Origin of the sequence: Burkholderia metallica (assembly GCF_902832845.1) — a bacterium.
GTDB classification, from domain to species: domain Bacteria; phylum Pseudomonadota; class Gammaproteobacteria; order Burkholderiales; family Burkholderiaceae; genus Burkholderia; species Burkholderia metallica.
On the sequence record NZ_CADFDB010000013.1, the window covers coordinates 57,672 to 171,315 of the forward strand.

Here is a 113,644-nt window from a genome sequence, read left to right on the forward strand (position 1 = left end):
AACATGTGGTGCAAGGTCCCCTCGTGCCAGCGCCAGCGCTGCCCCTTGACCTTGAAGATGTCGTCGAACGGCTTGACCCCGAGCATGTGCGTATAAAGGCTGCGCGAGTGCGTCTTGAAGCGGCACGGCTCTTCGCGGAGATTGAATTTGGTTGCGAGCGGCGCGCGGGGCCCGCCGCAGTCGATCATGTACCGGCCGGTGAATCGTTCGCCCTGGGCGGTGGCCACCGCAACGCCGTCCTTGTCGGCGTGGTATTCGGTCACGCTCGTCTTCTGGCGGACCGTGCAGCCGTATTTGATGGCGGCCTGCAACAGGTAGGCGTCGACGTCCTGCCGGTAATAATGGCTCTCCGGCCCCCACGGCAGCTCGGGAATCACGCACTGCGTGAACTCCTTCGGGTCGTGCTCCTGGCCGGGCTTGTGGAACACGAAGCCGAAGTTGCGCTTGATGCCCGTGCTCGACGCGACGTAACGCTGCGTCGCATAGAACGACGTGATGTGGTCGAGCTCCGGAATGCCGTAGCGATCGGCGATGATGCGGTTCATCAGCGACGTCTCGGGGATCGACGATTCGCCGATCGTGAACCGCGGGTGCGACGACTCCTCGACGATCAGGACACGAAACTTCTGCTTGGCCAGGATCGCCCCCATCTGGGTGCCGGACATGCCCGAGCCGAGAATGATCACGTCGAAGTGGTTGCTGTCACGCCCGTTCGCGGGGCTCTGCTGAGTCATGGGGGCCACTCTCCTGGTGAGATGAAACACACGGGACTGCGGGTGAGGTGTCAGCACGCGTCGAGCGCGGCGCGCACGCGGGACCGCGCGTCACGCGTGAGCGTGAGCAGATCGCCGAGCATGCTGGGCGCGTACCCCCCGCTGCCGATCGACGGGCCGCTTTGCCCGGCCTCGTACGTCCGCTCGGCCAATTTGAGGTGCGGCGCGCGGAAGTGCAGCAGGATTTCGAAGACCCGCTCGAGGGCCGCGAGCCCTGCCCCGACGGGCTCGCCCCGCACGCGGGCCGCCTGCGCGTCGCCGAGCACGCGGTCGACGAGCGCCGGCTTCCCGTCGAACCGGGCGTAGATCGCCCTGAACGCGGGAAGCACATAGGGCAGGTACGTCTCCTTGAATTCCCGATAAGCCGCGTGGTCCGATTGCGAGCCCCACAGCACGTGCTCCAGCACGAAGAGGGGCATTTCCACCGCACCGGGGCCGAGGTAGCTGCGACCCCCCACTTGAATCGGTTCGTAGAAAGGGCGCAGCTCGTCGTAGAAGACTTGCGGCGAGATGAAGCGGTAAGCGTAGACGATCGACTCGACCATTTTCTGAAGATAGGCCGCCAGCTCGACGCACCCTGGCTCGAACGCGGACGAGCGTAGCGGCACGTCGTAAAGCTCGACGGTCAACGCGATGGCCGCCTCGAGGGCCGCCATCGAGATGCGCACGCTCTCGAGCAGGTGCGCTTCGTCGTCGAGCCCGGTGTAGCTGCGCTGCGCGTCGGGCGCCGCGGGGTTCCAGACCGTCACGTGCAGAAGCGTCTCGCGCGGCGGCAGGTCGGTCGCGCGTGCCAGTTCGAGCAGCACCGGCTCGAGCCCGGGCACCACGTCCACGGGCTCGTGTCCGTGCCGCTTGAGCGACCCCAGGAAGAATCCGATGTCCCGCATCGCGGCGGCCGCTTCGACGAAGCCCCAGCCGGCGGGCACGCCGCGCACCGGGAGGAACTCGCGCAACAGCCCGACGATGCCGGGCACATCCTTTTGACGGTTCAGGCCCGGCAGTCGCAGCACGAGCGCGCGCGCCCGCAGCGGATCGCAGGCCGCGACGGCGGCGTGCATGGCCGCCGGTGCGCTTACCCGGTCCAGGGTGCGCTCCACTACCGGATCTCCCGCGGCGCGAGTGCCGGCCGGGGCCGGGGAATCGCCGCTGACTCGACGCGCGTGAGGTTCGCCGGCTGCCGGCATGGCGTGACGAGATACGAAGCGGCCATCCAGCCCGCCGCGCCGCCACCGACGACGGCAGCATTCCTGATCGGATTGCTCATGACACTTCCCATAGGATTTAAACCCGAATGGACTTCTGCGATGGCGGCCAATTGATCGGAACCCAGAATAGACCGACGACCATTTAAAACAAGCTGATACGTTTGACAGGTTTTTATTATTTATTGATCACCGGATTCAATTATTCAAAAACAGATACGCAATTTACCTTGTAATAAATTTTCGGTTCAATTCCATTGATTATTTCAAGATCGCCAAACGGCACCAATTTCCCGCCGCCGCCCGAATTTCATTTAACACTGTCACACTCATGAACGCAGATTCCGATACATCAAATAAATAAACAACCGTTTCAGATTCAAAAACAATCATCCTCTGGATTTTTCCTGTCAAACCTGTCAGTAACCGTAAATAGTGGCGTTAGCATAGACTGCGCAAATGCCAATAAAAACGACAATGACTAATCGGATTGCGCCGCCAAGCTAAACAGCCTGACTCCAGTCAAACGAGAGGACTTATGCGGAATTTGATGAAAAGCATCCTGATTGTGGGCGGAGGGAGCGCGGGATGGATGACTGCCGCCTATCTTTCCAAAGCGTATGGCCACGAGGTCAAAATCTCGCTGATCGAGTCACCCACCATTCCAAAAATCGGCGTAGGCGAAGCAACCATTCCAAATCTGCAAAAAGTATTCTTCGATTTTCTGGGGCTGAAAGAACGGGACTGGATGCCGCACTGCAATGCATCGTTCAAGTCGGCGATCAAATTCATCGGCTGGAACACCAAAAGCGACCCGGCCGATTACTTCTATCACATGTTCGGGCAATTGAAAGAGGTCAACGGCATTCCTCTTTCCCACTATTGGGCGCACCTGAAAAATACGGGACAGACGTCGGAACCGTTCGCGTACGCCTGTTACAACAAGTCGACACTGCTGGACGCCAAGCTTTCACCGAAGGATCGCGACGGCAACTCGCGCATGAGCCATGCATGGCATTTCGATGCGCATCTCGTCGCCAATTACCTCAGAGACCTGTCGGTAAACTGGGGGGTCGAACATATCCAGGGCGAAGTCGTCGAGACGCGGCTGAATGAAGATGGCGGCATCCGGTCGGTGCGACTCCAGTCGGGTGCCGAAATCACCGCGGATTTTTTTGTCGACTGCTCGGGGTTCAAGGGACTTCTGATCAACCGCGCGTTGAAGGAGCCGTTCATCGACATGTCGCGATACCTGCTGTGCGATTCGGCGGTTGCGGCGTCGATCGTCCACGACGACGAAGCCAACGGTGTCGAGCCGTATACGTCGGCGATTGCGATGAGCAACGGCTGGACCTGGAAGATTCCGCTGCTCGGCCGGTTTGGATCGGGCTACGTCTACTCGAGCAGCTTCAGTTCGAAGGACACCGCGACCGAGGATTTCCTGAAGCTCTGGGGTGTCAGGGAAGATCAGGTCAAGCTGAACCACATCAAATTCCGCACCGGACGCAACCGCAGAGCCTGGGTCAAGAACTGCGTGTCGATCGGGCTCGCGTCATGCTTTCTCGAGCCGCTGGAGTCGACCGGGCTCTACTTCATTTATGCGGCGATCTATCAGTTCGCAGCGCATTTCCCGGACGCCACCCTGGACCCCCGCCTCGCGGACGCATTCAACAAGAAGATCGAAGTGATGTTCGACGACTGCCGGGATTTCATCCAGACCCACTACTTCACGACGCAGCGCAACGACTCCGATTTCTGGCGGGCCAACAAGCACGACCTCACGATTTCGGATTCGCTGCGCGAAAAACTCGACGCGTACCACGCGGGGCTCGTCGTCTGCCCGCCGGTGACGGTCGACGAGCGCAACTATTACGGCAACTTCGATCTGGAGTTTGCGAATTTCTGGACCAACAGCAACTACTATTGCATGTTCACCGGCCTGAACTGGATGCCGCAGAAATCCCATCCGAAGCTCGTGTACCACGATGCGTGGATGAAGCAGGCGCTCGCCGAATTCCAGAATCTCAAGCGCGAGGAAGCAGCGCTGTCGGCGACGCTGCCCACCAATTACGACTATCTGCGCAATATCAGAGGCACCCGATCGAGCTGACGGTTACCGGGGGCCGACATCTTCGCGTTGTCTGCCATCTTCTGCTTTGCCGGCGCGATCCTGCCGGGACCGATTTCGACGTCGATCTGGTCCGGCGGGATCGCGAAAACAAGGTTTCTTTTGTACAGCCGGCGCCGCGATATCAGGCAGGGTGATCGTCGGCCCAGCGTGGCATTCAAGCCGGACTCTAAGGGTTTCCAGGCAATACGCTGTCGTTGGAAAAACGAGGCTAGTCCATGTTGACATCGAGTCCTATGCTGCAAATGTCGTTCTACGCCGCCATCGTGCTGCTGGTGCCCGGGCCGACGAACACGCTGCTGCTTTCCGCCGGGCTCAAGCTGAATCTGCGCGGGGCGTGCAGACTGGTCGCGGCGGAGGCGGCAGGTTATGTGACGGCAATCACCGTATGGGGATTTTTTCTCTGGTCGCTGGCGGCGCGATATCCGTGGATCGTCAGTTGCGTCAAGTTGATCAGCGCCCTGTTCATCTTCTACCTCGCGGTGAAGATGTGGTTCAAAGGTGCCGACTTCGACACGACCGACTCGGCGCCGTTGGGCTTCCGGGGGCTTTTCGTGGCGACCTTGATGAATCCCAAGGCCCTGTTGTTTTCAAGCGCGATTTTCCCGGAGTCGGCATTCAGATCGCTCGATGTCTTCCTGTTGTCGACCGGCGTATTCCTGATCACCCTGATTCCGATCGGACTGCTATGGTCGCGGTCGGGGCGGCTTCTGCTCATGAACCGGACGGAGGGTCGACTGGCTTCGATCGTGTTGCGATGCTCGTCGCTCGTGTTGCTGATGTTCGCAGCCACGCTGGCCGGTTCCGTGCTCGATCGATGAGGCAGTCATCGCGCGTGCCTGCCGTCGCTGCCCGCTGCCGGCCGGTCGTGCGACGCGGCGCAGCTCGATGAAGCACGCGCCGAACGCACGGTTCGCACACCGTCAAGCGTCGCGGCTATGGCGCTTGCGCGTGCTTTCCGTTGCGGCTCTGGATTCGTTCAGCAGCATCTCCGCCGCCTGCCACGCACGCGCGGCAGCACGCGCATCCCCGATCGCACGCGCATCCGCGGTCGCCCCGCTCAGCAACATCACGTACACGCCTGCAAGCTGACGTGCGCGGCGACGCGGAATGAGCTCCGACAGCAATTGCTCCATGAGGGCCAGCAGGTCATCGCGATAGCGCACCGCCACGTCGGTCACCTTCGGGCAGGTCGCGCCGAATTCGGCCAGCGCACGCTCGAACAGACAGCCCGCGAACTCCGGGCTGCCGAACCACGTGCCGTACCAGTCGAAAATTCCCTTCAGGCGCGCAGCGGCATGCGGCATGCGGTCAAGCTTGGCGGCGATGCTCTCCATGATGAACGTGTAGCGCTGCTCCAGCACCGCCTTGATCAGATCGTCCTTGCTCGCGAAGTGATGGTAGAGCGTCATGCGGGCAACGTCCGCCTCGGCGATGATCCAGTCGATACCGACCGGATGAAAGCCGTGGCGGGAAAACAGCTCACCTGCCTTGTCGACCACCTGCTGGCGTTTGCTCGCGCGCATTCATGCATCTCCTGACGACTGGGCCGCATCTTAGCATCGCCGCCCGCACTGCTCGTTACCGTCGCGCACGATGTATGGAAGGTCCGAGGACATGCGCACTGCGACGCGACGCGCTGGGCGAACCGGCAAAACATCGTCAGCTGCCACGAAGCCAGACGAATCCGCAGCCTTTCGGATGCGGGCTTCGGCAATACGGGATAACTTCGCCGCTACGACCTCGGCTGATTGCGATACGCAACCCGTGCGGCGTCAGCAAACGCCCTCCCCGAGCCGATACGCGCATCGCGTCCCACGTGCGTAGCGCGTGCGCGCCCGGCCGGCATCCACTCCGGCCGCCCATGCCGCTGCTCGCAGCGGTTTCAGCAAGGCACCCGGCCGCCGTTCATCATGCACCAGCGCTGCGTGTCCTGTTGCGGGGGCGCATACGGCAGTCCGGTCCTCGGATCGATGTGATCGTACTGGCCCATCGGGTGTTGCGCCCTCCACGCGGCCTGGTCGGCATACTGTTTCGCGATCGCGGCTTGCTCTCGTGCGAGGTCTGCCTTCTGCGCGTCGTCCATTTTCTTCGTCATGGTCACGAGCCGTGCGAATTTCGGATCGCGCACATCCTGCAGGGGCGGAAACGGGGGCGCAGGCGGCATGATGAGCACAGGGCCGGTGTATTTCGGAATCGGCAACCTGGATGGCCGGCCAAAGTTCGCCGCCCTATCCATCTCCCACAGCGCAGCGTCCATTCCGAGCACATGTTCGTAGTCGCGATTGACGACTGCCAGCGTGACCGGCCCCGACGGCGCCGGCAACGGCTGCAGGGAAGGCGGCAGCGTCTGTCGGGCGTCGGGATAGATGGTGCGGGCATACGCGATTGCAGCGACGGAGTATTGCTGGAGGACCGCCTCGTACGCGTCCAGTATCTGCGCGCGGCCATAGCCGCCGGGATTCTCGAACATCGGCTTGTAGGCCAACATCTTCCGGCTGTACAACGCATTCGCATTGCGCTGCTCTGCGACAAACTGCTGTTGCGGATCGGCCGGCGCAGACGCCGACAGCGGCGCGCACCCCGATAGCACGCCGGCGACAAGCAGCAGCCCGGCTGTCGCGCGAACAGCCGACGGGCATAGACGCGACATATCGGCGATCGCCCGGTTGAGCGAGGCAAACAGAACAGAGGTTTTCTTGATCGCGCTGGTCGGCATCGAACGGTGTCTCGAAGGCTGGGTCATTTTTGGGAGGTCCTGATCGCGACCGTGAATGCGATGCGTCGCAGTAGAAAAGGAAATCGGCACTCGGCCGTCTTTGGGGCCAACCGTTAATCCAGCGCACATCGCACAGGCTGCCGAGATCGACGAACGATGTCAGCAATCCCGTGCAAGTCGGACATGCCGCGAGCGCATTGCGGGCAAGTCCCTCATCGATGTCGGTCCGGTCGTTGTGCACGCACTCGTACCGCCCCGAACACGCGGCCCCGGCACCCGACGGGTATCGGGTGCGCTTCTTCATCAATCGAGAGGCGCGACATGATGAATGTATACTAGTCGATCTACTTTGACTAGAATCGCGATCAGCGTAACTGACGCAATCGGCGCGGGCATAACGGCCGCCGTGTTTTTACTTCTCGATATATTTTCCGATCCTGATATCTGGGAAATGAACACGTTTCAAAAATGTGCGGCTCGGCAATTGATACCCGCCCGTAATGCGCGCGACAGGCAAACCCATGTGCGCCATGTCTTGAACACCGCCCTCTGCGGATCGCCCGCCGCGCCGTGCGCGAGTGCTGCCGTTCACGCATCATCGGCTGCCTCGCGCTGACCGCCGCGCAAACCCGGAGCGCCTGATGCAACGCCTGCCCATGCGACCCCCGTCCCTCATCCTGCGTGCGCTATGCGCCGGCGTCCTGTTGATCGACCTGAACGCGTGCCAGCGCGCCGCGCCGTCCGCCAGCCCGGCGGCGGCACCCGCGTCCGTGGCGTCCTTGGCCGCCCATGCGCCGGAAACGGCCGCGGTATTGCCGCTGCAAGCGCTGTTGAGCGTATTCGGCGGTGCCAAGCCGGCAACCTGGACGGCGTTCGACGACGTGCCCGGTGTGCACTGGAGCGACGCGAAGCCGCTCGGCAATCCGGACAGCCACTCCCCCGACACCACGCACTACCGTGGCGGCAGCCTGCTGCTCGCCGGCTTCGGCGACGTGGATGTCCCGGACGGCAAGGCCGGTGACGAAGCCGGCGTCAAAAAGGACAACGAAGGCCACGTCGGCGTCGTACTCAACGGCAACGCGGCCGCCGTCCTGTCGATCGCATTGCGCAAGTTCTACCCGAGCGACGACACGCAGGACATTCTGCTGCGTCAGTTCGGCGGCGATGCCAAGGTCAAGCGCATCGCCGGCCGATGTGCGTTCGACTACGGCACCACGGCGCCGAACGTGCAAGATAACGTGTTCTACCGGGTCAGCATCGGCAGCGCTGCCGTGCCGGTGTTTGCGGAAACCTACGTCGAAGAGGAAGGCGGCAGTCAGGGGCCGGGAGCGACGAATTTCGTGTTCTACCGCACCCGGCCGGACCAACGTATCGCGAAGATGCAGTGCAAGGGCGCCGACGCCTGAGCAGGAACGCTTCGGCATCGCGATCGTGGCCGAATCGACACATTGACCTGACCCTCAAAACCATCCGGACTACTTATCGGATGGATGACGTCGGTTCGACGCGATGGCGACACGGGGAATCAGTCTCATGAGTTTCGGATACCTGATCATGGAAACCGCAGACAGGATGCCCTCGCGCATCTAACGTCGCTCCAGGCAGCCGCCGCGCGGGTCGTTGCACAGACCGGCCTTATCCATAGCGATCAGGCAAATGGCGAGCCCGAGCGCCGGATGCGACGCGCGTGTCAGGGTCGCGCGCGAGGCCCTGCGCGAACACCTTCAGACCTTCGAGCAACGGGGTCATCGCATCCCACAGCGCTTCGTCGTGCAGCAGCCGGTACACGCCGCGCACACCGGGCGCGACGTGTTCGTGCTGCGACGGCTGCCACGCGCCGACGTGATGCAGCGCGTCGGCGGCCGCGAACGCGGCCTTGCCGAACTGCTCGGGTGGAATGCGCGACAGCGCCGTCACCAGCACCGCCAGATTCTGCACGCCGCTCTGCATGCCCGGCTTGTCGAGCGCGTCGACGAACGTGCCGGCCAGCTGCGCGTTCGCGCTGACGATTTCGTTGGCGACATGCAGGAAGCCGTGCCGGTGCAGGCTGCCGAGCAGATGTTCGAGCGCGTCGTGCGCGCCGGGCTCCGCGTGCGGAGGTGTGTCGTCGGGGGACAGGCGTTCGGTCATCGGCCGTGCTCCGGATGAGGCGTCGCAGCCGCGCCGCAGGCAACGGCGATCGCAAGATTCAACAACGGGTTCGAAGATGTTCCGGTATTCATGTTGGCACCGTAGGGCAGCCCCCGAACGACCGGGTATCGTCGCAACGTCAAGCATGTGCCGTTCCCCGGGCGTTTGCGTCGGCGGCGGCCGGTGCATCGCGGGCGCCGCGGGTTCACACCGCGACGCCGGACAGAAATGACAAGCGCTTGAAAAAGCGTCCGCGAATCCCGCGCCAGCCGCTGCGCCGTCGCGTAGCCGCGCGTCAGGATTCAGGCGAGCGGTCGGCCGGCTCCCCATCGCGTCCGGGCTCATTGTCGTCACCCCGTTCGGCGACCCGCTTCGCCAGGTTGAGGTAGGTCTGGGCCATCGCGCGCAGTTCTTCTTCCGACGCGTCCTCGATCCCGATCAGCCGGTCGCTTGCCGCATGCGTGACGGCGACGAGTTCGTCGAGCTTCAGATGCATCGCGACGCTGTCGCGATTCTGGTTGCGCTGCAGCAGGAACACCATCAGGAACGTAATGATCGTCGTCCCGGTATTGATGACGAGCTGCCACGCGTCCGAATAGTGGAACAGCGGCCCGGTGACGAGCCACAGCACCGTAATGGCGACCGCGCTGCCGAATGCGACCGGCGAACCGGCCCAGACGGTCACGCGCGACGCAAACCGTTCGAACGCGCGCGTGACGGGATGCTCGACCGTGACCGCTCGCGGGTCGGACACGGTCCGGTCGGGTGCGCCCGACCGGGCGCGGGGTGAATCGTCTGCTGCTTGCATGGCGTCTCCCGGATACGAGTCTCGATCTCGGCGCACGCGCGAGCCCGCCGCGCGCGATGGCACGGGGTTCGGTCCCGTATGCCGGCGCCACCGACGAAGGAGCAGCTTGCGTGCCCGGCTGCGTGGCCTGCGCCGAAAGCGCCCCGGCTCATCGCCACCGCGCTCGCACACGCGCTTCGCCGAGCGCGGCGAGCGCGCGCATACGGTCGGCGGTGCGGCACACATCCGATCACCACCCGCTGGTCGCGCGGATGCGCGCGCCGGCCACGGTGAACGCAATCGATGCCACGAGCCTGCGCGGTCCGCCATGAGCGGGGTCAGGCGTTGCAATGCGCGTGCGTGCAAGCCAGCGGCGTTGCCGGAACGAATCCCGGCTCATGACGTGCAACTCTCCCGCCCGACAATGAACCCACGGCGCGCTTCACTGCCGTCGCGTTCGTCCGATCACATCGAGCGACCGACCCGCTTTCCCCCTTTCACGACCACTCTTCCGGCGGCAACGGCCCGCCGTCGTCCTCCCACAACGGCTGAGCCGTCTCGTCGCCTTTACCCGCGGTGCCGGCCGTCACCGGCCCGCTCTTCGTTGCCGGCTTCCGCGCCGGCCGCGTGCCGCGCGACGCCGCTCCTGCGTTGCGCTCGCGCGTGGGCGCCACGGTGCGCTTCGCGCCCGCGCGCCCCTCGTCGATCGATTCGGCCTGCTTCGGCGGCCGTGCCTGCGAAGTCGCGTTCGTGCTCCTCTCCCGTCTCAACGATCAAGCAGCCGACCCGCAAGACCGATGCCCGCGCCGGGCAGGCGGATTGCTCCATCCGTCGGGTCCAGCTCATCGCCCGGAGACGACCATGCCGACCGACCGCCCCACGCCGCCTGCCACGCGCCACCGCCTCGGCGAATGGATGGCCCGCGAAGAAGCACACATGGCCGCCTTCCGCGACAAGGTCGCAGCCGATGCGCGCGCGCATGCGGGCGACCGGCTGCGTACGCCGGCCGTGCAGGAATTCGCACGGCTGTTCGACGACGACGCATTGCTGCGCATGAGCGTCGTGCGCGCGATCGACGAAGCGGCGGAGGCGGGCCATCGGCTCGGCTATGCATCCGTCGGCGAGCTGATGACCGTGCTGGATTTCCTGATGACCTACACGCCGCCGTTCAGCGAAGCGAGCCTGATCGTGTGCCCGATCAACGCGTTTCTCGACTGGCCGATGTGCATGCCGTCGGGCCATGCGCTGTTTCGCGACGCCACCGTCAACGCGCATCTGCAACGCATGCTGAACGTATGGTGCGACTTCCTCGGCGGCCCGCACTCGCGCGCGCATCTCGACACGTCGGCACCCGACGGCTGGTTCTGCGACGCCGCGCGCGAGCGCGTCGGGCTGTCGCAGTTCCAGTATCGCGACGACCTGCCGTACTGGGGCTTCACGTCGTGGAACGACTTCTTCACGCGGCGCTTTCGCGACGGCGCGCGCCCCGTCGCGGCTCCCGACGATCCGCACGTGATCGTCAGCCCGTGCGAGGCGGCCCCGTATCACACCGAATCGAACGTGAAGCTGCGCGACCGGTTCTGGTTCAAGGAGCAGCCGTATTCGCTGCGCGACATCTTCACGCCCGCATGGCTGTCGCTCGCCGAGCGCTTCGTCGGCGGCGACCTGTATCAGGCGTACCTGAGCGCATACAACTACCATCGCTGGCATGCACCGGTGCGCGGCGTCGTCACGCATGCGTACCGGGTCCACGGCACCTACTACTCCGTCGCGGACGCGGAAGGCCCCGACCCGGCCGGGCTGAACGACTCGCAGGGCTACATGACGGCCGTCGCGACGCGCGCGGTGGTCGCGATCGCGTGCGACGATCCGGGCATCGGCACCGTGGCGGCCGTGTTCGTCGGCATGGGCGACGTATCGTCCTGCGTGATCGACGTCGTGCCCGGCCAGCGGGTCGACAAGGGCGACGAGATCGGCTATTTCCAGTTCGGCGGCTCGACCTGTTGCCTGCTGTTCGAAGCCGGCGTGATCGACCGGTTCCTGCATGCGCCGCCGCTCGCCGGCGACGCGCCCGTCGTGCCGGTCAATTCAGCGGTCGCGGTCGCCCGCTGAGTCGCGCGCCGCCCGTCAGGCCCGCACATCTCGCGCGGGCAGCGGTGCAATGTTTTCAACGATTTGTAATGCCGCCGCGCGAACGCCGCGCCGTCGACCGCCGGCCGATCGCTGGCCGACGCGGGTTCACGCCGCCTGCGGCGCCAGCGAATCGATCAGCGCGCCGTTGAACGCGGGCAGGTCGTCGGGCTTGCGGCTGGTGATGAAAGGGCCGTCGCGTACGACTTCCTGATCGACCCACTTGCCGCCCGCATGACGGATGTCGTCCTGCAGGCTCGGCCAGCTCGTCATCGTGCGGCCTTCCACGAGGCCGCAGGACACGAGCAGCCAGCCGCCGTGGCAGATCGCCGCGACCGGCTTGCCGGCGCCGACGGCCGCCGTCACGAACTCACGCGCGGCCGTCACCATCCGGATCGCGTCGCCGTTCACGACCCCGCCGGGCAGCACGACCGCGTCGTAATCGCCCTCGCGCACCTCGTCGAACGTATGATCGACCTTCACGCGCTTGCCCTTCTCGACGTGCCTGAAGCCCTGGATCTCGCCCGCTTCCTCCGAAATCACGTCGACCTGCGCGCCTTCGGCCGCCAGTGCGCGCTGCGGTTCGACGAGTTCGGCTTCCTCGAAACCATCGACCGCGAGGATCGCCACCTTGCAATGTTCCAGCCTTCCGCTCATGAAATCCTCCGTCAGTGATGCGGCACGCGTCGTGCCGAGCCGGTCTTGCAGCAAGCGGCGTGCCGATCGTGCCGACGGGATGCGCGCGGCAGACCCGGCGAATGCTTGCGCGCCCCGACGCGCGCGGGTGTCGCGCTTCCAGAGTCCGCCGGACGTCGGCGGTCGGCGGCAGTCGGCGGCGACACTGCGCTACTGCAGGCGACTTGCGGCGTCCGGCATCGCGTCGGTCACTTCGATCACGAGGCGGACATTCCTGCCCCATCGACTCGGCAACGCGCATGCCGTCGTCGGCAAGCTGGCGCGGCACGCGGCTTGCGTCGCTGTACCGCGTACGGACCCCTGTGTCCGCCACCGTCTGTCACTTTTACGGAGTCCTCGTTATGCCTTCCGCTTCCGCTGCGCACGGCAAGCGCCGCACGCGACGCCCGGGCCGCGCCCGCAGCACCGCCCCGACCCACCGCAAGCGCTGGTCCGGCGAAGTCACGCAAACAAGCGACGCGCTCGACATCGAGCCCGACATCTTCAAATCCGACGATCCGGCCGCCATCGCCGCGTCGCTGAAGCATTCGGCCGAACACAGCCGCCGCCGCAAGGCGTCGCCGTTCCAGTCGGCGATGTCGATGTTGAATTTCTACGTGAACCGGGCGGGCCGCAATTTGCCGAAGACGCGCCGCGCGACCCTCGAACGCGCGAAGCGGAAACTGCGCGAGGCGTTCGGCCGCAAGCCCTGAGCGGCTTGCGCGCCCGTCCTGCCAACCATCGATAGCCGTACACATGCACGAAACGCTCTGGTACCTGATCGTCGGCGCCGTGCTGATGGGCATGGGCCTCGCGGCGTCCGCGCTGCGCCACCTGCCGTGCAGCACCGCGATGATCTATCTCGCGCTCGGCGTCGCGCTCGGCCCCGCCGGCGCCGGTCTGCTGCATCTCGATCTCGAACGCGACGCGCGGCTGCTGCGCGAAATCGTCGAAGTCGCGCTGCTCGTGTCGCTGTTCGCGATCGGGCTGCGGCTGCGCGTGCCGCTCACCGACCGGCTATGGCTCGTGCCGTGCCGCCTCGGGCTGCTCGCGATGATCGTCACGGTGCCGCTGCTCGCCGCATGCGCGGTGCTCGCGCTCGGGCTCGACTGGGGCCCCGCGCTGCTGCTTGCCGCGATCCTCGCGCCGACCGACCCCGTGCTCGCGCACGACGTGCAGGTGCACGACCCGGGCGATCGCGACCTGGTGCGCTTCGCGCTGTCAGGCGAAGGCGGCCTGAACGACGGCGTCGCGCTTCCGTTCGCGCTGGCGGGGCTCGCGCTGTGCGGTACACGCGACGCGACGGAGGGACTGCCGCCGCTGTCCGGCGCGTTCGCGCTCGTCACGCTGTGGGGTATCGCGGGCGCGGCCGCGATCGGCGGCGGCCTCGGTTGGGCGGCCACCAAGACGATCGGCTGGCTGCGCACGCGTCATGCACAGGCGCTCGGCCTCGAGGGCTTCTTCGCGCTCGCGCTGATCGTGCTGTCGTTCGGCGCCGCGCAGCTCGCGCACACGTTCGGCTTCATCGCGGCATTCGCGGCGGGCGTCGCGATGCGCCGCGTCGAGCATCGTGCGAGCGGCGACCGCATGCCGCGCGAAGTGATCGGCCGGATCGATTCGGCAGACGTCGTCGCCACCGAGCAGCATCCGGACAAAGCGCATGCGTTCATGACCGAATCCGTACTCGGGTTCACGATCGAACTCGAACGGATCGCGGAAGCCGTCGTGATGACGATGATCGGCAGCGTGCTCGCGACGCTGCCCGGCCCGCTGATCACCGTGGGCGCCGCGATGCTGGCCGCCATGCTGTTCGTCGTCGTGCGCCCGCTGGCCGTGCTCGCCACGCTCACCGGCTCGCCCGCGACGCATGCGCAGCGGCGGCTGATGGCATGGTTCGGCATCCGCGGGATCGGTTCGTTCTACTACCTGCTGTATGCGCTGGAACACGGGCCGTCGAATGTGGTGCGCCCGCTCGCGGCGCCGGTGCTGGCCGTGGTGTCGGCATCGGTGATCGCGCACGGCATCTCGGCGACGCCGCTGATGAACTGGTACCACCGGCTGCAGCAGCGGCGCTGATGCACCCGCGCTCAGGCTCACGCATCGGCGCCCAGCTTGGCGCGCATCGCCGCGGTGATGCGCTGACGCGCGTTCGCATAACCTTCCCACGGGTCGCGCGTCAATGCGTCGAGGCGTTCGTGCAGCGTGTCGATCGTCCACTGCGCGCCACCGGTCGTCGCAGGCACCTCGTCCCAGTCGAGCGGCACCGACACGCCCAACCCGGGCCGCGCGCGCACCGAGTACGCGGCGATCGTGCTCGCGCCGCGCCCGTTGCGCAGGTAGTCGACGAAGATCTTGCCGCGCCGGTGACGCGGCCCCATCGTCGCGGTGAAGCGCTCGGGCAGCGTGCCGGCGACGTGCTGCGCCACCGCGCGCGAAAATGCCTTCACGTCGTCCCAGCCCGCGTGGCGCGTGAGCGGCACGACGACGTGCAGCCCCTTGCCGCCGCTCGTCTTGCAGAACGACACGAGCCCGAGCGCGTTGAGCAGCCCGCGCACGAGCTGCGCGGCGTCGATCATCGCACGCCACGGCAGCGCCGGATCGGGATCGAGGTCGAACACCATGCGGTCCGGCCGCTCGATGTTCGACGCATGCGCGTTCCATGTGTGCAGCTCGATCGTGCCCATCTGCGCGGCGCCGAGCAGCGCGTCGACGCTGTCGATCGACAGCAGCGGCCCGTGGCCCGGGTCGAGCCCGTCGTGCTGCGTGACGAACGGAATCTCGCGGCGCTCCGCATGCTTCTGGAAGAACAGCTCGCCGCCGATGTCGCCCGGGGCGCGCACGAGCGACACGGGCCGGCCTTTCAGATCCGGCAGCAGCCACGGCGCGACCCATTGCCAGTAATGCGCGAGATCGATCTTGCGCGTGCCGCTTTGCGGGTCGAGCACGCGGTCGGGGTGCGTGATGCGCACGCGGCCGACGTGGTCGGCGGCCTCGTCGTGCGACTTTCCTGAAGACGCGGACGAGCGCGCGCTTCTGCGCCCCGTGTCCGTCTTTCTTGCCGGCGGGGAAGATTCGTGCGCTGCGCGCGGTTCGTTCATGGTCGTCTCCGTTCCGGTTGGCTTTGGCACTTCGCGGACGATCTGCCGCGCCGGCTTGTCTTCGCGCAGCGCGATGAACGCAGCCTGCCGCACGATGCCGTCGCCCGTCCATTCCGCGAATTCGCATTCGGCGACGAGCGTCGGCTCGACCCAGTGGACACGCGTGCGAGAACGTTCGCGCGGCGGCGGATCGAACGGCGGCGTCGCGCGCTCGTGCCGGCGCAGCAGCGCGGCGAGCCGGTCGAGCATGCGCGTATCGAAGCCGGTGCCGACGCGGCCGACATAGCGCAACGGCGGCGCGCCGCGCTGCCGCTTGCCGCCCGCGGGCGGCTCGTGGACGCCGAGCAGCAGCGCGCCGAAGCCGTGCCGGCTGCCCGACGGCTCGGTGTAGCCGCCGATCACGAACTCCTGCCGGCGCCGGCATTTCAGCTTGATCCACGTGGACGAGCGGCCGCCGCGATAGCGGGAATCCGCGCGCTTGCCGATCAGCCCTTCGAGCCCCGTGTCGCACGCGTTCGCGAACAGCGCGGCGACGTCGTCGCCGAGGTCGGGCGAATCGCGCAGCCGCGCGGGATCGCTGCCGGCGAGCAAGGGCCCGAGCAGCGCGCGACGCGCGGTGAGCGGCGCATCGCGCAGGTCGTAGCCGTCGAGATACGGCAGGTCGAACACGAACAGCGTCACCGCCTCCGAGCGGCCCGCGCCGAGCGCGTTCTGCAGTGCCTGGAAATTGGGCAGGCCATTCTCGCCGAGCACGACCGCCTCGCCGTCGAGCCACGCGTTGTCGACGTCGAGCGCGGCGAGCGCGTCGCGCTGCACGCGCAATTTCGCGGTCCAGTCGCGACCTTCGCGCGTCATCAGCGTGACGTGCCGCCGCGTGCCGCGGCCCGCGATCCGCGCCAGGATCCGGTAACCGTCGAATTTCACTTCGTAGCGCCAGTCGTCCTGAGCGGGCGGTGTATCGACCAGTGTCGCGAGTTGCGGCGCGATCCGGTCGGGCAACGCGGCGCGCACTGCGCCTTCCACGCGCGACGGATCGACCGCGGTCGTGCTCGCCCCGCCGTCATGCGGCGCCGCAGCCGACGCCGGGGGCGAGCCGTGCACGCTGCCCGGCCGCTGCGCGACCACGTCGAATGCTTGCGCATCGCGTGCGTCGTCGTCACGCTCCTTGATCAGCAGCCATTGCTCCTGGCGCCCCTGCTGCCGCCCGCTGCGCACCAGCGCCCAGCCCCCGTGCAGCTTCGTGCCGTCGAGCCGGAACGTCAGCTTGCCGGCACGATAGCCGGCGCGTGCCTGTGCGATGCCGCCATCGGGCGTCCACGTGCCTTCGTCCCATACGGTGACCGAGCCGGCGCCGTAGTGCCCGGCCGGGATCTCGCCTTCGAACGACGCGTATTCGAGCGGATGATCCTCGACGTGCACGGCCAGCCGCTTCACCGACGGGTCGACGCTCGGCCCCTTCGGTATGGCCCATGACTTCAGCGTGCCGTCGAGTTCGAGCCGGAAGTCGTAGTGCAGCCGCCGCGCATGGTGCTCCTGGATCACGAAGCGCAGCGGCCGGGCCGTGCGCGCGGCCGCGCCCGACTTCCGCGCAGGCCGGGCCTTCGGGGTATCGCGGGCCGTCCGCGCATTCGCGTCGGCATGCGCGCGCCGCCGCCCGTGCGCGCCCTGCGGCTCCGGCGTCGCATCGAAGCGGCGCTTGCGGCGATAGGGGTCGAGCTTGCCGGCCATCACGTCACCCTCCGTGCGGCGCCGTCACGCGGCGTGCTTGCGGCGCACGGCGGTCTTCTTCGCCGCGTGCGTGGCGCTCGCGCCGTGCTTCGCGGCCGCGCGTTTAGATGCCGTCTTCGTCGCGCCTTTCGCGGTACTTTTCGCGGCCGCTTTCGCCGCCCCTTTCGCGGCCCCTTTCGCCGCCGGCTTGCGCCGCGCGCCGGCCGCACGCGCAGGCGGCCGCGCGTCCTCGCCGTCGTCCTCGTCGTCGCCCGTGCGCGATCCACGCGCACCGCCGCCCTTCAGGCTGCGCTTCAGAAGCTCGGTGAGGTCGAGCACGTTGGTCGCCGTGCGCGCCGTCTGCGCGGGGCGGTCCTCGATTTCCTCGATGCGGCCCGCGTGCACCTTGCGCTCGACCAGCTCGAGGATGTCGTCGCGGAACGTGTCGTGATACTCGTCCGGCGTCCACGAGCCGGCCATGTCGTCGATCAGCTTCTTCGCCATCGCGAGTTCGCGCGCACTGACGCCCGCGCGCTTCGCGTCCTCGACCGGCGTCGACAACTCGTCGAGCGGGCGCAGTTCCTCCTGCCAGCGCAGCGTATCGAGCGCGAGCAGCGGGCCCACCGGAATCAGCGCGCCGAGATGCTGGCGGTCGCGTATCACGAGGTGCGCGATACCGATCTTGCCGCTGTCCTTCAGCGCGTCGCGCAGCAGCGCGTAGACCTTCTCGCCCTTGCGGTCCGGCACGAGGTAGTACGGCGTGTCGAGATACAGGAACGACACGGCATCCGCGTCGACGAACGTGACGATGTCGACGGTCTGCGTCGATTCGGGGTTCGCCGCGCGGATCTCGTCGTCGGTCAGCACGACGTAGCGCTCCTTCTCGTACTCGTAGCCGCGCACGATGTCCTCGCGCGTGACTTCCTTGCCGGTGCGCTTGTTGATCTGCCGGTAGCCGACCGGGTCCATCGAGCGCTTGTCGAGCAGCCGGAACGACGGCTTCACGGTGCGCGTGGCCGGGAACAGCTGCACGGGCACGTGAACGAGCCCGAAGCTGATCGCGCCTTTCCAGATCATGCGTGCCATCGATGTCCTCCTCGCGGCGTCCGTCGCCGCCTGCAACCGTCAGGGCCGACGGCCGCTGCGCACGATGCCGGCGCGCGCGCAGCGCACCGGCATCGCCGCGGCGCTACGCCGGCAACTCGGCCGCCTGCTGCTCGCGTGCCCATACGCGATGCTGGCCGATGTGGTCGGACAGCGCGTTCAGCACCGCGTCGAGATCGGCGCTCTGCCCGACGCACACGCCTTCGGCCGGGTCCGGCAGGTGCGCGGCGCCCAGCAATTGCCGCCCCGACCCGACGGCCGCGATCGGCTTCAGGTGCTTGAACGCTTCGCGCACGAAATGCCGCGCGTCGGCACTGTGCGCGAGGTCGCCGCCATCGTCGTCGCCGCCGCACACGAATACCGCGTCGAACATCACCGACGGCATGCCGACGAGCGTCGCCTGCGGCACGAGGCCGCCGACCGGCGCCAGCGTTGGCGCAACGATCGTCGGTACCGCGTGCTCGGCCAGTAGCGCATCGCGCACCTGCTCGACGAGCGCCTGGCTCGCGCCGGCGGTCGCGATCAGCGCGATCTTGCGCGACCGGATGCCCGGTTTCGAGCGGCCGATCAGGCTCAGCGCGGGCGAACGCTGCGCGACGGCCGGCGCCACGGCCGCGGGCGGCGCGGGCAGCCCGAGCCGTTCGGCCACCTGCGCGGCCAGCCCCGCGTCGAAGCGCGCGATCGTCTCGTTCACCACGCGTTCGCGAATCTGCGGCTGCGTGACCTTGCCGAGTTCGAAGCAGTACGCGTCGCGGATATGCCGCTGCTCGATCTCCGTCATGCTCTGGTAGAACAGCGCGGGCTGCGAGAAATGATCGGCGAACGATTCGCTGCGCACGCGCACCTTGTCGCCTTCGAGCGGCTCGTGCACGGTTTCGAAGCCGCCGCCGGCCGGCGCGGGCGGCGTCTCGCGCGGCCAGCCGCCGCTCGTCGAATTCGGCTCGTACGACGCCTGGCCGACGTTGATCGTCTGCCGGTGCATCGCGTCGCGCTGGTTGTTTGCGAACGGACACACCGGCCGGTTGATCGGAATCTCGTGGAAATTCGGGCCGCCGAGCCGGCTCAGTTGCGTATCCGTGTACGAGAACAGGCGCCCCTGCAGCAGCGGATCGTTCGTGAAGTCGATGCCCGGCACCACGTGGCCCGGGTGAAACGCGACCTGCTCGGTTTCCGCGAAGAAGTTGTCGGGATTGCGGTTCAGCGTCATCCGGCCGATCGGCCGCACCGGCACCAGCTCTTCCGGCACCAGCTTGGTCGGGTCGAGCAGGTCGAAGTCGAAGGTATCCGCATCGGCCGGATCGATCATCTGCACGCCGAGTTCGAACTCCGGATAGTCGCCGCGCTCGATCGCCATCCACAGGTCGCGCCGGTTGAAATCCGGGTCGTGGCCGGCGATCCGCTGCGCTTCGTCCCACAGCAGCGAATAGGCGCCGCTCACGGGCCGCCAGTGGAATTTCACGAACCGCACGTCGCCGGCCGCGTTCACGAAGCGGAACGTGTGCACGCCGAAGCCGTCCATCGCGCGGTAGCTCGCGGGCAGCGCGCGGTCGGACATCAGCCACAGCACCGTGTGCGTGGTTTCCGGCACGAGCGACACGAAATCCCAGAACGTATCGTGCGCGGACGCGCCGGTCGGCATTTCGTTCGGCGCCTCCGGCTTCACCGCGTGGACGAAATCGGGGAACTTGATCGCATCCTGGATGAAGAACACCGGCATGTTGTTGCCGACGAGGTCGTAGTTGCCCTCTTCCGTATAGAACTTCACCGCGAAGCCGCGCACGTCGCGCACGGTGTCGGACGAACCGCGCGGCCCCTGCACCGTCGAGAAACGCACGTACACCGGCGTTTCGGCGGCCGGGTCCTGCAGGAACGCGGCCTTCGTGTAGTCGGCCATCGGCTCGTACACGCGGAACACGCCGTGCGCGGCCGAGCCTCGCGCGTGCACCACCCGCTCCGGAATGCGCTCGTGATCGAAGTGCGTGATCTTCTCGCGCATGATGAAGTCTTCGAGCAGCGACGGGCCGCGCGGGCCGCCGCGCAACGTGTTCTGGTTGTCGGCGATGCGCACGCCCTGGTTGGTGCGCAGCGCCTCTTGGTCGGGCCGCGCGCGGTGCTCGTCGAGCTGGCGCGATTTCGCGCTGTCGGACGGCTGCGTGGGCTTGGCGGCCGGTTTCTTGCCGGATGGGGAACGGGTCATCGATCGGTCCTCGTAGTATTCGGGTGGACAGCCGCCACACACGCGGGGTCGCTGCGGCGCGCGCATGCGGACAGCAGGAAAAGGCCGGCGCGGCCGGGCGCGTCAGCACCCGCTGGCCGGCCGTGGCATCAGGGCGCGCGCAGCGCAGCGTCGAATTCGGCGCGCGTCACGTCGAGCGCCACGTCGCATTCGATCGCCGCATCGTCGACGCGCGGCTTGCGCTCGTCCACCGCGCGCCGCGCGCTGTCGCACAGCTGCGTGCGCACGCGCAGGCGGTCGGCTTCGCCGAGCGACGCGTAGCGCGTGATCACGTCCGGATCGAGCCGCAGATCGACCGTGCAACGCCATTCGCGCGCGCTCGGGTCCGCCGGCTCGCGCACCCACGACACCTGGATCGTCAGCCGCCCGGATGCATCGTCCGCATGCACGACGACGGTCGACTCCGACGGGAAGCTGTTCGCGAGCGCATGCTCGAGTTCCTCGATGCGCTGCGAGCGGTCGGGCGCGTGGCTCATCGTCGGACGACGCCCAGCAGCAGCGTGACCAGGAAGATCACGACGAAGATGTAGAACAGGATCTTCGCGATCTCCGCCGCGCCGGCGGCAATGCCGCCGAAGCCGAACACGGCCGCGACGATCGCGATGATGAAGAAGATGATGGCGTATCGAAGCATGGAACCCTCCTGGATGACAGCGCTCGCCGACGCACGTCGGCATCGGTCACGTCATGCGTCGTGCTTGTGTTTCGGCTTGCCGTGGACCGGCGTGGAGGCCATTTTCTCGAGCTCCTTCTCGCTCATCGATTTGGCCATCGACTTCGACGGTCCCTTGAGGTCCTTCATTTTCGTGTCGCCGCGCTTGGCCGACAGGGCGGCCCCCGCCGCGCGCTGCTGGGCCTGGGATTTGGCTGGCATGGTCGTGCTCCTCTCGTGGGCGCGCGCATCGCCGTCAAGCGACGGCACGCGCGCGGTTGGTTGAAACACCCGGCCTTCGACGTCACCACACCGCAGCGGCGCGGGACGGGCGGCGCAATGTCCTGCGCGTGGCGACACCGGGGCCGCGTGCGATGCGCAAGAAGAATGCCTCGACCCGCTGCGCGCACGGCGAGCAAGCGCGGCTTCGAAAGCCGGTTGAGCGGCCGGTACAACAGCAGGTCGTCTGCGGAAGTCATGCAGCTATCGTGCCAACCCGGCGAAGCGCGGCAGGCGCGGCTGTCGCGGGATCGCACCGCGTGGCGCGGCCGGCCGGGGGCGCTTATTTACAAGCCGGCGGCAAGTTTGGGGGCACGCCTTGCGCGCGCCGGATAACACGCCCGGCGCTCGACTGTCGACCGTCATCGCGTCGCATCGATGCGGTCTACGGACGAACGGCCGGGAAAGGCCGCCGTCAGCGCCGGCAGGTGGCGCAGCCGCCACGCGGCCATGTCGCGCGCCTGTTGCGGAATCCGTTCGCGGCACGCGCGGATTTCCGTTTCGCCCGCCGCCTGCGCGACCGCGGCGAGCGCCGTATAGGTGTCGATCCTTACCTGCGCGAACGCATGACCGGCCAGTGCCCCTTCACCCCTTCGACGGCGGCCAGCATGCCGCCTGCGACCGGCCGCACGCGGCGATCCGCACAGCGCACGCGATACCGCGCGCACCGTGGGGTGACGGGCCGGCGCCCGGTCAATACTGCATCGGCGGCGGCGTGCCCGGCAGCGGCTGGTCGCCCTGCGCGCCGCTGCGGCCCGACGACGGTCCGTCGGCCGGCTCACCGCCGGCCCTGCCCTGCGGCATCGTGTTGCCCGGCGACGGACGCTTGTCGTAGCGCGTATTCGCGTCGGGCATCGTCGTGGTCGTCTGGGCCCCGCGACCGTCCGGTGGCGCGGGTGGTGCGCCGTGCGTGCCGTAGGGGCCGTTCATCGACTGCGTACATGCCGCGAGCGTGCACGCCGCGGCAAATGCATAGAGGCCCGCGCGAATCGCGCGCCTCGTCTGGATCGTGTTCATCGAATTCCTCCTCGGATCGACGGCTCATAGCCGATTGAAACTGGAAGTCGCCCGCGCAGGCGGCCGGTGAGCGGCGTGCCGTCATCTCGTCGAATTCCGCCGCGCTGCGCGCGAGCGTGCGGCGCCGCACGACGTACGGTGGCGTGACGTGACCTGCATGCCGTGGCGTGCATTCGCTACACCGTCCGCTGCAAAACTTGCAAGCAGGCCGTTACGCGTCGTACGCGGCCATCACGAGCCACAGCTCGCGGCCGTCGTCGCGCACGCGCGCCGCGAGCGCGTACGGGTCGGCCGGTTCGCACGCACACTGCAGCGCGAAACGCGCGGGCTCGGTCGAGCCGAACGTCTCGTCGCCGAGCGGCCGCACGTCGGCCTTGCCCTCGAACATCCGGCGCTCGGGCCGGTAGATCAGCGGTTCATGCTTCCATCCGTTGAAGTGGCTCTTCACCGAATCGAATCCGCCGCCGCATACGTTGATCTCGTAACGCACGCGTGGTCGTCGTTTCGGAATCATCTTCGTGCCTCCCGCTCGATAGGCGCGGCCAACCTCTGCGGGGCCGCGCGTCATCGTCGCGATCGACGTGGCAATTCGCGTGCCGCGTCGCACGCGCGGGCACGGCCGTTGCGGATAGAACACGTCACCGCATCGACATGGAGGCTCGCGATGAAGGATTCGACCCGTTCCGGCCGCGACGCGCCGGCGCACGAGCAGCACCGCGATCCGTCGCCGCCGCTCAAGGACCACGACCACACACGTACGCGCCATTCGGAACGTCATATCGACAAGCAGCTCGAAGACACGTTTCCGGCGAGCGACCCGCCCGCGACCGGCGGCGTCACGCGCATCGATCCGGACACGGCGCCCGGCAAGCACGACGAAGGATCACGGCAGGACAAGCGCAAACGCGACGACGCGTGAGCGTGCACGGCACGCGGCTTGCTGAATCCGTTGCCGGAGCCGGATTCGCCACGCGCGCGCCGACCCGGCCGCCCCATCCACCCCTTCAACCCGCAGGAGAATTGCATGCATCGCGTCAACGAAATCATGTCGCAGGACGTCGTGCGCATCGCGCCGACCGATTCGATCCGTCATGCCGCGCAACTGATGGAGCGCTACGACATCGGCGCGCTGCCCGTATGCGACAACAACCGGCTGGTGGGGATGGTGACGGACCGCGATCTCGCGGTGCGCGCGATCTCGGCCGGCAAGCCGCCGCAGACGCGGGTGCACGAAATCGCGTCGGGGCCGATCGAATGGTGCTTCGACGACGATTCGCTGGACGAGGTCCAGCACTACATGGCCGATGCGCAACTGCGCCGTCTACCCGTCGTCGATCACGACAAGCGGCTGGTCGGCATGCTGTCGCTCGCGGACATCGCGACGCGCACGGCCGGCCCCGAACGCAACGACGTCGCGAACACGCTCGAAGGCGTGTCGCAACCGAAGCAGACGTGACGGCGTGCAGCGCGTCTTCATACCGTCCCGACCACCCGCGCGGCCCGCGTCACTGACGAGCCCGGTCGCGCCCCATGCAGCCTGGAGGAAACCATGCACACTCCCGATCAAGGTCAGACCCGCATCATCGGCAAGGGCGCCGCAACGGCGGCCGGCCCCGGCCCGGACGTAATGGCGGCCGATACGCTCGAAGGCAACAAGGTCTATACGACCGACGGCGACGACGTCGGCAAGATCAAGGACATCATGCTCGACGTGCGCTCCGGCCGCGTCGCGTACGCGGTGCTGTCGAGCGGCGGCATCCTCGGCATCGGCGACAAGCTGCACGCGATTCCGTGGAGCGCGCTGACGCTCGACACCGAACGCAAGTGCTTCCTGTTGTCGGTGTCGTCCGAACGCATCCGCAATGCGCCGGGGTTCGACAAAGACCACTGGCCGGCGATGGCCGACCCGCAATGGGCCGCGCCGCTGCACGAGTTCTACGGCAGCACGCCGTACTGGAGCGCCGGCGACGAACTCGGGTTGACCGACCCGACCGAAGATCTGAACGATCCGCGGGCGCGCGACCGTCACTGACCGCGCCATGATGCGGCGCCGGTTCGCCGGCGCATCCGTTTCGAACGCCCTGCCTACGCGGGGCGTCTTTTTTTGCCGGAAGGGGCCGCGAACACGCCGGAGGCGGCGCGCTACGCGCGATGCCGCAACGCGTCGATCACGAGGGTGAACGCACGCGACGCCGGGCGGCGGCTCGGGTAGTACGCGTGATAGCCGGGAAACACCGGACACCAGTCCGGCATCACGATCCGCAGGTCGCCGTTGCGCACGTGCGCGAGCACGACGTCCTCGGTGACGAACGCGATGCCGAAGCCGTCGAGCGCCGCCTGCACCATGTGCGGCTGCGTGTTGCAGGTGATCCGGCCGTTCACGCGGGCCAGCACGTCGTTCCTGCCCTTCTTCAGCTCCCACGCATAGAGGCCCTTCGCGGTGGCGAGCCGCAGCGTGATGCAGTCGTGATCGAGCAGGTCCTGCGGCTTCTTCGGCGGCTTGCGCCCGTCGAGATACGACGGCGCCGCGACCATCGCCATCCGGACGTCCGGGCCGATGCGCACCGCGATCATGTCCTTCGCCACCTGGTCGCCGTACCGCACGCCGATGTCGTAGCGCTCCTCGACGATGTTCGACAGCCCGTAGTCGACCGACAGCTCGACGCGGATGTCCGGGTATTCGGGCAATACCGTCCTGAGCTTCGGCCAGATGATCGTGTCGATCGGATGCTCGGTGGCCGTGATGCGCACCACGCCGGCCGGCTTGTCCCTGAAATCGGACAGCGCGGCCAGTTGCGCCGAGATCTCGTCGATACGCGGCGACGCCGTCCGGAACAGCGCTTCGCCCGCCTCGGTCATCGACACGCTGCGCGTCGTGCGCGTGAGCAGCCGCACGCCCAGCCGCGCTTCGAGATCGCGCACGGTCTGGCTCAGCGCCGACTGCGACACGCCGAGCCGCGTGGCCGCGCGCGTGAAGCTGCGCTCGCGGGCCACCGCGAGAAAAACGAGCACGTCGTTCAGATTGTCGCGCGCCATGTCGAAAGGCTACTGTCGGGACGGACGCCCATCGTAGCACCGCCGCGCGCGATTCATCTGGCTGGCTAATAAGTCCAAGCGTGCCGCGCTACTTAATCGATCCGGCATCGGTCGCTAGACTGCGAAGCCATCGACCGAACGCGCCGTGGCCGAGCCACGACGCACCGACCACCCGCTTTCCGGAGCCGCCCGTCATGCCTACCCGTTTTCCCGCTGCCTCCGCCGCCGTCGCCGCGCTCGTTTCGCTTGTTTCTCTCTTCGCATCCGGCCCGCTGTTCGCGCAATCCGCGCCGGGCCTCACGCGCGAGCAGGTCCGCGAGGACATGCAGCGCTACGCGGCCGCGGGCTTCAATCCCGCGCACATGAACCCGCGCACCTGGGTCGACGACGCGCAGGCCGCCGCGGCCACGGTGCACGCGGCGCGCAACGACGATGCGCGCACGCAGCTGGCCGTGCACGGCACGACGACGCGCTGCGATTGAGCGCGCCCCCCTTTCGATCCGATCCGGTTCCGTCATGCAATCCGTTTCCACACCCGATCGCGGCACGGCACCTGACGGCGCGGCCGCATGGGGCGCCGTCCTCGCGATGTCGGTCGGCGCATTCGCGCTCGTCGCGTCCGAATTCATGCCGGTCAGCCTGCTCACGCCGATCGCGGGCGACCTGCACGTCACCGAAGGCCAGGCCGGCCAGGCCATCTCCGTCTCGGGCGCGTTCGCGCTGGTGACGAGCCTGTTCATCGCGTCGCTCGCCGGCCGGCGCGATCGCAAGCCGTTGCTGCTGGTGCTGACGCTGCTGACGATCGTGTCCGGCACGGTCGTCGCCTTCGCGCCGGACTACGCCGCATTCATCGCCGGCCGCGCGCTGATCGGCGTGGCGATCGGCGGCTTCTGGTCGATGTCGGCCGCCACCGCGATGCGCCTCGTGCCGGCGCGGCAGGTGCCGCGTGCGTTGGCGATCGTCAACGGCGGCAACGCGCTCGCGACGGTCGTCGCGGCGCCGCTCGGCAGCTTTCTCGGCGGAATCGTCGGGTGGCGCTGGGCATTCTTCAGCGTCGTGCCGGTCGCCGCGATCGCGTTCGGCTGGAAGCTCGTCAGCCTGCCGTCGATGCAGTCCGCACCGCGCGGCAGGTCCGCCCATGCGCTCAGGCTGCTGGCCCGCCGGCCGGTCGCGCTCGGCATGGCGGCGGTCAGCCTGTTTTTCATGGGGCAGTTCGCGCTGTTCACCTATCTGCGTCCGTTCCTCGAAACCGTTACGCACGCGGGCACCGTCACGCTGTCGCTGCTGCTGCTCGTCGTCGGCGTGGCGGGCGTCGCGGGGACGGTCCTGATCGGCAGGTTCCTGGAGAACGGGCTCTACCGGACCCTCGCGGCCACGCCCGTATTGATGGCCGCGATTGCGGTCGCGCTGACGGTGTTCGGCGGCTCGACGGCGGCGACCGCCTGCCTGCTCGGCGTCTGGGGCCTGCTCGGCACGGCGGCGCCGGTCGGCTGGTGGACGTGGCTCGCGCGCACACTGCCGCACGATGCCGAAGCCGGCGGCGGCCTGATGGTGGCCGTCGTGCAGCTCGCGATCGGGCTCGGCGCGACGGCCGGCGGGATGCTGTTCGACCTGCACGGCTACCGCGCGACCTTTGCGCTGAGCGCGGTGCTGCTCGCGCTCGCCGGCGCGCTGGCCGTGGTCGCGGGCCGCTCGGCCGCGCGCGCCGCCCGCGCCGCCCGCCGCGACGCACATTGACGGCCGCGCCGGCCCGGCGGCTTTTTTACAAGCGCCGTGTAACCGCCCCGTCCGGTTTCGCGCGGCCGCTCGCCGCTTCCAGATAGGCCAGCAGCCGGTGCGGCGTCAGCGGCTTTGCGCAGTGCGCGTCGAACCCGGCTTCCTTCGCCTCCTCGCGATCGCGTCGCGACGCCAACCCGCTGCACGCGATCAGCAACATGTCCGCGGTACGCGGATCGCCGCGCAGACGCGCCGCAAGTTGCAGCCCGTCGAGACCCGGCATCGCGATATCGAGCACGACGGCGAACGGCTGCCAGTCGCGCGCGATGCCGCAGACCGCGAACGGGTCGTCCGCAATCCGGCATTCGAAGCCGCACGCCTCGAGCACCAGGCGCAGCGCATCGGCCGCGTCGCGATAGTCGTCGACCACCAGCACGCGGTGCGCACGCGTCGGCACGCTGTCGGGCGCGCGCCACAGCAGTACGTCGTCCGCGGCCGGATCGTCGCCGAACTCGGGTTGCATCGCGTTTCTCCTGTCTTCGACACGCCCGCTCCGCAAGCCGTGCGCACAGCTCGCCCGACGCGGTACGCCGGTTGCTGCACCTGTCGCATTCGCCGTACCGGAGCCCTTCATGCGTGTGACGCTGCGTGTTCGTATCGGTTTCATCCCGTGTGCGCGGGCGGCATGCCGCGCGCCGGCCCACCCGGGCGCCGCGACATGACGCGAACGCCGCCCTCCGCTGACGACGCCGCGCCGGCCACGCTCGACGCGTGCCGCCGCTGCACGTTGTGGGAACACGCGACGCAGCCCGTGCCGGGCGCCGGGCCCGTCGATGCGACGATCATGCTGGTCGGCGAGCAGCCGGGCGACCAGGAGGACCGTACGGGCCTGCCGTTCGTCGGCGCGGCCGGCCGCATGCTCGACCGCGCGCTCGACGAAGCCGGACTCGACCGCGCGCGCTGCTACCTGACGAACGCGGTCAAGCACTTCAAATGGGAGCCGCGCGGCAAGCGGCGGCTGCACAAGACGCCTGCGCAACGCGAAGTGGCCGCGTGCCGCTACTGGCTCGAGCGCGAACTCGACGCGGTACGGCCGCGCGTGATCGTCGCACTCGGCGCCACCGCGTTGCGCGCGGTGCTGCAGGACAACGACGCGACGCTCGAGCGCGCGCGTGCGCCGATTCGCACCGCGCAGGGCCGGCTCGTCGTCGCCACGTATCACCCGTCGTACGTGCTGCGCACGCGCGGCGCCGATTCGCGCGAGCACGCATATCGCACCCTCGTCGACGCGCTGCGCACCGCGTCGCGGCTGGCCGGCGAACCCGACCATGACCACGACGCCAACCACCGCGACCGGCGCGGCGCGCCCGCAGAGCCGCGATGAGCGCGCCGGAGCGACGACGCGCGGCCGCGGCCGAACGCGGGCGCCGCAGCGCCCGGCCCGCCGCGCTTACATCATCTTGCCGCGCGACCGTTCGGCGCGCGCCGCCTCGGCGGCCGACTCGACCTTCTTCACTTCTTCCGGCGGCGGCAGCACGGCCTTGAAGCCCATCGATGCGATCCACATCTCGCGCGCCCAGCCGCGGGTGTGATACAGGTGATGATCCTCGTCGGCCTCGACCTCGTCGTGCGCGGCCTTCAGCGTCTTCGCGGCGTCGCCCGACAACTGGTCGGCCGCATAGCCGATCAGCTCCCAGTTCAGGTGATCCTTCGTCTCGGCGAGCACCACGCACTCGGCCGCGACGACCTGCGCAACGCCCGGATCGGCCTTCTTCTGCGCCTGCTCGATCGTATGCACGAGCGCCTTGCCGATGGCCGACACAGCGCTGCGCCCCGGCGTCTGCGCGTCGGGGTCCAGGCCCAACGTCTCGAACACCTCACGCAGCACCTCCTGGTGGTGCAGCGTCTCGCGATGATATTTCTCCCATTCCTTGTGCAGATCCTCGTCGGTCGCGCATTGCAGCGCGGCCTCGTAGATCTTCGCGCCGCCAAGCTCGGTCTCGTATGCCTGGCACAGCAATTCGTGGATGCCTTCATGCTTCGGTTGCCGATGGGCCATGACTCACTCTCCAAAAAGACGGGCCGCATGCGCAGCCCGGGGTTGAACGGGCACGCGTTATTGCGCGCCCACCTTGCGTTCGAGCGCCTGCGCCATGCTCAGGTGATGCCGCAGCGTCGGCAGCGTCGTGTTCGCAAACGCGCGCAACTGCGGGTCCCGGCCGTCGCGCGCCTCGCCCTCGAACAGCGCGACGGCCTTGCGGTGCGCAGCCGGGCCGACCGCCGCGACGTACGCGACGTCGAAATCGTGACCGCTCTTGCCGCGCAGCGCCTCGACGTCGGGGTCCTGGATCTGTTCGACCTGCGGCTTCATGCCCTTGCGCGCGGCGATCTCGTTCAAGCGCGCGTTCGCCTTGCCGTGGTCGGTCACCATCCGCTGCGCGAACGCGCGCACGGCCGGCGACTGCGCCTGCTTCAGCGCGAGCTGGCTGGCCTGCATCTCGGCCTTGCCGGCCATCGCGGCCTTGTCGACGAATTCCGCATCGCCGCCTTGCGGCGCCTTCGCGATCCGCGCGTCGCCCGAGCCCGCGCTTGCGCCCGGCGACGGATTGATCACGCCGCCCGGCACGTGGCCGTTCGATGCAGGCGGCTCGCTCGGCATCTGCGCGCGGGCGAGCCCGGCGGTGGCGAGCACGCCCGCGGCGAGCGCCGCGATCGTCCAGTGGGGTCGTTTCATCGATGTTCTCCTTGCACGTGGCGTGAGGCGGCCGTCAGCCGCCGACGATCGAGCCGCCGTTCGGGTGCAGCGTCTGCCCCGTCATGTAGCTCGCGCCGTCCGACGCGAGCAGCACGTAGCAGCCGATCAGTTCGTCCGGCTGGCCCGGCCGCTTGAGCGGCACGTTCGAACCGAACTTCGCGACCTGCTCGGCCGTAAACGTCGACGGAATCAGCGGCGTCCAGATCGGCCCGGGCGCGACCGCGTTGACACGGATGTCGCGTTCGGCCAGTTCCGCCGACAGCGAGCGCGTAAACGCGACGATCGCGCCCTTGGTCGCCGAGTAGTCGGGCAGCGTCGGATTGCCGTGATAGGCGGTCACCGACGCGGTATTGACGATGCGTGCGCCGGGCTTCATGTGCGGCAGCGCCGCCTGCGTGCAGAAGAACGTCCCGTACACGTTCGTGCGGAACGTGCGTTCGAGCTGTTCCTCGGTCACCGCCTCGATGCCCGGCTGCGGATGCTGTTCGCCCGCGTTGTTCACGAGCACGTCGAGCCGCCCGAGCCGCTCGACCGTGCGCGCCACCGCGTCGTACGCCTGACGCCGATCGCCGACGTCGCACACGATCGCCTCGCAGCGCCGGCCGGCCTGCTCGATCAACTGCTTCGTATGCGCGGCATCGTCCGACTCCTTCAGGTAGACGATCGCGACGTCGGCGCCTTCCTTCGCGAAACCGATCGCGACCGCGCGCCCGATTCCGCTGTCGCCGCCCGTCACGAGCGCGACCTTCCCGGCGAGCTTGCCGCTGCCGACGTAGTCCGCCGCGTCGTCGCGCGGCCGCGGATGCATGTCGCGCTCGGTGCCCGGCTGGTGATCCTGGTGCTGCGGCGGCGGGGTCTGTGCGGTAGTCATGGATGCGTTCCTCCCTGAACGGTGTCGTCGAGACGTCGCAAGCGGCGTGCCGCGCGCGGCACGCATGCGACGCTGCATACGGGTGCAAGCATCAGCGCGTCTCGCCCCCCGATGCGGGTTCGCCCGGCCGGCGCACCGGATCGAAGTCGCGCCACTCGCCGTCCTGCCAGTCGCCGTCGACACGCTCGACCGACTTCGCACCGGACGCGCGCAGCACGTCTTCCGCGGTGGTCGCGGTATCGGGCGCCACGCGCACCGCGAGGATCACGCCGGTTTCGCTGTGCGCGAGCGTGCCCTTGCCTTCGGCCTGCTCGCCGCGCATGCGGCCGAGCGCGCCGCCGAATGCGCCGAGATATGCGCCGGCCAGCGCGCCGACGGCCGGCACGAACCAGTAGCGCACGCCGATCGCATAGACGACGAGCCCCACGACGGCACCGATCAGCAACCCGCGGATCGCGCCGATCATCGCGCCGCGCCCGCCCGGTTTCGCCGCCGAATCGGCGTACACGTCGCCGCCGATCGGAAAGCGCGCGTGCTGGCCACCCGGATTCAGGAAGAAAATCGATACGTCATCCGAACCGAATGCGCGCTCGTACAGGTGGCGCGCTCCACCTTCCGCTTCGTTGAACGTCGTGAAGCGGCCTGCGACGATCATCGTCATGGTCGTCCTCCTCGTGACGGTAGTTAGGCCGCACGCGACCGGCCGTGGCGCGGTGCGGCCGTTCTCACATCAGCCGGCCGGGTTCCTTCGACGCCAAGGCCGGCGTGCCGTACTCGCGAGCGGGAATGCGGCGGAGCATGTCGAGCCCGTCCAGGGCCGCGCGCGGGCATTCCGCGCACCCGTCGACCGCTGCCTTGCCGGCCCGATAGCCCATTGCCCGTCAGCGCCTTCCGCACGCCGATCGGGCTGGGCCCATTGCCATGCCCGCCCTGATGGCCGCCGTTGTCGTGGTCCTGGCGGATGCGCTCGCCTTCGTACACGCACGAGCAGCTGTATTCGTGGCCCGTATGCTGTCGGGATGTCATGGCAATCCTTCGGAAAAGCATCGGCATCACGACGACGCACGGCGCGACCGCGTCAGCGCGGCGACCACGAGCGCGGCCGCGCCGAGTGCGACCGCACCGGCCACCTTCGGCCGCTGGACCACCGTGTTGTACGCGCAGCCGCGCAACACGGGCCCGTCCATGCCTTCGCGCTCGTGCAGCGCATGGCGCGGCGCGTACAGCGCGTTGTCGTCGCGCGGGCGGGCCGGGCGGTCCGTGCGCTGGCTGCGCCAGAAGAGCCGGGACGCGATGCGATCGAACAGGCGCGGCGCGTGGTACGCACTCGCCGACGTGAACTTGGCCGCGCCGCCCACGAACAGCGCGCGGCGCGGATGCGCGGCCGCGAACAGGATCGCGTCGGCCACGAGTTCCGGGTCGTAGATCGGCCCCGGCAGCTTCGCTTCGACGTTCATGTAGTTTTTCGCGTGCATCACGAACATCGTGTCGATCGCGGCCGGCTTGATCAGCGTGACGGACACGGGCAGATGGTCGCCCTCCATCTCGAGCCGCAGCGAATCGGTGAAGCCCTTCACCGCATGCTTGGACGCCGCATACGCGCTCTGCAACGGCACCGGTGCGTCCGACGCCTCGCTGCCGATGTTGATGATCGCGCCGCCGTGAAAGTCGCTCTTGCGCCGGAAGTGGTCAGCCGCGACGAGCGAGCCGTGCACGACACCCCAGTAGTTGGTGTCGAACAGCCTGCGCTGGTCGTCGAGCGGCACCGCGGACGCCGGCCCGAAGATCGACACGCCGGCGTTGTTGATCCACGTATCGAAGCCGCCGTAGGTCTCGACCGCCTTCGCAGCCGCGCGCTGCACGTCTTCGAGATTGCCCACGTCGCCCGCGACCGCCACCGCCAGGTCGCCATGCTGGCGAAGCTCGTCGCACAACGTGTTGAGCGCCTCCTCGTTGCGCGCGAACAGCACCAGCTTCGCGCCGCGGCGCGCCGCCTTGCGCGCGGTGACGAGGCCGATGCCGCTCGTCGCGCCGGTGATCACGATCGTCTGTTCGCCGACCGGTTTGAGCATGCAGTTCATGGTGGACTCCTTGTGCGGCGCGGCCGCGGTCATTGGGCGCGGATCGTCAGCTGGTTGCGCACGTCCCGCACGCCGTCCACCTGCTTCACGACGCTGCCGGCCTGCGTGCGCTGCTGCTCGTCGGGCACGCTGCCGGTGAGCGTCACGATGCCGTGCCGCGTCTTCACGTGGATGTCGCCGGACGACAGGCCGTTCGCGCCCACCAGTTCGGCCTTCGCCTTGGTCGTGATCGTCGCGTCGTGGATCTTCATGCCGGTCGTCGAATGCGACGTGGACGTCGATGCGGCGCTGTCGTCGCCGGCGGCGAACACGTTCGGCGCGATGACCGCGCATGCCGTCGTGGCGGCGATCGCGAGCGCCATGCCGGTACGCGTCGCGATGCGACCACGGAAACGCAACGCGCGGGCTTGCAGCGGGAATACCTTCATCGTGACCTCCTTTCGTCTGGCCGGGCGTGCCGGCGGGTCGACGGGAGAGCGCAAGTCGCGTGCCGCTGCATGGGCGCCGCACGCGCGCGCGCCGTCGCGATCGGCCGCCCTTTCATCCAATCCGTTGTAATTTTTTCGGCGCATCGGAGGGCGGGTTCTCGGCCGACGTCGCGGGTATGGCGCTTGCCGGGGGGAGGACAACGGCAGCCCATTCGCGCGGCCCCAATACCGGGCGCAACGCCATGCAAGGAATCGCGTTGATCAGTGAGCGTGCGTCGCTGTGCGCCAACGCTGTTCATGGACTCGCTGGAAATGAACGATTACCGCCGGTACGGCGTCGACGTGCGGATCGCGCAGATCTTCAACGCGTACGGCCCGCACATGTATCCGGCGGGCGGCAGCGTCGTGTCGAACGTCATTACGCAGGCGCTCGCCGACGCGCCGCTCACCGTGTACGGTGACGGCAGGCAGTGATGACGGTAGGGTGTCGGTGAGCGTGTCGGCGACGGCGGCGTGCGTGCCGCGTCAACCGTCGCGCTGCGTCACGCGCATGATCTTGTGCGCCAGTTCGCGCACGTCGACCGGCTTGCACAGGTAGCCGTCGAAACCGGCCTCGAGTGCGCGGCGCTCGTCCGCTTGGCCCGCGTGCGCGGTGACGGCGAGCACGCACATGTTCCGCGTGTCCGCATGACCGTTTCCGGCCCCGTTGCGAAGCGCATCGAGCAGCCAGAAGCCGTCGCCGTCGGGCATCGCGAGATCGGACAGCACGACGGTGGGCTGCAGGTCGGCGGCCATCGCCAGCGCTTCGCGGCCCGACGAAGCAACCGTGACGGCCGCGCCGAACGTGGTCAGCGCGGCGGTGAGGCTCGCGCGCGTGGTCGCATCGTCGTCGACGATCAGGATCCGCTGCGCGGCGAGCCGCAGCGTTTCGTGCCGCACGCCCGGCTGCGGGTGGCCCCACGCCATCGCACCGGTCGGTTTCCAGCCGGTCGGCAGGGTCACCGTGAACGTCGTGCCGAGATTGCGCCCTGCGCTTTCGACCGCCACGCTGCCGCCGTGCAGTTGCGCGATATGCCGCACGATCGACAGCCCCAGCCCGAGCCCGCGCCGCGACGACGCGGGCGAATCGTCCGCGCGGCGGAACATGTCGAATACGTACGGCACGAACTCCGGTACGACCCCCTGCCCCGAATCGGTCACCTTCAACACCGCGTGCGCACCGTCGTGCACCAGCTCGACCCGCACGCTGCCGCCGCCCGGCGTGAACTTCAGCGCGTTCGACACGAGGTTCGACAGCATCTGCCGCAACCGCTCGGCGTCGCCAGGCACGATGAACGTGCCGGTATCGCAATCGAATTCGAGCGCGACGCCGGCCGACGACGCGGCCGTCTGGAACGCGCCGACGGCATCGGCGAACAGCCGTGCGATGTCGACCGGCGCCGCATCGAGCCGCAGTTTGCCGGTCGCGAGCGACGACGCGTCGAGGATGTCGCCGACCATCCGCGTGAGCGAGCGCGCGCTGCGGTCGATCGCGTCGATTGCCTGAAGCTGCAACGCGTGGTCGGCCGAATTGCGCAGCACCTCGACCCAGCCGTAGATCACGTTCAGCGGCGTGCGCAGTTCGTGCGACACCGTGGCCAGCAATTCGTCCTTCAGCCGGTTCGACGTATCGGCCTGGTCGCGTGCATCGCGCGCGCCCTGCAGCGAGCGCTGCGCGCGCAAGTCGTGCCGGCGCTGCGCACCGGTCTCGCGCAGCGTCAGCGACAGTGCGACGCGCGCGCGCGCTTCGCCATCCACCGGGCACGCGGAGACGGTCGCGCGAAACCGCCGTCCATCGCGGCGCACGCACAGCAGATCGACCGGCCCGCCTCCCGCGCGCATGTCGTCGAACGATTCGGCGAACCGGCTGCGCCGCAGCCAGCGCATCGCGATCAGCGTCTCGAGGGGCCGGCCGCAGGCATCGCCTGCGTCATAGCCGAAGATCCGCTGCGCGGCCGGATTCCAGCTGACGATGCGACCCTCGCCGTCGACGCCGACGATCGCGTCGGGCGACGCGTCGACGACCGCGTGCTGAAGCCACGATGCATCGGCCCGCGCGCGGTCCGCGCCGGCGTCGCGCAGCAGCATCACCGCGCCGTCGATGTTGCCGTGCGTATCGCCGAGCGGCGACGCCACTTCGACGACTGGAACCGGCAGGCCGCCGCCGGCAGCCTGCAGCCAGTGCCGGTCGGACGTCGCATGGGCACCGCCGAGCGCGCGATCGAGCGGGGTCGTCTGTACGCGGCGGCCCTCGTGATCGACGATCCGCAGCACGTCGCGCGCGGGCCGCCCCGTCGCATCTTCAGGCCGGCAGCCGACGAGCTCGGCCGCCGCCGCGTTGACGTAGGTGAGCCGCCCTTTCGCGTCGACCGCGACCACCCCGTGCGGCAATGCCTGCAGCACGGCTTCGAGCCGCTGCCGCGCGGCCGCCTCGCGCCGGCGCGCGCGATCGTTCGTGAACCGCGTATTGCGCAGCATCGCCGCGAGCGCACACACCAGCAGCCCGACCACCATGAACGTGCCGAGCTGCACGAGCCGGTTGGACAACGGCGCCGTATAGGCGGACGAATCCGACAGGAACAGCGTCCACACGAGTATTCCGCTGACGACGGTCGACACGACGCCGAACAGGAACGACGTCGCCCACGCGGCCCCGGCGAGCAGCGGGTAATACAGCACGAACGGCAGATTCATGCCGCCGAAACGGATCGCGAGCGCCTGCAGTACGGTCGCGATCGCGACGAGCATCGCGGCCATCGCGTAATTGCCGGCTTGCGGTCGGGCCATTTCGATCATCGGACACGCTCCTGCCGGATCGCGACGGTTCGGGCGCCTTCGGGAGACGGTGGGCCGGCACGGTGCATGCTTGCCCGCTGCAGCCGCCCGAGCGGCCGTCCACCCACGGAGATCCTCTCGTCATCGTCATGAATGCGCCGACAGGCAGGCGCGTTCTGTCGCCCCACCTCGCCGTCGCCGCCTTCAGTCACGCTCGCCTGCTCGCGGCCGCGCCCGGGTCGGTCGTCGTCACCGGCTTGGCCGGGATTGCACCGCGCAATACACGCGCGCCGCCGTCGGTTCGCCGCGCGGGCTCGCGCAACGCCGACGAGGCCGTGCATGTGCGCCACGACGAACACCGTCACGCGCTCACACGGCCCGGCGCCCCGGGCGGCCGCCGCGCAGATGGCGCCGCCGCGAAAGCTCCCGCCGTCGCCACACATGCGAGCCTGGTTGCGTTGTTCGATCCTCATATGCGCGCCAATCTCCATGGACCCCAAACGTGCTGGCGGCTCGAACGCGACGTTACGTTCGCGTCACGCCCGCGCGCGACGGCTTGCCGCCGCCGGAACCGCGCATGACCGCCGTCGTGCCGACCTTCCGGCACACGACCGAACTCGCGCGCACGCCGGCGCACCGCTCGCCGCTGCCCGACCGGCCCGCGATCGTCGTCGTCGACAATGCATCGGTCGCCTGCACCGCCGCCTTGATCCGCAGCCGCTTTCCCCGCGTCGTACTCGTGCATGCGCCGGCTAGTGCCAATCCCGGCGTGGCCGCCGCGCGCACGCGCCACGTCGCGTTTTGCGACGACGACACAGAGTGAGCGCCCGGCTGGCCCTAGCAAGCCGCGAACCTGCTCGATACCTGTCCGCACGTCGCGGTCATCACCGTGCGCTTGCTCGTCGGCCCCGACACGCGCGAAGACCCGACCTGCCAGTTGATGGCCGAACGCCCGCTCGATGCCCGCGTCGGGCTGCCCACCGACGCGACGGCCTTCCGGCGCGATGCGTTCGTGAACGCGGGCGACGTTCTCGGCGGCGAGGACGCACTGTTCGCGCTCGACCTTTACCGCGCCGGAGGATGACTCGCGTATGCCCCGCGCCTGACGGTCCATCCTCACCCGTCGTCGCCGCGCGACGTGCACACCCGCACACGCATGGCCGCCCGCAACGACGTGCGGACCGCGTGGCTCGGATGACCGGCGCGGGCCGCGCTGCGGCAAACCGTGCGGCGCTTGCTCCGCCTGCGACGCGAACGCACGATCGCGCACACGTTCGCCGGCCTGACGCGAAACCTGCCGACGCGCCGTGCGATCCCGCCGCACGTCGAGCGCAGGCGTCGCCAACTCGAACGCGATGCGCGTCCTGATGAGCGAAATGGAGCATGAGCGCGATCGCGGCGGCATCAGGAATCCGGCTTGTCCGCTTCGCCTTCGAGCTGCGCGAGCCGGTTGTAGATCGTCTTCAGGCTGACGTCGAGCACCTCGGCCGCCTGCGCCTTCACGCCGCCGCATTGCTCGATCGTGCCGAGAATCAGCTTGCGGTCGACTTCCTCGAGCGACGTGCCGAACGGCACCGTCACGCGATCTTCATGCGAATCGACCATGTTCGACAGTTCGTCCATGATCGGCGGCGGCAGGCTGTCGATCACGTCCGCGTCGCTGAAGATGGCCGCGCGCTGCACGAAGTTGCGCAGCTCACGCACGTTGCCGGGCCACGCGTAGCACTTCAGCGCTTCGCGCGCGGCCGGCGAAAAACGCAAAGTGCGACCGGTTTCCTCGTTGTAGCGCTGCAGAAATGCGTCGGCGAGCATCGGGATGTCGTCGCCGCGCTCGCGCAGCGACGGCAGCGGAATCGGAAACACGTTGATCCGGTGAAACAGGTCGGGCCGCAGCTTGCCGTCCGCCATCGCGGCTTCCGGGTCGCGGTTGGTCGCCGCGACGATCCGCACGTCGACGTCGATCTCGCGCGTCGAACCGAGCCGCGTCAGGCGCCCCGTCTCCAGCACGCGCAGCAGCTTGACCTGCGATTCGAGCGGCATCTCGGTGATTTCGTCGAGGAACAGCGTGCCGCCATCCGCGCGTTCGAAGAAGCCCTTGTGCTGACGCTCCGCGCCGGTGAAGCTGCCGCGGTCGTGGCCGAACATCTCGCTCTCGACGAGGTTCGCGGCGATCGCCCCGCAGTTCACCGCGAGGAACGGGCCGCGCCGGCGCAGGCTCAGGTCGTGCACCGTCTGCGCGGCCAGCTCCTTGCCGGTGCCCGATTCGCCGGTCAGCAGCACCGACGCCTCGGTGCGCGCGACGCGGCCGATCGCGTCGTACACCGCCTGCATCGCGGGCGAGCTGCCGAGCATGCGGCCGAAGCGGCCGAGGCGCTGCAGCTCCGAGCGCAGCTCGGCGATTTCCTCATGCAGTGCGGTGGTGCGCGGCACGCGCGCGAAGATGCTGTTCAGCCGCTGCATGTTCAGCGGCTTCACCAGGTAGTCGGTCGCGCCGCGCCGCAACGCGTCGATCGCGGTTTCGAGGCTTGCATGGCCGGTAGTCAGAACCATTTCGCAATGGGAACGCTTCGGCAATGCATCGAACAGATCCATCCCGTTGCCGTCCGGCAGCACGAGATCGCACAGCACGAGATCGGGGGTATGCGTCGACACGAGCGTGCGCGCTTCTTCGAGTGTCGCGGCCGTATCGCAGGCAAGCTGCTGCGTGCGCGCGAGCGCCGCAAGCATCGCCCGCGTATCGGCATCGTCTTCGACGATCAGCACGTAGGGCATCGTGGCTCCTCGTGTGGCGGCCCGACACACGCATCGGCCGGCACACCGCGACGGGCGCGCAGCGCAATGCAGGCCGCCTCGCTCACGCGGCCTGCGCTGCGCTGCACATGAACGACCGGGCAAGCACTCCTGCCCGGTAGCGAGTGCTTAGCAGTATAGAAGAACCGTGTTGCGCATTCGTCGTCGATCGAATAAATCTATCCGGCGGCGCGAGCCGCATTGCCAGATTCAATGTCACACCGTCGCTATAAAATGTATTCTCGATACCGGAAAGCGTGACGTGTGCCACGTCATTTCTTCACCTGGTCTCGACGCATTCGGTCAAATCTTCCGCTCGATAGCACACCATGGCGAAATCCGTCGATGACGGCGCGCGGCTCGTCGGCCGCTCGCGTACGATCCAGACCCTGTTGCTGAACATCTCGCGCGTGGCCGCGACGCGCGTCGGCGTGCTGATCGTCGGCGAAAGCGGCGCGGGCAAGGACATCGTCGCGCGGCTCCTGCACGATATGAGCCCGCGCCGCCGCGGCCCGTTCGTTCCCGTCAATTGCGGCGCGATTCCTCACGACATTGCGGAGTCGCAACTGTTCGGTCACGAGAAAGGCAGCTTCACCGGCGCGGTTGCCCAGCATGTGGGCATGTTCGAAGCCGCGCGCGGCGGCACGCTGTTTCTCGACGAAATCGCCGAAATGCCGGCCGAGCTGCAGGTCAAGCTGTTGCGCACGCTCGAGTCGAACACGATCGTGCGTGTCGGCGGTCATGAATCGATTCCGCTCGACGTGCGGATCATCGCCGCCACCCATCACGATCCCGTCGAGGCGGTACGCAGCGGCCGGCTGCGCGAAGATCTGTTCTACCGGATCGCGACGGTTGCGCTGCACGTGCCCGCACTGCGGCAGCGCGAGGACGACGTCGACGACATCGCGCTGCAGATCGTCGATCGGCTGAACGCGCGGCACCGCACCCGAAAGCGGCTGTCCATGCAGGCGATGAAGGCGTTGCGAACCTATACGTGGCCGGGCAACGTGCGTGAGCTGCGCAATACGCTCGAGCGCGCGTTCATCCTCGCGGACGAACAGATCGAACTGCAGTTGCCGCGCCGCGCGCCGCCGCGCGAGGAATTGCGCCAGAACGCGATCACGCTGCATATCGGCACGACGCTCGCGCACACGCAGCAGCGCTTCATCGTCGCGTCGCTGCGGCATTTCAACGGCGACAAACCGCGCACGGCCAAGGCGCTAGGCATCAGCCTGAAGACGCTGTACAACCGGCTCGCGCTGCTGCCCGAACACGAACGGAACGCGGTGCGTGCAGCGGGTACGTCGAGCACATCGAGCACATCGAACGTGTAGTACGTATAGAACGCGTCGAATCGCCGAACCCGCGCCGCATGCGCGCGGCTCACATCGCGACGTCACACAGCGCGGCGTCCCAGTCGCGCACGAACCGCTCGATGCCGAAGCGTTCGCACGCATCGCGTCGCGCGACGGCCCCCCACTCGCGCGCGAGCTCGGCATCGCGAATCAGCATGCGCATCGCATCGATCAGCACGGCCGGCCGCGTATCGGCCATCCCGTTGTGGCCGCTCCTGACGAGCTGCGCCATCTCGGTCGTCGCGAGCGCGACGATCGGCATCCCGATCATCATCGCCTCGATCACGGCGAGCCCGAGGCTCGTATAGCGGACCGGATTGAAGAAGAACCGGTAGTGCGACAGGAAGTGCGGCAGCGCCGGGTTCGGCACCTCGCCGATCCCCCCGAGTTCCTTCGAGCCCGTCCCGACGAGATCGAGCGGCACACTGTGGCGCACGACCTCGAACAGGTCGGCACCGACACGGCGGCCGCGGCGCGCCAGGTCGTTCGCGACCGTCACGCCTTTCGGCAACGTGCCGCGATACTCGACGTTCTCGGGCATCAGCACGCCGTGTTCGATCACGCGTGTCGGCGTCACGCCGTTGTCCCACATCAGCGCGTTGAACGGCGTCACATGCACGAGCAGGACGTCCGGGTCCTGCACCGGGTGCAGCATATCGGTCGGATGCTCGCGCGGCGGATCGTGCTCGACGAACAACGTCGGCAGCGCACGTTGCGCCTCGCTCAGCAGCCGCATCCGGTCGTGCTGGTAATGGCGCAGATGCTGGTACAGCACGCAGTCGAACGTCGTGTCGCGCACGCACTCCGCCGGCACCTCGTGCACGTTGTCGCCCCACGGCAGGCGCCCGACGCGGCCCGCGTAGCCGGGCGGATTGTGCGGCTTCGTCACGATGAAGAAATCGTGCGGCGCCTGCGACAGGTAATACAGGTAATTGCCATGCACGTGCCAGGTCAGCACGCGCAACCGCCTACGTGACATGACGCGCCTCCTGCGCGAGCAGTTCACCCGCCCGCTCGATCACGTCGCCGACGCCGATCGCCGTCGCGCACTCATGCCCGTGCGGGCACGTGTCGAACATGCAGGGCCGGCACGCCGGATAGTTCGCGAGTACGCGATGCCGCTCGCCGTCGGGCGGCGCCCAGCGGGTCGTGTCGCTGCCGCACGCGACGACCACGCTCGGCGTGCCGAGCGCCGCGGCGACGCGCGCTACGCCCGTGTCGTTGCACAGCAGCAGCCGTGCGCGGCCGATCAGTGCCGCGAGCGCGCCGAGCGGCGTCCGGCCGCAGAGGTTCACGCACGGCCGCGCGAGGTGCTCGGCGAACGCGCCGGCCAGCGCCATTTCCGCGCGCGTGCCGGTCAGCACGATCTGCCAGTCCTCGTCGGCGAGCTGCCGCGCGGCGAGCGCGAAGCGTTCGACCGGCCAGCGCCGCGACGCCATCCGCGCACCGGGATGGACGATCACGTAGCGCCCCGGTTCGAGCGCATGCTCGTCGCACAGCACCTGCCATAAAGCATCGTCCAGGCCGCCGAGCGGGAATTCGAGGAAGTCCCCCCGCTCCGCATAGCCGAGCTTGCGCATCAGCGTCAGGTAGCGCGCGACCTCCGGCTCGCAGTCGCGCCACACGAGCGTGCAGTCGAGCGGCGTCGCGCCGCCGTCGGCCGGCATGAAGCCGGCCGTGCGCGTCGCGCCGAGCGACGCGACGATCGCATTGGTGTGCGTGCCGCTGCCGTGCAGCTGGATCGCCAGGTCGAAGTCCCGCGCGCGGCATTCCGCGACGAACGCTTCACGCGCGGCCGCGTCGGGCACCGGTTGTTCGTCGAGCCCCGGCGCACCGGGAAACGCGATGAAACCGTCGATGTAGTCGGAAAAGCGCGACGCAAACTCGCGCGCCCACGGCAGCCCGATCAGCGTGATCCGGGCATCGGGTTCGCCGTGCCGCAGCGCACGCAGCGCCGGCACCGCGCACAGCATGTCGCCGAGCTGCAGCGCGCGGAATACCGCGATCCGCCGCGGGCCGCACACGAGATCGAAATCGGCAGGATTGGACGTCATACGAATGGAACCCGGAAATGAAGCGCGCCGCGCAGGCGCCGGTACGGCGACACCGGGGGCATCGCGATGGACGTCGCGATCCGCTCCGCGACGTGCGGCGGCGCGCGCCGCGTGCCGCGCCGCCGCACGGCCTCGCGCATGACGATGTCCGCCTTGAGTTCGTCGCGTTCTCCCCCATGCTGCGCCGTGCGCACGGCGTCGATGCGCGATTCGGTCTCGCGACCGCAGTCGACGAGGATCGTGCCGTACCGCGCGGCGCGGCCGGCCTCGACGTCGTCCGGGATGTTGCCGATCAACCGGCTCCATTCGGGGACGCCGCCCAGGGTGGCGAGCGCGCGACGCAACCTGCGCGGGCGCGGCTTGCGGCACACGCGGTCGATCGGACAGGCCGGCACGCTGCCCCGCGGGTGATGCGGGCAGCAAAAAAAATCCGCCAGCGCCGCGCCGTTTGCTTCGAACAGTTCGGCGAAACGCTGGCGGACCGCGCCAAGCTTGTTTTCGATACAGCGGCCGGGCGCGACGCCCGGCTGATTCGACACGACCACGCGCGGCAGGCCGGTCGCACCGGGCGTGCGCCCTGCGCGCGCCGCGCCCGGCGCGCGTGCGGTGCGGCCGGCGAGCGATGCTCGCGCCGGATCGTGCATGACGTCGTTCACCTGCCTCTCCTTTGGGACATCCGGGCGCATCCGAACCAGAACCGACCGAGACAAACCGTGACGCTTGCCGCGACAGGCGTCGATGCAGGAGACCCAGCGAAAACCATGCCGGCTTGCGTGCGCCCGCGCCGCCATGCAGGCCGGTGCGCGGTCGCCGGATTTTTTTATAACCGGCTGTAAAAAGCGGCGCCGGCGACCGCACTCAGATCGCCAGCGCGTCCGGCGTCGCCTGCGCGCGGCGCTTCGCGAGCGCGCGCAGGCAGTGCGCGATACAGCCCGCGAACGCCTCGTCGAACCAGGGCTGCGCGCCCGCCACGCCGACCACGATCCCGGCGAGCGCGACGCTGCCCCACAGGTTCGTGTCGCCCGCGCGCAGCCGGTACGGCTCCAGCGCCTGCACGACGTGGCCGTCGCGGCCCGTTTCCCACGACAGCCGCGCCTTCGCGCGCGCGTACGCGCGATAGTCGGCGTCCCAGTCCTTCGGGTCGGGAAGCGAGAACTCGTACAGGATGGCATCGTCGAACGCCGCATCGCCCGGCCCGAGCGCCGGGTCCATGACCACGATGTGCAGGCAGCCGCTGTCGCCGACGAAATCGCTCTGCAGCGCGGCCGACAGGCTCGGAAGGAGCAGTTCGACGGCGGCGACCGCGACCGCGCGGTCCACGAACGCGCTACCGGCGCGGCGCCCGGTCAGCGTGCCGGATATCGGGTTCGGCATGGGTTTCTCCAGAGGAAAACGCGAGTGCGCGCAACGCCGCGATCAGGTCGGCCGTCGCCGCGGGCTTGGGTCACGTACGCTTGGAAACCGGCCCGGCTCGCGGCCGAAGTCGACATGCTCGAACGCGATCGCACCGCCGCGCGCCTCGAGCGCTTGCGCACCGGGCGGGCGAGTCATCGTTCTCGCCAGGCTTACGGTGCGCAGCGAACCGCCCGAACCGCCGCCCGATGTCCGGCATCGCGTCGTTCGCCTCGCGGAACACGAAGCCGCGCGCGTTCCAAGGCGGGCCGCTCAGTGAGGCGGATTGCGTTCGCGGTCGCGACCGACGGTGCCCGGCTCGGGATCGAGCACGGCAGGCTGCGTCGGCGTAATGGTCCGCTGTTCGGGATGCAGCACCATGCCCGTATCGTGCTCGCCGTCGCGGCGCACGCGCACGCGATTCTCGACGTCGCGCACGCCCATGCAGCCGTCGGCCAGATCCTCGATCCCGTGCTTCATCCACCGCGCCGGCACCGTGCCGTCCAGTTCGACGCGGCCCTCGTTGACCTGCACGGTGACGTCGCTCACGTCGATGTCGAGCGCATGGGCGAGCCGCTCGCACACGTCCTCGCGGATCCGCTCGTCCGTGCGCGTATAGCCCTTCGGCCCGCGGCGCCGGCGCAGCGCATCGCGTTCGGCTTCGCTGCCGAAACGCGACGGGTCGGAGCCGCCGTAGCGCGGATCGCCATACGTCCGGTCGCCGGCGTACCCGCCCGTGCGGTGCCGACCGCGAAATTCCGGGGCGTCGCCGCGGTCCCGGCCTTCCCGCCATTCGCGATCCTGCGCGCGATGCTCGCGTGAGCCGTATTCCGGTTCATGCGGCTCACGCGGCAACCCGCGCTGCCAGGCGTCGGCCCTGCCGCGCCGCTGGCCGACCGGCCGCGCGTCGCGCTCGCTCCATTCGCTGCCCCAGTCTTCCGGCCCGACGTCCTCGCTCGCGAAGCGGCGATACGCCGCTTCGTCGTCTTCCGGCCACCGCGCCGGGTCGTCCCGCATCCCGCGCTCGCCGGCGCCGCGGTACGCGCGTTCGTCGCGCGCCTGCCAGTCGGACGGGTCACCGCGCTCGCCGTGCCGTCCCGGATATCGTCGTTGCATCGTGTCCCTCCTTGATCGCATGTGCGCCGCGCGCGGCCCATGCCGCGTCGCGACGCGCGTCGGTCCGGTCGAACGCAAGACGCGTGCCGATACCGTCGCCGATGCGGGACTCACGCGCCTCGCGACGTCGACGCGCGGCCGCACGCGCCAAACTGCAATGCGATTGCAGTTTTTGCGTGCCGGATGTCACGGCGTGCCGTCGTCGCCCTGCTCGCCCCGGTCGTCCGGATCGTCAGTACGACCGAGCTCGCTCAACCGCTCGGTGCGGTCCGGCCGGATGTCCGCGTCTTCGTCGAGCGTCGAATCGCCGTCGGCCGACGCGCGCTCGCCGGTGCCCGCGCGGTCCGTATCGCTGTCGAGCGAGGCATCGCCGCGCTCCAGCGCGTGATCGTCGAGCGGCGAATCAATGTCGAACGGATGACGCCGTGCGCCGGCCGTGTCGCTGCCGCTGTCGGACGAGTCGCCCGGGCCCAGCGCGCGGCCGTCGCGGCCGCGGCCGGCGTTGCCGTCGTCGGGGCCGGCCGGTTCGTTGTCGGGGTTCAGCGTACTGTTCATCGCGTTCTCCTTTCCAGGCGCGTGGCCGCGGGCGGCCGGGCGTCCGCGCAACGGCACGCGGACTGGCAGGCCGTGCAATCGCCATGCCCCGTCGCGCGCCTCACCGCCCGGCCCCTGGTCGCCGGCCGCCGGCTCGGCCGACCGCACAACCGATGCGCACCCATTGATCAGCCGAAGCGAGTTCCCTTATGCTTCCGGGGTGCCAATCCGATTCGTATTGCCGCCGCCGGCGCCCCGACGGCGGCCGGTTGGCGTTTACCCGCTCTCCTTCGACCAGCCGCTCCGATGAAGCAAGACGACGCCGATCCCCATTCGCCCCTGCCGCCGCACGGGCAATCCGACGCGCGCGACCTGCAGCACCGTTTCGCCGAGTTCCGGTTCCAGACGGTGGTCGAGTCGATCACCGACTACGCGGTATTCATGCTCGATCCGCACGGCAACGTCGCGACGTGGAACGCGGGCGCCCAGCGCATCAAGGGCTATCGCGCGGCGGAGATCGTCGGCCACCACTTCTCGCGGTTCTATCCGCCCGACGCGGTCGCGGCCGGCCGGCCGTCGTACGGACTCAACGAAGCGGCCACGAACGGCCACTTCGAAGACGAAGGCTGGCGCGTGCGCAAGGACGGCTCGCAGTTCTGGGCGAGCGTGACGATCACCCCCGTGCACGACCACACGAAGCAGCTGTGCGGCTTCATCAAGATCACCCGCGACATGACCGAACGCAAGCGGCTCGAGGAACTCGAGGCGTCGACGCAGCGGCTCAGCGTGTTCATCGCGATGCTCGCGCACGAGCTGCGCAACCATCTCGCGCCGCTGCGCCATTCGGTCGGCGTGCTGCAGAGCCTCGCCGATCCGGCGCCCGCGCTCGCCCAGTGCGGCGACGCCGTGAATCGTCAGGTCACGCAACTGACACGGCTCGTCGACGACCTGCTCGACGTCGGGCGCATCACGGCCGGCAAGGTCGAACTCGACGACCGGCCCACGACCGTGCGCGACATCGTGTGCCGCGGCGTGGAAAGCATCCAGCCGAAGCTGGCCGCGCGCGGCCAGCACATCCGCGTCGACCTGCCGCCCGATGCCGTACCGCTTCACGGCGACGATGCGCGGCTCGTTCAGGTGCTGCACAACCTGCTCGACAACGCGTCGAAGTTCTCGCCGCACGGCGGGCGCATCGAAGTCGGCGCACGCGTCGAAGGGCCGGTCGTCGCGATCCGCGTGGCCGACCACGGCGTCGGCATCGCGCGCGACGCGCTCGAAACCATCTTCGACCTGTTCGAACAGGAAAGCGGGTCGAGCCGGCAACCGGCCGAAGGCTTCGGGCTCGGGCTCGCGATCTGCCGGACCTTCGTCGAACTGCATGGCGGGCGAATCTCGGCCGAAAGCGGCGGGCTCGGTCAAGGTGCGACGTTTACGGTGCGGCTGCCGATCGACCGGATGACCCGCGCGGCGCCCGTCGACGTGCCCGCGCCGGTCAAGCAGCCGGGCACCCGCCCGCTGCGCATCGTCATCGTCGACGACAATCGCGATTCGGCCGACACGCTCGCCGTGCTGCTGCAGGTCAAAGAGCACGCGCCGCGCGTCGCCTACAACGCGAACGACGCGCTGGCGCTCGCCCGCGACTACGCACCGCAGCTGATGATCCTCGACCTGACGATGCCCGACATTGACGGCTTCACGCTGCTGCACGAACTGCGCAAGCTCGACGCGCTGCGCGACGCGACCTGTGTCGCGCTGTCCGGTCATGCCAGCGCGGCCGACCGCGCACGCACCGAACACGCCGGCTTCGACGAGCACCTCGTGAAGCCCGTCGAGATGGCCGTGCTCGACGGGCTGCTGCAGCGCGTTGCGCGTAAGGTCGGCGACGACGCACCGTAACGTCGGCGCTCCGGGCGGCGAATCGCGCGGCACGTCGCTGCGCGTGATTCGTACGCGAGTGCGCGAGTGCGCAGCGGCGGCAACGATCGTGCGCTTGCCGCGGGCATTCGGTCGCGCACAGGTCAGGTCGCACGCGTGCGCGCACAGCGCGAAAGTGCGCGGCGCGAGCAGGCCGCGTCGACGTGTCGCCGGCTTATTCCAGCCGCCCAGAGCAGCGGGCGCGCTTTGTTCAAGACGAAGTCTGCCGATACCGAGCGGCTATCACTTCCGGATTCCTATATAAATCGCTCTGCGCCGTCGAGCATCGCGGCCGCATTCTGCCGCGCGATGACTCTCCTCCCCGCGATCTTCCAACACTGTTTTTTGCATTCGTCGCGCTGCCTTGACGAGCGGTTATTGCATCACGGGCAGATGCTTCCAAAGCAAACACGACAGCCACCGCTCACTCGACAAGGCCGCAAAAACCATAAGCGCCGCCTGATCAGGCTGGCTTCGCCTGCGAGCATCCTTCCCCGGCCGAAACGCGCGCATCCATCGGACGTTTGCCGCCCGTTTCGCACCTCGCATCACGGTTCACGGTGTGACCACAATTCGTTCGTTCGCGTCGCAGCGGTCTCTCGTCTTTCATCGGCTACTCCGTTCGGAAAGCGAACGGGTTCGGAGGATCGCTCGAGGCGCCGCAAGGTCTCGTAATAAGGGATCAGTACACGGATCGTCGGGCTACGCATCGTCGGCCCGGCGCAGCGGAGGGGCTGCGACTTGCGCGCAGTGTCGCGGCCGATGGCCACCGGAACATGCACGCACGTACAGTGTGTCGCTCGCGCGGTTCTCCTCCGATGAAAGAGGCGCGGCATCAGGACAAGGAGAAAATTGCGACGATCGACAATGCGCGCGCTGTGATAGATACCGACGCGAGCAAGAGAGCGCGACATAGCGCGAAGCGCTAGCATCTCGGGCTCGCATACGCGGTCAACCGACACGCGCGAGCGGCCTGAACACCGATCGCACACGACATGCGCATCAGGTCGCCGTCAGGCAATGACGTCAAATCACCACAACAAGCTCGCCGCCTTACACCTTCCCCGCCAGATGAAACCGCGACGCCGGATGCCACAGCTGCACCGACGTCGCCACCTGCCCGCCCACCCACGTGCGCCGCCGCAGCAGCAGACACGGTTCGCCGATTTCCATCACGAGGTGCCGGCGCACCTGCGCATCGGGCTTCTGCGCGTAGATGCGGAACTCCGCGCGCTGGATCGGCGCGAGCCGCACCATGTAGTGGTTCGGCGTCTCGACCGTGAAATCCTGCTCGAGATAGGCGGGAAACAGCGCCGGATTGACGTAGCGATCCTCGAACTGGATCGGCTCGCCTTCCTCGCAATGCACGATGCGCGAATGAAACACCGGCCCCGTACGAAGCCCGAGCGCTTCGATCGCCTCGGGGTCGTCGCTGCGCTCGATCGTCAGCACGCGCGCCGTGTGCCGATGGCCGCGCTCGGCGATCTCGTCCGCGATATTGCGGATCTCGAGCACCGTCGATTCGTAATGACGGCGCTCGACGAAGGTACCCGCCCCCTGGATGCGGGTCAGCACGCGTTCGCTGGTCAGCTCGCGCAGCGCACGCGACACCGTCATCCGCGCCACGCCGAACTCCTTGACCAGCTCGGCTTCGGTCGGAATCGCGCTGCCGGGCTTCCAGTCGCCGTTCGCGATCCGGTCGACCACGTAGCGCTTGATCTGCTGGTACGCAGGCAGCGCACGCGCCGGCACGTCGTCGCCCGGTTCGCTGCCCGGCCGGGCAGCCGTGTATCGTCCCGCTTCGTTCATGCGCCCTCGATCGAATGAAGGTTGAATGCAGATTGAATGACCTGCCGGCCGTCGCGTCGCCGATGCGTCACGCCAGCGACGGCGGTACACCCGCGACGATCGCGGCCGCGGTCGCGAAATCGTCCGCGAGCGGCCGGTCGTCGTGATACACCGGCACGCGTTCGCGCACGTAGCGCCACAGCGCATCGGTCGGCGCCGCCCGCGCCGCGCCGTTCTCCTGCAAATCGTACGCCTGCGCGGCGGCCAGCAACTCGATCGCGAGCACGCGCGTGGTGTTCTCGATGATGTCGAGCGTCTTCAGCGCGGCCGGCGTCGCATGGCACAGATGATCTTCCTGCAAGCCCGACGTGATGCCGCCGTCGAGGCTCGCGGGCGCGGCAAGCCGCTGGTTCTGCGCGACCAGCGCGACCGCGGTGTACTGCGCGATCATGAACCCCGAACACGTGCCGCCCGGCGCCGCAAGAAACGCCGGCAGCCCGCTCACGAGCGGATTGACGAGCCGGTCGAGCCGCCGCTCGGCAATCGCCGCGACCTGTGCCATCGCGGCCGCGAGGCTGTCCATCGCGAGCGCGATGCCCGCGCCGACCGCATGCGCCTGCGAATGGACGGCCGGCGCATCGGGCGTGCCCGCGACGATCGGATTGTCGGTAACGGACGCAAGCTCGCGGTCGACGACGTCCGCCGTGACCGCCAGCACGTCGCGCGCCGCGCCGTGCACGTGCGGAATCGTGCGCAGGCTGAGCGGGTCCTGCGTATGCCGCCCGGTCGCCGCGGCGAGCATCGCGCTGTCGGCAAGCATCGCGCGCAGGCGCGCGCCGACATGCCCGATGCCAGGCGAAATGCGCAGCGCCAGCGACGCCGGATCGAACGCGGCGAGCTGGCCGCCGAGATTCTCGAAGCTCGTCGCCGCGACCCAGTCGGCCCAGTCGAGCAAGCGCTCCGCACGCGCGAGCGCGAGCGCGGCGAGCCCCGTCACGCACGGCGTGCCGTTGACCAGGCTCAACCCTTCCTTCGCGCCGAGGACCAGCGGCTCGCGGCCGATGCGGCGCAAGGCTTCGTCGCCGCGCACGCGTTCGCCGCGATGACGCGCGTGGCCGTGCCCGATGCAGACGAGCGCGACGTGCGCCATGTGCGTCAGGTAGCCGACCGAACCGTGCGCCGGCACTTCCGGCAGGCAATCGTGCTCGAGCAGCGCGACCAGCTGGTCGACGATGTCGGCGCGCACGCCCGAATGGCCGTGCGCATAGTTGTTGATCGCCGCCGCGATGATCGCGCGCGTCTCCGCCGCACCGAGCGGCGCGCCGACGCCGACCGCGTGGCTCATCAGGATGTTGCGCGACAGCGCGCCCTGCTGCGCCGGCGACACGATCACGTCGCACAACGCGCCGACGCCCGTGTTCACGCCGTACGCGCGGATGCCTTGCGCGACGATCGCGTCGACGAGTTCGCGCGCCGCGACGACACGGCCGCGCGCGTCGTCGGTCAGCGCGAGCGGCGCGCCGGCCGCGACCGCTGCGATCTGCCGCCAGTCGAGCGGCCGTGCCGAACGGAAGACGGTCATGGCGGCCTCAGTTCGCGGCGCGGTCATGATGGCTCGACACAAACTGGCGGAAGCGCTCGGAACACTGGCCGCCGAACAGCTCGCCCGGTGTGCCGTCCGCATCGACCTCGCCTTGATGCAGGAACATCACGCGGTTCGACACGTGCCGCGCGAAGCCCATTTCGTGCGTGACGACCAGCATCGTGCGCCCTTCCTCCGCGAGCGAGCGCATCACGCGCAGCACCTCGCCGACCAGCTCCGGATCGAGCGCCGACGTCGGTTCGTCGAACAGCATCACCTTCGGATGCATCGCGAGCGCCCGCGCGATTGCGACGCGCTGCTGCTGGCCGCCGGACAGGTGGGCCGGGTAGTAGCCCCGCTTGTCCGCGAGGCCGACGCGCGCGAGCAGCGCCTCGGCCTCCTCGACCGCTTCCGCGCGACTGCGCTTCTGCACGCGCAGCGGGCCTTCGACGAGATTGTCGAGCACGGTCATGTGCGACCACAGGTTGAAGTTCTGGAACACCATCCTGAGCTGCGAGCGGATGCGGTCGACCTGGCGCCGGTCGCCCGGATGCAGCTTGCCGTCGCGCGCGCGCTTCATCTTCAGTTCCTCGCCGGCGAGCGCGACGGTACCGTCGTCCGGTGTTTCGAGCAGGTTCAGGCAGCGCAGGAAGGTACTCTTGCCCGATCCGCTCGCACCGAGGATCGAGATGACGTCGCCCTCGTGCGCGTCGAGCGAAATGCCCTTCAGCACGTGGTGATCGCCGAACGACTTGTGGATGTTCCTGACCGACAGGGCGACGGGAGCAGCGGTGTTCATCGGATTCTCCTGGAAGGAAGGATGCGGTCAGGATGCGACGCGCCGGGCGGCGCTGGCATCGGCGGCGGGCGCGCCGGACGGCTTCGGCCCGCGCAGGTGGCCCGACAGCCGCCATTCGAGCGCACCGAGCACGCGTACGACGATGAAGTTCAGGCCGAGGTAGATGAGGGCCGCGCACACGAACACTTCGGTCGTCCGGTAGGTTTGCTGAATGATCTGCTGCGCGACACCCGTCACCTCCCACACCGTCACGAGGCTCGCGAGCGCGGTCGACTTGACCAGCAATACGGCTTCGGTCGAATACGCGGGCAGGCACTGGCGCAGCGCGATCGGGCCGATCACGCGGCGCAGCAGCGCGAAGCCCGACAGGCCGATCGAATAGCCTGCCTCGATCTGCCCGACCGGCACGGCCATCAGCCCGCCGCGCAGGATCTCGGCCGTATAGCCGGCCGTACACAGCGCGAGCGAGAGCACCGCGCACACGTACGGCTCGCGCAGCAGCGGCCACATGAAGCTTTCGCGGATCACGCCGAACTGGCCGAGCCCGTAGTACACGAGAAACATCTGGATCAGCAGCGGCGAGCCGCGAAACACGAGGATGTACGCACGCGCGAAGCGGTTCGGCAGCCAGCGCGGCGACACGCGCATCGTGACGATCACGAGCGACAGCAGGCCGCCGAGCACGAGCGATGCGAAGAACAGGCCGAGCGTGGTCGGCACCGCCGCGAGCAACTGGCGCAGCGTGTCGAACAGGAAATCGAAATCGAGTGACATGTGCGCTCCGTCAGTTGCGTGCGAAGTTGCGGCGGAACGACCGGCCGACGATCGCTTCAGCCCGGTTGAACACGCGATTCGACAGCCCCGTCATGACCAGGTAGAGCGCGCCGCCCGCGACGAAGAACACGAAATACTGATGGGTCGAGTTCGCCGCGATCTGGCTCGTGCGCAACAGCTCGGCGAGCCCGGTGACCGAGATCAGCGCCGAATCCTTCAGGCTCAACTGCCACACGTTGCCGATGCCGGGCAACGCGAAGCGCAGCACCTGCGGAATCAGGATGCGGCGCAGGACCATGCCGCGCGGCATGCCGATCGAGCGCGCCGCTTCGAGCTCGCCCTTCGACACCGCGAGCACGGCCGCCCGATACACCTCGGCCTGGTACGCGCCGGAAATCATCCCCACCGCGAGCGCGCCGATCACGAACGGCGGCACACCGATGAAGCCTTCCGCGCCGAACCACTGGCCGACGGCCGTGACGAGCGTCGAGCCGCCGAAATAGAACAGGTAGATGACGAGCAGTTCGGGCACGCCGCGAAACACCGTCGTGTACAGGTCGCCGAGCAGGCGGGCGCTGCGGTAGCGCGACAGTTTCGCGGCCGCGATCGCCGCGCCGATCACGGCGCCGACCGCCAGCGCGGCAAGCGTCAGCGCGACCGTCATCAGCGCGGCGAGCAGCAGCACGCCGCCCCAGCCTTCGGTTCCGAAGCCCAGCATTTCAAGGATCGCCATGCGTGCCTCCCGGCAAGCGTTGATTGGATCGGCAGGATGTGCGCCGCCGCGCGTCGCTCATGCCGCGTGCGCGTCGGCGGCCGGACGCGCGCTTACGGCGTGACGTCGGTCTTGAACCACTTGTCGGCGAGCTTCTTCACGGTGCCGTCCGCGAGAGCGGCGCCGATCGCCGAATCGAACTTCGTCTTCAGGTCGGCATCCTGCTTGCGGAACGCGAGGCCTTCACCGGGCCCCCAGATCGGGCCGCCGAGCTTCGGGCCGGCGAGCACGATCGACGCGTTGTCCTTCTTCGCGTTGTTCGCCGCGTAGTACGTGACGTCGTCGAACGATGCGTCGATGCGGCCGGCGACGAGGTCGAGGTCGCGCTCGGGCGACGTCTTGTACACGCGGATCGACGCGATGTCCTTGAAGCTGTCGTTGATGAACTTCGTGTAGACGGTGCCCGACTGGATGCCGATCGTCTTGCCCTTCAGCTGCTTGCGCAGCGCATCGACGGTGGGCTTGTCGGCATTCGCGTCGCCCGACAGCTTGACGATCGGCGCGCCCGGCGCCGCCTTCGGCAGAATCTTCGTGTCGGTGACCGCGAACGTCGCGGGCGTGGCCGCATACGGACGCGAGAACAGCAGGATCTTCTCGCGCTCCGGCGTGATCGAGATCGCATCCATCAGGACATCGAACTTGCCGGCCTGCAGCCCCGGGATCATCCCGTCCCAGTCCTGCGCGACCATGTTGCACTGCACCTTGATGCGCTCGCACACGTTGGCGAGCAGTTCGGGCTCGAAGCCGCCGAGCTTGCCGCCCGGCAGCGTGAGGTTCCACGGCGCGTAGCCGCCTTCGAGCGCCACCGTCACGGTCTTCCACTCCTTCGCTTGCACCGGCGCCGAAAGCGTGGCCGCTGCCGCCGCGATGATGCCGATCGTCCTGACTGCCCACTTGATGTGCTTGCCGTTCACGAGAGTTCTCCTTGCGTTGAAGATCGTCATCCCCTCGGACATGCAAGCCGCCTCAGGAATTTGTCTATACAAGCATGCAAGAAGAAAAACGCAGCGACAAGCGTTGATCAAAAAAAACCGGGAAAACGCGGGAAATCCCCTAATTACGCGGCTCCGGCGTGCCTCTCTGCGGTGATTCGCAGCACGAATATGGTGCATTCCGTACGATCTTTCGATCAGAATGACTAGACAAATTTCCGATTCGACCGCTTCGCTAAACACACCGTCATCGGCCACGCTTTCCGAGCGCCCCGCGACCGCCCCTCCCGCCTGCTCACGCGATCACCACGCGGCAAACACGTCCTGCGCGATCCCGAAGCCCGTGCTCATGCCGGCGCCGCTCGTCACGACGACGACGCGCGTGGCGTCGTCCGGCGCGTCGATCACGCAATCGGCATCGGCTGCCGACGGATAGCTGCCGGTCCAGCGTTCGATCACGTCCAGTTCCGGCACGTCGAGCGTCTCGTGCAGCAGGCGCAGGATCTGCGCATCGATTGCCTGCGCCGCGAACGGCAGCGGTGCGGCGCCGTATTCGTGCGAATCGCCGACCACGAGACTGCCGTCCGCGCTCTGCACCGCGATCAGATGAATGCCGTGACCGACGCACACGGGCTCCTCCGCATTCAGGCGCGCGCGCAACGCGCCGGCGTCGGGCAACGCCGCGAAGCCCGAATAACGCAGCAGGCTCAGGTCGCTCATCACCGCGGCGCGCAGCGCCAGCGGGCGACGCGGCCGCACGCGCAGCATCTGCAACTGGCAGAGCCGTACTGCATGCCGCGCGAACCAGTCGCCGTACAGGTGGCGGCTGTCCGCATTGCCGCAGACGATCACGCGCTCCGCATGCAGCACGCCGCGCGACGTCCGCACGGACGGCGTGCGGACTTCATGCACCATCTCGCCGTAGCGAAACCGCACCCCGAAACGTTCCGCGAGCCACGACGCCAGCAACGCGATCGCGGTGCGCGGCTCGATGCGCAGCTCATGCGGGCTGTGCAGGACGCCGTGCGCACCGTCCAGCTGCAGTTCCGGCGCGACGGCTGCCGCGTCGCCGGACGTCATGACCCGGCAGCCGTCGGCCATGCCGGTTTGCATGAACGCGTCGAGCACGCTCATCGCCTCGGGGCGACGCGCGATCAGATGCAGGCCCCGGTGAAGCACGTCGATTCCGGCTTGCGGCGCGATGTCAGCCCAGACTTCGCGGCTCCCGCGCGCCCGGCGCCAGCTGTGTTCGGCGCGCTGCCCGGTGACGGTGACGAAGCCGAAATTGCGGATCGACGCGCCCGTGCATGCGGCATCGCGCTCGATCACGCAGACGCGCAGCCCCTTGAGCGCCGCCGTATAGGCATGAGCGAGGCCGACGATGCCGGCGCCGACGACGATCACGTCATGAGAATCTGCCGCTGCGATGGCGTTCACGATTGGATGTTCCTTCTGTGCGGATGACACGCGCCCCGCCGCCGGGAGCGAACGCTTCGGTTGCCGCTCGCCGTCTCCGATGGACGGCTCCCCGGGAGTGGGGCGAACGGGCCGGCTTGCGCCGGTCGATGCCGGGACCGGTGCCCGTTCCGCACTATCGCTACGCGAAATGACATCCGGATGAAAAGCCACAAAACAGCATGAATTGGCATATTTTGCCATTACATCGGAGAGCATCGGATCGCGCGGAAAATCCGCGTCGCCCTGCCCGTGCCGCGCATTCGCATACGCGGCCTCTCCGGATCGGTCGTTCCGTGCGCATCGATGCAGTACACGTCACGCGCAAGATTGTGCGGATGTGCGGCGGCCGCCGCGGGACGCGGCACCGGCGCCAAACCGACGTCGACGCCCTCGTGTTCTGCGGCGGCACTCGCGTTCGCGTGCGCGCAGACCCTGCCATGGATGCCCGTCGGCCACACCGCACTGCACGTCGTGCTCCATCGGGACAAGAACTGCACCCGGCGGCAAAACGTCACCTGAAACAGATCGGTAAAGTGGCGAGCGGCTATTTGTAATGCTTCACGGCCGCCCCTAAAAAAACCGATTCAGGAGACATGAATGCAACGCTTCACGAGATCCGCCATTCGCCGATCGGCTCTGACCGCGTCGGGCGCCGCAGTCACCGTCGGGCTGTTTGCCTGTGGCGGCGTCGACTCGACTTCCACGCCCGTGACGCAACAGGACTTCGGCTACACGACGTTGAACGTACTCACCCGCGACGGCCTGAAGTTCAAGGACATGGACAAGAACGGCCAGCTCGAACCGTACGAAGACTGGCGGCTGAGTGCCGAAGTGCGTGCACGGGACCTGGTCGGCCGCCTCACGCTGGCCGAGAAGGCCGGCCTGATGATGCACGGCACCGCACCGGTGCTGAACGATACGACCGGTTCGGGCACCGGCTCCGCGTACGATCTGGCGGCGCTCAAGTCGCTGATCGATCAGCGGGGCATCAACACCTACATCACGCGCATGAGTGCCGATGCGCAGACGATGGCCGACCAGTACAACCAGATTCAGACGCTGGCGGAGCAATCGCGGCTCGGCATCCCGGTGTCGATCAGTTCGGACCCGCGCAACCATTTCCAGTACACGCTCGGCGCCAGCGCCGGAGGCAGCGGTTTCTCGCAGTGGCCGGAAACGCTCGGCTTCGCCGCGATCGGCGACGCGGCGCTCACGCGGAAATTCGGCGATATCGCGCGCCAGGAGTACCGCGCGGTCGGCATCACCGAAGCACTGTCGCCGCAGGCAGACCTGGCGACCGAGCCGCGCTGGTCGCGCATCAACGGCACGTTCGGCGAAGACGCCGATCTCGCGCGCGCGCAGGTGCAGGCGTATATCGAAGGGTTTCAGGGCGGCGGCAGCGGCGTTCAGGCCAATAGCGTGATCGCGGTCGTCAAGCACTGGGCCGGCTATGGCGCGCAGAAACTCGGGTTCGACAGTCACAACTACTACGGCCGCTATGCGACCTATCCGGGCAACAATTTTGCGTATCACCTGAAACCGTTCGAAGGCGCGTTTGCCGCCAACGTCGGCTCGGTTATGCCAACCTATTCCGAACCGGACACGACGGTGACGGTCGACGGCATCACGCTGGAGCCCGTCGGAGGCGCGTACGACAAGGCGTTGCTGACCGACCTGCTGCGCGGGAAATACGGCTTCAAGGGCGTGATCCTGTCGGACTGGCTGATCGCCGACGACTGCGACGCGAACTGCATCAACGGCGTGTCGTCGGGGGCGCCGTCGTTTACCGGGCTCGGCATGCCGTGGGGAATGGAAGGCGCCACCCGCGTGCAGCGTTTCGTGCGGGCGGTCAATGCCGGTATCGACCAGTTCGGCGGCGACGACGATCCGTCCGACCTGATCGATGCCGTCAACCGCGGACAGTTGTCGGAAGATCGCCTGTCGGAGTCGGCCTATCGCGTGCTGCTGCAGAAGTTCCAGCAAGGCCTGTTCGACCATCCGTACGTCGACGCGGCCGCGGCCGGCAAGATCGTCGGCAACGCCGAGTTCCAGGCCCAGGCGCTCGACGCCCAGCGCCGCTCGATGGTGCTGCTGCAAAACAACGGCAAGCTGCTGCCGATGACGGCATCGGGCAAGAAAGTCTGGCTGTACGGCATCGACCCCGCGATCGCACGACAGTATGGGTATCAGGTCGTCGATACGCCGCAGGCCGCGGACGTCGCGATTCTCCGCGTGAGCACGCCATACGAAAGGCTGCACCCGAACTACATGTTCGGTTCGATGCAGCACGAGGGCAGTCTCGCGTTCGTCGACGGCAATGCGGACTACGAGGCAATCAAGCAGGCCGCGCTTGCGCCGCAATCGATCGTGTCGGTCTACATGGATCGTCCCGCGATCCTGACCAACGTGCAGGACAAGGCCACCGCGATTCTCGCCAATTTCGGCGTGACGGACGCCGCCCTGTTCGACGTGCTGACCGGGAAAGGTCAGCCGCAAGGGAAGCTGCCGTTCGAGTTGCCGTCGTCGATGGCTGAAGTCGTCGCCCAGCGGGAAGACGTGCCGCACGATACTGCGCATCCGTTGTATCCGTTCGGATACGGTCTGACGTATTGACGCAGTGTCGATGCCGGCTCGCGGATCGCGGCCGGCATCGCGCATCAAACGGCGATCGAACCGGCATCGCCCGCCGCCCGCCGCGCGGCAGTCGCGGCGGAATCGGGCAAAATGCTCCGCATCTGACATGCGGAGATGTACCCGTGGCAATCAATTTCGATTTAACCGACCTGCAGGCATTCCGCGCGGTCGTGGAAACGGGCAGTTTCCGCAAGGCCGCGGAGACGGTCAGCCTCTCGCAGCCCGCGTTGAGCCGCCGGATCGACAAGCTCGAGGAAGCGCTCGGCGTGCGGCTCATCGAGCGCACCACGCGCAGCGTTTCGCTCACCACCGTCGGCCGCGTGTTCGCCCAGAGTGCCGAACAACTGCTCGACGATCTCGACGCGGCCCTGCTCGGCATTCGCGACGTGTCGTCGAGCCGGCTGGGCCATGTGACCATCGCATGCGTACCGTCAGTGGCCTACTACTTTCTGCCCGGCATCATCGCGCGCTATCATCGCCGCTTTCCGCGCATCCGCGTCAAGCTGCTGGACGCGAGCGCGAACGACGTACTGGGCGCCGTCATCAGCGGCGAGGCCGATTTCGGCGTGAGCTTCATGGGCAGCCAGGAGGCCGACATCGAGTTCAAGGTGCTGCTCCAGGAGCGCTTCGTCGCGGCCTGCCGCCGCGACCATCCGCTCGCGCTCAGGAAGCGCGTGACGTGGAACGAACTCTACGAGCACGATTACGTGTCGGTCGACAAAACGTCCGGCAACCGCCTGTTGCTCGACCAGGCGCTTGCCGCCGTGGCGCCGCGCGGGCCGAGCGTGTGCGAAGCGCGCCACGTGACGACCCTGCTCGGCCTGATCGAAGCGGGGCTCGGCGTCGCCGCGGTGCCGTCGATGGCGATGCCCGGGCACGACCATCCCGTGCTCACGAGCGTGCCGCTCGTCGAGCCGGTCGTCAAACGACGCGTGGGCATCGTGAAACGACGCGGGCGCCCGCTCACACCGGCCGCCGAAGCGTTTCATCGGATGATCATCGAGACGAAACGTGCGGGTGCCGCAGATGGCGGCGCATCCGTATGACAACGACAGAAGCAACACGAAGGAAGACCGTACCGTGAGGTTGGCCAGGCTGCTCGGATCGCTTTATGTGCAGGTCCTGCTCGCGATGATGCTCGGCGTGAGCGTCGGGCACGTCTGGCCGGAAGCCGGCGCGATGCTCAAGCCCCTCAGCGACGCCTTCGTCGGCCTCGTCCGGATGACCATCGCACCGATCGTCTTCTGCACGATCGTCTCGGGCATCACGTCGCTGGCGAACGGAAAGGCAATCGGCCGCACGATCGTCCGGGCGCTGGCGCTCTTCTATCTGCTGACCGCCGCCGCGCTCGCGATCGGCCTCGTCACCGCGTTCGTATTGCGACCGGGCGCCGGCATGCACATCGACGTCCACCACCTCGATTCGAGCATCCTCGCGCCGTACGTAAGGGAAGCGCAACCACGCGGGCTCGTGGCGTTCGCGCTGAGCGTGATCCCCGATACGATGCTCGGCGCGTTCGGGAACGGAGACGTGTTGCCGGTGCTGCTGCTGTCGCTGCTGTTCGGCTTCTCGCTGAACGCCCATCCGCGGGCCGGCCGGCCCGTTCTTGCACTGATCGACGGGGTCGCCCAGATCCTCTTTCGCGTGCTCGCGATGATCATGCGGCTCGCGCCGCTCGGCGCATTCGGCGCGATGGCCTTCACGGTGGGCCGCTTCGGGATCGGCTCGGTCGGCTCGCTGGCGAAGCTGATGCTGTCGTTCTACGTGGCCTGCGCGTTGTTCGTCGCGCTGGTGCTCGCCCCGCTCGCGCGGCTGCACGGCTTCGCGCTGTGGCGACTGCTGCGCTACCTGCGAGAAGAGTTGCTCATCGTCCTCGCGACGTCCTCTTCGGAACCCGTTCTACCTCGCCTGATCGTCAAGCTGGAGTCGCTCGGGTGCGACAAGGGCGTCGTGGGGCTCGTGCTGCCGGCAGGCTATTCCTTCAACCTCGACGGCACCGCGATTTATCTGACGCTCGCAGCCCTGTTCATCGCGCAAGCGTGCGACGTGCCGCTGTCGGCGTCGCAGATCGCGATGCTGCTCGCCGTCATGCTGCTGACGTCCAAGGGCGCGGCCGGCGTGTCCGGCAGCGGGCTGGTGGCGCTGGTCGCCACGCTCGCCGTCATGCCCGACCTGCCGGTTGCCGGGGTGGCCCTGCTGATCGGCATCGATCGCTTCATGTCGGAGGCGCGCGCGCTGACGAGCGTAATCAGCAATGCGTGCGCGGTCATCTTCGTTTCGACGTGGGAACGCGCGTGCGATCGCGAGCGTCTTGCACGGGTGCTCACCGCGGCCGGGTCCGCCTCGCGTGACGGAGCCGCTGAAGACCCCGCGGCGGTGGCGGCAGAGGCCGACGGTAACGGGAAGGCGTGCTGACGCGAACCTTCCCGTCGTTCGGATTCAGTGAGCGGCAGCGGAAACGGAATCGAGTCCGGTCGACTGCACGTCCACCTGCACATCGGGCGACGCGAGATAGTCGAGCAACGCCTTCGCTTCGGCCGGATGCTGCGCGCCAACGGGGATGCCCGCGGCGAAGCGCGTGACGGACTGCAGCGACTCGGGAATCTTGCCCACGAAGGTTGCGCCCTTGACCGGCAACAGCTCGCTCACCTGCTGGAAGCCGATTTCGTAGTCGCCGTTCGCCACGACCGACGCCACCGGAATCCGCGGAACCATCTTCGCCTTCGACTTCACCTGATCCTCGATTCCGAGCTTCCTGAACAGCTCCCGTTCGATATACACGCCGCTCGCGCTGTCCGAATAGGCGATCGACGTCGCATGCAGCAGCACCTGCCTGAGTTTGTCGGCCGAGCTGATGTCGGGCTTCGCCGCGCCTTCGCGCACGACCATGCCGATGCGCGAATCGGCCAGCTCGACCCGCGAGCCGGGCACGACCTTGCCCTGCTTGATCAATTCGTCGAGGGCGTAGCCGACCATGATCACGGCGTCGGCGGGCTCGCCGCGCGCGAGCCGGTTCGGAATCGCTTCGGGCGACTTGCCCATCGACGGGCCGAGCGCGGTATCGAGCGTATTGCCCGTCGCGGACGCGAACCGCGGGCCGAGCAGTTTGTACGCGGCGGTGAAGCCGCCCGAGCTCATCACGTGCAGTTCGGCGGCCTGCGCGTTGGCCGCCACCGCGGCGGCAAGGACGAGCGCGGTCGTGCAAAATTTCCGGAGCAGATTTTTCATGATCGTGGTGTGGGTCGTGCGGATTCGTATGTACGGGTGAACCGTCCGGATGAACCGGGCATCAATGCGCGGGCGTCAGCGTCGCTGCGTGGCGACGATAGAGCGCGAACGTCGCGAGCAGCGCGCACACCGCGGCGAAGCTCATCCAGTAGCCCGGGGCCGCCTTGTCGCCCGTCATGTGAATGAGCGCGGTCGAGATGGCGGGCGTGAAGCCGCCGAACACGGCCGTCGCGAGGCTGTATGCGAGCGAGAAGCCCGCGACCCGCACCTGCACCGGCATCACTTCCGTGAGCGCGACGACCATCGCGCCGTTGTAGATCCCGTACATGAACGAGAGCCACAGGAGGACGAGCAGCATGTTGACGAACGACGGCGCGTGAGCGAGCAACGACAGCGCCGGGTAGGCGGTCACGATGGCGAGCATCGTCATGGCGACCAGTAGCGGCCGGCGGCCGATCCTGTCGGACAGCGCCCCGCCGATCGGCAGCCACACGAAGTTCGACACGCCGACGCAGAGCGTCACGAGCAGGCTGTCGGCGGTGCTCAGATGCAGCACCGTCTTGCCGAAGGTCGGCGCATAGACCGTGATCAGATAAAAGCTCGTGGTGGTCATCGCGACCAGCATCATGCCGGCCACCACGACGCCCCAGTTCTGCACCAGCGTACCGAACACTTCCTTCATGCCCGGGCGATGCGTGCGTGCGTTGAATTCCCGGGTTTCCTCCAGGTTCCGGCGCAGCATGAAGATGAACGGCACGATCATGCAGCCGACGAAGAACGGCACGCGCCACCCCCATGCGGCGATCGCCGACGCGCTGAGCCAATGGTTGAGCGCAAAGCCGAGTCCCGCCGCGACGACGATCGCGACCTGCTGGCTGGCGGACTGCCAGCTCGTGTAGAACCCCTTGCGGCCGGGCGTGGCCAGTTCGGCGAGATAGACCGATACGCCCCCCAGTTCGGCGCCGGCGGAAAAGCCCTGCAGCAAGCGCCCGAGCAGCACGAGCGCCGGCGCCAGCAGGCCGATCGTCGCGTAGCCCGGCACGAACGCAATCAGCACGGTGCCGCTCGCCATGATCGCCAGCGTGACGATCAGGCCCTTGCGGCGGCCGACTTCGTCGATGTACGCGCCCAGCACGACGGCGCCCAGCGGCCGCATCAGGAAACCGGCGCCGAACACCGCGAACGTCATCATCAACGATGCGAACTCGCTTTGTGCGGGAAAGAAGACGTTGGCGATCTGCGTGGCATAGAAGCCGAACAGGAAAAAGTCGAACTGCTCGAGAAAATTCCCGGCCGTGACGCGGAAGACCGCGGCGGCCTTCGAACGTTCGGCCGGAAGGCTGGACGAGGGGTGCATCGGGGTGTCTCCTGAAGATTCGGAAGAATGCGGAAGAGGCGGATCGATTGTCGTTTTCCGGCATGTTCGCTCGGCGCCGGCCAAACGATAAGTGCAATTTTTGGAAGAATTGATGTTGATTGGTTATCAATCGGCGCGGCGGCGCGCCCGGCCGCATACGTTTGCGCGCCCGTGCGCGATCGCCCGCGTCGACCCTGGCGCGATGCGCGGCCTCGATTTTCGGTTAACCGTGCCGTTAACCCGGATTTGACCCGCGCCGGATCACGTGCAGCCGGCCTCCCCTACGAGCGCGTAGCATGCCCGCATTCACTTCGATCGAGAACATTGCCGACTGGGCCGGACGCAACCATCTGGTCGTCGGCGCATTGGGCACGCTGATGTCGCTTGCGGCGCTCGCGATCAGCGCGGCGACCCTGTGGGCCGGACGCAGCGAAGTGGTCGAACACGCACACGAGACGTCGCGCAACGTCGCCGCGGTGCTGGCGAGCCAGATCGCGCGCACCGTCGAAACGTCGAACAACGCGCTGGTCGCGCTGGCGTCCGATCTCGGCAAGCCCGCGGTGCGGCGGATGGATGCCCGGCTGCGGCACGACCTGCTGTTCGAGCGCACGGCAGCCCAGTACGTGACCGGCATGGGCGTGACCGACGCGCGCGGCCGGTTGATCGACGGATGCTGCGGCACGACCCACCATTGGAATTTCAGCGATCGCGACTATTTCACCGTGCATCGCGATTCGGACGCCGTCGGCCTCTACGTGTCCGAGGCCTATCGCGCGCGCTCGCGCGGCGGCAAGGAGTCCATCGCGCTGTCGCGGCGCATCGACCGGCCGGATCGCGCGTTCAACGGGATCGCGGTGGTCGCCATCGACCTCGCGTACTTCGAGCAGCTGCTGTCCCGTCTCGATGTCGGGCCGCACGGGGTCAGCGCCATTCTGCGCGCGGACGGCACGATCCTCGCGAGAAATCCGCCGTTGAGCGACGGGCAGATGAATCACCTGCGCCGCTCGAAGACCTTCGTGCGGATGGTGAACAGCGAATCGGGCTTCTATCCCGCGCGTTCGAGCATCGACGGCATCACGCGGCTGTATACGTACCAGCGGGTGCCGGGCACGCCGCTGATCGCCGTCGTCGCGCCGGCCGAGCACGACGTGCTGGCGGGCATGACGCGCCTGTCGTGGACGGTCGGCGTATCCGCCACCCTGATCAGCGCACTGTTCTGCGCGGTCGTATGGCTGCTTGCGTTCGCGCTGCGGGACAACCTGCGCAAGCAGACGCAGCTCACGGACCTCACGCGGACCGATCCGCTGACGGGCCTGTGCAACCGCCGCGCGCTCGACATCGCGCTGGCCGACGAATGGAGCCGGCTGCAGCGCAGCAGCAGCGGCAGCCTGTCGATCCTGTTCATCGATGCCGATCACTTCAAGCAGTACAACGACCGGCACGGGCATGCGCAAGGCGACACCGCGCTACGTTTTCTCGCCGAATGCATCCGCGCGCATACGCGGCGGCGCGGTGATCTTGCCGCGCGCTACGGCGGCGAGGAGTTCGTCGCGGTGTTGCCGGATACCGACGAGAACGGCGCCGCGCAGGTCGCGGAAGCCATTCGGCGCGACGTCGAACGCAACCGGCTCGACGGATTTGCGGAAGCCGTTCCGGCCTTCACCGTCAGCATCGGCAGCGCGACGGGCCATCGCGCGCGGCCCGCGTCCGTGCATGCGCTGTCGCATCAGGCCGACATGGCGCTCTATCGTGCGAAGCGCGAAGGCAGGAACCGCGTGTGCTGCGCGGAAACGGAGCCGTTCGCGCGCTCGGCATGACCGGTCGCGGGCCGCGTCTGCGCGGTGCGTCGGCCGGTGACGGACGACCGATTGCGCATCGAATCCGGCGCCCGACATGTTCAGCACCGGAAATTAACCAGATAGTGGGAATTTTCGCGCATCGAGCACGTCGCGAAACAAATCCTTAACCGTCGCGTAACGATCCATCACCACAATTCGCCATCTTCGACCATCAGGATGGAGTCTTGCATGTTTGCGTCACGAAGCCGTTTCCCGCTGCACGTCGCAGCATTGTCGACTGCGATCGTACTGGCTGCCTGCGGCGGCGGCGACGATGTGGCGTCGACCGGCACGATAGCGGCAGCCGTTCCGGCGCCGCCGGCCGACCCCGGTTTCGTCGACAGTGCGCCGGTGCCGAGCGTACCCGCGTTCGTCGACAACATCGCGACCAACCAGCGCGGCGATGCGCGCTATGCGACGCTGTCGACCAACGCCGCGGTGCGCGTGGTGAGCCGCTTCCTCGATCTCTGGCAGCCGTCGACGATGCTGGTCGACGCGGGCGTGAGCGCGCCGGCGGTCGGCGCGTTTCCGGCCATCTCGCCGTCCGCATGCTCCGGCCTGCCCGGCAGCGGCACACCGTGCGGCACGATCGTGAACGACGCGGTGCTGTCGGCCAACGTGCAGTACGTGGTCAACGCGACGACCGCGCGCACGCCGCAGCAGGCCGACGCCGCGTACTACGACGACCGGCGCGGCAAGGGCTTCAGCGTGACCGACGGCATGGGTCCGCTCACCGCCGCGTGGCGCACCGCGGCCCAGCAGACGACCAGCATCACCAGCATTCCGTCGGACGCGACGTCGGTGCTGTACAACGACTCGGGCAACAACGTCGGCGTCGGCAGCAGCACGAACGCGAGCTTCGGGAAAGTCGTCGACCTGCTGAACGAAATGGGCAACAACGCGTCGACCGAACCCGCCAAGCGCTTCTTCAAATACGCACGGCCGTACCGCTGGAGTTCGAGCGTCGTGGTCGCGCCGACGCTCGTACCGGCGGAAAGCACGACGCCCGCGACCGACGGCGGTTTCATCAGCGGCCACTCGGCCGAAGCGATGCGCGATGCGACGACGATGGCGTGGCTCGTACCGGAGCGCTTCCAGGAAATGGTCAGCCGCGGCCTCGAGCTCGGCGAGAACCGCATCATCGCCGGCATGCACTCGCCGCTCGACGTGATCGGCGGGCGCATGCTCGCGCTGGCCGTCAGCGCGGCGAACCTGACCGCGTATGCGGGCGACGCGCAGGCGGCGACCGCGCAAGCCCATCAGGCGCTGCAGCAACTGACGGGCACGACCGCCGCGACGTTCCCCGCGTTCGCGCACGCCGCGACGACGGCAACCGACCGGTTCGCCGACTATGCGACGAACAAGGCCGCGTTCCTGCGCCGGATGACGTTCGGCTTCGCCGCGATCGAATCGACGGACGCGCCGCCGGTCGTGCCGAAGGGCGCGGAAGTCCTGCTGCAGACGCGCTTTCCGTACCTGAGCGCCGACCAGCGGCGCGTCGTGCTGAAAACCACCGAACTGCCGTCCGGCTATCCGGTGATGGACGATGCGGAAGGCTGGGGCCGCCTGAACCTGTTCGCGGCGGCCGACGGCTACGGCGCGTTCTACGGCAACGTGATCGTGTCGATGGATGCGTCGCAGGGCGGGTTCAATGCCGCCGATCTGTGGCGTAACGACGTCGTAGGCGCCGGCAAGCTGACGCTGCAAGGCACCGGCACGCTGACGCTCGCGGGCAACAACAGCTATACGGGCGGCACGCAGGTGAGCGGCGGCACGCTGGCGGCCGCGTCGACGACCGCGTTCGGCAAGGGCGACGTGTACGTCGGCCCGGGCGGCAGCGTGAAGATCGCCGCCGGCGCGCCGGTGACGATCGCGGCCCGCTATACGCAGCTCGACGGCACGACGCTCGAACTCGACGTCGACGGCAACGGTGGCGGCCGCCTGCGCGTGGGCGGCCCGCTCACCGTCGCGGGCGGCACGCTGCACGTGAAGTTCGTGAACGGCTACACGCCGAAGGCCGGCGACACCATCGCGCTGATCGACGGCGCAGCGACAGCCGCGAAGTTCTCGACGGTGACGGTCGACGGGTTCAAGGCCACGCCGGTTTATACGGCGGCGGGCGTGTCGGTCAGGTTGTCGGCGTCGTAGCCGGCAGCGGGCGCGCACGGACCGCGCCCCGCGTCGCGCGTGGCGCGTCAGCGCGCGATGACGGGCGCGGGCGCGTTCGCGGCGTTGCCGCATCGCTCCGCCCGCTCGACGACACGCGCCAGCCGGATGATGTCGGACAGTGCGAAGTCGCTCGCGTCGGGCCTCGGCCGATCGCGCTCGTCGGCCATCCGCATCGCGAACGCAAGCGCTTCGGCGCGCTCGCGCAGCAGCGCGCGCAGCGCATCCGCGACGATGCGCCGGTCGCGCGGATCGCCCAGGCCGAGTACCGGCTCACGGGCGGGTTCGATCTCCGGCTGCGCGAGCGGCGTGGCCGCCTGCGCAGAACTGCCGGACATGCAAAAGGGGTTGCGTTTCATGTCGTCCTCTCGTTGACCGATGGCCGCGCGCGCCGTCACCGCCGGTTCGACCGCGACACCACGTCGATCCACACGGCCAGCACCAGCACCGCACCCTTGACGATCATCTGCCAGTACGCGTCGACGTCGAGCATCGACATGCCGTTGTCGAGGCTCGCCATCACGAGCGCGCCGATCAGCGCGCCATAGACGGTGCCCGACCCGCCGCGCATCGACGTGCCGCCGATGAAGCACGCGGCGATCGCATCGAGTTCGCCCATCGTGCCGGCGGACGGCGACCCCGCCGCCAGCCGCGCCGTGTTGACGAGGCCGGCGAACGCGCACATCAGGCCCATCAGCCCGAAGATCGCGAGCTTCACGCGATCGGTATCGACACCCGACAGCCGCGTTGCCTCCAGGTTCGACCCCACTGCATAGATGCGCCGGCCGAACACCGTCTGCGTCGCGATCCACGAGAACACGCCGAGCAGCGCGAGCAGCAGCAGCACCGGCACCGGGATGCCGCCGTAACGGTCGAGCATCGACACGAACGCAAGCAGCACCGCACCGGCGCCGACGATCTTCAGGACGTCCTGCCACAGCGGCGCAACCGCAAGCCGGTAGCGCCGCCGCGTCCCGCGCTGGCGCACCACCAGCAGCAACACGAGCGCGAACAGCAGGATCGCGAGGCCATCCCCCGCCAGGCGCGGCAGATAGCCCTGCCCGATGAACACGAAGCCGTCCGAGACCGGTGCGATCGTCGAGCCGCCCGTCACGCCGAGCAGCACCCCGCGAAACGCGAGCATCCCGCCGAGCCCGACGATGAACGACGGGATGCGCCGATAGGTCGACCACCAGCCGTTGAAGAGCCCGATCAGCACGCCGAGCGCGAGCACGGCCGGGACCGTCGCCGCCACCGGCCAGTGGCGGTTGACGTCGAGGATCGCGGCGACACCGCCGAGCAGCCCGAGCAGCGAGCCGACCGACAGGTCGATCTCGCCCGCGATGATGACGAACACCATCCCGCATGCGAGCATGCCGGTGATCGACATCTGCCGCAGCAGGTTCGATACGTTGCGCGGCGTGACGAACGCGCCGTCCGTCAGCACCGAGAAAAACGCCCAGATCGCGGCGACCGCCAGCAGCAGCGCGAGCAGCTTGTAGCGCGCAAAGAGCTGACGCAGCGGCAGCCCCGCCGTGCGGCCTGCTGAACCACGGGCCGGGGCATCCGGCGTCGCCGGGGTCGAGGAAGAAAGTTCGGAATTCATGTCGCACTCGCTGCGGTAGGTTCGGTGGGGCGCCGCGCGGGTGTCAGCGCGGCGCCGAGAATCTGTTCCTGCGTGAGATCCCGATTGACGAAATCGCCGCGCAGCTCGCCTTCGCCGATCACCAGCACGCGATCGGCCAGGCCGAGCACCTCGGGCAGCTCCGACGACACGACGATCAGCGCGACGCCGCGCTTCGCGAGCGCGAAGATAAGCCGGTAGATCTCCACCTTCGCGCCCACGTCCACGCCTCGCGTCGGTTCGTCGAGGATCAGCACCTGCGGCTCGGCCAGCAGCATCCTGGCCAGCACCGCCTTCTGCTGGTTGCCGCCGGACAGGCTCGCGATCGGCAGGAACGGATGCGCGGCGCGCACCGACAGCCGCTGCATCTCGGTGCGGATCGCATCGAGTTCCGCCGCCGCGTCGATCCGCCCGCGCGCCGCGAAGCGCCGCAGCACCGCCAGCGTGATGTTGTGACCCACGCCGAGCTGCGGCACGATGCCGTGGCGCTTGCGGTCCTCGGGCACCATCGCGATGCCCGCGCGGATCGCATCGGCCGGCGAGCGGATCGACAGCGGCCGGTCGTTCACCAGCACGGTCGCCGTGCACGCGCCCGGATAGGCGCCGAAGATCGCCTGCATCAGCTCGGTGCGCCCCGCGCCGACGAGCCCGGCGACGCCGAGAATCTCGCCGCGCCGCACGCTGAACGACACGTCGTCGACGCGCTTGCGGCGCGGGTTCGTCACGTCGCGGCACGTCACGTTGCGTGCTTCCAGCACGACGTCGCCGATCGCATGCACCTCGCGCGGATACAGGTCGCGGATCTCGCGGCCGACCATCATCGCGATGATGCGGTCCGTCGTCAGCGCGCGCATCGGCTCGGTCGCGACATGGCGGCCGTCGCGGATCACGGCGACGGTGTCGCACACGGCCGCCACCTCGTCGAGCTTGTGCGAGATGTACACGCACGCGACGCCGCGCCGCTTCAGGTCGCGCACGATGTCGAGCAGGATCCGCGTTTCCGTGGCGCTCAGCGACGACGACGGCTCGTCGAGGATCAGCAGCTTCGCGTGCTTGTTCAGCGCCTTCGCGATCTCGATCAGCTGCTGATGGCCGCCGCCGTAGTTCATCACCGGCTGCGCGACGTTGATCGAATCGATCCGCAACTCGCGCAACAGCGCCTCCGCGCGCTGGATCATCGCCGCGTAGTGCATGCGCCCGCCGGGCAGCACGATCTCGTTGCCGAGGAAGATGTTCTCCGCGACCGACAGCTCGGGCACGAGCATCAGCTCCTGGTGGATGATCGCGATGCCCGCACGCTCGGTGTCGCGCACGCCGGAGGCTGCGAGCGGCGCGCCTTCCCAGCGAATTTCACCGTCCCAGGTGCCGTGCGGATACACGCCCGACAGCACCTTCATCAGCGTCGATTTGCCCGCGCCGTTCTCGCCGCACAGCCCGACGCATTCGCCGGGCCGCACGGTGAGGTCGATGCCGTCGAGCGCCTTGACGCCGTCGAATTCCTTGACGATGCCGCGCATCGTCAGCAAGGGTTCCGTCATTCGTTCATGCCTCGCAGGATGCGCGCGGGCGCGCCGGGGCCGCCCGCGCGTCGCGCCGTTACTGGCTCGCCAGCTGCGCCTGGGTATAGAAGCCGTCCTTCACGACGACGTCGACGTTGCGCTTGGTCAGCAGCGTCGGCTGCAGCAGCACCGTGTCGACCTTCTTCTTGCCGTTGTCGTACTGCGCATTGAACGCGGGTTTGGTGCCCTTCGCGAGATCCACCGCCAGCTTCGCCGCCTCGCTCGCGATCAACTTGAGCGGCTTGTAGACGGTCATCGTCTGCGTGCCGGCGATCACGCGCTTGACCGCCGCGAGATCCGCGTCCTGCCCGGACACCGGCACCTTGCCGGCCAGATGCTGCGCGGCGAGCGCCTGGATCGCGCCGCCGGCCGTGCCGTCGTTCGACGCGACGATCGCGTCGATCTTGTTGTTGTTCGCGGTCAGCGCATCCTCGACGATCCGCAGCGCGGTCGACGCACTCCATTCGGGCACCCACTGCTGGCCGACGACCTTGATGTCGCCGCGGTCGATCGCGGGCTTCAGCACCTTCAACTGGCCTTCGCGCAGCATCTTCGCGTTGTTGTCGGTCGGCGCGCCGCCGAGCAGGAAGTAGTTGCCCTTCGGCTTCGCATCGAACACGCCCTGCGCCTGCAGCTCGCCGACCTTCTCGTTGTCGAACGAGATGTACGCGTCGACGTCCGCGTCGAGAATCAACCGGTCGTACGACACGACCTTGATCCCGGCCTTCTTTGCTTCGGCGACGACGTTGCCGAGCGTCTTCGAATTGAACGGCACGATCGCGATCACGTCGACACCGCGCGAGATCAGGTTCTCGATCTGGGAAATCTGCCGCTCCTCGCTTGCATCGGCCGACTGCACCGACACCTTCGCGCCGAGCTTCGTCGCGGCCGCGACGAAATAGTCGCGATCGCGCGACCAGCGCTCGACGCGCAGGTCGTCGATGCAGAAACCGATTTCGGGCTTGTCCTTGCTCGCATGCGCGAGCGGCATGCCCAACGTGAAGAGCGCCAGCGCGGCGGCGCCGGCAAGCGAATTCAATACGGTACGACGCGTCACGGATCTCATGTCTCCACTCCTCTTTATTGGACTGCTCTACGAATGCCGGGCAACCGGCCTGTCACGCACCGGCCGCGAACACCGGCTGGAGCGCGCGGTAAAGCGCGCGAAACGTCGGCCGCCGCGCGTCGCGATACCACGCGTGGCGTTCCCTGTCCGGCTCGCGCACGGCGACGACCGGCGGCTGCGGGCATACGTCGCCCAGCGGCGCGTCCGGTTCGAGCGCGAGCCGCGCGAGGCGCGCGGCGCCGAGCGCCGGCCCCACTTCGCCGCCCGCACGCAGCGTCAGCGCGCGGCCGCTCAGGTCGGCGAGCATCTGCGTCCAGTACGCGCTGCGCGAGCCGCCCCCGATCACCGTGATGCCGTCGGGCGCGAGCCCGGCCGCATGCAGCGCGTCGATGCCGTCGAGCAGCGCGAAGCCGACGCCTTCGAGCGTCGCGTTCGCGAGATCCGCGCGCCGCGTATCCGGGGTGAGCCCATGGAACACCCCCTTCGCATTCACGTCGTTGTGCGGGGTACGCTCGCCGCTCAGGTACGGCAGAAACCACGGGCGGCTCGCGCGGGCGTTCGCCTCGGCATCGTCGAGCAGCGCCGCCACGCCGTCGTAGCCGGCCAGTTGCGCGGTGAAGTCGACGCAGCCGGCCGCGTTCAGCATCACGGACATCAGGTGCCAGGTGTCGGGCAGCGCATGACAGAAGCTGTGCACGGCCGATTCGGGATTCGCGCGAAACCCGTCCGACACCGCGAAATACACGCCCGACGTACCGAGCGACAGCAGCGCATCGCCGGGCCGCACGATGCCGACGCCCACCGCGCCGGCCGCGTTGTCGCCACCGCCGGCCACCACCGGAATCTCGCGCAGCCCGAGCGCGCGTGCGACGGCCGGCAGCAGCGTGCCGGTGATGCGATTGCCTTCGAACACGGCCGGCATCTGCGCGCGCGACAGCCCGCATGCCGCAAGCAACGCGTCGTCGTAGTCGCGCTTCGCGACGTCGAGCCACAGCGTGCCGGCCGCATCCGACGGATCGGTCGCGAACGCGCCGGTCAGCCGGTAGCGCAGATAGTCCTTCGGGAGCAGCACATGGGCGATGCGCGCGAACACGTCAGGTTCGTGGCGACGTACCCACAGCAGTTTCGGCGCGGTAAAGCCCGGCATCGCGATGTTGCCGGCCACCGCGCGCAACGCAGGCGCGAGCCGTTCGAGTTCCGCGCACTCGGCGTCCGCGCGGCCGTCGTTCCACAGGATCGCGGGGCGCAGCACGGCGCCCTGCGCATCGAGCAGCGTCGCGCCGTGCATCTGGCCGGTCAGCCCCAGCGCGGCGATATCGCGCGCATCGATGCCCGCGGCGCCCGCCTCCGCGACGAGCGAGGCGAGCACGCCGCAGGCGGCATCCCACCAGTCGAGCGGCGCCTGTTCCGACCAGCGCGGCCGCGGCCGGCTCACCGCGAGCGGGCGGCTCGCGCTCGCGCGCACCGCGCCGTCGCGATCGAGCAGCACCGCCTTCACGCCCGACGTGCCGAGATCGAGTCCGATGTACATGGCGTCAGCGCAGCCCGTAGATCGCCTGGTTCACGATGTTCTCGAGCCGCTCCTGCGCGCCGCTCGCATGCTGCGGCGCCACGCCGCGCGCGAGCGCATCGGCCGCGAGCGATTCGAGCGTATAGCCGCCGGACAGGATCTTGCGGCCGAACGCGTCGTCCCACTGCGCGTAGCGCTGCCGGCGCAATGCGTCGAGCCGGTCGTTCTCGACCAGCACGGCCGCGCGTTCGAGCGCGAGCGCGAGCACGTCGATCGCGCCGACGTGGCCGTAGAACAGGTCTTCCGGATCGACGCTCTGGCGGCGCACCTTCGCGTCGAAGTTCATTCCGCCGGTCGTGAAGCCGCCGTGGCGCAGGATTTCATAGAACGCGAGCGTCAGCTCCTCGACGCTGTTCGGGAACTGGTCGGTGTCCCAGCCGTTCTGCGGATCGCCGCGGTTCGCGTCGACGCTGCCGAATACACCGAGCGCGAACGCATTCGCGATCTCGTGATGAAACGAGTGCCCGGCGAGCGTAGCGTGGTTCGCTTCGATGTTCACGCGGATCTCGTTCTGCAATCCGTACTGAACGAGGAAGCCGTGCACCGTCGCGACGTCGTAGTCGTACTGGTGCTTGGTCGGCTCCTGCGGCTTCGGCTCGATCAGCAGCGCGCCCTTGAAGCCGATCCGGTGCTTGTGCTCGACGACCATCGACAGGAAACGGGCAAACTGCTCGCGTTCGCGCTTCAGGTCGGTGTTGAGCAAGGTCTCGTACCCTTCCCGCCCGCCCCACAGCACGTAGTTTTCGCCGCCGAGCCGGTGGGTCGCGTCGAGCGCATGGCATACCTGGGTCGCGGCCCATGCGAACACGTCGGGGTTCGGGTTCGTCGCGGCGCCGGCCGCGAAGCGCGGGTGCGAGAACAGGTTCGCGGTGCCCCACAGCAGCCGCACGCCGCTCGCCTGCTGACGCTCGCCGAGATAGTCGACCATGCGCGCGAAATTGGCCGCGTATTCCCGCAGGCTGTCGCCTTCCGGCGCGACGTCGGTGTCGTGGAACGTATAAAACGGCGTGCCGAGCTTCGTGAAGAATTCGAACGCCGCATCCGCCTTCTGCCGCGCCCGCTCGAGCGCATCGCCCGGCTGCTGCCACGGCCGCCGGAACGCGCCCTGCCCGAAGATATCGTGCCCCGGCCAGACGAACGTGTGCCAGTAGCACACCGCGATCCGCAGATGCTCGGCGAGCGTCTTGCCCAGCACGCGCTTCGCGGGGTCGTAATGGTGATAGGCCAGCGGATTGTCCGACTGCGGGCCTTCGTAGCGAATCGCGGGAATGTGTTCGAAATACGACATGGCGTCTCCGTGCAGGGTCTTGTTGCAGCGCAACGCGCGTCGCGGCGACGCACGCGGCCGAATTCGGTTGGCTGGATCGTGCCCGCGCACCTGCCGGCCGGCAATTGCGAAATTGCGCAGCACCGTTGATGTTTCTTGCCAGCCGCAAGCGTGCGGCGCGCGTTCCGTCCTACAATCGCCGAACATCACGCGCGCCGCCGCCTTCGGCGCGCCCCGGAGACAACGGCACGGCGCCCCCGCGGCACGTGCCCCGAGATCGAGATGACACGCGCCCCTTCCGCCCAGACACCGCATCGCATCGCGCTGCTGTTCAACGCGAACAAGGTCTACGACCGCGAAATCATCAGCGGCATCGGCCAGTACCTGCACACGACGCGCGTCGTGTGGGACCTGTTCCTCGAAGACGACTTTCGCTGCCGGCTCACCGGCATCGAACGCTTCGACGGCGACGGCATCATCGCGGACTTCGACGATCCCGCCGTCGCCGACGCGCTCGCCGGCTCGCCGCTGCCGGTCGTCGCGGTCGGCTCGTCGTACGAGGATCCGGCGCTGTATCCGAGCGACGTCCCCTATATCGCGACGGACAACCCGAAGCTCGTGTCGCTCGCATACACGCACCTGATCGGCGCGGGGCTCGCGCATTTCGCGATGTACAGCCTGCCGGTCGCGCAGGAGAATCGCTGGGCCCAGCAGCGCGAGCTCGCATTCGACCGGCTCGCGCGCGCCGACGGGCTCGATGCATCGATCTACCGCGGGCTGTCGACGAGCGCGTCGGGCTGGAATCACGCGATCGAGCAACTGATCGGCTGGCTGCATGCGCTGCCGAAGCCCGTCGGCGTGATCGCAGTCACCGATGCGCGTGCGCGGCATTTGCTGCAGGCATGCCTGATCGCGGGCATCGCGGTGCCGGAACAGGTCGCGATCATCGGCATCGACAACGATCCGCTCACCCGCACGCTGACGCGCATTCCGTTGTCGTCGGTGATCCAGGGCACCGAGGAAATGGGCCGTACCGCCGCGCACCTGCTGCACCGGATGCTGCGCGGCGCGCGCTTTCCCGGCCAGCGCATTCTCGTGCCGCCGGTCGGCATCAACGTGCTCGCGTCGACGCGCCACCAGCCGCTGGCGAGCCCGCACGTGATGCGCGCGCGGCATTTCATTCGCCAGTACGCGTGCCAGGGGATCAAGACCGAACAGGTCGCCGACTACGTCGGCGTCTCGCGCTCGCTGCTCGAAGAGCATTTCCGGCGCGAACTGCAGCGCACCGTGCACCAGGAAATCCTGCGCCACAAACTCGAGGCCGCGCAGGCGCTGCTCGCCGGCAGGCAGGCGTCGAGCGCCGAAGTCGCGATCCGGTGCGGGTTCACGTCGCTTCAGTACATGTACGCAGTATTCAGGCGCGAGCTGGGCTGCACCCCGCGCGAATACCAGGAACGTGCGGCCGCCCCGCATTGACGCCCGCCGCCCATCCGACATTCCCATGCATATCGATATCGACTCCTCACACCTGACGCCGGGCGCTGCCCGCGTGCATTCCGAGCCGTGGGGCGCGTTGCCCGACGGCGAACCCGTGCGGCGCTACACGCTGCGCAACGCGCACGGGATGCGTGTGTGCGTCAGCGATCTCGGCGCGACCGTCGTGTCGTGGCTCGCCCCCGACCGCACGGGGCGCGTTGCCGATATCGTGCTCGCGCACGATACGCCGGCCGAGTATCTCGCATCCGGTGTCTACCTCGGCGCGACCATCGGGCGCTGGGCGAACCGGATCGCCGGCGCGCGCTTCGCGCTCGACGGCGTCGACTACCCGCTCGACCGCAACGAGAACGGCAATCTGCTGCACGGCGGTGCGAACGGCTTTCATCGCGCACGCTGGGACGTGACCGACGACAGCGGCGGGCTCACGTTGCGGCTCGATTCGCCGGAAGGCGACGCCGGATTCCCCGGCAACGTGCGCGTGCAGGTGCGCTACACGCTCGACGACGACGGCACGCTGACGATCGACTATGCGGGCTGGACCGACGCCCCGACGCCGCTGAACCTGACGAACCACAGCTACTTCAACCTGAACGGGCGCCCGGGCAGCGACGTGCGCGGCCATCTGCTGCACATCGACGCCGATGCGTTCCTCGAAGTCGACGATGCGCTGATCCCCACCGGCACGGCCGACGTGACGGGCACCGCGTTCGATTTCCGGCAGAGCGCACCGATCGGCGCGCGCCTCGACTGGCCGAATGCGCAACTGGCCCGTGCGCGCGGGTTCGACCACTGCTTCGTCGTCGGCGACGGTGCGCGCGAGGTCCGTCCGGTCGCACGCGTCTACGATCCGGAAAGCGGACGCGAATTGACCGTGTCGACCGATCAGCGGGGGCTGCAGCTCTATACGGGAAACTATCTCGACGGCGTGCGCGTGAGCAGCGGCACGCAGTGCGCGCGACACGCGGCGCTGTGCCTGGAAGCGGGCGGCTTTCCGGATCAGGTCAACATGGCCGCGCTGCGCGACGACGCGATCCTCCACCCGGGCGCCGTCTATCGACAGACCACCCGGTATCGGGTCGCTGTTCGCGCATGAGACGTCACCTTGCCCCCGGGATCGGCGAAGTCGTCATGAAGGTGGAATCCCGGCGCGCCAGGCGCGCCGCCGGGATACGACTCCATCGACGACTGTGAATCAAGCGAGCGGCATCGCTGCCGTCACTCGATAGCCTCGTACGGCAAACCCACGTAGTTTTCGGCGATCGTCTTGAGTCCCGCTCCGGAAGTCGTGTAGTAGTCGTAGTCCGTCCGCTGCATGCGCTTGTCAAAGGCGTCGCGCTCCGGAAATTCGTGCAGGAGGTTCGTCATGAACCACGAGAAACGCTCCGCCTTCCACACTCGGCGCAGCGCGATCCGGGAATATTTTTCCAGCAGATCCGTTCTGCCGTCGCGATAAACGCGATTCATGATCCGATACAGCGTGTTCACGTCGCTCGCAGCCAGATTCAGGCCTTTCGCGCCGGTCGGCGGCACGATGTGCGCGGCGTCGCCGAGCAAGAACAACCTGCCGTACTGCATCGGCTCGACCACATAGCTGCGCAGCGGCGCAATGCTTTTCTCCAGCGAAGCGCCGGTCACGACGTTGCCGGCCACATCATTGGGCAGGCGGCGCTTGAGCTCTTCCCAGAAGCGCTCATCCGACCAGTCGTCCACCCGCTCCGTCAACGGCACTTGCAGGTAGTAGCGGCTGCGCGTGGTCGAACGCTGGCTGCACAGAACGAAACCGCGTTCGTGATGGGCATAGATCAGTTCGTGATTGACGGGCGGTGTATCGGAGAGCAGGCCAAGCCAGCCAAACGGATAAACGCGCTCGTAATGCGTGAGCACGTCAGCCGGGATCGTTTTGCGCGAAATACCATGAAAGCCATCGCAGCCCGCAATGTAATCGCAGTCCACGCGAAATGTTTCGCCATCCTTTTCGAAGGTGACATAGGGCGAGTCCGATTTCACATCGCATAACTGAACGTTGACCGCCTCGTAAATCGTGGTCGCGCCGCTGGCCTTGCGCGCCGCCATCAAATCGCGCGTCACTTCGGTCTGGCCATAGACCAATACCGACGCGCCACCTGTGAGCGCTTTCAGGTCGATCCGGTCACGTCGCCCGTCGAAAACGAGTTCGATGCCGTCATGAACCAACCCTTCCGCATCCATGCGCTCGCTCGCGCCCGCTTCGCGCAACAGGTCTACCGTGCCCTGTTCAAGCACACCGGCGCGGATTCGTCCGAGCACATAGTCGCCGCTCTGACGTTCGAGAATGACGTTCTCGATGCCGGCCTGCTGCAGCAACTGTCCCAAAAGCAGGCCGGACGGCCCGGCGCCGATGATTGCTACTTTCGTTTTCATAACCGATGTTTCCTGTATTCATCCGTCTAAAAAGCGCGGCCTTGACTAGTGCATCGGCTCGCATTCCCGGACGCGTGCCTGCGAAACGGCGGCGCCGCGGCCGATCATCAGGAACAGCGCGAAAGCCGACACGAGCGCCGGCAGCGCAAGCAGGCTGAACACCGAGCCGAATTGCCAGCCGAAGCCCATCAGCACGGCACCGAACAGTGCACCCGCTACGCCCCCGATGCGCCCCACGCCAAGCATCCACGCGACGCCCGTGGCCCGACCGTGGGTCGGATAAAACGCAGCGGCGAGTGCGGACATCGACGTGACTGCGCCCGTGACCAACGTACCGATCAGGAAAATGAGCGTGCCAAGCCACAACGGGTGGCCGAGACCTCGGCCCGCCAGCAGAACCATGACTGCTGCAAGCACATACGTTGCCGCGATCACGCGATGGGCGTTGAGGCGATCCATGAACCACCCGACGCAAAGATTCCCCAGCACGCCGCCAAGCGGGAACAGCGACGTCATCAGGGCTGCACGCGCGCCGGAGATGCCGGTGTCGCGAAACAGCGTGGGCAACCAGTTGGTGAGCAGGTAATAGATCAGCAGGCCCGTAAAGTACGCGAGCCACAACATCAGCGTCCCGAAGCGGTACGGTCGCGACAGGACGACGCGAATCGCCGATCCGGACTTCGTGGCTACGCCGCCTTCCGCGGCAACGAAGCGGCAACCGTCGAGCGTGCCGGCCGGTGCGATACGGCCGAGGATGCGCGCTATTTTCGCGTCGGCGTTCCGACGGACCGCCATGAACTGTACGGACTCCGGCAAGAGCAGGATCAACAACACGGCAAGCACGATCGGCCCGATGCCGCCTGCGATCAGCACGCTTTGCCAGCCGAAATGAGGAATCAGCCATGCAGACGCGAATCCTCCGAGCGCGAGTCCGGCGGAAAAACCGCAGAACATTGCGTTGACAACGACTGCACGCACGCGCGTCGGCGCATATTCGGACATCAACGTGACGGCGTTCGGCATGGCCGCGCCGAGTCCGAGGCCCGTGCAGAAGCGCAGGACGGTCAGTGACTCGATCGAGTTGGCCAATGCCGCTGCCAGACTCCACAGTCCGAAAAACGCCACGGAGAGCACCAACACGGTCTTGCGTCCGAGCCGGTCGGCGAGCGGGCCAGCCAGTACCGCGCCGATGCCGAGCCCGATCAACGCCGCGCTCATCACCGGCCCGAGCCCGGCTCGCGCAATGCCCCACTCCTGCACGAGCGACGGCGCGATGAAGCCGATGGCTGCCGTGTCGTAACCGTCGGCCGCGACGACGAGAAAGCACAGTACGAGAACGAGCCACTGAAAGGGTGAGAACCGTTGGCCGTCAATGAAGGCCTGGGTATCGACGATACGCTCACTGGATTGCATTGCTGCCCTCCTGCGAACCGATCGACGGCCAGCGGCAACTCGCCGGAACGCCGGCACGATCAGGTGCTTCCATCTAATGTCTCCAGATACTGATGTCGTTATATTTCGATGCCGTACCCGCACGCACGATGCGGCCAGCGTTTGCAACAACCCGCCGAAGCACGGTTGCATCACAAGTTCCGGGTCAAACCGCTCAAAGGTGCGATCAACCCGGTGTCGGACCGGTCGCCACACTATTCAGCGCGGCGGCACGAATCAGCCGTGTCTCCTGCGCCGTGATCAGATGGCCCGATGCCTTCAGATAGGCGGGGAAATCCGGATGCGTATCGCGTGCATGGCACCGTCGTTCGTAGTCCGCCAGATCGTCGTATCCCCACAGGTGGGTGAACTGATTCTGCGGCCCGGCGAGACTCGTCCAGAAGCCGAGCGGATGTCCAAGCGTGTCGAGCAGGATCGGCATCGCAAGCCGGTCGAACACTTCGAGAAACTCGGGCATCTTGCGCAGCGCGATCGTGTAGACCCGGAAATCCACGAGCGGCTTGGCCAAATACATTGCACGGGTGTTCATGCGCGCACCTCCTCCATGCCGGCTGCCGCCGCCGCTTTATCGGCGATGGCGTTCCCCGTCACATAGCCGAACGTCATATTCGGCCCATGGGTGATACCCGCGCCCGGATAGTTGCCGCCCATCACGCTGCGCCGGTCGTTGCCGACCGCGTAAAGTCCCTCGATCTCGCTGCCATCGGTGCGCAGCACCTCGCCGGTGACGCTCGTCCTGATGCCGTCGAACGTGCCCAGATCGCCCATCAACACCTTGACCGCATAGAACGGGCCGGCCGAGATCGGCGCCACGCACGGATTGGGTTTGTGGTCCGGGTCGGCGAGATAGCGGTTGAACGACGTGCTGCCTCGATGGAACGCCGGGTCTTCGCCGCGGACCGCATCCCGGTTGTAAGCGTCGACCGTCTTTTCGAGCGCATCGGGGTCGATCCCGCAACGGCGTGCCAGATCGCCGATCGTCCCGCCCTTGACGAGGTATCCGTTGCGCAGCAACGGACCAACCGGCATTGGCGCAGGCTTGGCATAGCCGAGTCCGTACTTCCCGAGCGCGACCTTGTCGCAGATCAGCCACATCGCCGTCTCCTGCTCGCCTTCGCACGCGCGCATCAGCGCCGCGCCGACATCGTGGTAGGAGTTCGATTCGTTGGTGAAGCGCCGGCCGTTGCGCAGCACGCCGATCACGCCGGGCTTGTAACGGTCGAGCAGATGCGGGAACACACCCCAGCGGCCCTTGCCGAACGGCACCTTCGAGACCGGCATCCACGCCGACGCATCGGCGAAGCCGAGATCCACGACGCCGCCCACCTGCTCCGCCATGGTTACGCCGTCGCCCGTATTGCTGATGGGCGTCGGCGACAGGTGCTCGCCCCCGCGCTTCACATGCGGATAGACCTGCGCGATACGCTCGAGATCGTGCGGAAAACCTCCACAGGCGAGCACGACGCCGTGCCGGGCGGCGATCCGTACGTCGCCGCTCGCGCGTACGCCGACGACCTTGCCGCTTTTGGTCAGCAGTTCCCGCACGGGCGTCGACGTGAGGATCGGAATGTCGAGCGCCAGCGCCGAGCGCGCGAGCCGCGCGGCCAGCGCATTGCCGCTCGTGACATTGGTCCCGCGCCGGTAGATCGCGAGTTCCTTGACGTGCGTCGCCAGACGACGCGCCACGTAGAGGAACGAGACCAGCGACTTCGTCGCGCGGAAGAAGTGCTTGAGGTCCGCGTTGGACGAATTGAACATCATCCCCATGAACGTAATCGTTTCGAGCGGCGGCTTGAGACGCCGCATATCCTTGCCCAGCCCACGGATGTCATAGGGCGCGGCGAGAATCGAGCGCCCGATGTCGGCACCGCCCGGCGCATCGGGGTGATAGTCGGGATAGAGCGTGGGCACGAATTTCACCTCGGTCTCGCGCTCGAAAAAATCGACCATCTTCGGGCCGTTCTCGATGAAGCACCGGACCGCGGCGGCATCGTAGTTGCTGCCCGTCTCGCTCATCATGTATTCGCGCACGCGCTCGACGGTGTCGGCCGGGTTCTGCTGCCGGCCGTATTTGCTCAGCGGGATCCACAGCACGCCGCCGGACAGCGCGGTCGTCCCGCCGAACACGGGCTCCTTTTCGAGCACGACGACGTCGAGGCCGCGCTTCCTTGCGGTGATCGCCGTGGCGAGGCCCGCGGCCCCCGACCCGACCACGACCAGATCGCAATTGATCTCCTTGGCCATATCCAATCTCCTCGTCTTTATGGACTGCTGAATGTCATGCAGCCGGCGTTGCGTTGAAACCGGGGCGCGGGACCATGTCCATCAGCATGCAGTCGAGGCCGCCGTCGACGAGCAGCTCGGCACCGTTGACGTAAGCCGCGAGATCGGACGCGAGGAACATGGCCGGGCCGGCGAGGTCTTCGGGTTCGCCGATGCGACGGCTCGCGGTAGCGGCGGCACGGCGCGCCTCGAAGCCGGGCTCCTCGTAGAACTTCGCCGAAAGTGCCGTGCGGATCATGCCGGGTAGCACGCAGTTGCTGCGCACGCCGCGCGGGCCCCACTCCGCCGCCAGTTGCCGCGAGAGCAGCAGCACGCCGGCCTTGCTCGGACTATAGGAACCGCTATTGGTCTGCGGATTGGCCGCTGCAATCGACGCGACATGAACGAGACTGCCGTTGCCCGCCGTCAGCATGTCGCGCCCGAACGCGCGGGCGCACAGCAGATAGCCGGTCAGGTTGACGGCGATCGCCTGATTCCAGTCCGCGATCGAGACCGTTTCGAGCGATCCGGCGCGCAGCAGCCCGGCATTGTTGACGAGCACGTTGACGGGCCCGAGGGCTGCGCGAACCGCGTCGGCGGCCGCATGAACCGACGCTTCGTCCGACACGTCGCAGCCGAATGCCTGCGCCACCCCACCCGCCTGCCGCAGTTCGGCGGCGAGCGTTTCGGCGCCGGCCAGATTCCGGTCCACCAGCGCCACCTGCGCGCCGGCACCGGCGAACGCGCGCGCGATTCCGGCGCCGATCCCGCTGCCCGCACCCGTGACCACGCAGATCTTGCCGCTCAGGTTCAACCCGGAAGGAGTCGAGGCCGCTGCACGATTTTCAAGTTCCTGTCTCATGTCGTTATACTTCCTAAAAATTTTCCAACCGATTGTGCTTCGTCGATGCTGCGCGAAATCCGTAGCGCCATTGAACGCCTCCCGCGTCGACGGAGCAACGGACAGAGACGACGTCTAGCAGGACATAACGTGCATCATGGCCAATGACCCACAGCGCCTTCGACCCGTTTTGCATTTCGCGCTCTATGGTGCGGAAGCCGGCCAGCCCTGGGTCGACATGGTTCACTACGAACGCATTGCGCTACGCGCCGGCCGTTTCGACTTCGAGATCAAGGCGCACGTCCACGATGCGCTGATCCAGGTGCTCTACGTCACGAGCGGCGGTGGGGAGACTTTCATCGACGGCAGGACATGGGCAGTCGAAGCGCCCTGCCTCGTCGTCGTGCCCGCGCGCTCGGTCCACGGCTTTCACTTTCGGAGCGACATCGACGGTCACGTGATTACCGCCGCGCAGCCTGCGCTGGAATCGCTCGCAATGAGCGCCGCCCCCGAGCTACTGGAATTCATGCGCACGCCCACGGTGCTGTCGATCAATCCCGGCGCCGAGCGCGGCACCTCGCTGGACGCTCTGTTTCAGTCGATCGGGCACGAGGCGGAGAGTCACGAGCGCTGGCAGTTCACCGCGGGCGCGGCGCTGACGATCGCGTTGTTCGTCAAGATCGGGCGACTCAGCGAGAGCGCCCGGCTGTCTGCGAGTTCCGAGCAGCGAACGATGGCCGCGCGGATCGAGCGGTTTCGGGCGCTGCTCGACCAGCACTGCCGCGAGCGGCGGCCGGTCGCCCGCTACGCCGCCGAGATGGGCGTGACCCCCGGCCAGCTCACCCGCATTTGCCGCGCCGCGTTCGGGGTCTCGGCCATCGAGGCAATCGATGCACGCTCGATCCACGAGGCCAAGCGACTGCTCGGCTATTCGTCGCTCAGCGTGAAGCAGATCGCCAGCGAGCTGGGCTTTCAGGACGAGGCCTATTTCGGCCGCTTCTTCCGCAAACAGACGGGCCTGCGGCCTACCGAATACCGGCTGACCGTCCACAACCGATCCTTGCCGTCCGGCAAGCAGGGAGCGGAGTGATGCAGCCGCCCCCCGCATCCGCTTTGCGCCGACGCGTTACGCCGACAGCCCGCCTAGCTTCACGAACAGATGCGCGGGACCGGAGTTGGTCAGGTTGTTGCCGCGCACGTACTCGATCGGCCGGGTGGGATCGAGCGTAACGGCGCCAACCTTGCGGGCGAGCGCCTTCGTCGCGATCAGCGTCTCGAGCCTCGCGAGCGGCGCACCCAGGCACTTGTGCATGCCGTTGCCGAAGCCGAGATGGCCGCTGGAATCGCGATCGATGTCGAACGTCTCGCCGTCGGTGAATTTGCGGCTGTCGCGGTTCGCAGCCGACAGCAGCAGGCGCACCACCGCGCCCTTCGGCAGATCGACACCCGCGACGGTCGTCGCCTCGGTCGTGATGCGGCTGACGCGCTGGACGGTGCCGCGATAGCGCGCCACTTCCTCGACGAATTTGTCGGCGTCGGCCGGGTTTGCGCGCAGACGTCCGAGCAGACGGGGCTGTTCGGCAAGCATGCGGAAGGCGTTGGCGACCAGGATCGTCGTCGTGTCGTGCCCGGCGATGAAGACGAACGCGCACAGCTCCTTCGCCTCCTTCTCCGACAACAACCCGTCCTTCCACATGCGTGCGATATGCGCCCCGATCGACGGGCTGTCCGTGTGCGCGAGCCGCTCCATCGCTTCCTTCAGGTACGCAAAGAACGCGTGCGCGCTCTGTTCGTCGGTGCCCGTCCCCGGCGCATTGCGGGCGAGGCGGCCGAAGTAGCTGAACGTTTCGTCCGACCAGAACTTCATTTTCTCCTCATCCTCGTTCGGCACGTCGATCATCGCGGAGATGGTCGAGATGCTGAGCGGAATGGCGAAATCGTCGACGGCATCGCCGCCGCCCTTCGCAATCATCGCGTCGAGCAGATCCTCCGCACGCTGCGAGATCGCATCGACAAACGGATCGAGCGCCAGCGGCAGGAAGGATGGCTGAACGACCTTGCGCAAGCGTGTATGGGCCGGCGCATCGAACAGCGTGAGGAACGTCAGCGGCGGCGGGCTGACAACCTCGGAAGAAAACAGCTTCGGATTGCGGATCGCCTGATAGACGTCGTCATAGCGCGACAGGAACCACACGTCCGACGTCGCCGACTGGCAACGCAGCACCGGAGCATGCTCGCGCATCCAGCGGTAATGCTCGTACGGATCGCCTTGCGAGCCGTCGTCGACCACCTTGAACGGCTCCAGCCCGTCGGGCCAGTCCAGCTCGTGCGAATAAGGCGGCAGGGGCGCAGCCGTAAACGGGCAGACGCCTGGCGCGCTCACCGGCAATGCCGGCACGGGGGCGGGGGCCGCCACGTGCGTCGAAGCGGCTTCGGGTGCCGCCCTGCCCTTCCCCATGCGCTCCAGCGCCCGGCTCATCGTTGCCTTGGAATGGCGCGCATGCAATGCAATCACGTCGCGTGCCGCGTTCAAGTCGCCCAGCTCGAACGCAGCGACGATGTCGCGGTGCTGCTGGACGATATCGCCAACGATCTCGATCTCGTCCGACAGTGCGCGAGCAATGAAGTCCTGCACCGCGAGCTCCCGATATAGCTTGATCAACTGGGCGTTCCCGGTAGCTTCGATCGTGAACAGATGGAACGCGTGATTGGCCTCGATGTAGCGCGGCACATCGGTGAAGCGCCGCCCGGACACGAACGGCGCCGTCGCTTCGGCGAGCCGGCGGAACGCGATCAACTGCTCGCTCGACAGCCGGCCCATGGTCAGTTGTGCCGCGCCCAGTTCGAGCGCCATTCGCAGGTCGAAGGCTTCATCGACGTCGACGGGCGCGATGTGCTCCTCGCCGGTCTGGACCACCAGGCCGGTGCCGGCGAACTTCTCGTAATAGAAGTTGCGCGGCGTGAGCCCTTCGGCGGCGAGGAAATCACGCACCGCGTCGACCATCGGCGGCGGCCCGCAGAGGTAGACGTCGGCATCGCCGCCGTTGAGTTGGCCAGCACCGATGTGGTGGGTCACATAGCCTTTGTTGGGATACACACTCCCGGGGTCGGCGACCGTGCACGCATAGGTGAAGTTCGGCAGGCGCCGTGCATAGCCTTCGAGCTGGTCGACGCGGACGAGATCCGCGTCGGTGTTCACGCCGAGAATCATGTGGATCGGATACGGGCTGCCGCCGTCTTCGACGATCTTGTTCAGCATCGACAGAAAGGGCGCGAGGCCCGTGCCGCCCGCCAGAAACAGCACCGGACGTTCGATCGCGCGCAGGTAGAAGCTGCCCATCGGGCCGCGAAACTCGATCGGGTCGCCCGCTTTGGCGGTCTCGCAGAGCCACGTCGACATCACGCCTTGACGCACGTTGCGCACAAGGAAGGATACGTGCTGCTCGGACGGCCCGGAGCTGAACGAGTAGGAGCGTGTCTGGTCGGTGCCCGGAACCTTGATGTTGACGTACTGCCCGGGAAGGAAGCCGAGCTTCGCCCGATCGTCGAGTTCGACCGAAAAGGCGATCGTGCTGTCCGACTCACGTTGACAGGCAACGATCCTGCCCTTGTGGGAAGACGGGCCCGTGCCCGACACATCGGCGTTCGTCGCGATCTGGATCACGCAGTCGGAAAGCGGACTCATCTGGCAAGTGAGAACCTTGCGCTCGCTCATCTCGTCCGGGCCAAGCGCATCGTCCACGCAGTCGCCGAGCACGTACTCGCCGGACTCGCACACCGCCTTGCAGGTGCCGCAGACACCATCGCGGCAATCGAGCGGGATATTGATCCTGGCGCGAATGGCGGCATCGGTCACGCGCTCGCCCTCCTCGCACTCGATGAATCGGGTCACTCCGTCCTCGAAACGGAGGGTGATCTGATGGGCCATGACGTTGTCTCCTGGGTGCCGGCCGAACGTGGCGCTCTGCTGGCGGTAGGTTCGGGCGGGGTGGCGTGCGGGGCAACCCTGTTGCCCGCTCGTCCCCCGGTGGGTTGGGTGACGCCAATTTAGCGGTTGAGCCGCGCGCCTCTCAATGGACAGAGACGACGTTCACCCGGATAAAACGTGCATGGGACCACCCGGATCCGCCTGACCATTCGCCCCGAGCCCGTAGCAACTTGCCTCGAACGCCGACTAGCGCCCGGGACTCAGGTTTCAGTATTCGTTGACATGATCGAGTCCGGGAATGCGACGGCCACGGCGGAGGCCAGGATCATACGATTGTGGTTGATCGGCACACGCGAGCGCTGTGTCCGAGGACGAAACACGGTATCCCCGGGCCGTATCGGCTCACCGGAAAGCATGCAGACCGACTCGGCATGCGCAAGACCGACGCGCCACACCTGATCCGTATAGTGGCCCAAACAGGGATTACTCCAGCTGATACTGATCATCGTCGGCGATAGCTGCTCGACGAGAGAAATATGCAGGAACGACCGATCGTTTGTCATAGCGGGACGCTCATCCGGAATATGAGGAATGAATGCGGGCTGCCGGTTTGCGGTTCCACCTGTTCGCGAGCAAGTTGCCCGGGGCGCCATCGCCCAAGACATCGAAAAATGGTTTGCCTTTACTACTCAGCATCCCTTACATTTCCCGCTACGATCGATCGAAGGTTCCGTGCGATCGATGAGACGAATAGTAGAACCACGATTTCCCATTTTTGGGTGTATCACGCGCATGAATCGCGATTTTCAAATTCAGCTCGACCGGACAGCGAAGCTGTCCCTGGCCGAACAAATCCGCATCAGCATCAGCAGAGCGATAGAGTCGGGGCTGCTCGCGCCCGGCACGCGCCTTCCTTCGTGGCAGGACCTCGCGGCGCAGCTCGGCGTCGCGCGCGGCACCGTTCAATCCGCGTACGAGCGCTTGTCCGATGCGCAAATGATCGAAACCTTCGGCGCCAGAGGGACGCGCGTTGCGCCACGATCGCGCGTCGTGCTGACGCGACCGCAGGTGCCGCAGGTCGGCGCATTCATGAAGGCTTACGACGAGATGAATGCAGGGCCTGCGATCTTTCAGCTCGGCATTCCGGCATTCGAAGGGCTGCCGGAGAAGCTGTTCTCGCGTTCGCGCTCGTCGAACCTGCTGAAGGCCGGGTCCTTGTCGTCGCTTCTCTATCCCGATCCGCGCGGCGAACTCGAACTGCGCACCGAGATCGCCGCCAATCTGGCGATCACGCGAAACTTTCACTGCCATCCGGAGCAGGTGTTCGTCACGTCCGGCTACGTGGCCGGCCTGGGACTCGCATTGAGCGTGCTCGGCCTCGACGGCAGGAAAGTCTGGATGGAGGAGCCGGGCTTCATGGTCACGCGCAAGGGTCTCGAGCTGGCCGGCCTGAAGATCGTGCCGGTGCCGGTCGATGCAGACGGCGTCAACGTCGACTACGCACTCGCGAAAGCGCCTGATGCCGCGCTCGCGGTCGTGACGCCTGGACAGCAGGCGCCGCTCGGATCGACCCTTTCGTTGCGGCGGCGTCTCCAGATGCTCGAATGGGCGCACTCGAACCACGCATGGATCATCGAGGACGACTACCTCGGCGAGTTGCAGCTGGAAGGCCGGCCGGCACCGGCAATGGCATCCCTCGACGAAGGCAAACGCGTGATTCATGTCGGCTCGTTCAGCAAGACCATCAGCCCTGCGCTGCGGCTCGGCTTCGTCGTCGCGCCTGTCGAACTCGTCAATGCGTTCTCCGAAGTCACCGCCACGCTCGCCCCCGCGCCGTCGCCGGTGATCCAGCTCGCAACGGCGGAATTCATGCGGCGCGGCCACTACATTCGGCGCGTGCGTCGGCTCAAGCGCCTCTATTCCGCACAGCGTGACGCACTGTGCGAGCAGCTGAGAATGCGTAACGCCGAGTGGATCACGGCCGGTCTGTCCGTCCTGCTCAGGCTTCCGGACGGCGCACCCGACACGGCGATCGTCCGGGAAGCGATGAGCGTCGGCATTGCGCCGTCTCCGTTGTCCGCGTGGTTCGCGACGCCCTCCTGGACCATGCCCGGCCTGCTGCTCAGTGTCGCGACCGCGCCCGAACAGCATGTCGCGACGTCGTGCCGACGACTGTTCGACATCATCGAACGACATTGCGGGAAAGCGCAGTAGCGACATGTCGCACGTGCGATCGATGCAGGCTGCTTGGGCCGTCCGCACCCCTCGATCCAGCCGTTCCCGCACCCGATGCGTCGCTGGCCGGCCCCGTCACTGCCCGTCGACGCCGGGCCCCGCGCTCCGGACGGACGCGACGAGCAGGCAAAGCGACGCGGCGAGGAGCACCAGATCCTTGAGCAGGAACTGGCCGGGCAATGCCGAGATGGCCGGGAACCCGCCCGATGTCGCTTCCGCGACGCCCGGTGTGCTCAAGAAGAACGTCAGCGTGATCAGATAGGTCGCGGTCGACATCGCCGCACCCAGCGCGGACAGCGCGGGCTGGAACGCACCGGCGATCAGCGCGGTGGTCGTCGACAGTTCGAGCACGCCGATCACATTGCTTGCGCCCTGAACGCCGAACGACGCGTTCAGCCAGCTCATGATCGGACTGTTGACGACGAACGGTGCGATGCCATTGGCTTCATACCCTGTGAACTTCATGCCGCCGAACCACAGAAAGATGACGACCAGCGCCCATCGGAGCAGCGCAAGAAGCGACAGCGACCCAACACCCTTTTCAGCGATCTGCAGACGGAACTGATTTGCACGCGTGCTCATAATGGATATCCGATTCAAGTAAGAACTGACTTCGTTGACGACGAAACTCACGCGCTGCCGCTCGAGCGATCGAACGTCTGCGGGGTTGCGTTGTGGCGTTACGGCACGAACGGGAACCAGCTGTGTTGCGCCGTTTCGTTCACCGTCGGTGCGGAACGGCGCTATGGAGAGAAGGCCGGCGACGTACCGTTGACGCGTTTGAAGACATTGGCGACGCCGGCAATCACGAGTGCGGGCGAGATGTCGGCGACGCTCGCCGGCACCGCCGTACCGGCAACGTCGACCACTTCGATCCGGTTCGCTGCGGCGAGCGTCCCGCGGGCGGGACTGGCGATGCGGTTCATGGTGTGCCTCGTTCGTCAGTGGACCAGGAGTCTCCACTTTAGAGGCGGCGCGTACCGATTTCGAGACTACGTTGGCTCAACAAAATGCCTGAAAGGATCAAACGCCGGCGCGGTTCATTCGGCGTCGCGTGCCGAGCGGAAAGCGTGCGATTCGGTTTCGTTCGCGAGACGCCGCCATTGTCCGGGCGTCATCCCCATCTTGTCGGTGAACACGCGCCGGAATGCGGCGACGGATCGGTAGCCGATCGCCTCGGCCACGGCCTCGGTGCTCATCGCCGGCTTCTTCAGCTCGTTCGCGGCCAGCGTCATCCGGATGTCGGTGAGCAGGTCCGTGGCTGAACGCCCCAGCTTGTCCTGGAAGTGCCGCATGAAGGTCGCGCGCGACATGTTGCACAGATCGGCCAGCTCGGGCAGGCTCCACGGTCGGGCGGGGTCGGCGAACATCGCCGACATGGCCGGCGCCAGCCGCGGATGGCCGGCCAGCGCGAGCAGCCCCGTCGGCGCTTGCCCGGATTCGCTCGCCGCGCGCAGCACGAGCGTGAACAGTGCGGAAGTCAGTGCGTTGAGGATCGCGTATCCACCGGGCTTCTCGCCGGCCGCCTCCATCCGCATCAACGCGACGAGACCGGCGAGCTGGTTCGACACAGAGCCGTTGCCGTCGTCACCACCACCGTCGACGGACCGTACCGTCAACGTCGTCGGCAGGTAGTCGCGAATCAGCCGGTCGTGCGGCGGTCTGATGAAGAACCGTCCGCACAGCATGTCCAGGCGTTCGCCGCGACCGTCGTTCTCGCTGAGTATCCCTCCGGCGAAGCCCTGGCGATTGTGCGTGCGTCCCGGCGTATGTCCGCTGCCGTCGTGCAGCACGTGCGCGGCGCCGTGCGGCAACAGCACGATGTCGCCGCTCGCTAGCTCCCTGACCGTACCCGTGCCGGTATCCTCGAGCACGGCGCGCCCTTCGAGCACGACATGGTACGGAATCTCGTGTGCGGCCGATCGATCCCACGCGACGTGCCACGGCGCACCGTACACGCAGCGGACCTCCACCCGGCCGGTGACGGTGATCATTTGCAGAAGATGGCTCAGCCAGTCGATGTCGGACATGGGGTTTCGAAACACCGGAAGCGTTCGGGCATTTTATGGCGGTTTCGCGCGGCCGTACGCGCGTTCGACGGCGCGCGATTGTGTCAGACAAATCGTTTTCGGTACTGGACGAAATCCGACCGCTCGGCGACTCGATCGTAAAGCTGCATCGCCTGACGGTTCGTCTTGTGCGTCAGCCAGTACACGCGCGGTACGCTGCGACGTGTCGCGTCGGCGTAGACGTGCTCGATCAGTGCGCGGCCGGCGCCGCAGCCGCGCGCGTCGTCCGCAACGAACAGGTCCTGAAGATAACAGTAGTCGTCGGTCGTCCACGTCGACCGGTGATACAGCCAGTGCACGAGCCCGAGCACCTGTTCGCCTGCGACCGCAAGCGCGGCATGCATCGGCTCCGACGGATCCATGAAGCGCGCCCACGTCGCGCGCGTCACGGCGTCCGGAATGTCGATGTCGTAAAAGCGTTGATAACCTTTCCACAACGGATACCAGACGTCGAAATCGCCGCGATCGACCGGCCTGATTTCGACGCGTTGCGGCGAATGCGCGTGAGCGTGCGCGCCGCGCAACCACGCATCGAGACCGATACGACCGACGCGCGCTTCGCGTGACGGTACCAGCGAATCCTGCTGGAGCTGCCCGCCGAAATATCGCGCGTCCGCGTCCTTCATGACGCTTCGCCGGTCGCCGACCGACTTCAGATAGCGCGCGACGATGGCATCGAACGGCGCACGCTCGGGGCCCGCGATCTCGACGATCCCGTTGCGCGGCGTCGCGAGCGCCACTTCCGCGACGATGGCCGCAACGTCGTCGGCCGCGATCGGTTGAAGCAGCGCCGGTGGCAGCCTGACGACGTCGCCGTCCATATGCGCGTCGGCAATGCCGCGCAGGAACTCGAGGAACTGCGTCGATCGGACGATCGTATACGGGATGCCCGATTCCTCGACCCGCTTCTCCTGCACGACCTTCGCGCGGTAATAGCGCTGATCCGGTACGCGGTCGGCGCCGACGATCGACAGCACGACATGGTGCCGCACACCCGCCGCCGCTTCCGCCGCAAGCAGATTGCGGCCGGCGGTCTCGAAGAACGTCAGCGCCGCCGTCGCGTCGGACGAGCGTGCATCGGACAGATCGATCACCGCGTGCGCACCGGCGACGGCTGCGTCGAGCCCGGCGCCCGTGAACACGTCGACACCCAGTTTGCGCGACACTGCGACCACCTCGTGTCCGCCTGCATGCAGAACGGCAACCGTCTTCGCACCGGTCAGGCCGGTCGCGCCGATCACGACTATCTTCATGATTTTCGCTCCATGGTCAGCGGCCGGACACGGCCGCCCGGATCGCCGCGACGTCGATTGCCGCTAGCGCCTGCTCGATTGCAGATGCGGCCTGGTCCGGCGACAGAAACGCGGTGCCCTGCACCGGGAGAAACTGCAGCGTGGTCAGCCCGATGCAGCCGAACGCCGCCAACAGGTACGGCGTCAGAAAATCCGGCTGATTCTCGCGCTCGCCGCTAAAGATTCCGCCGGCGGCGATGCCGACGAACACCGGACGATCGCGGAGCAAGCCGGCCTTCCCGGTCGGCGTCGACTTCATCGTCCGGCCGACGCGCAGCACGTGGTCTATCCACGCCTTGAAGACGGACGGAATCGCGAAGTTGTTCATCGGCGTGCCGATCACGATTACGTCGGCCGCCTCGACGTCGCGAATCAGCATTTCCGACAGTTCCAGAGCGGCCTTCGGCGGGTTGGCCAACGTCGCGGGCGTCGACAGTGCGCTCGCGTAAGCGGACGTCGCGTGCGGCAACGGAACGGCACCGAAGTCCCGCCGGCTGATGCTCGCGCCGGGCGAAATCTCGAACAGCTTCGCGACGATCGCGGCCGACAGTTGCCGACTGTACGATTCCGCTCGCGGGCTGAAATCAATATGGAGGATGTTCATGCGATCGATTCCCGTCGTTCCGTCACGCCGCGGCCACCTGAAGCCCGCGCTGCACCGCCGGCCGCGCGATACCGCGCTCGAGCCACGCGCTCACGTGAACGAAGCGGTCGAAGCCGACCAGCTCGCGCGCTTCGTAAAAGCCGATCAAATTGCGCACCCAGCCGAGCAACGACATATCGGCGATGCTGTAATCGGCGCCCATCACCCAGTCGCGGCCCGCAAGGCGTTCGTCGAGCACGCCGAGCAGCCGCGCCGACTCCGCTACGTAGCGGTTCAACGGGCGCTTGTCTTCATACGTGCTGCCCGCGAACTTGTTGAAGAAACCGACCTGACCGAACATCGGACCGACGCCGCCCATCTGCCACATCAGCCACTGCAGCGTTTCGTATCGCGTGTGCGGATCGGTCGACAGGAATCGTCCGGTCTTGTCGGCGAGATAGATCAGGATCGCGCCGGATTCGAACAGCGCGAGCGGCCGGCCGCCCGGTCCGTCCGGATCGTAGATCGCCGGGATCTTGCCGTTGGGATTGAGCGCGACGAAGGCCGGATCGCGATGCGCGTTCGCGAGGATGTCGATGCGATGCGCGTCGTACGCGAGGCCCGTCTCTTCCAGCATGATGCCGACCTTGACGCCGTTGGGCGTCGGCAACGAGAAGAGCTGGAGCCGATCGGGATGGCGCGCCGGCCAGCGCGTGAAAACGGGATGATCGAGTGTCACTTTCTTGTTCCTGCAAATGCCGCAGCGAACGCGACGCCCGGATACTTACCTGCATGCGTTCGCGGTTGTATCCGGGCCCTCGGCGCTACACGTATATCGCGTCGCCGCGCCGCCCACACGCGGCGCCGCGCGACATGGCGACGGTCAGATCGAGCCCGCCGGCGGAACCGCCGGAAAGTCCTGCTCGGGATCGAACACGTTGTTGAAAAAATTCGTCAGCGAGTACATCGCCACGAGCGCGACGATCTCCATCACGTTCGCCTCCGTATAGCCGGCATCGCGCACGGCTTTCAGATCGGCGTCGCCGACTTTTCCGCGCGTTTCGATCACCTTGCGCGCGAACTGTACGGCGGCGTCGCGTTTCGGATCGGTCGCGTGCCCCTTGCGGGCGAGAATGATTTCGTCGGCCGGCAGCTTCGCCATATGTTCGGCGGTCATGCTGTGAACCGTCAGGCAGTAGTTGCAGCCGTTCACTTCGGACACCGCGAGCCCGATGCTGTCGCGCGTCTTTACGTCGAGCGCCTTGCTCAACGCACCGAGCAACGTCGCCCATGCATTGAATGCGATCGGGCTTTGCGCGAAGCTCGCCATCATGTTCGGCGTGAATCCGATGTTTTTGGTAAACGCTGCGAGCGTCGGCTTCGATTCTGCCGGCACCTGTTCCGGCGTAAGCACTGCGGTCCTTGCCATCATGATCTCCGTGAATGACTGGTCTTGCTGATCGACGAAAGCCCATGCAGGAGCCGTCCGTCGGGTTGCTTCGTCCCCGGGGCTCCGGGGCGAAATGGGTTTTCAAGCGGGAAGTACGTTGCGATTGCCGCGGTCGCGGTCGTCTAGACGAGCTCCAGCACTTCGGTCACCGGACGGCGCGGCTTCTGCGCCCAGTTCCCCGGACGCTCGACGCCGATTGCCAGCAGCATCACCGGCACTTCGTCGTCGGCGAGCCCGAACTCGCGATGCACTCCGTCGGGGTCGAAGCCGATCATCGGCGTCGAACCGAGTCCGAGCGAGCGCGCCGCGTAGATCATCGCGGCCGCGCCGAACGTGGCGGTGCGCACGGCTTCGTCGCGGCGGCGTTGCGGGTACTCCATGTACAGATTGCGTGCGGGGATTTCCCACTCGGCCACCATCGAAGCGGGCATCACGCCCGCTTCGACCAGCGGCGCAAGACGCTCGGGAATTACGCTGGTTTCGACGAGCTGCCCGCAGACGATGAAGGTCACGGCCGCCTCGGTGACCGCCGGCTGATTCCATGCGATCGGGCTCAGGCGCGCCTTCGCTTCGCGCGTACGGACGGCGATGAAACGCCAGTTCTGCAGGTGGAAGGATGTCGGCGCGCTCGTGCCGATTTTCACCAGCTCCCGGATCTGGTCATCGGTCAGCGTCGCGTCCGGGTCGTAGTATTTCGCCGCACTTCGGCTCAGGATGCATTCGATCACGGCGTTGGTCGTGGCAGTTCCGTTGCTCATGGTCACTCCTTGGGGTGAGGAAATCGGTTCGACTATTCGAGTAGTGCTGTCGCGCCGTCCGATCGCGTCGGTCGCGATGCGGTCATTGCGCGGCTCGTTCATCAACGAGCGAGGAGTCTCCACTTTAGAGTTCGCCGATACCGATTTCGAGACTGCGCGTGCTCAATAAAATGCTCGAAAGGATCAAACGCGGAAGCGGTCCGTTCGTCGGCCGCGGAGCCGCATGACCGATGCCGTTTCGCATCGTCGGGACCGGGCATGCGGAAGGCTGCGGAGGTAGACGGGCGCTGCAAAGGTCATATGTGTGCGACATTCGATCGCCGGTCGGTGTCTGCACGTTACGGGTTTCGTTCGCGCTGCACACCGACAATGCAGCGCGTCATTCGACTTCTTCGGTCCGACGCCGCCACTGCCCCGGCGTCATCCCCATCTTGTCGGTGAACACGCGCCGGAAGGCGGCGACCGATCGGTAGCCGATCGACTCGGCTACCGCCTCGGTGCTCATTGCGGGCTTCTTCAACTCGTTCGCAGCCAGCGTCATCCGGATGTCGGTGAGCAGGTCCGTGGCGGAGCGGCCGAGCTTGTCGTGAAAGTGCCGCATGAAGGTCGCGCGCGACATGTTGCACAGATCGGCCAGCTCGGGCAGGCTCCACGGTCGCGCGGGGTCGGCGAACATCGCCGAAATGGCCGGCGCCAGCCGCGGATGGCCGGCCAGCGCGAGGAGCCCCGCCGGTGCTTGCCCGGACTCGTTCGCTGCGCGCAGCACGAGCGTGAACAGCGCGGAAGTCAGTGCGTTCAGGGTTGCGTATCCGCCGGGCTTGTCGCCAACCGACACCATGCGCATCAGCTCGACGAGGCTCGCAAGCTGGTTCGATGCGGACCCGGTGTCGTTCTCGCCGCTGCCGCTCACGTAACGGACCGTCAGCGTCGTCGGCAAGTAGTCGCGAATCAGCCGGTCGTGCGGCGGTCTGATGAAGAATCGTCCGCACAGCAGGTCCAGACGCTCACCCGAAGCATCGTGGCCGCTGCGGGTCCGGCCGCCCGGGCCGTGACGGTTGCAGGTGACGCACCGCACGTGTCGGCTGCCGTCGTGCAGCACGTGCGCGGCGCCGTGCGGCAACAGCACGATGTCGCCGCTTGCCAGTTCCGTGATCGAGCCGGTGCCGGCATCCTCGAGCACGGCGCGCCCGTTGAGCACGATGTGGTACGGAATCTCGTGCGCGGCGGCTCGGGCCCAGGTCAACTGCCACGGCGAACCGTAACCGCAGCGCACTTCCAGCTGGCCGGTGACGGTAATCATTTGCAGAAGCTGGCTCAGCGAATCGACTTGGGACATGGGCTTTGGGAACTCGAATTGGCCGTTCACTGCGTCGGCATCGAAGCGGATCATCGTCGCGGCGCCGTGCATGCTGCTGCGTATTGCGCGCGGGCCTGATCGACACGGCCATACGGTTCGCCCCGCGCACGTCCGGCACGGCACCGTGCCTGCGCGATACGCGTGGCGTGCATGCACATGCCGGCGCTGCCCGATTCGAACCCACGACCGACTGTGACGACAACGCGCATTCCTCGTCGACGACGCACGTCGCGTCGACGTTCGCCCCGCAACCGGATGCTCGCCGCCCGCGTGCGTGCGCCCTCGGATCGCGGTTATCTGATCGGTGCGGTGAGCTTCTTGTCGTCGCTGTCGACGACGAACACGGCCAGCAGCTTGGCCGGCTCGGTCTTGCTCGCGTTCCGGCTGATCGAATGCGTCGCACCGGGCGGTTCGGACCAGCTCTCGCCGGCGTGGTACACACGCACGTCGCCATCGTTCACCTTCGATTCGACTGTGCCCGACACCACATATGCGTAAATGAAAGCGGACTTCGCGTGCACGTGCGGTGCGGAGGCGGCACCCGGCGGATACTCGACCTCCACCGCGACGAGCGACTTGCCCGGCAGGTTCGGGATCGCTTGTTCGAAATTCGGCTTCACGATTTCACCGGCCCCATGCGCGGCGGCGAAGGCGCTCGCGACGATGGCAGATGTCGCGAAGACCGCAATCAGAATCGGACGGACATTCATCGTCGGCTCCCCCGTGTTGGCGTTCGCATTCTGACCCATCGATGGTACGAACTGAAGAACCAAGAATTCGGAATTTTGTGTGTACCAAGAAGCGCTTCGAATAAGCCGACCGAGCAGCATGTTGCGCCTTTCATGCATTCACGAACCGATGCGCGTTACCTGCACTGAGTGCGGGCCGTAACCGACGCGTCGCGACGGCAAACGCGATGCAATCGTCGCATCCGGCGGCTCGATCAGCAGTCAGGCCATGAGCACGATCCACACGGACGTGGCCGTCATCGGCGCGGGCACCGCGGGGCTCGCCACTTATTGCGCGGTGCGTGCGGTCATCTCGCGAGCGTTCGGCAGATCGCCATCTCAGTGGCCCGCGCTCTGCCCGCCGTCCACATGCAGGATCTCGCCGGTGATGAACGGTGCCGCATCGAGAAACAGGATTGCGTCGGCAATGTCGCTCGCTTCTCCGAGGCGGCCGACAGGATTGAACGCGCTCAACGCTTCGTGGATTTCCGGCGCGTGCATCGGTGTCCTGATGTTCCCCGGCGCAACGGCGTTCACGCGAATCCCCTTCTTTGCGTATTCGATCGCGAGCGACTTCGTCGCAGCGTTGATGCCGCCTTTCGTCAGCGCGGCCAGAACCGAGTAAACACCGCCGATCGCGACCTGGTCGATGCTTGCCGTAACACTCACCACGTGGCCGCTGCCGTGCTTTTCCATCTCCGCGATCGCGAGCTGCGTGATGTGATAGAAGCCCGCCATGTTCACGTTCATCACGGCTGCATAGTCTTCCGTCGTATGTTCGGTGAACGGCCTGCCAATGTAGATGCCCGCGTTGTTGACCAGCGTATCGATCCTCCCGTACCGCGCGATGCATTCGGCCATCACGCGTCGGGCCGTCGCTCGATCGCCGATGTCGCCGGCGACGCACAGAATGTTGTCGTCGTCCGATGGCTCGATGGTACGGGATGTCGCGACGATCAGATAATCCAGCCGCCGAAACGCCTCGACGATTTGTGCGCCAATGCCTTGCGACGCCCCGGTGACGACGACGACCTTCTGCGATTTGTTCATGCTTTACCCACCAGAACGGGACAAAGGATCACGGTTGCGCTTGGCCGTGCTGTTCCCTCATTCTTGATCGTCGCTGGCATGAGCGGAAGAACCAAGTTTCCGCACTTCCGTGTACACCAAGAACGGGCTTCAGCGTTCCCGGTTGTGCTCGGAACAAGGCCGCGCCGCGTTGATCTTTTCGAGCATTTCATTGAGCCGGTTCAGTCTCGAAGCCGTGATCCCCGACATCTAAAGTGGAAGCACGTTGGCTGCGTGCGCAGCCGTCCTGCGAGGAGGCCTTGCCAAGACATGGAACACGTTCCCGAGATGGGTGACAGAATCACCAACAAGCTCGCACCGCCCGACGGGCGTGCAATCCGACACTGGATCGGCCAGGATGCCTTCGAACATTGGCGAAACCTGCAGCGCTGGATTGAAACCTCCTACCCCGGCATGTTCGAGCCGGACTGGATTTACGGGGGAAAGAAGCGTGGCTGGTCACTGCGGTACAAGAAGACGAGGGCCCTCTGCACGTTGATACCGGCATACAGGCAGTTTTCGGTTCTTGTGGTCCTTGGCAGAGCCGAGCGAGAAAAGTTCGAGGAGCGGCGTTATTCGTGGAGCCCGAAGTTGGTCAAGCTCTACGATGAAGCGCGAGCGTACCCGGACGGCAAGTGGGTCACGATTGAAATATCGTCTGCGGACGATTGGCACGAGATCACCGATCTGATAACCATGAAGCGCCCTCCCGTCGATAAATCGGCGAAACGCGCGTTCTCGGGTAGTGCCGGGCGAATTTAAGCGACCGCAGTCTAGCAACGTTCGTGCCCAGTCCGATTTGATCGGCGAGCCACAATCCGGATTCGCCGCGCAACTCACCGAACACTAAAAATCGCGGCACGAACCGGTACTCGGGAAACATCGGCGGCGCCCCATTCGAAGGCCCTTGCCAGCAAGCACTTCGACGAATGCCACCGCACTCCACGGAACACCCCCCAATCTTCACGATTCATTTAACTTTCCGTGAGGACTTCGACACCGGCCGCTCACTACGATAGGCGCATGTTTTCAGGACCTGTTGCCAGGAGCCCATCATGCCCACCCGCAGACATCTGCTGTTCGCCGGCGCCACCGGCCTCGCGGTGCTCGCGACCCTGTCGTCCGTCGGCCGCCGCGGGCTGGTCGGCCGCGCGTTCGCCGCGCCGCCCGCCCCCCCGCAAACGGCCGCCCCACGCACAGCCGCCCCCTTCGAAATCACCCTCAGCGACGCCGAATGGCATCGCCGGCTCACGCCCGCCCAGTACACGATCCTGCGCGAAGCCGGCACCGAGCGGCCGTACACCAGCCCGCTGAACGACGAGCACCGGCAAGGCACGTTTGCGTGCGCCGGCTGCAACCTCGCGCTGTTCTCGTCGGCCGCCAAGTTTGACAGCCATACGGGCTGGCCGAGCTTCTGGAAGCCGCTCGATCACGCGGTCGCCACCGACACCGACGCGTCGTTCGGGATGATCCGCACCGAAGTGCACTGCCGCCGCTGCGGCGGCCATCTCGGCCACGTGTTCGACGACGGCCCGCCGCCCACCGGCCTGCGCTACTGCATGAACGGCCTCGCGCTGACCTTCCACCCGGCCGCCGCCTGATCCGGCCCCACTCCTGATCGACTGGAGAACGCACCATGCTGCTCATCGTCCTTGCCTACCTCGGCGGCGTGCTCACGATCCTGAGCCCGTGCATCCTGCCCGTGCTGCCGTTCGTGTTCGCGCGCGCCGACCAGCCGTTCGTGCGCACCGGCCTGCCGCTGCTGGCCGGCATGGCGCTCACGTTCGCGGTCGTCGCGACGCTCGCCGCCGTCGGCGGCGGCTGGGTCGCGCAGGCCAACCAGGCCGGCCGCTGGGTCGCCATCGTGCTGCTCGCGGTATTCGGCCTGACGCTGCTGATGCCGCGCGTCGCGGAGCATCTGACGCGCCCGCTCGTCGCCGCCGGCAACCGGCTCACCGGCTTAGCCCAACGCGACGGCCGCCCGGCCGGCCCCGCGTCGTCGCTGCTGCTCGGCGTCGCGACCGGCCTGCTGTGGGCGCCGTGCGCGGGCCCGATCCTCGGGCTCGTGCTGACCGGCGCCGCGCTGCGCGGCGCCAGCGTCGGCACGACGCTGCTGCTGGTCGCGTATGCGGCCGGCGCGGCGACGTCGCTCGGCGTCGCGCTCGTGATCGGCGGCAAGGTGTTCGCCGCGATGAAGCGCTCGCTCGGCGCCGGCGAATGGATCAAGCGCGGGATCGGCGCGGCGCTGCTGGCCGGCGTCGGCGCGATCGCGCTCGGCCTCGACACGGGCGCACTCGCGCAGCTGTCGACCGTTACGACCGGCGGGCTCGAAACGAAGCTCGTCGACCGGCTCGGTGGGCGCTCAAACGGCGCGCCGGCGATGATGCCCGCGACCGGCAACGCTGCCGACGACGCGCGCGGCGGCGCGATGATGGCCGCGGCAGCCGATAGCGCGCAAGCCGGCGGCGGCGCAATGACCGGCGGCGCGATGATGCGCACGGCCGACACGACGCATGCACCGGCCACGCTGCCCGTCGAAGGCACGCTGCCGTCGCTCGACGGCGCGGTGCAGTGGCTGAACTCGCCGCCGCTGACGGCGGCCGGGCTGCGCGGCAAGGTCGTGCTGGTCGATTTCTGGACGTATTCGTGCATCAACTGCCTGCGCACGCTGCCGTACACGACCGCCTGGGCACGCAAGTACGCACCGTACGGGCTGGTCGTGATCGGTGTGCACGCACCGGAGTTCGCGTTCGAGCGCGACATCGGCAACGTGAAGAAAGCCGTGCACGACCTCGGCATCGACTTCCCGGTCGCGATCGACAACCGCTTCACGATCTGGCGCGCGTTCAACAACGAATACTGGCCCGCGCACTACTTCGTCGACGCGCAGGGGCGCGTGCGCCGCCACCACTTCGGCGAAGGCGAATACGCGGAATCGGAGCGTGCGATCCAGACGCTGCTCGCCGAGGCCGGCCATCCGGAAGCATTGAACGTGCCGCTCGGGCTCGCCGGCGCACCCGCGAACGGCGCGCTCGCGGCAGCGGACGCCGCGGACGTCCGTTCGCCCGAAACCTACGTCGGCTACGCCCGCGCGGAGAGCTTCACGTCGCCGGGCGGCGTCGTGCGCGATGCGGCGCACCGCTATGACGCGCCGGCGCACCCCGATCTCAACGACTGGGGCCTCGCCGGCACGTGGCAGGTCGGCGCCGAACGCGCGTCGCTCGCCGCACCGTCGGGACGGATCGTCTACCGCTTCCACGCGCGCGATCTGCACCTGGTGCTCGGCCCGGGTGCGAACGGCCAGCCGGTGCGCTTTCGCGTGACGATCGACGGCGCGGCGCCCGGCGCCGCTCACGGCAGCGACGTCGACGCGCAAGGCGACGGCACCGTGAGCGGACAGCGCCTGTACCAGCTGGTGCGGCAGCCCGGCGCGATCGCCGACCGCACGTTCGCGATCGAATTTCTCGATCCCGGCGTGAATGCGTACGCGTTCACGTTCGGCTAATCCCGGCCGAACGCGGCGCACCAGCGCCGCGTCCGCGCCTCCCGCTTTCCGTACCGCTTTCCGAAGGAGCACACTGTGAATACCACTTTCTCCCCCGGCCCGGCGCCGCAACGGCGCGCGGCGATGCTGCGCCGCATCGGCGCCGTCGCCGTCGCGGCTGCCGCGCTGTTCGGCTACCAACGCATCGTCAATTCCGCCGAGACGATGCGCACCGTGCCCGCGCCGACGCTCGACGAAACGCCCGGCGCATCGCACGACGAGACGGCCGTGTTCGCCGGCGGCTGCTTCTGGGGCGTGCAGGGCGTGTTCGAGCACGTGAAGGGCGTGAAGCAGGTCACGGCCGGCTACGCGGGCGGGGCGTCCGAAACCGCGCACTACGCGCTCGTCGGCTCGGGGCTGACCGGGCACGCGGAATCGGTCCGCATCGTGTACGACCCGACCCGGATCACGTATGGCCGGCTGCTGCAGGTGTTCTTCTCGGTCGCGCACGATCCGACCGAGCTCAACCGCCAGGGCCCCGACGAAGGGACGCAATACCGGTCGGCGATCTTCCCGACCACGGCGCAGCAACGCGCGGTCGCGACCGCGTACATCGCGCAGCTCGGCGCCGCGCACGTGTTTCCGGCGCCCGTCGTCACGCGCGTGGAGGACTACAAGGGCTTCTATCCGGCCGAGGCCTATCACCAGAACTACCTCGAACTGCACCCCGACGCGCCGTACATCGCGTACAACGACATGCCGAAGATCGCCGGGCTGAAGCAGCACTTCCCCGCGCTGTACCGTACCGACGCGGTGCTGTGGCGCGATGCGCGCTCGTGACCCGCAGGCGGCCGCGTGACGGGGTAACACCCGCCGCGCGGCCATGCCCGTGCCGCCCCGCGCCCAGGTGCGGAAAGCGCGCCGTCCTATGCCCGGGTTGCGCTGCATCAACGAAACCGCCACCGCCGTGCCGGGGCAAACCCGCATCGCTTCTGCCGTAACGGGCAACTTCGCGTAGACTTCTCCAGATCAACGCCGCATCCTGCGGCGCCACGTATTCCAGTCCCGCCCGGAGGCGTCACGCATGCACGCAGTGCCCTTCCCCGATAGCGACACCCTTGGAGAACCCTCTTCCGGCACGGCCGTGCGCGACCTGCGCCGCGTGCCGATTCATCCCGATCACTGGTACCCGCTCGCGTGGTCGCGCGAGCTGAAACGCGGCAAGACGCTCGGCGTGCGCTTCGCCGGCGATCCGATCGTGCTCGTACGCACCGAATCCGGCGCCGTGTACGCGCTCGAAGATCGTTGCGCGCACCGCCAGGTGCCGCTGCACGCCGGCGTCGTGAGCGGCGAGACGCTGCGCTGCTGCTATCACGGCTGGACCTACGCGTGCGACAGCGGCCGCTGCGTCGACGTGCCGTACCTCGGCCGCGAGCGCCTGCCCAACGGCGTGCGCGCGTATCCGTGCCGCGAAGCGCACGGGCTGATCTTCGTGTTTCCGGGCGACGCGACGCTCGCCGACACCCGGCCGTTCCCCGCGCTCGAATCGGCGGACGACCCCGCGTTCAAGACGCGCCGCTTCGGCCGCGAGGTCAAGTGCCACTACTCGTTCATGCACGAGAACCTGATGGACATGAACCATCAGTTCCTGCACCGCAAGCAGATGGGGCAGATGCGCGCGCGCTCGGTCGGCCGGCGCCGCGGCGACGACTGGGTCGAAGTCGACTACACGTTTGCGCGTATGGAAGGCAAGCAGCCGGTGGGCGAGGCGCTCGTGTTCGGCGCGAGCAAGAAGCCGGGCGAGCAGGCGAACAAGAGCGTGATGACGGTGCGCACCGGCTATCCGTACCAGACGCTGCAGATCCGCTCGAGCGAAGGCACGCTCGTGATGGACCTGTGGATCGTCTACGTGCCGCTCGACGCCGAACAGCGCACCAACCGAACCTTCGGACTGCTGTCGATCCACAAGCCCGGCATACCGTTCGCGCTCGATCTCGCGTGGCCGTTACTGGTCTGGTTTACCGAGCGCATCTTCCGCGAGGATCGCTGGATCGTCGAGCGCGAGCAGGAAGCGCACGATCGGCAGGGCGCCGACTGGAACCACGAAGTGTTCCCGGTCATCAACGAGCTGCGCGACCTGCTGCGCCAGTGCGGCGCGCGCACGGTGATCCCGATCCGCGACGCGCGCGACGGCGCGTGACGTAGGCGGCGCGCCGCGGCGCGCGCCGTTACAACCGGAACGCGCCCGGCAGCAGTGCGTCGGCCGTCGTGACCTCGACGGCCCCTTTCAGGTTGGCCAGCACCACTTCGATATCGGGCGTGCCGATCTCGATGATCACCTGACGGCACGCACCGCACGGTGCGATCGGGCCGTCCGTGTCGCCCACCACCGCGAGCCGCGCGAAATCGCCCGGACGATAGCCGGCGGCGACGGCCGAAAACAACGCCGTGCGTTCCGCGCAGTTGCAGAGCCCGTAGGATGCGTTCTCGACGTTGCAGCCGTGAAAAATCGTTCCGTCGCGCGCCTGCAGCGCCGCGCCGACCTTGAAACGCGAATACGGCGCATACGCCCGCTCGCGCGCCGCCTTCGCCTGTTCGATCAGTTCGTCTCTTTCCATCTCGCCGTGCCTCCGATTCGTGTGCCGGGGTGCATCCGCGCCGCCGCATCCCGGGCGTCGCGATACGCTCGCGACCTGACGCAACCGCCCACCTCCGCCGCCGGTCAGCCGATCCGTTGATAAAGGGTCGGCGGCACGTCGGCCGTCTCGCCCAGCACGTAGCTGCGCTGGACCGCTTCCACCGCGTGCGCCGCGGCGGCGGCGTCGCGGGCATGCACGTAGCCGAGCGGCGCGCCGCCCTCGACGCGCTGCCCGATCTCCGCGAGCGCCGTCAGGCCGACGCTGTAGTCGATCGCATCCGCGGCGCGCGTGCGGCCGCCGCCGAGCGCGACGACCGCAAGCCCGAGCGCGCGGCAATCGACCCGCTGCACCACGCCGCTCGCGCGCGCCGGAACCGGCACGATCACGTCCGCCCGCGCAAGATGACGCGCCGGCGCATCAATCAGGTCCGCGGGGCCGCCGAGCGCGACGACCATTCTCGCGAAGCGTTCCGCCGCCGCACCCGAATCGAGCGCGTGCTGCAGCTTCGCGCGCGCGGCCGCGACATCGTGCGCCAGCCCGCCGGTGACGAGCAGCTCCGCCGACAGCGCCATCGTGACGTCGTGCAGGCGCGCCGGACGCGACTTGCCGGTCAGGTAGTCGATCGCGCACGCCACTTCGAGCGCATTGCCCGCGCACGGCGCAAGCGACTGGTTCATGTCGGTGAGGATCGCGGTCGTCTTCATGCCGGCGCCGTTGCCGACGTCGACGATGCTGCGCGCCAGTTCCGCCGATTGCTCCGCGGTCGGCATGAACGCGCCGGAGCCGACCTTGACGTCCATCACGAGCCCGTCGAGCCCGGCCGCGAGCTTCTTCGACAGGATCGACGCGGTGATCATCGCGACCGACTCGACGGTGGCCGTCACGTCGCGAATCGCATAGATGCGCTTGTCGGCCGGCGCCAGCCGGGCAGTCTGCCCGATGATCGCGACGCCGACGTCGCGCACCGTGCGGCGAAACGCATCCGTATCGGGGGTCACGTCGTAGCCGGGAATCGCGCTCAGCTTGTCGAGCGTGCCGCCGGTATGGCCGAGCCCGCGCCCCGAGATCATCGGCACGTAGCCGCCGCATGCGGCCACCATCGGCCCGAGCATCAGCGACACGACATCGCCGACGCCGCCCGTCGAATGCTTGTCGATCACCGGGCCGCCGAGATCGAGCGCGCGCCAGTCGAGCACGTCGCCCGAATCGCGCTGCGCGAGCGTCAGCGCGACGCGCTCGTCGGTGCTCAGGTCGTTGAAGAACACGGCCATCGCGAACGCGGCCACCTGGCCTTCGGTCACGCTGCCGTCGGTCACGCCGCGCACGAACGCGGCGATCCCGTCGCGATCGAGCGGTTGCCCGTCGCGCTTGCGGCGAATGAATTCCTGCGGTAAGAACATCGTTGCTTCTCCTCGATCGTTAGGCGCGCGCTGCCCGGTTCAATGCAGCGAGAAGAACAGGCCGGCAATCGCCGCGCTCATCAGGTTCGACAGCGTCGCGGCCGTCAGCGCGCGCAGGCCGTGCCGCGCGACTTCCGAGCGGCGCTCGGGCGCGACCGCACTGAAGCCGCCCGCGAGAATCGCGATCGACGAGAAGTTCGCGAAACCGCACAGCGCGAACGACACGATCGCGAGCGTCTTCGGGTCGAGCACCTGCAGGCCGGCCGCCGCCACGTGCTCGCCGCCCTTCAGGTACGGCGACAGGTCGCCATACGCGACGAATTCGTTGAAGATCAGCTTCTCGCCGATGAAGTTGCCGGCCAGTGCCGCGTCGTGCCACGGCACGCCGATGATCCACGCGAGCGGCGCGAACAGGTGACCGATGATACCCACCAGCGTGATCTGCGGAAAGCCCGCGAACGCGGCCACGCCCGCCACGATCAGGTTCATCAGCGCGATGAGCCCCACGAACGCGATCAGCATCGCGCCGACGTTGATCGCGATCCGCAGCCCGACCGATGCGCCGGACGCCGCCGCCTCGATCACGTTGGCGGCCCGCTTGTCGTCGAAGTCGAGCCCGTCGACCACCACGCGGCTCGGCTCGACCGTCGGAAACAGCAGCTTGCCGAACAGCAGCCCGCCGGGCACCGCCATGAATGACGCGGCGAGCAGGTACTCCATCTTCACGCCGAGGCCGGCGTAGCCGACCAGCACCGAGCCCGCGACCGACGCCATGCCGCTCGCCATCACGGTGAAGATCTCGGCGCTCGTCATGTTCCGCACGAACGGCTTCACGAGCGCGGGCATCTCGCTCTGCCCGAGAAAGATCGTCGCGACGGCCGAGCACGCCTCGATGCGGCTCACGCCGAGCATTTTCGCGAGCACGGCGCCGAGGATCGCGACGATCCACTTCATCACGCCGATGTAGTACAGCACCGCGATCAGCGCGGTCACGAAGATGATCATCGGCAGCACGCGCAGGCCGAACACGAACCCGCCGTCGCCGAACAGCTGGAACATCCGGCTGTCGACCAGCCCGCCGAACACGAACGCGATGCCGTGATTGCCCATGTCGAGCACGCGATTGACGCCGTTCGCGGCCGCCGCCAGCACCGCGCGGCCCGTCGGCACGAACAGCACGAGCGCGCCGATCGCCAGCTGCGTGCACAGCGCGGCGATCATGGTCCGGCCGCTCACCGCGCGCCGGTTGTTCGACAGCAGATAGGCAACCAGCAGCAGGAACAGCATACCCAGGAGACTGCGCAGAATGTCCACCTCGTACTCCTTTCTCTCGATGTTATTGAAATGCCGGAGCGCGCCCGATGCGCGCCCGTGTCCCGCCGACGACGGCCGTCACTCGGCCGGTACGCCGTCCTTCCAGTGAGCCCAGTCCTTCACGATCGCGTTCACGAGCGGCGAACCGGCGAGGTACAGATTGTCGAGCGCCGGTACGAACCCGCCCTGGCTCTGGTAATCGAGCAGGTTGTCGACGTCCGAGCCGCCCGGCGGCGGCCGGTCGAAGTCCGAGCCCGAGCGCAGCACGGCCACACGCTGCGTATCGGCCAGCCCTGCCGCGGCCGCCCGCTTGATCACTTCGAACGTCGCATTGTCTTCCTGCTGCGTCGTGCAGTACACCCCCTTGCCGTCGGTCAGCAGGCGCGTCCATTCCCGGGCGCGCTCGCCGAGCTTCGTGCCCGAGAACCACGTGTCGCCCGCGAGCGTATCGCACTGGATCACGGTCGGCGGCCGGTTCGCGGGCGCATCCGGATACTTCGCGCGATACGCGGCCGCCTCCTTGCTGTCGTGCAACGTCACGTCGCGCGACAGCGCGACGGCTTTGTCGACGAGTGCCTCATTCAACCGGAACACCTCGGTGCGGTAATCGAGCGGCGGCTTCTCTTCCCCGTTCTTCGTGTTGATGCCGAGATAGCCCGACTTCCAGCCGGCCGGAATCTCGCGCGCATCCAGCTCCCACTGGATCCCGAAGTCGACCAGGTAGCGCGCCCACGCGGCCGAGCCGAGCGTGCCCTGCGCCGGATCGATGCCGGCGATGCCGGTCACGACGAAGTAGGTCTTGCGCAGGTCGAACCGGCGCGAATAGACCAGCGCCGCCATCGACGCGGCCGCGTTCGCGTGACCCATGCCGGTCGTCAGCACGCAAACGTCGTTGCGCGTGCAACTGACGGCCGGGTAGTCGGGCGACAGCCCCGGCACCGCGATCTTCCGCACCGGGCCGATCCGGTCGAGCCACGCTTTGCCTTCCGGCCCGAACATCGTGACGATCAGCACCTTGATCGCGCGCGGCCGCTCCGCGCGTTCGCCGGCCGCGTGCGCGCCGCCCGTCATCGTCGCGGCCAGGGCGACGATGGCCGCCCACTTCGCTACTTTCCCCTTCCACATTGCTTGCCTCGTTCGTGTGAGATTCATGATCGCGTCTCGAGTCCGTCAGAACTGATAGCCGACGCTCGCGTAATAGCCCCAGCCGGTCGACCGGTTCTGGAACGGCCCGTCGCCGAAGTTCAGCTCGGTGCCGCCCCACTGGCCGCCGTTGTGGAAATAGCGGGCGGCGGTCCAGAAGCGCCAGTGCTTGAATGAATAGATCAGCACGTTGGTCGACACGAACGCTGTGTCGGTGCGCGCATTGCCGCCCGTCTCCTCGCGCAGTTTCGAACCGAAGTCGTAGTTGAAGAACCCGACGTAGGTCAGGTTGCCGCCGTGAAACGTGCCGATCGGGTAGATGTATTTCATCTGCGCGCGATAGCCGTCCCACGTGTTCTGGTTGGCCGCGCCGTAGTTCTCCCATTGCCGGCGCAGGTACAGGTTCGCGGACAGCATCAGCTTCGTATGCGTATCGATGTCGGTGCCGAGGCCCGCATACAGCGTGTTTTGCCGCCCGGCCGTGTTGTGCCCGTGGTCGTAGATCCAGTCGAACGCGACATACCATTCCTTGAACGGCCCGAATCCGAGATGCCGGCCGACGAGATCGTCGATCGACACGCGCGGCTCCTGTTCGCTGAACAGCGGCGAGCCCTTGTTCGTATAGCCCGAGTCGTAGCCGTTGCCGACGCCGATCGCGCGCGGCAGGTCGACATAGCCGTACAGATCGAACGGCCCCTTGCGGCCGAAGTATTCGTATTCGAGGTACACGTCGTTGGTCGTGTGCGGCCCGAAGCGGATATCCTTCGACCCGATCACGCCGAGGCTCTGGTGAAACCAACTCGACAGATACGGCGACGGTGCGGGTGCCGGCGCCGCGTTCGGCGTGACCGTGCCGCTCTCGGCAAGCTGCGTCGCACCTGCCTGCGCGACGGTGCCCGCCTCCTGCGCGATGGCGGCCGCCGGCACGCCCACCGACAGCGCAAGCAGCAGGGCGCCCGTGCGCACCGCCGCATCCATCTTTTTCATCGTACTCCTTGACAATTTACTCAGTTCTTCCATATGCATGCTTTTGACCCCGCCTTCCGATCGTTGCTCTTGTCGATATCCCGATGCCGCGCGTCGGGCCCGGATCTCCGCGGTCGGCCGCTGCCCCAGATTCGGGCGCGCCGCCTGCTTCAAGTGCGCGTGCGCTCCGAACTTGACCGGTCAGTCAGCATTCGGACCGTTTCACGGATAAACCCGAGGGGATAAAGCACGAGCCGTGCCATATATTGACCGGACGGACAGGATGCGAGGAAGATGCGCAAGCGGGGAACGGCCGCCACCTGCGGGGCAAGCCGTCCCGCGCCGGCCGGCCGCCGCCGTGAACGCACCGGGATGTCCGAACGCGCGCCGGGCGCGACGCGCGAACGAACACGCCCCGTGACACGTTCCGTTCAGCCGGCGCGCTCGACCGGATGCGGTTCGCGCAGCCGGTTCGCGATCCGCGCGGCCTCGTAGTAGCTGGCCGCCGGCGGCCGCTTCAGGTAGCGGCCCGCGCCGCGCACCGCGCGCAACTCGCCGTCGGCCCACGCGAGGGCGCCGCGCGTGAGCGTATGCGTGGCAACGCCCTGCACCGTCATCCCTTCGAACACGTTGAAATCGACCTGCTGGTGATGGGTCTTCACCGAGATCGTCTTCGTCGCGGCCGGGTCCCACACGACGAGGTCGGCATCGACGCCCACCTGCACGGCGCCCTTGCGCGGATACAGGTTGAAGATCTGCGCGGCGTTCGTCGACGTGATCCGCACGAACTCGTTCGGCGTGATGCGGCCGTGATTCACGCCGTGGTGCCACAGCACCGACATGCGGTCCTCGACCCCGCCGCAGCCGTTCGGGATCTTCGTGAAATCGTCGCGGCCCATCGCCTTCTGCGATGCGCAGAACACGCAGTGGTCGGTCGCCGTCGTATGCAGCTGCCCCGCCTGCAGCCCGCGCCACAGCGCCTCGCGATGCTCGGCCGAGCGGAACGGCGGGCTCATCACGTGCGCGGCCGCGCGCGTCCAGTCCGGGTCGCGATAGACGGCCTCGTCGATCACCAGGTGGCCCGGCAGCACTTCGCCGAACACGCGCAGCCCTTCGCTGCGCGCGCGTGCGATCGCATCGACCGCATCCTTCGCGGACACGTGCACGATATACACGGGCACGCCGAGCACCTGCGCGATGCGGATCGCGCGGTTCGCGGCCTCGCCTTCGACCTCCGGCGGCCGCGACAGCGGATGCGCCTCCGGCCCCGTCATCCCGCGCGCGAGCAGCGCCTTCTGCAACTGGAACACGAGTTCGCCGTTCTCCGCGTGCACGGTCGGCAGCGCGCCGAGTTCGAGCGCACGCGAGAAGCTGTTCACGAGCACCTCGTCGTCGGCCATGATCGCGTTCTTGTACGCCATGAAGTGCTTGAAGCTCGACACGCCGTGCTCGCGCACGAGCGTGCCCATGTCGCGATGCACGCTCTCGTCCCACCACGTGACTGCCACGTGGAAGCCGTAGTCGGCCGCCGCCTTCTCGGCCCAGCCGCGCCATGCGTGGAACGCGTCCATCAGCGGCTGCTTCGGGCTCGGGATCACGAAATCGATGATGCTCGTCGTGCCGCCCGCGAGCCCGGCAGCGGTACCCGAGTAGAAATCGTCGCTCGCGGTCGTGCCCATGAACGGCAGTTCCATGTGCGTATGCGGATCGATGCCGCCCGGCATCACGTACTGGTCGTGCGCGTCGACGACGCTCGCGCCGGCCGGTGCGTCGATCCTTTCGGCGATCTGCAGGATCGTGCCGCCGTCCTCCGGCGCTGCGCAGAGCACGTCCGCGCGATAGGAGCGGTCCGCATCGACCACGGTGCCGCCGCGAATCAGGATTGCCATTTCGTTGCCTCCTCGTTGACTGTCGGGTGCCGCATCGCCTGCCTCGCACGCGTGCGGTGCGTCATGCGTTCGCGATCTGCGCGCGCGGGCCGGCGCGCCACTTCATCCAGGTGCCGTACACGCACGACGCGAGAACCAGGCCGACGAACCACGCGTACGTGTAGAGCGTGTTGAAGAACGCCGGCACGTTCGGAAACGACGCCGGAAAGGCCGTGTGCAGGAAACCGGGCAGGTTCGGCAGCACGCCGATCGCGAGCGCGGCCAGCGCGGCCGGGTTCCAGCCGCGCGCATAGCTGAAGCCGCCGCGCTCGTCGAACAGCGCGCGCGAGTCGAGCCGCGTGCCGCGAATCAGGAAGTAGTCGACCATCATGATGCCCGCCACGGGCCCGAGCAGCGCCGAATAGCCGACGAGCCAGGTGAAGATGTAGCCGTCCGTCGTCGCGAGGATCTTCCACGGCATCATCACGATCGCGATCGTCGCGGTGATCATCCCGCCCGTGCGGTACGAGATCGCCTTCGGCCACAGGCTCGAGAAGTCGTAGGCCGGGCCGACGAGGTTCGCGGCGAGGTTGCAGCACATCGTGTCGAGCGTGAGGATCACGAGCGCGATGCCCACGCCGATGCCGGTCATCCGGCTCGTCAGGTCGATCGGATCCCAGATCGCGTTGCCGTAGATCACGACGGTCGCCGACGTGACGACGACCGACACCACCGACAGCAGCGCCATCGGCAGCGGCAACCCGATCGACTGGCCGATGATCTGGTCGCGCTGCGAATGCGCGAAGCGCGTGAAGTCGGGAATGTTCAGCGCGAGCGTCGCCCAGAACCCGACCATCGCGGTCAGGCCCGGCCAGAAGGTCGCCCAGAAGAGCCCCGCCTTCTTGCCGCCCGCCGCGAACTGCGACGGCGCCGACAGCATCGTGCCGAAGCCGCCCGCCTTCGACGTCGCCCACCACACGAGCGCCACGCACATCACGACCTTGATCGGCGCGGACCAGCTTTCGAGCCAGCGGATCGAATCGGTGCCGTGCCAGATGAAGTAGAGCTGCAGCGCCCAGAACACGAGGAAACACGCGAGCTGCCCGAGCCCGATGCCGACGACCGGCAGCGCGGCGCCGTGCAGCGCGTTGCCGGTCAGGATGTTCAGCAGCGTGTAGATCGCGCTGCCGCCGAGCCAGGTCTGGATCCCGTACCAGCCGCATGCGACGATCGCGCGCAGCAGCGCCGGCAGCTTTGCGCCCTGCGTGCCGAACGACGCGCGCACGAGCACCGCGTACGGAATCCCGTGCTTCGCGCCCGCATGGCCGATCAGCAGCATCGGCACCAGCACGATCAGGTTGCCGAGCAGCACCGTCGTCACGGCCTGCCAAGGCGACATGCCTTCCTGGATCAGCCCGGCCGCGAGCATGTACGACGCGATGTTCATCACCATCCCGACCCACAGCGCCGCGAAGTGATACCACTTCCACGTGCGCTGCGCCGGCGTCGTCGGCGCGAGGTCGTCGTTGTACAGGCTGCCGCCCTGCGCCGCGGCGCTATCGGGATCGGCGGGATTCGCTGCGTGATTCATCGAGCGCACTCCACGAGAAACACCGGCGCCGGCATCGTGCGATGCCGGCCCGGGTGGAACGAAAGGCGGAGGCGCGGGTGGGCCCGCGCCGCCGGACGCCGGTCAGGCAGCCTGCTTCGCATGCTTGTCGGGCGCCGCCGCACCGGCACCGGCCGCCGCGTCCGCGCTCGCCGGATTGTTCGGATGCGTAGTCCAGTTCGCGTAGTCGCCCGAATCGACACGCTCCATCGTGATGCACTGCTCGACCGGACATACATGCATGCAAAGATTGCACCCGACGCATTCGGAATCGACCACCTCGAAATGCCGCACGCCGTCCTTCGTCGCCGTGATCGCCTGGTGCGACGTGTCCTCGCATGCAATATGGCACAGCCCGCACTGGATGCAGCGATCCTGGTCGATGCGCGCCTTGATGTCGTACTTCAGGTTCAGGTATTTCCAGTCGGTCACGTTCGGCACCGCGCGGCCGCGGATGTCGTCGAGCGTCGCGTAGCCCTTCTCGTCCATCCAGTTCGACAGCCCGTCGGCCAGATCCGACACGATCCGGAATCCGTAATGCATCGCCGCGGTGCACACCTGCACGCTGCCGGCACCGAGCACCATGAACTCGGCCGCATCGCGCCACGACGAGATGCCGCCGATACCCGAGATCGGCAGGTTCGGCGTTTCCGGGTCGCGCGCGATCTCCGCGACCATGTTCAATGCGATCGGCTTGACCGCCGGGCCGCAATAGCCGCCATGCGTGCCCTTGCCGTCGACCGTCGGCATCGGCGCCATCTGGTCGAGATCGACCGCGACGATCGAGTTGATCGTGTTGATCAGCGACACGCCGTCAGCGCCACCCTTGTACGCGGCGCGCGAGCCCATCCGGATGTCGCTGATGTTCGGCGTGAGCTTCACGAGGCACGGCAGCTTCGTGCCTTCCTTCACCCAGCGCGTGACCATCTCGACGTATTCGGGCACCTGCCCGACCGCCGCGCCCATCCCGCGCTCGCTCATCCCGTGCGGGCAGCCGAAGTTCAGCTCGACCGCGTCGGCGCCCGTATCCTCGACGAGCGGCAGGATCCATTTCCAGTCGCGCTCGTTGCACGGCACCATCAGCGACACGATCAGCGCGCGGTCCGGCCAGTCGCGCTTCACCTGCGCGATCTCCTTCAGGTTCACGTCGAGCGGACGGTCGGTGATCAGCTCGATGTTGTTCAGCCCCGCGATGCGCTGGCCGTTCCACTGCACGGCGCCGTAGCGCGAGCTGACGTTGACGACGTGCGGATCGAGCCCGAGCGTCTTCCACACGACCCCGCCCCAGCCCGCCTCGAACGCACGGTTCACGTTGTAGGCCTTGTCGGTCGGCGGCGCGGATGCGAGCCAGAAGGGGTTCGGCGAAGTGATGCCCGCGATGGTGCAGCGAAGGT

102 protein-coding genes and 5 pseudogenes (2 of these 107 only partly in view) are annotated in these 113,644 nt (G+C 67.5%); 30 read left to right on the forward strand and 77 right to left on the reverse strand.

Annotation, left to right across the window (positions count from 1 at the left end; translation table 11 throughout):
- The 3 genes and pseudogenes from HWX08_RS29040 to HWX08_RS29050 form a co-directional block, all read right to left on the reverse strand.
- Positions 1–734: the start of an NAD(P)/FAD-dependent oxidoreductase gene (locus tag HWX08_RS29040; RefSeq protein ID WP_069258284.1), read on the reverse strand. The gene continues 967 nt to the left of window position 1, outside the view; 734 of the gene's 1,701 nt are visible here — the first part of the coding sequence; the start codon lies at positions 732–734; its stop codon lies off the left edge, out of view.
- 50 nt (positions 735–784) lie between these two features.
- Positions 785–1,870 carry a monodechloroaminopyrrolnitrin synthase PrnB family protein gene (locus HWX08_RS29045; protein WP_174920805.1) on the reverse strand — a complete coding sequence of 362 codons (1,086 nt, stop codon included), beginning with the start codon at positions 1,868–1,870 and terminating at the stop codon, positions 785–787.
- A gap of 35 nt (positions 1,871–1,905) precedes the next feature.
- Positions 1,906–2,037 (reverse strand): annotated as a pseudogene (locus HWX08_RS29050) (tryptophan 7-halogenase); the annotation flags it as partial.
- Between the two features lie 488 nt (positions 2,038–2,525).
- Here HWX08_RS29050 and HWX08_RS29055 point away from each other — a divergent pair.
- Positions 2,526–4,085 (forward strand): tryptophan halogenase family protein, encoded by a 1,560-nt coding sequence (locus HWX08_RS29055; RefSeq protein ID WP_208454967.1) that lies wholly within the window; start codon positions 2,526–2,528, stop codon positions 4,083–4,085.
- A 236-nt stretch (positions 4,086–4,321) separates the two neighbouring features.
- Positions 4,322–4,924 (forward strand): LysE family translocator, encoded by a 603-nt coding sequence (locus tag HWX08_RS29060; protein ID WP_174920802.1) that lies wholly within the window; start codon positions 4,322–4,324, stop codon positions 4,922–4,924.
- 102 nt (positions 4,925–5,026) lie between these two features.
- Here HWX08_RS29060 and HWX08_RS29065 read toward each other — a convergent pair whose 3' ends face one another.
- Positions 5,027–5,629: a TetR/AcrR family transcriptional regulator gene (locus tag HWX08_RS29065; protein WP_174920801.1), complete on the reverse strand. Its 603-nt coding sequence runs from the start codon at positions 5,627–5,629 to the stop codon at positions 5,027–5,029.
- A gap of 359 nt (positions 5,630–5,988) precedes the next feature.
- The gene (locus HWX08_RS29070) at positions 5,989–6,822 is read right to left on the reverse strand and encodes a hypothetical protein (RefSeq protein ID WP_244122791.1); all 834 of its coding nucleotides are present in this window, start codon (positions 6,820–6,822) and stop codon (positions 5,989–5,991) included.
- A gap of 641 nt (positions 6,823–7,463) precedes the next feature.
- Between HWX08_RS29070 and HWX08_RS29075 the strand changes: the two genes are divergently transcribed.
- Positions 7,464–8,228 carry a hypothetical protein gene (locus HWX08_RS29075; RefSeq protein ID WP_174920799.1) on the forward strand — a complete coding sequence of 255 codons (765 nt, stop codon included), beginning with the start codon at positions 7,464–7,466 and terminating at the stop codon, positions 8,226–8,228.
- Between the two features lie 229 nt (positions 8,229–8,457).
- Here the strand turns inward: HWX08_RS29075 and HWX08_RS29080 are convergent, their stop codons facing one another.
- The 3 genes from HWX08_RS29080 to HWX08_RS29090 form a co-directional block, all read right to left on the reverse strand.
- A complete protein-coding gene (locus tag HWX08_RS29080) occupies positions 8,458–8,952 on the reverse strand; it encodes a DUF1641 domain-containing protein (protein WP_174920798.1) in 495 nt (164 codons plus the stop codon).
- Positions 8,953–9,247: 295 nt separating this feature from the next.
- Positions 9,248–9,760, reverse strand: coding sequence for a low affinity iron permease family protein (locus tag HWX08_RS29085; RefSeq protein ID WP_174920797.1), 513 nt, complete (start codon positions 9,758–9,760; stop codon positions 9,248–9,250).
- A gap of 476 nt (positions 9,761–10,236) precedes the next feature.
- A complete protein-coding gene (locus HWX08_RS29090) occupies positions 10,237–10,509 on the reverse strand; it encodes a hypothetical protein (RefSeq protein WP_244122790.1) in 273 nt (90 codons plus the stop codon).
- Positions 10,510–10,600: 91 nt separating this feature from the next.
- On the opposite strand from HWX08_RS29090, the gene HWX08_RS29095 reads away from it, so the two are divergent.
- Positions 10,601–11,851, forward strand: coding sequence for a phosphatidylserine decarboxylase family protein (locus tag HWX08_RS29095; RefSeq protein WP_174920796.1), 1,251 nt, complete (start codon positions 10,601–10,603; stop codon positions 11,849–11,851).
- A gap of 126 nt (positions 11,852–11,977) precedes the next feature.
- Here the strand turns inward: HWX08_RS29095 and HWX08_RS29100 are convergent, their stop codons facing one another.
- Positions 11,978–12,526 carry a type 1 glutamine amidotransferase domain-containing protein gene (locus HWX08_RS29100; protein WP_069258767.1) on the reverse strand — a complete coding sequence of 183 codons (549 nt, stop codon included), beginning with the start codon at positions 12,524–12,526 and terminating at the stop codon, positions 11,978–11,980.
- A gap of 380 nt (positions 12,527–12,906) precedes the next feature.
- Between HWX08_RS29100 and HWX08_RS29105 the strand changes: the two genes are divergently transcribed.
- Both HWX08_RS29105 and HWX08_RS29110 read left to right on the forward strand, forming a co-directional pair.
- The gene (locus HWX08_RS29105; RefSeq protein WP_174920795.1) at positions 12,907–13,257 is read left to right on the forward strand and encodes a DUF3175 domain-containing protein; all 351 of its coding nucleotides are present in this window, start codon (positions 12,907–12,909) and stop codon (positions 13,255–13,257) included.
- 43 nt (positions 13,258–13,300) lie between these two features.
- Positions 13,301–14,620: a cation:proton antiporter domain-containing protein gene (locus HWX08_RS29110; RefSeq protein WP_174920794.1), complete on the forward strand. Its 1,320-nt coding sequence runs from the start codon at positions 13,301–13,303 to the stop codon at positions 14,618–14,620.
- 17 nt (positions 14,621–14,637) lie between these two features.
- Here the strand turns inward: HWX08_RS29110 and ligD are convergent, their stop codons facing one another.
- From ligD to HWX08_RS29155, 9 genes are all read right to left on the reverse strand, one after another.
- On the reverse strand, positions 14,638–17,370 hold the full coding sequence (gene ligD, locus HWX08_RS29115; protein ID WP_174920851.1) for a DNA ligase D: 2,733 nt from the start codon (positions 17,368–17,370) through the stop codon (positions 14,638–14,640).
- Positions 17,371–17,394: 24 nt separating this feature from the next.
- Positions 17,395–18,435, reverse strand: coding sequence for a non-homologous end joining protein Ku (ku, locus tag HWX08_RS29120; protein ID WP_174920793.1), 1,041 nt, complete (start codon positions 18,433–18,435; stop codon positions 17,395–17,397).
- A 103-nt stretch (positions 18,436–18,538) separates the two neighbouring features.
- Positions 18,539–20,650: a catalase HPII gene (gene katE, locus HWX08_RS29125; RefSeq protein ID WP_174920792.1), complete on the reverse strand. Its 2,112-nt coding sequence runs from the start codon at positions 20,648–20,650 to the stop codon at positions 18,539–18,541.
- Between the two features lie 128 nt (positions 20,651–20,778).
- Positions 20,779–21,165, reverse strand: a complete 387-nt coding sequence (locus HWX08_RS29130; RefSeq protein ID WP_174920791.1) for a DUF3022 domain-containing protein — start codon at positions 21,163–21,165, stop codon at positions 20,779–20,781.
- Complete coding sequence (locus HWX08_RS29135) at positions 21,162–21,323, reverse strand: DUF1328 family protein (protein WP_027792525.1); 162 nt, start codon at positions 21,321–21,323, stop codon at positions 21,162–21,164. Before HWX08_RS29135 ends, HWX08_RS29130 begins: the two co-directional genes overlap by 4 nt.
- Positions 21,324–21,374: 51 nt before the next feature.
- A complete protein-coding gene (locus tag HWX08_RS29140) occupies positions 21,375–21,563 on the reverse strand; it encodes a DUF3008 family protein (RefSeq protein ID WP_069258766.1) in 189 nt (62 codons plus the stop codon).
- A 419-nt stretch (positions 21,564–21,982) separates the two neighbouring features.
- Positions 21,983–22,288 (reverse strand): DUF892 family protein, encoded by a 306-nt coding sequence (locus HWX08_RS29145; protein WP_174920790.1) that lies wholly within the window; start codon positions 22,286–22,288, stop codon positions 21,983–21,985.
- Between the two features lie 25 nt (positions 22,289–22,313).
- Entirely contained in the window at positions 22,314–22,637 is a 324-nt protein-coding gene (locus HWX08_RS29150) for a hypothetical protein (RefSeq protein WP_174920789.1), read from the reverse strand.
- Between the two features lie 211 nt (positions 22,638–22,848).
- The gene (locus tag HWX08_RS29155) at positions 22,849–23,151 is read right to left on the reverse strand and encodes a hypothetical protein (protein ID WP_174920788.1); all 303 of its coding nucleotides are present in this window, start codon (positions 23,149–23,151) and stop codon (positions 22,849–22,851) included.
- A gap of 150 nt (positions 23,152–23,301) precedes the next feature.
- On the opposite strand from HWX08_RS29155, the gene HWX08_RS29160 reads away from it, so the two are divergent.
- The 3 genes from HWX08_RS29160 (at position 23,302) to HWX08_RS29170 (ending at position 24,669) form a co-directional block, all read left to right on the forward strand.
- Complete coding sequence (locus HWX08_RS29160) at positions 23,302–23,556, forward strand: hypothetical protein (protein ID WP_174920787.1); 255 nt, start codon at positions 23,302–23,304, stop codon at positions 23,554–23,556.
- 105 nt (positions 23,557–23,661) lie between these two features.
- Positions 23,662–24,093 (forward strand): CBS domain-containing protein, encoded by a 432-nt coding sequence (locus HWX08_RS29165; RefSeq protein WP_069258256.1) that lies wholly within the window; start codon positions 23,662–23,664, stop codon positions 24,091–24,093.
- A gap of 93 nt (positions 24,094–24,186) precedes the next feature.
- A complete protein-coding gene (locus HWX08_RS29170; protein WP_069258255.1) occupies positions 24,187–24,669 on the forward strand; it encodes a PRC-barrel domain-containing protein in 483 nt (160 codons plus the stop codon).
- A 110-nt stretch (positions 24,670–24,779) separates the two neighbouring features.
- Here the strand turns inward: HWX08_RS29170 and HWX08_RS29175 are convergent, their stop codons facing one another.
- Positions 24,780–25,673, reverse strand: coding sequence for a LysR family transcriptional regulator (locus tag HWX08_RS29175; protein WP_174920786.1), 894 nt, complete (start codon positions 25,671–25,673; stop codon positions 24,780–24,782).
- Positions 25,674–25,867: 194 nt separating this feature from the next.
- On the opposite strand from HWX08_RS29175, the gene HWX08_RS29180 reads away from it, so the two are divergent.
- Together HWX08_RS29180 and HWX08_RS29185 are read left to right on the forward strand one after the other, a co-directional pair.
- The gene (locus HWX08_RS29180) at positions 25,868–26,155 is read left to right on the forward strand and encodes a DUF4148 domain-containing protein (RefSeq protein ID WP_174920785.1); all 288 of its coding nucleotides are present in this window, start codon (positions 25,868–25,870) and stop codon (positions 26,153–26,155) included.
- Between the two features lie 34 nt (positions 26,156–26,189).
- Positions 26,190–27,410 carry an MFS transporter gene (locus HWX08_RS29185; protein WP_174920784.1) on the forward strand — a complete coding sequence of 407 codons (1,221 nt, stop codon included), beginning with the start codon at positions 26,190–26,192 and terminating at the stop codon, positions 27,408–27,410.
- A 25-nt stretch (positions 27,411–27,435) separates the two neighbouring features.
- Here HWX08_RS29185 and HWX08_RS29190 read toward each other — a convergent pair whose 3' ends face one another.
- The gene (locus HWX08_RS29190; RefSeq protein ID WP_069258251.1) at positions 27,436–27,912 is read right to left on the reverse strand and encodes a response regulator; all 477 of its coding nucleotides are present in this window, start codon (positions 27,910–27,912) and stop codon (positions 27,436–27,438) included.
- Positions 27,913–28,107: 195 nt separating this feature from the next.
- Here HWX08_RS29190 and HWX08_RS29195 point away from each other — a divergent pair, with 195 nt between their 5' ends.
- Entirely contained in the window at positions 28,108–28,773 is a 666-nt protein-coding gene (locus tag HWX08_RS29195) for a UdgX family uracil-DNA binding protein (RefSeq protein WP_069258250.1), read from the forward strand.
- Between the two features lie 66 nt (positions 28,774–28,839).
- Here HWX08_RS29195 and HWX08_RS29200 read toward each other — a convergent pair whose 3' ends face one another.
- The 7 genes and pseudogenes from HWX08_RS29200 to HWX08_RS29230 form a co-directional block, all read right to left on the reverse strand.
- Positions 28,840–29,448: a DUF892 family protein gene (locus tag HWX08_RS29200; protein WP_174920783.1), complete on the reverse strand. Its 609-nt coding sequence runs from the start codon at positions 29,446–29,448 to the stop codon at positions 28,840–28,842.
- A gap of 57 nt (positions 29,449–29,505) precedes the next feature.
- A complete protein-coding gene (locus HWX08_RS29205; protein ID WP_174920782.1) occupies positions 29,506–30,123 on the reverse strand; it encodes a DUF4142 domain-containing protein in 618 nt (205 codons plus the stop codon).
- A gap of 34 nt (positions 30,124–30,157) precedes the next feature.
- Positions 30,158–31,015 (reverse strand): SDR family oxidoreductase, encoded by an 858-nt coding sequence (locus HWX08_RS29210; RefSeq protein WP_174920781.1) that lies wholly within the window; start codon positions 31,013–31,015, stop codon positions 30,158–30,160.
- A 91-nt stretch (positions 31,016–31,106) separates the two neighbouring features.
- Positions 31,107–31,676: a hypothetical protein gene (locus HWX08_RS29215; protein ID WP_174920780.1), complete on the reverse strand. Its 570-nt coding sequence runs from the start codon at positions 31,674–31,676 to the stop codon at positions 31,107–31,109.
- Between the two features lie 64 nt (positions 31,677–31,740).
- A pseudogene (locus tag HWX08_RS29220) lies at positions 31,741–32,041 on the reverse strand (DUF2795 domain-containing protein).
- 26 nt (positions 32,042–32,067) lie between these two features.
- Positions 32,068–33,096: an SDR family oxidoreductase gene (locus HWX08_RS29225; RefSeq protein WP_069258764.1), complete on the reverse strand. Its 1,029-nt coding sequence runs from the start codon at positions 33,094–33,096 to the stop codon at positions 32,068–32,070.
- Positions 33,097–33,125: 29 nt separating this feature from the next.
- Entirely contained in the window at positions 33,126–33,524 is a 399-nt protein-coding gene (locus HWX08_RS29230) for a BON domain-containing protein (protein ID WP_174920779.1), read from the reverse strand.
- A gap of 273 nt (positions 33,525–33,797) precedes the next feature.
- On the opposite strand from HWX08_RS29230, the pseudogene HWX08_RS29235 reads away from it, so the two are divergent.
- A pseudogene (locus HWX08_RS29235) lies at positions 33,798–33,995 on the forward strand (NAD-dependent epimerase/dehydratase family protein); the annotation flags it as partial.
- 54 nt (positions 33,996–34,049) lie between these two features.
- On the opposite strand, the gene HWX08_RS29240 reads toward HWX08_RS29235, so the two are convergent.
- Positions 34,050–36,359, reverse strand: coding sequence for a hybrid sensor histidine kinase/response regulator (locus HWX08_RS29240; protein WP_174920777.1), 2,310 nt, complete (start codon positions 36,357–36,359; stop codon positions 34,050–34,052).
- A gap of 556 nt (positions 36,360–36,915) precedes the next feature.
- Between HWX08_RS29240 and HWX08_RS29245 the strand changes: the two are divergent.
- Positions 36,916–37,725: pseudogene (locus tag HWX08_RS29245) on the forward strand (glycosyltransferase family 2 protein).
- A gap of 17 nt (positions 37,726–37,742) precedes the next feature.
- On the opposite strand, the gene HWX08_RS29250 reads toward HWX08_RS29245, so the two are convergent.
- Complete coding sequence (locus tag HWX08_RS29250) at positions 37,743–39,110, reverse strand: sigma-54-dependent transcriptional regulator (protein ID WP_174920776.1); 1,368 nt, start codon at positions 39,108–39,110, stop codon at positions 37,743–37,745.
- A 347-nt stretch (positions 39,111–39,457) separates the two neighbouring features.
- Here HWX08_RS29250 and HWX08_RS29255 point away from each other — a divergent pair, with 347 nt between their 5' ends.
- Positions 39,458–40,462: a sigma-54 interaction domain-containing protein gene (locus HWX08_RS29255; protein WP_174920775.1), complete on the forward strand. Its 1,005-nt coding sequence runs from the start codon at positions 39,458–39,460 to the stop codon at positions 40,460–40,462.
- A gap of 49 nt (positions 40,463–40,511) precedes the next feature.
- On the opposite strand, the gene HWX08_RS29260 is transcribed toward HWX08_RS29255, so the two are convergent.
- From HWX08_RS29260 to HWX08_RS29285, 7 genes and pseudogenes are all read right to left on the reverse strand, one after another.
- The gene (locus HWX08_RS29260) at positions 40,512–41,462 is read right to left on the reverse strand and encodes a glycosyltransferase (protein WP_174920774.1); all 951 of its coding nucleotides are present in this window, start codon (positions 41,460–41,462) and stop codon (positions 40,512–40,514) included.
- The gene (locus HWX08_RS29265; RefSeq protein WP_174920773.1) at positions 41,452–42,537 is read right to left on the reverse strand and encodes a glycosyltransferase family 9 protein; all 1,086 of its coding nucleotides are present in this window, start codon (positions 42,535–42,537) and stop codon (positions 41,452–41,454) included. Before HWX08_RS29265 ends, HWX08_RS29260 begins: the two co-directional genes overlap by 11 nt.
- Positions 42,534–43,223 carry an HAD hydrolase-like protein gene (locus HWX08_RS29270; protein WP_174920850.1) on the reverse strand — a complete coding sequence of 230 codons (690 nt, stop codon included), beginning with the start codon at positions 43,221–43,223 and terminating at the stop codon, positions 42,534–42,536. The genes HWX08_RS29265 and HWX08_RS29270 overlap by 4 nt, the downstream gene beginning before the upstream one ends.
- Before the next feature lie 172 nt (positions 43,224–43,395).
- Positions 43,396–43,911 (reverse strand): hypothetical protein, encoded by a 516-nt coding sequence (locus HWX08_RS29275; RefSeq protein ID WP_174920772.1) that lies wholly within the window; start codon positions 43,909–43,911, stop codon positions 43,396–43,398.
- Positions 43,912–43,998: 87 nt separating this feature from the next.
- A pseudogene (locus HWX08_RS34485) lies at positions 43,999–44,194 on the reverse strand (hypothetical protein); the annotation flags it as partial.
- A gap of 8 nt (positions 44,195–44,202) precedes the next feature.
- Positions 44,203–45,045: a BON domain-containing protein gene (locus HWX08_RS29280; RefSeq protein ID WP_174920771.1), complete on the reverse strand. Its 843-nt coding sequence runs from the start codon at positions 45,043–45,045 to the stop codon at positions 44,203–44,205.
- 186 nt (positions 45,046–45,231) lie between these two features.
- Entirely contained in the window at positions 45,232–45,600 is a 369-nt protein-coding gene (locus tag HWX08_RS29285; protein WP_174920770.1) for a chemotaxis protein, read from the reverse strand.
- 285 nt (positions 45,601–45,885) lie between these two features.
- On the opposite strand from HWX08_RS29285, the gene HWX08_RS29290 reads away from it, so the two are divergent.
- The gene (locus HWX08_RS29290; RefSeq protein ID WP_174920769.1) at positions 45,886–47,475 is read left to right on the forward strand and encodes a PAS domain-containing hybrid sensor histidine kinase/response regulator; all 1,590 of its coding nucleotides are present in this window, start codon (positions 45,886–45,888) and stop codon (positions 47,473–47,475) included.
- A 1,071-nt stretch (positions 47,476–48,546) separates the two neighbouring features.
- Here HWX08_RS29290 and hutC read toward each other — a convergent pair.
- From hutC to HWX08_RS29325, 7 genes are all read right to left on the reverse strand, one after another.
- Complete coding sequence (gene hutC, locus HWX08_RS29295; protein ID WP_174920768.1) at positions 48,547–49,302, reverse strand: histidine utilization repressor; 756 nt, start codon at positions 49,300–49,302, stop codon at positions 48,547–48,549.
- 67 nt (positions 49,303–49,369) lie between these two features.
- On the reverse strand, positions 49,370–50,863 hold the full coding sequence (locus HWX08_RS29300; RefSeq protein WP_107312939.1) for an HAL/PAL/TAL family ammonia-lyase: 1,494 nt from the start codon (positions 50,861–50,863) through the stop codon (positions 49,370–49,372).
- Between the two features lie 7 nt (positions 50,864–50,870).
- On the reverse strand, positions 50,871–51,662 hold the full coding sequence (locus tag HWX08_RS29305; RefSeq protein ID WP_174920767.1) for an ABC transporter ATP-binding protein: 792 nt from the start codon (positions 51,660–51,662) through the stop codon (positions 50,871–50,873).
- Positions 51,663–51,689: 27 nt separating this feature from the next.
- Entirely contained in the window at positions 51,690–52,436 is a 747-nt protein-coding gene (locus tag HWX08_RS29310) for an ABC transporter permease (protein WP_069258217.1), read from the reverse strand.
- A gap of 10 nt (positions 52,437–52,446) precedes the next feature.
- Positions 52,447–53,169: an ABC transporter permease gene (locus tag HWX08_RS29315; RefSeq protein WP_107312941.1), complete on the reverse strand. Its 723-nt coding sequence runs from the start codon at positions 53,167–53,169 to the stop codon at positions 52,447–52,449.
- A 92-nt stretch (positions 53,170–53,261) separates the two neighbouring features.
- Positions 53,262–54,122 carry a transporter substrate-binding domain-containing protein gene (locus HWX08_RS29320; protein ID WP_076605961.1) on the reverse strand — a complete coding sequence of 287 codons (861 nt, stop codon included), beginning with the start codon at positions 54,120–54,122 and terminating at the stop codon, positions 53,262–53,264.
- A gap of 321 nt (positions 54,123–54,443) precedes the next feature.
- Positions 54,444–55,577 carry a TIGR03364 family FAD-dependent oxidoreductase gene (locus HWX08_RS29325; RefSeq protein WP_244122787.1) on the reverse strand — a complete coding sequence of 378 codons (1,134 nt, stop codon included), beginning with the start codon at positions 55,575–55,577 and terminating at the stop codon, positions 54,444–54,446.
- Positions 55,578–56,195: 618 nt separating this feature from the next.
- On the opposite strand from HWX08_RS29325, the gene HWX08_RS29330 reads away from it, so the two are divergent.
- The 3 genes from HWX08_RS29330 (at position 56,196) to dctA (ending at position 60,647) form a co-directional block, all read left to right on the forward strand.
- Complete coding sequence (locus tag HWX08_RS29330; RefSeq protein WP_174920765.1) at positions 56,196–58,211, forward strand: glycoside hydrolase family 3 protein; 2,016 nt, start codon at positions 56,196–56,198, stop codon at positions 58,209–58,211.
- 143 nt (positions 58,212–58,354) lie between these two features.
- Positions 58,355–59,278: a LysR family transcriptional regulator gene (locus tag HWX08_RS29335; RefSeq protein ID WP_069258213.1), complete on the forward strand. Its 924-nt coding sequence runs from the start codon at positions 58,355–58,357 to the stop codon at positions 59,276–59,278.
- Positions 59,279–59,312: 34 nt separating this feature from the next.
- Positions 59,313–60,647 (forward strand): C4-dicarboxylate transporter DctA, encoded by a 1,335-nt coding sequence (dctA, locus tag HWX08_RS29340; protein WP_174920764.1) that lies wholly within the window; start codon positions 59,313–59,315, stop codon positions 60,645–60,647.
- Between the two features lie 24 nt (positions 60,648–60,671).
- On the opposite strand, the gene HWX08_RS29345 is transcribed toward dctA, so the two are convergent.
- Positions 60,672–61,460, reverse strand: coding sequence for a substrate-binding domain-containing protein (locus tag HWX08_RS29345; protein ID WP_174920763.1), 789 nt, complete (start codon positions 61,458–61,460; stop codon positions 60,672–60,674).
- A gap of 61 nt (positions 61,461–61,521) precedes the next feature.
- Positions 61,522–62,817: an MFS transporter gene (gene tcuC / locus HWX08_RS29350; protein ID WP_174920762.1), complete on the reverse strand. Its 1,296-nt coding sequence runs from the start codon at positions 62,815–62,817 to the stop codon at positions 61,522–61,524.
- A gap of 296 nt (positions 62,818–63,113) precedes the next feature.
- Between tcuC and HWX08_RS29355 the strand changes: the two genes are divergently transcribed.
- Entirely contained in the window at positions 63,114–64,634 is a 1,521-nt protein-coding gene (locus tag HWX08_RS29355; RefSeq protein WP_174920761.1) for a sensor domain-containing diguanylate cyclase, read from the forward strand.
- A gap of 210 nt (positions 64,635–64,844) precedes the next feature.
- Positions 64,845–66,803 (forward strand): phosphatase PAP2 family protein, encoded by a 1,959-nt coding sequence (locus HWX08_RS29360; RefSeq protein ID WP_174920760.1) that lies wholly within the window; start codon positions 64,845–64,847, stop codon positions 66,801–66,803.
- A 47-nt stretch (positions 66,804–66,850) separates the two neighbouring features.
- On the opposite strand, the gene HWX08_RS29365 is transcribed toward HWX08_RS29360, so the two are convergent.
- Genes HWX08_RS29365 through xylA form a run of 6 tightly spaced genes read right to left on the reverse strand, consistent with a single transcriptional unit; the run spans position 66,851 to position 73,928 of the window.
- On the reverse strand, positions 66,851–67,219 hold the full coding sequence (locus HWX08_RS29365; protein WP_244122786.1) for a hypothetical protein: 369 nt from the start codon (positions 67,217–67,219) through the stop codon (positions 66,851–66,853).
- Positions 67,216–68,427, reverse strand: a complete 1,212-nt coding sequence (locus HWX08_RS29370) for a sugar ABC transporter permease (RefSeq protein ID WP_174920759.1) — start codon at positions 68,425–68,427, stop codon at positions 67,216–67,218. Before HWX08_RS29370 ends, HWX08_RS29365 begins: the two co-directional genes overlap by 4 nt.
- Positions 68,424–69,983, reverse strand: coding sequence for a D-xylose ABC transporter ATP-binding protein (gene xylG, locus HWX08_RS29375; protein WP_174920758.1), 1,560 nt, complete (start codon positions 69,981–69,983; stop codon positions 68,424–68,426). The genes HWX08_RS29370 and xylG overlap by 4 nt, the downstream gene beginning before the upstream one ends.
- A gap of 58 nt (positions 69,984–70,041) precedes the next feature.
- The gene (xylF, locus tag HWX08_RS29380; RefSeq protein WP_174920757.1) at positions 70,042–71,070 is read right to left on the reverse strand and encodes a D-xylose ABC transporter substrate-binding protein; all 1,029 of its coding nucleotides are present in this window, start codon (positions 71,068–71,070) and stop codon (positions 70,042–70,044) included.
- 52 nt (positions 71,071–71,122) lie between these two features.
- The gene (xylB, locus tag HWX08_RS29385; RefSeq protein ID WP_174920756.1) at positions 71,123–72,601 is read right to left on the reverse strand and encodes a xylulokinase; all 1,479 of its coding nucleotides are present in this window, start codon (positions 72,599–72,601) and stop codon (positions 71,123–71,125) included.
- A gap of 4 nt (positions 72,602–72,605) precedes the next feature.
- A complete protein-coding gene (gene xylA / locus HWX08_RS29390; RefSeq protein WP_069258757.1) occupies positions 72,606–73,928 on the reverse strand; it encodes a xylose isomerase in 1,323 nt (440 codons plus the stop codon).
- A gap of 261 nt (positions 73,929–74,189) precedes the next feature.
- Here xylA and HWX08_RS29395 point away from each other — a divergent pair, with 261 nt between their 5' ends.
- Entirely contained in the window at positions 74,190–75,383 is a 1,194-nt protein-coding gene (locus HWX08_RS29395) for a XylR family transcriptional regulator (RefSeq protein ID WP_069258203.1), read from the forward strand.
- A 25-nt stretch (positions 75,384–75,408) separates the two neighbouring features.
- Positions 75,409–76,497, forward strand: a complete 1,089-nt coding sequence (locus HWX08_RS29400; protein WP_174920755.1) for an aldose epimerase family protein — start codon at positions 75,409–75,411, stop codon at positions 76,495–76,497.
- 122 nt (positions 76,498–76,619) lie between these two features.
- Here the strand turns inward: HWX08_RS29400 and pobA are convergent, their stop codons facing one another.
- The 5 genes from pobA to HWX08_RS29425 all read right to left on the reverse strand — a co-directional run bounded on the left by pobA (position 76,620) and on the right by HWX08_RS29425 (position 82,380).
- A complete protein-coding gene (gene pobA / locus HWX08_RS29405; RefSeq protein ID WP_107312955.1) occupies positions 76,620–77,804 on the reverse strand; it encodes a 4-hydroxybenzoate 3-monooxygenase in 1,185 nt (394 codons plus the stop codon).
- A 45-nt stretch (positions 77,805–77,849) separates the two neighbouring features.
- A complete protein-coding gene (locus tag HWX08_RS29410) occupies positions 77,850–79,217 on the reverse strand; it encodes an MFS transporter (RefSeq protein WP_174920754.1) in 1,368 nt (455 codons plus the stop codon).
- 205 nt (positions 79,218–79,422) lie between these two features.
- Positions 79,423–79,785 carry an NIPSNAP family protein gene (locus HWX08_RS29415; protein WP_107312957.1) on the reverse strand — a complete coding sequence of 121 codons (363 nt, stop codon included), beginning with the start codon at positions 79,783–79,785 and terminating at the stop codon, positions 79,423–79,425.
- Entirely contained in the window at positions 79,782–81,500 is a 1,719-nt protein-coding gene (locus tag HWX08_RS29420; protein ID WP_174920753.1) for an FAD-dependent oxidoreductase, read from the reverse strand. The genes HWX08_RS29415 and HWX08_RS29420 overlap by 4 nt, the downstream gene beginning before the upstream one ends.
- A 34-nt stretch (positions 81,501–81,534) precedes the next feature.
- Positions 81,535–82,380, reverse strand: coding sequence for an SDR family NAD(P)-dependent oxidoreductase (locus tag HWX08_RS29425; protein ID WP_174920752.1), 846 nt, complete (start codon positions 82,378–82,380; stop codon positions 81,535–81,537).
- Between the two features lie 136 nt (positions 82,381–82,516).
- On the opposite strand from HWX08_RS29425, the gene HWX08_RS29430 reads away from it, so the two are divergent.
- The gene (locus HWX08_RS29430; RefSeq protein WP_174920751.1) at positions 82,517–83,449 is read left to right on the forward strand and encodes a helix-turn-helix domain-containing protein; all 933 of its coding nucleotides are present in this window, start codon (positions 82,517–82,519) and stop codon (positions 83,447–83,449) included.
- Between the two features lie 36 nt (positions 83,450–83,485).
- Here the strand turns inward: HWX08_RS29430 and benC are convergent, their stop codons facing one another.
- Together benC and HWX08_RS29440 are read right to left on the reverse strand one after the other, a co-directional pair.
- Positions 83,486–86,287 (reverse strand): benzoate 1,2-dioxygenase electron transfer component BenC, encoded by a 2,802-nt coding sequence (gene benC, locus HWX08_RS29435; protein WP_174920750.1) that lies wholly within the window; start codon positions 86,285–86,287, stop codon positions 83,486–83,488.
- A gap of 260 nt (positions 86,288–86,547) precedes the next feature.
- Positions 86,548–86,952, reverse strand: coding sequence for a DUF3331 domain-containing protein (locus HWX08_RS29440; RefSeq protein WP_341773848.1), 405 nt, complete (start codon positions 86,950–86,952; stop codon positions 86,548–86,550).
- A 127-nt stretch (positions 86,953–87,079) separates the two neighbouring features.
- Between HWX08_RS29440 and pdxR the strand changes: the two genes are divergently transcribed.
- On the forward strand, positions 87,080–88,501 hold the full coding sequence (pdxR, locus tag HWX08_RS29445; RefSeq protein WP_174920848.1) for a MocR-like pyridoxine biosynthesis transcription factor PdxR: 1,422 nt from the start codon (positions 87,080–87,082) through the stop codon (positions 88,499–88,501).
- A 96-nt stretch (positions 88,502–88,597) separates the two neighbouring features.
- Here the strand turns inward: pdxR and HWX08_RS29450 are convergent, their stop codons facing one another.
- The 11 genes from HWX08_RS29450 to HWX08_RS29500 all read right to left on the reverse strand — a co-directional run bounded on the left by HWX08_RS29450 (position 88,598) and on the right by HWX08_RS29500 (position 97,809).
- Positions 88,598–89,104, reverse strand: coding sequence for a YkgB family protein (locus HWX08_RS29450; protein WP_174920847.1), 507 nt, complete (start codon positions 89,102–89,104; stop codon positions 88,598–88,600).
- A 161-nt stretch (positions 89,105–89,265) separates the two neighbouring features.
- Positions 89,266–89,448, reverse strand: coding sequence for a hypothetical protein (locus HWX08_RS29455; RefSeq protein WP_174920748.1), 183 nt, complete (start codon positions 89,446–89,448; stop codon positions 89,266–89,268).
- Positions 89,449–89,562: 114 nt separating this feature from the next.
- Positions 89,563–90,552, reverse strand: a complete 990-nt coding sequence (locus tag HWX08_RS29460; RefSeq protein WP_174920747.1) for an AraC family transcriptional regulator — start codon at positions 90,550–90,552, stop codon at positions 89,563–89,565.
- An 83-nt stretch (positions 90,553–90,635) separates the two neighbouring features.
- On the reverse strand, positions 90,636–91,844 hold the full coding sequence (locus tag HWX08_RS29465; protein ID WP_174920746.1) for a GNAT family N-acetyltransferase: 1,209 nt from the start codon (positions 91,842–91,844) through the stop codon (positions 90,636–90,638).
- A gap of 16 nt (positions 91,845–91,860) precedes the next feature.
- Positions 91,861–92,487: an FMN-dependent NADH-azoreductase gene (locus HWX08_RS29470; RefSeq protein ID WP_174920745.1), complete on the reverse strand. Its 627-nt coding sequence runs from the start codon at positions 92,485–92,487 to the stop codon at positions 91,861–91,863.
- Positions 92,488–92,509: 22 nt separating this feature from the next.
- Entirely contained in the window at positions 92,510–93,205 is a 696-nt protein-coding gene (locus tag HWX08_RS29475; protein ID WP_174920744.1) for a glutathione S-transferase N-terminal domain-containing protein, read from the reverse strand.
- 144 nt (positions 93,206–93,349) lie between these two features.
- A complete protein-coding gene (locus tag HWX08_RS29480; RefSeq protein ID WP_174920743.1) occupies positions 93,350–93,895 on the reverse strand; it encodes a carboxymuconolactone decarboxylase family protein in 546 nt (181 codons plus the stop codon).
- Between the two features lie 143 nt (positions 93,896–94,038).
- Entirely contained in the window at positions 94,039–94,674 is a 636-nt protein-coding gene (locus HWX08_RS29485; protein ID WP_107312970.1) for a nitroreductase family protein, read from the reverse strand.
- 379 nt (positions 94,675–95,053) lie between these two features.
- Positions 95,054–96,010: an AraC family transcriptional regulator gene (locus tag HWX08_RS29490; protein WP_174920742.1), complete on the reverse strand. Its 957-nt coding sequence runs from the start codon at positions 96,008–96,010 to the stop codon at positions 95,054–95,056.
- Between the two features lie 314 nt (positions 96,011–96,324).
- On the reverse strand, positions 96,325–96,741 hold the full coding sequence (locus HWX08_RS29495) for a cupin domain-containing protein (RefSeq protein WP_174920846.1): 417 nt from the start codon (positions 96,739–96,741) through the stop codon (positions 96,325–96,327).
- A 357-nt stretch (positions 96,742–97,098) separates the two neighbouring features.
- On the reverse strand, positions 97,099–97,809 hold the full coding sequence (locus HWX08_RS29500) for an SDR family NAD(P)-dependent oxidoreductase (RefSeq protein WP_174920741.1): 711 nt from the start codon (positions 97,807–97,809) through the stop codon (positions 97,099–97,101).
- A 288-nt stretch (positions 97,810–98,097) separates the two neighbouring features.
- Between HWX08_RS29500 and HWX08_RS29505 the strand changes: the two genes are divergently transcribed.
- From HWX08_RS29505 to HWX08_RS29525, 5 genes are all read left to right on the forward strand, one after another.
- Positions 98,098–98,589, forward strand: coding sequence for a DUF3788 domain-containing protein (locus HWX08_RS29505; protein WP_107312973.1), 492 nt, complete (start codon positions 98,098–98,100; stop codon positions 98,587–98,589).
- A gap of 293 nt (positions 98,590–98,882) precedes the next feature.
- Positions 98,883–99,428, forward strand: coding sequence for a peptide-methionine (R)-S-oxide reductase MsrB (gene msrB / locus HWX08_RS29510; protein WP_174920740.1), 546 nt, complete (start codon positions 98,883–98,885; stop codon positions 99,426–99,428).
- A gap of 35 nt (positions 99,429–99,463) precedes the next feature.
- A complete protein-coding gene (locus HWX08_RS29515; protein WP_174920739.1) occupies positions 99,464–101,332 on the forward strand; it encodes a cytochrome c biogenesis protein DipZ in 1,869 nt (622 codons plus the stop codon).
- Between the two features lie 123 nt (positions 101,333–101,455).
- A complete protein-coding gene (gene msrA, locus HWX08_RS29520) occupies positions 101,456–102,151 on the forward strand; it encodes a peptide-methionine (S)-S-oxide reductase MsrA (RefSeq protein WP_174920845.1) in 696 nt (231 codons plus the stop codon).
- A 244-nt stretch (positions 102,152–102,395) separates the two neighbouring features.
- Entirely contained in the window at positions 102,396–103,511 is a 1,116-nt protein-coding gene (locus HWX08_RS29525) for an aromatic ring-hydroxylating oxygenase subunit alpha (RefSeq protein WP_174920738.1), read from the forward strand.
- Between the two features lie 28 nt (positions 103,512–103,539).
- Here the strand turns inward: HWX08_RS29525 and HWX08_RS29530 are convergent, their stop codons facing one another.
- The 8 genes from HWX08_RS29530 to preA all read right to left on the reverse strand — a co-directional run.
- On the reverse strand, positions 103,540–104,013 hold the full coding sequence (locus tag HWX08_RS29530) for a cytidine deaminase (protein ID WP_279610527.1): 474 nt from the start codon (positions 104,011–104,013) through the stop codon (positions 103,540–103,542).
- Between the two features lie 20 nt (positions 104,014–104,033).
- Positions 104,034–105,350 (reverse strand): thymidine phosphorylase, encoded by a 1,317-nt coding sequence (gene deoA / locus HWX08_RS29535; RefSeq protein ID WP_174920737.1) that lies wholly within the window; start codon positions 105,348–105,350, stop codon positions 104,034–104,036.
- Between the two features lie 39 nt (positions 105,351–105,389).
- Positions 105,390–106,664 carry a NupC/NupG family nucleoside CNT transporter gene (locus tag HWX08_RS29540; RefSeq protein WP_069258194.1) on the reverse strand — a complete coding sequence of 425 codons (1,275 nt, stop codon included), beginning with the start codon at positions 106,662–106,664 and terminating at the stop codon, positions 105,390–105,392.
- Between the two features lie 78 nt (positions 106,665–106,742).
- A complete protein-coding gene (locus HWX08_RS29545; protein ID WP_425128477.1) occupies positions 106,743–107,816 on the reverse strand; it encodes a purine-nucleoside phosphorylase in 1,074 nt (357 codons plus the stop codon).
- Positions 107,817–107,834: 18 nt separating this feature from the next.
- Positions 107,835–108,794: a nucleoside-specific channel-forming protein Tsx gene (locus HWX08_RS29550; RefSeq protein ID WP_226243991.1), complete on the reverse strand. Its 960-nt coding sequence runs from the start codon at positions 108,792–108,794 to the stop codon at positions 107,835–107,837.
- Positions 108,795–109,204: 410 nt separating this feature from the next.
- Positions 109,205–110,662 carry a dihydropyrimidinase gene (gene hydA, locus HWX08_RS29555; protein WP_174920736.1) on the reverse strand — a complete coding sequence of 486 codons (1,458 nt, stop codon included), beginning with the start codon at positions 110,660–110,662 and terminating at the stop codon, positions 109,205–109,207.
- Positions 110,663–110,723: 61 nt separating this feature from the next.
- Positions 110,724–112,232, reverse strand: a complete 1,509-nt coding sequence (locus tag HWX08_RS29560) for an NCS1 family nucleobase:cation symporter-1 (RefSeq protein ID WP_174920735.1) — start codon at positions 112,230–112,232, stop codon at positions 110,724–110,726.
- Between the two features lie 102 nt (positions 112,233–112,334).
- Positions 112,335–113,644: the 3' portion of an NAD-dependent dihydropyrimidine dehydrogenase subunit PreA gene (gene preA / locus HWX08_RS29565; RefSeq protein ID WP_069258191.1), read on the reverse strand. It continues 7 nt past the right edge of the window; 1,310 of the gene's 1,317 nt are visible here — the last part of the coding sequence; its start codon lies beyond the right edge, outside the window; its stop codon occupies positions 112,335–112,337.

Bases quoted from the DNA above. Each gene is read 5' to 3' on its own strand.
- HWX08_RS29055 (WP_208454967.1), top strand. From the start codon at position 2,526: ATGAAAAGCATCCTGATTGTGGGCGGAGGGAGCGCGGGATGGATGACT.
- HWX08_RS29060 (WP_174920802.1), top strand. From the start codon at position 4,322: ATGTTGACATCGAGTCCTATGCTGCAAATGTCGTTCTACGCCGCCATC.
- HWX08_RS29065 (WP_174920801.1), bottom strand. From the start codon at position 5,629: ATGCGCGCGAGCAAACGCCAGCAGGTGGTCGACAAGGCAGGTGAGCTG.
- HWX08_RS29070 (WP_244122791.1), bottom strand. From the start codon at position 6,822: ATGCCGACCAGCGCGATCAAGAAAACCTCTGTTCTGTTTGCCTCGCTC.
- HWX08_RS29075 (WP_174920799.1), top strand. From the start codon at position 7,464: ATGCAACGCCTGCCCATGCGACCCCCGTCCCTCATCCTGCGTGCGCTA.
- HWX08_RS29080 (WP_174920798.1), bottom strand. From the start codon at position 8,952: ATGACCGAACGCCTGTCCCCCGACGACACACCTCCGCACGCGGAGCCC.
- HWX08_RS29085 (WP_174920797.1), bottom strand. From the start codon at position 9,760: ATGCAAGCAGCAGACGATTCACCCCGCGCCCGGTCGGGCGCACCCGAC.
- HWX08_RS29095 (WP_174920796.1), top strand. From the start codon at position 10,601: ATGCCGACCGACCGCCCCACGCCGCCTGCCACGCGCCACCGCCTCGGC.
- HWX08_RS29100 (WP_069258767.1), bottom strand. From the start codon at position 12,526: ATGAGCGGAAGGCTGGAACATTGCAAGGTGGCGATCCTCGCGGTCGAT.
- HWX08_RS29105 (WP_174920795.1), top strand. From the start codon at position 12,907: ATGCCTTCCGCTTCCGCTGCGCACGGCAAGCGCCGCACGCGACGCCCG.
- HWX08_RS29110 (WP_174920794.1), top strand. From the start codon at position 13,301: ATGCACGAAACGCTCTGGTACCTGATCGTCGGCGCCGTGCTGATGGGC.
- ligD (WP_174920851.1), bottom strand. From the start codon at position 17,370: ATGGCCGGCAAGCTCGACCCCTATCGCCGCAAGCGCCGCTTCGATGCG.
- ku (WP_174920793.1), bottom strand. From the start codon at position 18,435: ATGGCACGCATGATCTGGAAAGGCGCGATCAGCTTCGGGCTCGTTCAC.
- katE (WP_174920792.1), bottom strand. From the start codon at position 20,650: ATGACCCGTTCCCCATCCGGCAAGAAACCGGCCGCCAAGCCCACGCAG.
- HWX08_RS29130 (WP_174920791.1), bottom strand. From the start codon at position 21,165: ATGAGCCACGCGCCCGACCGCTCGCAGCGCATCGAGGAACTCGAGCAT.
- HWX08_RS29135 (WP_027792525.1), bottom strand. From the start codon at position 21,323: ATGCTTCGATACGCCATCATCTTCTTCATCATCGCGATCGTCGCGGCC.
- HWX08_RS29140 (WP_069258766.1), bottom strand. From the start codon at position 21,563: ATGCCAGCCAAATCCCAGGCCCAGCAGCGCGCGGCGGGGGCCGCCCTG.
- HWX08_RS29150 (WP_174920789.1), bottom strand. From the start codon at position 22,637: ATGAACACGATCCAGACGAGGCGCGCGATTCGCGCGGGCCTCTATGCA.
- HWX08_RS29155 (WP_174920788.1), bottom strand. From the start codon at position 23,151: ATGATTCCGAAACGACGACCACGCGTGCGTTACGAGATCAACGTATGC.
- HWX08_RS29160 (WP_174920787.1), top strand. From the start codon at position 23,302: ATGAAGGATTCGACCCGTTCCGGCCGCGACGCGCCGGCGCACGAGCAG.
- HWX08_RS29165 (WP_069258256.1), top strand. From the start codon at position 23,662: ATGCATCGCGTCAACGAAATCATGTCGCAGGACGTCGTGCGCATCGCG.
- HWX08_RS29170 (WP_069258255.1), top strand. From the start codon at position 24,187: ATGCACACTCCCGATCAAGGTCAGACCCGCATCATCGGCAAGGGCGCC.
- HWX08_RS29175 (WP_174920786.1), bottom strand. From the start codon at position 25,673: ATGGCGCGCGACAATCTGAACGACGTGCTCGTTTTTCTCGCGGTGGCC.
- HWX08_RS29180 (WP_174920785.1), top strand. From the start codon at position 25,868: ATGCCTACCCGTTTTCCCGCTGCCTCCGCCGCCGTCGCCGCGCTCGTT.
- HWX08_RS29185 (WP_174920784.1), top strand. From the start codon at position 26,190: ATGCAATCCGTTTCCACACCCGATCGCGGCACGGCACCTGACGGCGCG.
- HWX08_RS29190 (WP_069258251.1), bottom strand. From the start codon at position 27,912: ATGCAACCCGAGTTCGGCGACGATCCGGCCGCGGACGACGTACTGCTG.
- HWX08_RS29195 (WP_069258250.1), top strand. From the start codon at position 28,108: ATGACGCGAACGCCGCCCTCCGCTGACGACGCCGCGCCGGCCACGCTC.
- HWX08_RS29200 (WP_174920783.1), bottom strand. From the start codon at position 29,448: ATGGCCCATCGGCAACCGAAGCATGAAGGCATCCACGAATTGCTGTGC.
- HWX08_RS29205 (WP_174920782.1), bottom strand. From the start codon at position 30,123: ATGAAACGACCCCACTGGACGATCGCGGCGCTCGCCGCGGGCGTGCTC.
- HWX08_RS29210 (WP_174920781.1), bottom strand. From the start codon at position 31,015: ATGACTACCGCACAGACCCCGCCGCCGCAGCACCAGGATCACCAGCCG.
- HWX08_RS29215 (WP_174920780.1), bottom strand. From the start codon at position 31,676: ATGACGATGATCGTCGCAGGCCGCTTCACGACGTTCAACGAAGCGGAA.
- HWX08_RS29225 (WP_069258764.1), bottom strand. From the start codon at position 33,096: ATGAACTGCATGCTCAAACCGGTCGGCGAACAGACGATCGTGATCACC.
- HWX08_RS29230 (WP_174920779.1), bottom strand. From the start codon at position 33,524: ATGAAGGTATTCCCGCTGCAAGCCCGCGCGTTGCGTTTCCGTGGTCGC.
- HWX08_RS29240 (WP_174920777.1), bottom strand. From the start codon at position 36,359: ATGATCGAAATGGCCCGACCGCAAGCCGGCAATTACGCGATGGCCGCG.
- HWX08_RS29250 (WP_174920776.1), bottom strand. From the start codon at position 39,110: ATGCCCTACGTGCTGATCGTCGAAGACGATGCCGATACGCGGGCGATG.
- HWX08_RS29255 (WP_174920775.1), top strand. From the start codon at position 39,458: ATGGCGAAATCCGTCGATGACGGCGCGCGGCTCGTCGGCCGCTCGCGT.
- HWX08_RS29260 (WP_174920774.1), bottom strand. From the start codon at position 41,462: ATGTCACGTAGGCGGTTGCGCGTGCTGACCTGGCACGTGCATGGCAAT.
- HWX08_RS29265 (WP_174920773.1), bottom strand. From the start codon at position 42,537: ATGACGTCCAATCCTGCCGATTTCGATCTCGTGTGCGGCCCGCGGCGG.
- HWX08_RS29270 (WP_174920850.1), bottom strand. From the start codon at position 43,223: ATGCGCCCGGATGTCCCAAAGGAGAGGCAGGTGAACGACGTCATGCAC.
- HWX08_RS29275 (WP_174920772.1), bottom strand. From the start codon at position 43,911: ATGCCGAACCCGATATCCGGCACGCTGACCGGGCGCCGCGCCGGTAGC.
- HWX08_RS29280 (WP_174920771.1), bottom strand. From the start codon at position 45,045: ATGCAACGACGATATCCGGGACGGCACGGCGAGCGCGGTGACCCGTCC.
- HWX08_RS29285 (WP_174920770.1), bottom strand. From the start codon at position 45,600: ATGAACAGTACGCTGAACCCCGACAACGAACCGGCCGGCCCCGACGAC.
- HWX08_RS29290 (WP_174920769.1), top strand. From the start codon at position 45,886: ATGAAGCAAGACGACGCCGATCCCCATTCGCCCCTGCCGCCGCACGGG.
- hutC (WP_174920768.1), bottom strand. From the start codon at position 49,302: ATGAACGAAGCGGGACGATACACGGCTGCCCGGCCGGGCAGCGAACCG.
- HWX08_RS29300 (WP_107312939.1), bottom strand. From the start codon at position 50,863: ATGACCGTCTTCCGTTCGGCACGGCCGCTCGACTGGCGGCAGATCGCA.
- HWX08_RS29305 (WP_174920767.1), bottom strand. From the start codon at position 51,662: ATGAACACCGCTGCTCCCGTCGCCCTGTCGGTCAGGAACATCCACAAG.
- HWX08_RS29310 (WP_069258217.1), bottom strand. From the start codon at position 52,436: ATGTCACTCGATTTCGATTTCCTGTTCGACACGCTGCGCCAGTTGCTC.
- HWX08_RS29315 (WP_107312941.1), bottom strand. From the start codon at position 53,169: ATGGCGATCCTTGAAATGCTGGGCTTCGGAACCGAAGGCTGGGGCGGC.
- HWX08_RS29330 (WP_174920765.1), top strand. From the start codon at position 56,196: ATGCAACGCTTCACGAGATCCGCCATTCGCCGATCGGCTCTGACCGCG.
- HWX08_RS29345 (WP_174920763.1), bottom strand. From the start codon at position 61,460: ATGAAAAATCTGCTCCGGAAATTTTGCACGACCGCGCTCGTCCTTGCC.
- tcuC (WP_174920762.1), bottom strand. From the start codon at position 62,817: ATGCACCCCTCGTCCAGCCTTCCGGCCGAACGTTCGAAGGCCGCCGCG.
- HWX08_RS29355 (WP_174920761.1), top strand. From the start codon at position 63,114: ATGCCCGCATTCACTTCGATCGAGAACATTGCCGACTGGGCCGGACGC.
- HWX08_RS29360 (WP_174920760.1), top strand. From the start codon at position 64,845: ATGTTTGCGTCACGAAGCCGTTTCCCGCTGCACGTCGCAGCATTGTCG.
- HWX08_RS29370 (WP_174920759.1), bottom strand. From the start codon at position 68,427: ATGAATTCCGAACTTTCTTCCTCGACCCCGGCGACGCCGGATGCCCCG.
- xylG (WP_174920758.1), bottom strand. From the start codon at position 69,983: ATGACGGAACCCTTGCTGACGATGCGCGGCATCGTCAAGGAATTCGAC.
- xylF (WP_174920757.1), bottom strand. From the start codon at position 71,070: ATGAGATCCGTGACGCGTCGTACCGTATTGAATTCGCTTGCCGGCGCC.
- xylB (WP_174920756.1), bottom strand. From the start codon at position 72,601: ATGTACATCGGACTCGATCTCGGCACGTCGGGCGTGAAGGCGGTGCTG.
- xylA (WP_069258757.1), bottom strand. From the start codon at position 73,928: ATGTCGTATTTCGAACACATTCCCGCGATTCGCTACGAAGGCCCGCAG.
- HWX08_RS29395 (WP_069258203.1), top strand. From the start codon at position 74,190: ATGACACGCGCCCCTTCCGCCCAGACACCGCATCGCATCGCGCTGCTG.
- HWX08_RS29400 (WP_174920755.1), top strand. From the start codon at position 75,409: ATGCATATCGATATCGACTCCTCACACCTGACGCCGGGCGCTGCCCGC.
- pobA (WP_107312955.1), bottom strand. From the start codon at position 77,804: ATGAAAACGAAAGTAGCAATCATCGGCGCCGGGCCGTCCGGCCTGCTT.
- HWX08_RS29410 (WP_174920754.1), bottom strand. From the start codon at position 79,217: ATGCAATCCAGTGAGCGTATCGTCGATACCCAGGCCTTCATTGACGGC.
- HWX08_RS29415 (WP_107312957.1), bottom strand. From the start codon at position 79,785: ATGAACACCCGTGCAATGTATTTGGCCAAGCCGCTCGTGGATTTCCGG.
- HWX08_RS29420 (WP_174920753.1), bottom strand. From the start codon at position 81,500: ATGGCCAAGGAGATCAATTGCGATCTGGTCGTGGTCGGGTCGGGGGCC.
- HWX08_RS29425 (WP_174920752.1), bottom strand. From the start codon at position 82,380: ATGAGACAGGAACTTGAAAATCGTGCAGCGGCCTCGACTCCTTCCGGG.
- HWX08_RS29430 (WP_174920751.1), top strand. From the start codon at position 82,517: ATGGCCAATGACCCACAGCGCCTTCGACCCGTTTTGCATTTCGCGCTC.
- benC (WP_174920750.1), bottom strand. From the start codon at position 86,287: ATGGCCCATCAGATCACCCTCCGTTTCGAGGACGGAGTGACCCGATTC.
- HWX08_RS29440 (WP_341773848.1), bottom strand. From the start codon at position 86,952: ATGTCTTGGGCGATGGCGCCCCGGGCAACTTGCTCGCGAACAGGTGGA.
- pdxR (WP_174920848.1), top strand. From the start codon at position 87,080: ATGAATCGCGATTTTCAAATTCAGCTCGACCGGACAGCGAAGCTGTCC.
- HWX08_RS29450 (WP_174920847.1), bottom strand. From the start codon at position 89,104: ATGAGCACGCGTGCAAATCAGTTCCGTCTGCAGATCGCTGAAAAGGGT.
- HWX08_RS29455 (WP_174920748.1), bottom strand. From the start codon at position 89,448: ATGAACCGCATCGCCAGTCCCGCCCGCGGGACGCTCGCCGCAGCGAAC.
- HWX08_RS29460 (WP_174920747.1), bottom strand. From the start codon at position 90,552: ATGTCCGACATCGACTGGCTGAGCCATCTTCTGCAAATGATCACCGTC.
- HWX08_RS29465 (WP_174920746.1), bottom strand. From the start codon at position 91,844: ATGAAGATAGTCGTGATCGGCGCGACCGGCCTGACCGGTGCGAAGACG.
- HWX08_RS29470 (WP_174920745.1), bottom strand. From the start codon at position 92,487: ATGAACATCCTCCATATTGATTTCAGCCCGCGAGCGGAATCGTACAGT.
- HWX08_RS29480 (WP_174920743.1), bottom strand. From the start codon at position 93,895: ATGGCAAGGACCGCAGTGCTTACGCCGGAACAGGTGCCGGCAGAATCG.
- HWX08_RS29485 (WP_107312970.1), bottom strand. From the start codon at position 94,674: ATGAGCAACGGAACTGCCACGACCAACGCCGTGATCGAATGCATCCTG.
- HWX08_RS29490 (WP_174920742.1), bottom strand. From the start codon at position 96,010: ATGTCCCAAGTCGATTCGCTGAGCCAGCTTCTGCAAATGATTACCGTC.
- HWX08_RS29495 (WP_174920846.1), bottom strand. From the start codon at position 96,741: ATGAATGTCCGTCCGATTCTGATTGCGGTCTTCGCGACATCTGCCATC.
- HWX08_RS29500 (WP_174920741.1), bottom strand. From the start codon at position 97,809: ATGAACAAATCGCAGAAGGTCGTCGTCGTCACCGGGGCGTCGCAAGGC.
- HWX08_RS29505 (WP_107312973.1), top strand. From the start codon at position 98,098: ATGGAACACGTTCCCGAGATGGGTGACAGAATCACCAACAAGCTCGCA.
- msrB (WP_174920740.1), top strand. From the start codon at position 98,883: ATGCCCACCCGCAGACATCTGCTGTTCGCCGGCGCCACCGGCCTCGCG.
- HWX08_RS29515 (WP_174920739.1), top strand. From the start codon at position 99,464: ATGCTGCTCATCGTCCTTGCCTACCTCGGCGGCGTGCTCACGATCCTG.
- msrA (WP_174920845.1), top strand. From the start codon at position 101,456: ATGCTGCGCCGCATCGGCGCCGTCGCCGTCGCGGCTGCCGCGCTGTTC.
- HWX08_RS29525 (WP_174920738.1), top strand. From the start codon at position 102,396: ATGCACGCAGTGCCCTTCCCCGATAGCGACACCCTTGGAGAACCCTCT.
- deoA (WP_174920737.1), bottom strand. From the start codon at position 105,350: ATGTTCTTACCGCAGGAATTCATTCGCCGCAAGCGCGACGGGCAACCG.
- HWX08_RS29545 (WP_425128477.1), bottom strand. From the start codon at position 107,816: ATGAATCTCACACGAACGAGGCAAGCAATGTGGAAGGGGAAAGTAGCG.
- HWX08_RS29550 (WP_226243991.1), bottom strand. From the start codon at position 108,794: ATGAAAAAGATGGATGCGGCGGTGCGCACGGGCGCCCTGCTGCTTGCG.
- hydA (WP_174920736.1), bottom strand. From the start codon at position 110,662: ATGGCAATCCTGATTCGCGGCGGCACCGTGGTCGATGCGGACCGCTCC.
- HWX08_RS29560 (WP_174920735.1), bottom strand. From the start codon at position 112,232: ATGAATCACGCAGCGAATCCCGCCGATCCCGATAGCGCCGCGGCGCAG.